General features: G+C 66.4%; 100 protein-coding genes, 1 tRNA gene and 4 pseudogenes (2 of these 105 running past the window's edge). 62 read left to right on the top strand and 43 right to left on the bottom strand.

Annotated elements, in window-relative coordinates; genetic code table 11:
- A protein-coding gene (metG, locus tag TK49_RS15195; protein WP_045787918.1) for a methionine--tRNA ligase crosses the window boundary here: on the bottom strand, positions 1-333 show its 5' portion. Its footprint begins 1737 nt before the window's first position; 333 of the gene's 2070 nt are visible here — the first part of the coding sequence; its start codon is at positions 331-333; its stop codon lies beyond the left edge, outside the window.
- 291 nt (positions 334-624) lie between these two features.
- The gene (locus TK49_RS15190) at positions 625-1254 is read right to left on the bottom strand and encodes a YiaD family glycine zipper/OmpA-like lipoprotein (protein WP_045787451.1); all 630 of its coding nucleotides are present in this window, start codon (positions 1252-1254) and stop codon (positions 625-627) included.
- A 205-nt stretch (positions 1255-1459) separates the two neighbouring features.
- Here TK49_RS15190 and apbC point away from each other — a divergent pair, with 205 nt between their 5' ends.
- The 15 genes from apbC (at position 1460) to TK49_RS15115 (ending at position 17232) form a co-directional block, all read left to right on the top strand.
- Entirely contained in the window at positions 1460-2548 is a 1089-nt protein-coding gene (apbC, locus tag TK49_RS15185) for an iron-sulfur cluster carrier protein ApbC (RefSeq protein ID WP_045787917.1), read from the top strand.
- Between the two features lie 3 nt (positions 2549-2551).
- The gene (locus tag TK49_RS15180; RefSeq protein WP_045787450.1) at positions 2552-3067 is read left to right on the top strand and encodes a DUF3305 domain-containing protein; all 516 of its coding nucleotides are present in this window, start codon (positions 2552-2554) and stop codon (positions 3065-3067) included.
- Between the two features lie 15 nt (positions 3068-3082).
- Positions 3083-3643: a DUF3306 domain-containing protein gene (locus TK49_RS15175; RefSeq protein WP_045787449.1), complete on the top strand. Its 561-nt coding sequence runs from the start codon at positions 3083-3085 to the stop codon at positions 3641-3643.
- Positions 3644-3723: 80 nt separating this feature from the next.
- Positions 3724-5883 carry a 4Fe-4S binding protein gene (locus TK49_RS15170; protein WP_045787448.1) on the top strand — a complete coding sequence of 720 codons (2160 nt, stop codon included), beginning with the start codon at positions 3724-3726 and terminating at the stop codon, positions 5881-5883.
- 19 nt (positions 5884-5902) lie between these two features.
- The gene (locus tag TK49_RS15165; protein ID WP_045787447.1) at positions 5903-6574 is read left to right on the top strand and encodes a TorD/DmsD family molecular chaperone; all 672 of its coding nucleotides are present in this window, start codon (positions 5903-5905) and stop codon (positions 6572-6574) included.
- 235 nt (positions 6575-6809) lie between these two features.
- Positions 6810-7052: a twin-arginine translocation signal domain-containing protein gene (locus tag TK49_RS15160; RefSeq protein ID WP_045787446.1), complete on the top strand. Its 243-nt coding sequence runs from the start codon at positions 6810-6812 to the stop codon at positions 7050-7052.
- A gap of 58 nt (positions 7053-7110) precedes the next feature.
- The gene (locus tag TK49_RS15155; RefSeq protein WP_045787445.1) at positions 7111-10107 is read left to right on the top strand and encodes a molybdopterin-dependent oxidoreductase; all 2997 of its coding nucleotides are present in this window, start codon (positions 7111-7113) and stop codon (positions 10105-10107) included.
- Positions 10108-10119: 12 nt separating this feature from the next.
- Entirely contained in the window at positions 10120-10788 is a 669-nt protein-coding gene (fdh3B, locus tag TK49_RS15150; RefSeq protein ID WP_045787444.1) for a formate dehydrogenase FDH3 subunit beta, read from the top strand.
- 14 nt (positions 10789-10802) lie between these two features.
- Positions 10803-11042 (top strand): hypothetical protein, encoded by a 240-nt coding sequence (locus TK49_RS15145; protein WP_045787916.1) that lies wholly within the window; start codon positions 10803-10805, stop codon positions 11040-11042.
- A gap of 23 nt (positions 11043-11065) precedes the next feature.
- On the top strand, positions 11066-12226 hold the full coding sequence (locus TK49_RS15140) for a formate dehydrogenase subunit gamma (RefSeq protein WP_045787443.1): 1161 nt from the start codon (positions 11066-11068) through the stop codon (positions 12224-12226).
- 25 nt (positions 12227-12251) lie between these two features.
- A complete protein-coding gene (locus TK49_RS15135) occupies positions 12252-12569 on the top strand; it encodes a hypothetical protein (RefSeq protein ID WP_045787442.1) in 318 nt (105 codons plus the stop codon).
- A gap of 78 nt (positions 12570-12647) precedes the next feature.
- Positions 12648-13190 carry a superoxide dismutase family protein gene (locus TK49_RS15130; RefSeq protein WP_045787441.1) on the top strand — a complete coding sequence of 181 codons (543 nt, stop codon included), beginning with the start codon at positions 12648-12650 and terminating at the stop codon, positions 13188-13190.
- A 91-nt stretch (positions 13191-13281) separates the two neighbouring features.
- On the top strand, positions 13282-14157 hold the full coding sequence (locus tag TK49_RS15125) for a formate dehydrogenase accessory sulfurtransferase FdhD (RefSeq protein WP_045787440.1): 876 nt from the start codon (positions 13282-13284) through the stop codon (positions 14155-14157).
- A 173-nt stretch (positions 14158-14330) separates the two neighbouring features.
- Positions 14331-14897, top strand: coding sequence for a dCTP deaminase (gene dcd, locus TK49_RS15120; RefSeq protein WP_045787439.1), 567 nt, complete (start codon positions 14331-14333; stop codon positions 14895-14897).
- Between the two features lie 55 nt (positions 14898-14952).
- Complete coding sequence (locus tag TK49_RS15115) at positions 14953-17232, top strand: arginine/lysine/ornithine decarboxylase (protein ID WP_045787438.1); 2280 nt, start codon at positions 14953-14955, stop codon at positions 17230-17232.
- A 109-nt stretch (positions 17233-17341) separates the two neighbouring features.
- On the opposite strand, the gene TK49_RS23750 is transcribed toward TK49_RS15115, so the two are convergent.
- From TK49_RS23750 to TK49_RS15090, 6 genes are all read right to left on the bottom strand, one after another.
- Positions 17342-19489 (bottom strand): T6SS phospholipase effector Tle1-like catalytic domain-containing protein, encoded by a 2148-nt coding sequence (locus TK49_RS23750; protein WP_052698615.1) that lies wholly within the window; start codon positions 19487-19489, stop codon positions 17342-17344.
- A 57-nt stretch (positions 19490-19546) separates the two neighbouring features.
- Positions 19547-20107, bottom strand: coding sequence for a DUF3304 domain-containing protein (locus TK49_RS24215; protein WP_082076325.1), 561 nt, complete (start codon positions 20105-20107; stop codon positions 19547-19549).
- Positions 20108-20195: 88 nt separating this feature from the next.
- Positions 20196-20717: a DUF3304 domain-containing protein gene (locus TK49_RS15105; protein ID WP_052698614.1), complete on the bottom strand. Its 522-nt coding sequence runs from the start codon at positions 20715-20717 to the stop codon at positions 20196-20198.
- A gap of 314 nt (positions 20718-21031) precedes the next feature.
- Positions 21032-22447: an argininosuccinate lyase gene (argH, locus tag TK49_RS15100; RefSeq protein ID WP_045787437.1), complete on the bottom strand. Its 1416-nt coding sequence runs from the start codon at positions 22445-22447 to the stop codon at positions 21032-21034.
- Positions 22448-22551: 104 nt separating this feature from the next.
- Complete coding sequence (locus TK49_RS15095; RefSeq protein ID WP_045787436.1) at positions 22552-23271, bottom strand: anti-sigma factor; 720 nt, start codon at positions 23269-23271, stop codon at positions 22552-22554.
- Complete coding sequence (locus tag TK49_RS15090) at positions 23271-23918, bottom strand: RNA polymerase sigma factor (RefSeq protein ID WP_045787435.1); 648 nt, start codon at positions 23916-23918, stop codon at positions 23271-23273. The genes TK49_RS15095 and TK49_RS15090 overlap by 1 nt, the downstream gene beginning before the upstream one ends.
- Positions 23919-24109: 191 nt before the next feature.
- Between TK49_RS15090 and TK49_RS15085 the strand changes: the two genes are divergently transcribed.
- Complete coding sequence (locus tag TK49_RS15085; protein WP_045787434.1) at positions 24110-24715, top strand: ferritin-like domain-containing protein; 606 nt, start codon at positions 24110-24112, stop codon at positions 24713-24715.
- Between the two features lie 31 nt (positions 24716-24746).
- Here the strand turns inward: TK49_RS15085 and TK49_RS15080 are convergent, their stop codons facing one another.
- Positions 24747-25631 (bottom strand): LysR family transcriptional regulator, encoded by an 885-nt coding sequence (locus TK49_RS15080; protein ID WP_045787433.1) that lies wholly within the window; start codon positions 25629-25631, stop codon positions 24747-24749.
- A 136-nt stretch (positions 25632-25767) separates the two neighbouring features.
- Here TK49_RS15080 and TK49_RS15075 point away from each other — a divergent pair, with 136 nt between their 5' ends.
- On the top strand, positions 25768-27180 hold the full coding sequence (locus tag TK49_RS15075; RefSeq protein ID WP_045787432.1) for an MFS transporter: 1413 nt from the start codon (positions 25768-25770) through the stop codon (positions 27178-27180).
- Between the two features lie 3 nt (positions 27181-27183).
- Here TK49_RS15075 and ppc read toward each other — a convergent pair whose 3' ends face one another.
- Positions 27184-30195, bottom strand: coding sequence for a phosphoenolpyruvate carboxylase (gene ppc, locus TK49_RS15070; protein WP_045787431.1), 3012 nt, complete (start codon positions 30193-30195; stop codon positions 27184-27186).
- Positions 30196-30304: 109 nt separating this feature from the next.
- Between ppc and hemC the strand changes: the two genes are divergently transcribed.
- The 3 genes from hemC to TK49_RS15055 are packed head-to-tail and all read left to right on the top strand — an operon-like array spanning position 30305 to position 34659.
- Positions 30305-31321: a hydroxymethylbilane synthase gene (hemC, locus tag TK49_RS15065; protein WP_045787430.1), complete on the top strand. Its 1017-nt coding sequence runs from the start codon at positions 30305-30307 to the stop codon at positions 31319-31321.
- A gap of 15 nt (positions 31322-31336) precedes the next feature.
- A complete protein-coding gene (hemDX, locus tag TK49_RS15060; RefSeq protein WP_045787429.1) occupies positions 31337-33463 on the top strand; it encodes a fused uroporphyrinogen-III synthase HemD/membrane protein HemX in 2127 nt (708 codons plus the stop codon).
- Positions 33464-33465: 2 nt separating this feature from the next.
- Positions 33466-34659, top strand: a complete 1194-nt coding sequence (locus TK49_RS15055; RefSeq protein ID WP_045787428.1) for a heme biosynthesis protein HemY — start codon at positions 33466-33468, stop codon at positions 34657-34659.
- A 23-nt stretch (positions 34660-34682) separates the two neighbouring features.
- On the opposite strand, the gene TK49_RS15050 is transcribed toward TK49_RS15055, so the two are convergent.
- The 5 genes from TK49_RS15050 to TK49_RS15030 all read right to left on the bottom strand — a co-directional run bounded on the left by TK49_RS15050 (position 34683) and on the right by TK49_RS15030 (position 39331).
- Positions 34683-35216: a cytochrome b/b6 domain-containing protein gene (locus TK49_RS15050; protein ID WP_045787427.1), complete on the bottom strand. Its 534-nt coding sequence runs from the start codon at positions 35214-35216 to the stop codon at positions 34683-34685.
- 4 nt (positions 35217-35220) lie between these two features.
- Complete coding sequence (locus tag TK49_RS15045) at positions 35221-35487, bottom strand: PepSY domain-containing protein (RefSeq protein WP_045787426.1); 267 nt, start codon at positions 35485-35487, stop codon at positions 35221-35223.
- Between the two features lie 158 nt (positions 35488-35645).
- A complete protein-coding gene (locus tag TK49_RS15040) occupies positions 35646-36977 on the bottom strand; it encodes an MFS transporter (protein ID WP_045787425.1) in 1332 nt (443 codons plus the stop codon).
- Between the two features lie 124 nt (positions 36978-37101).
- Positions 37102-37860 carry an SDR family oxidoreductase gene (locus TK49_RS15035; RefSeq protein WP_045787424.1) on the bottom strand — a complete coding sequence of 253 codons (759 nt, stop codon included), beginning with the start codon at positions 37858-37860 and terminating at the stop codon, positions 37102-37104.
- 34 nt (positions 37861-37894) lie between these two features.
- Positions 37895-39331: an aldehyde dehydrogenase family protein gene (locus tag TK49_RS15030; RefSeq protein WP_045787423.1), complete on the bottom strand. Its 1437-nt coding sequence runs from the start codon at positions 39329-39331 to the stop codon at positions 37895-37897.
- Between the two features lie 164 nt (positions 39332-39495).
- Here TK49_RS15030 and ppa point away from each other — a divergent pair, with 164 nt between their 5' ends.
- Both ppa and TK49_RS24210 read left to right on the top strand, forming a co-directional pair.
- Positions 39496-40023 (top strand): inorganic diphosphatase, encoded by a 528-nt coding sequence (ppa, locus tag TK49_RS15025; RefSeq protein WP_045787422.1) that lies wholly within the window; start codon positions 39496-39498, stop codon positions 40021-40023.
- 298 nt (positions 40024-40321) lie between these two features.
- Positions 40322-40510 carry a hypothetical protein gene (locus TK49_RS24210; RefSeq protein WP_082062881.1) on the top strand — a complete coding sequence of 63 codons (189 nt, stop codon included), beginning with the start codon at positions 40322-40324 and terminating at the stop codon, positions 40508-40510.
- A gap of 71 nt (positions 40511-40581) precedes the next feature.
- Here the strand turns inward: TK49_RS24210 and TK49_RS15020 are convergent.
- From TK49_RS15020 to TK49_RS15010, 3 genes and pseudogenes are all read right to left on the bottom strand, one after another.
- Positions 40582-40818, bottom strand: a pseudogene (locus TK49_RS15020) (peptidogalycan biosysnthesis protein); the annotation flags it as partial.
- A gap of 35 nt (positions 40819-40853) precedes the next feature.
- Positions 40854-42149 (bottom strand): ISL3 family transposase, encoded by a 1296-nt coding sequence (locus TK49_RS15015; protein ID WP_045787420.1) that lies wholly within the window; start codon positions 42147-42149, stop codon positions 40854-40856.
- A 132-nt stretch (positions 42150-42281) separates the two neighbouring features.
- Positions 42282-43277, bottom strand: a pseudogene (locus tag TK49_RS15010) (GNAT family N-acetyltransferase); the annotation flags it as partial.
- A 54-nt stretch (positions 43278-43331) separates the two neighbouring features.
- On the opposite strand from TK49_RS15010, the gene TK49_RS15005 reads away from it, so the two are divergent.
- Genes TK49_RS15005 through glnK form a run of 3 tightly spaced genes read left to right on the top strand, consistent with a single transcriptional unit; the run spans position 43332 to position 45959 of the window.
- Positions 43332-44969 (top strand): NAD+ synthase, encoded by a 1638-nt coding sequence (locus tag TK49_RS15005; protein ID WP_045787419.1) that lies wholly within the window; start codon positions 43332-43334, stop codon positions 44967-44969.
- Positions 44970-44978: 9 nt separating this feature from the next.
- The gene (locus TK49_RS15000; protein ID WP_045787418.1) at positions 44979-45605 is read left to right on the top strand and encodes a class I SAM-dependent methyltransferase; all 627 of its coding nucleotides are present in this window, start codon (positions 44979-44981) and stop codon (positions 45603-45605) included.
- A gap of 15 nt (positions 45606-45620) precedes the next feature.
- Positions 45621-45959: a P-II family nitrogen regulator gene (gene glnK / locus TK49_RS14995; protein ID WP_045787417.1), complete on the top strand. Its 339-nt coding sequence runs from the start codon at positions 45621-45623 to the stop codon at positions 45957-45959.
- Between the two features lie 39 nt (positions 45960-45998).
- On the opposite strand, the gene TK49_RS14990 is transcribed toward glnK, so the two are convergent.
- From TK49_RS14990 to trxB, 3 genes are all read right to left on the bottom strand, one after another.
- The gene (locus tag TK49_RS14990; protein WP_045787416.1) at positions 45999-46619 is read right to left on the bottom strand and encodes a trimeric intracellular cation channel family protein; all 621 of its coding nucleotides are present in this window, start codon (positions 46617-46619) and stop codon (positions 45999-46001) included.
- 37 nt (positions 46620-46656) lie between these two features.
- Positions 46657-47322, bottom strand: a complete 666-nt coding sequence (locus tag TK49_RS14985; RefSeq protein ID WP_045787415.1) for a Smr/MutS family protein — start codon at positions 47320-47322, stop codon at positions 46657-46659.
- A 109-nt stretch (positions 47323-47431) separates the two neighbouring features.
- A complete protein-coding gene (gene trxB / locus TK49_RS14980) occupies positions 47432-48391 on the bottom strand; it encodes a thioredoxin-disulfide reductase (RefSeq protein WP_045787414.1) in 960 nt (319 codons plus the stop codon).
- A gap of 223 nt (positions 48392-48614) precedes the next feature.
- Here trxB and TK49_RS14975 point away from each other — a divergent pair, with 223 nt between their 5' ends.
- The 3 genes from TK49_RS14975 to TK49_RS14965 all read left to right on the top strand — a co-directional run bounded on the left by TK49_RS14975 (position 48615) and on the right by TK49_RS14965 (position 52166).
- Positions 48615-50957, top strand: a complete 2343-nt coding sequence (locus TK49_RS14975; RefSeq protein ID WP_045787413.1) for a DNA translocase FtsK — start codon at positions 48615-48617, stop codon at positions 50955-50957.
- A gap of 89 nt (positions 50958-51046) precedes the next feature.
- The gene (lolA, locus tag TK49_RS14970; RefSeq protein ID WP_045787412.1) at positions 51047-51694 is read left to right on the top strand and encodes an outer membrane lipoprotein chaperone LolA; all 648 of its coding nucleotides are present in this window, start codon (positions 51047-51049) and stop codon (positions 51692-51694) included.
- Between the two features lie 46 nt (positions 51695-51740).
- The gene (locus tag TK49_RS14965) at positions 51741-52166 is read left to right on the top strand and encodes a hypothetical protein (protein ID WP_045787411.1); all 426 of its coding nucleotides are present in this window, start codon (positions 51741-51743) and stop codon (positions 52164-52166) included.
- Between the two features lie 15 nt (positions 52167-52181).
- Here TK49_RS14965 and TK49_RS14960 read toward each other — a convergent pair whose 3' ends face one another.
- Positions 52182-53078 carry a LysR family transcriptional regulator gene (locus TK49_RS14960; RefSeq protein WP_045787410.1) on the bottom strand — a complete coding sequence of 299 codons (897 nt, stop codon included), beginning with the start codon at positions 53076-53078 and terminating at the stop codon, positions 52182-52184.
- A gap of 130 nt (positions 53079-53208) precedes the next feature.
- Between TK49_RS14960 and speB the strand changes: the two genes are divergently transcribed.
- The 5 genes from speB to TK49_RS14935 all read left to right on the top strand — a co-directional run bounded on the left by speB (position 53209) and on the right by TK49_RS14935 (position 58478).
- Complete coding sequence (gene speB / locus TK49_RS14955; RefSeq protein WP_045787409.1) at positions 53209-54168, top strand: agmatinase; 960 nt, start codon at positions 53209-53211, stop codon at positions 54166-54168.
- Between the two features lie 32 nt (positions 54169-54200).
- The gene (locus tag TK49_RS14950; RefSeq protein WP_045787408.1) at positions 54201-55505 is read left to right on the top strand and encodes an MFS transporter; all 1305 of its coding nucleotides are present in this window, start codon (positions 54201-54203) and stop codon (positions 55503-55505) included.
- Positions 55506-55594: 89 nt separating this feature from the next.
- Positions 55595-56914: a replication-associated recombination protein A gene (locus TK49_RS14945; RefSeq protein WP_045787407.1), complete on the top strand. Its 1320-nt coding sequence runs from the start codon at positions 55595-55597 to the stop codon at positions 56912-56914.
- A 78-nt stretch (positions 56915-56992) separates the two neighbouring features.
- Positions 56993-58309 (top strand): serine--tRNA ligase, encoded by a 1317-nt coding sequence (gene serS / locus TK49_RS14940; RefSeq protein WP_045787406.1) that lies wholly within the window; start codon positions 56993-56995, stop codon positions 58307-58309.
- Between the two features lie 79 nt (positions 58310-58388).
- Positions 58389-58478, top strand: a tRNA-Ser gene (locus TK49_RS14935).
- A gap of 196 nt (positions 58479-58674) precedes the next feature.
- On the opposite strand, the gene TK49_RS14930 is transcribed toward TK49_RS14935, so the two are convergent.
- Positions 58675-59601, bottom strand: coding sequence for a LysR family transcriptional regulator (locus TK49_RS14930; RefSeq protein WP_045787405.1), 927 nt, complete (start codon positions 59599-59601; stop codon positions 58675-58677).
- A 296-nt stretch (positions 59602-59897) separates the two neighbouring features.
- Here TK49_RS14930 and TK49_RS14925 point away from each other — a divergent pair.
- The 3 genes and pseudogenes from TK49_RS14925 (at position 59898) to TK49_RS14915 (ending at position 62284) form a co-directional block, all read left to right on the top strand.
- A pseudogene (locus TK49_RS14925) lies at positions 59898-60205 on the top strand (MoaF-related domain-containing protein).
- Positions 60206-60333: 128 nt separating this feature from the next.
- The gene (gene dkgB / locus TK49_RS14920; protein WP_045787404.1) at positions 60334-61140 is read left to right on the top strand and encodes a 2,5-didehydrogluconate reductase DkgB; all 807 of its coding nucleotides are present in this window, start codon (positions 60334-60336) and stop codon (positions 61138-61140) included.
- Positions 61141-61174: 34 nt separating this feature from the next.
- Positions 61175-62284, top strand: a complete 1110-nt coding sequence (locus tag TK49_RS14915) for an alkene reductase (RefSeq protein ID WP_045787403.1) — start codon at positions 61175-61177, stop codon at positions 62282-62284.
- An 80-nt stretch (positions 62285-62364) separates the two neighbouring features.
- On the opposite strand, the gene TK49_RS14910 is transcribed toward TK49_RS14915, so the two are convergent.
- From TK49_RS14910 to TK49_RS14895, 4 genes are all read right to left on the bottom strand, one after another.
- Positions 62365-63489, bottom strand: a complete 1125-nt coding sequence (locus TK49_RS14910) for a porin (RefSeq protein WP_045787402.1) — start codon at positions 63487-63489, stop codon at positions 62365-62367.
- A gap of 269 nt (positions 63490-63758) precedes the next feature.
- On the bottom strand, positions 63759-64706 hold the full coding sequence (locus tag TK49_RS14905; RefSeq protein WP_045787913.1) for an MBL fold metallo-hydrolase: 948 nt from the start codon (positions 64704-64706) through the stop codon (positions 63759-63761).
- 34 nt (positions 64707-64740) lie between these two features.
- Entirely contained in the window at positions 64741-65679 is a 939-nt protein-coding gene (locus tag TK49_RS14900; RefSeq protein WP_045787401.1) for a quinoprotein relay system zinc metallohydrolase 1, read from the bottom strand.
- Positions 65676-66413, bottom strand: a complete 738-nt coding sequence (locus TK49_RS14895; RefSeq protein ID WP_099050677.1) for a quinoprotein dehydrogenase-associated SoxYZ-like carrier — start codon at positions 66411-66413, stop codon at positions 65676-65678. The genes TK49_RS14900 and TK49_RS14895 overlap by 4 nt, the downstream gene beginning before the upstream one ends.
- 329 nt (positions 66414-66742) lie before the next feature.
- Here TK49_RS14895 and exaC point away from each other — a divergent pair, with 329 nt between their 5' ends.
- From exaC to TK49_RS14865, 6 genes are all read left to right on the top strand, one after another.
- Positions 66743-68263 carry an acetaldehyde dehydrogenase ExaC gene (gene exaC, locus TK49_RS14890; protein ID WP_045787399.1) on the top strand — a complete coding sequence of 507 codons (1521 nt, stop codon included), beginning with the start codon at positions 66743-66745 and terminating at the stop codon, positions 68261-68263.
- 269 nt (positions 68264-68532) lie between these two features.
- Positions 68533-71133: a TonB-dependent receptor domain-containing protein gene (locus tag TK49_RS14885; protein ID WP_045787398.1), complete on the top strand. Its 2601-nt coding sequence runs from the start codon at positions 68533-68535 to the stop codon at positions 71131-71133.
- 22 nt (positions 71134-71155) lie between these two features.
- The gene (locus TK49_RS14880; protein WP_045787397.1) at positions 71156-72217 is read left to right on the top strand and encodes a beta-propeller fold lactonase family protein; all 1062 of its coding nucleotides are present in this window, start codon (positions 71156-71158) and stop codon (positions 72215-72217) included.
- Positions 72204-72791 (top strand): cytochrome b, encoded by a 588-nt coding sequence (locus tag TK49_RS14875; RefSeq protein WP_238587559.1) that lies wholly within the window; start codon positions 72204-72206, stop codon positions 72789-72791. Before TK49_RS14880 ends, TK49_RS14875 begins: the two co-directional genes overlap by 14 nt.
- Positions 72792-73000: 209 nt before the next feature.
- Entirely contained in the window at positions 73001-74755 is a 1755-nt protein-coding gene (locus TK49_RS14870; RefSeq protein WP_045787395.1) for a PQQ-dependent methanol/ethanol family dehydrogenase, read from the top strand.
- A 53-nt stretch (positions 74756-74808) separates the two neighbouring features.
- Positions 74809-75156 carry a c-type cytochrome gene (locus TK49_RS14865; protein ID WP_373994651.1) on the top strand — a complete coding sequence of 116 codons (348 nt, stop codon included), beginning with the start codon at positions 74809-74811 and terminating at the stop codon, positions 75154-75156.
- 50 nt (positions 75157-75206) lie between these two features.
- Here the strand turns inward: TK49_RS14865 and pqqE are convergent, their stop codons facing one another.
- From pqqE to pqqA, 5 genes are all read right to left on the bottom strand, one after another.
- Positions 75207-76409, bottom strand: a complete 1203-nt coding sequence (pqqE, locus tag TK49_RS14860) for a pyrroloquinoline quinone biosynthesis protein PqqE (protein ID WP_045787394.1) — start codon at positions 76407-76409, stop codon at positions 75207-75209.
- On the bottom strand, positions 76381-76653 hold the full coding sequence (pqqD, locus tag TK49_RS14855) for a pyrroloquinoline quinone biosynthesis peptide chaperone PqqD (RefSeq protein ID WP_045787393.1): 273 nt from the start codon (positions 76651-76653) through the stop codon (positions 76381-76383). The genes pqqE and pqqD overlap by 29 nt, the downstream gene beginning before the upstream one ends.
- Complete coding sequence (pqqC, locus tag TK49_RS14850) at positions 76634-77344, bottom strand: pyrroloquinoline-quinone synthase PqqC (RefSeq protein ID WP_045787392.1); 711 nt, start codon at positions 77342-77344, stop codon at positions 76634-76636. The genes pqqD and pqqC overlap by 20 nt, the downstream gene beginning before the upstream one ends.
- On the bottom strand, positions 77341-78258 hold the full coding sequence (gene pqqB / locus TK49_RS14845) for a pyrroloquinoline quinone biosynthesis protein PqqB (RefSeq protein WP_045787391.1): 918 nt from the start codon (positions 78256-78258) through the stop codon (positions 77341-77343). Before pqqB ends, pqqC begins: the two co-directional genes overlap by 4 nt.
- A gap of 123 nt (positions 78259-78381) precedes the next feature.
- Complete coding sequence (gene pqqA / locus TK49_RS24205; protein ID WP_009277446.1) at positions 78382-78456, bottom strand: pyrroloquinoline quinone precursor peptide PqqA; 75 nt, start codon at positions 78454-78456, stop codon at positions 78382-78384.
- A gap of 105 nt (positions 78457-78561) precedes the next feature.
- Here pqqA and TK49_RS14835 point away from each other — a divergent pair, with 105 nt between their 5' ends.
- Entirely contained in the window at positions 78562-79554 is a 993-nt protein-coding gene (locus TK49_RS14835) for an alpha/beta fold hydrolase (RefSeq protein ID WP_045787389.1), read from the top strand.
- Here TK49_RS14835 and TK49_RS14830 read toward each other — a convergent pair.
- Positions 79495-81510 (bottom strand): sigma-54-dependent Fis family transcriptional regulator, encoded by a 2016-nt coding sequence (locus tag TK49_RS14830; protein WP_045787911.1) that lies wholly within the window; start codon positions 81508-81510, stop codon positions 79495-79497. The two genes, TK49_RS14835 and TK49_RS14830, sit on opposite strands and share 60 nt — an antisense overlap.
- Positions 81511-81767: 257 nt before the next feature.
- Between TK49_RS14830 and pedF the strand changes: the two genes are divergently transcribed.
- The gene (gene pedF, locus TK49_RS14825) at positions 81768-82253 is read left to right on the top strand and encodes a cytochrome c-550 PedF (RefSeq protein WP_045787388.1); all 486 of its coding nucleotides are present in this window, start codon (positions 81768-81770) and stop codon (positions 82251-82253) included.
- 61 nt (positions 82254-82314) lie between these two features.
- Positions 82315-83196, top strand: a complete 882-nt coding sequence (locus tag TK49_RS14820; protein WP_045787387.1) for a substrate-binding periplasmic protein — start codon at positions 82315-82317, stop codon at positions 83194-83196.
- 66 nt (positions 83197-83262) lie between these two features.
- Here the strand turns inward: TK49_RS14820 and TK49_RS14815 are convergent, their stop codons facing one another.
- The 3 genes from TK49_RS14815 to TK49_RS14805 all read right to left on the bottom strand — a co-directional run bounded on the left by TK49_RS14815 (position 83263) and on the right by TK49_RS14805 (position 85207).
- Positions 83263-83703: a hypothetical protein gene (locus TK49_RS14815; protein ID WP_233902585.1), complete on the bottom strand. Its 441-nt coding sequence runs from the start codon at positions 83701-83703 to the stop codon at positions 83263-83265.
- Between the two features lie 327 nt (positions 83704-84030).
- Positions 84031-84819, bottom strand: a complete 789-nt coding sequence (locus TK49_RS14810) for a MipA/OmpV family protein (protein ID WP_045787385.1) — start codon at positions 84817-84819, stop codon at positions 84031-84033.
- A gap of 112 nt (positions 84820-84931) precedes the next feature.
- On the bottom strand, positions 84932-85207 hold the full coding sequence (locus TK49_RS14805) for a hypothetical protein (RefSeq protein WP_045787384.1): 276 nt from the start codon (positions 85205-85207) through the stop codon (positions 84932-84934).
- Between the two features lie 259 nt (positions 85208-85466).
- Between TK49_RS14805 and TK49_RS14800 the strand changes: the two genes are divergently transcribed.
- Together TK49_RS14800 and TK49_RS14795 are read left to right on the top strand one after the other, a co-directional pair.
- Positions 85467-85916 (top strand): MerR family transcriptional regulator, encoded by a 450-nt coding sequence (locus tag TK49_RS14800; protein ID WP_045787383.1) that lies wholly within the window; start codon positions 85467-85469, stop codon positions 85914-85916.
- The gene (locus TK49_RS14795) at positions 85913-86395 is read left to right on the top strand and encodes a carboxymuconolactone decarboxylase family protein (RefSeq protein ID WP_045787382.1); all 483 of its coding nucleotides are present in this window, start codon (positions 85913-85915) and stop codon (positions 86393-86395) included. The genes TK49_RS14800 and TK49_RS14795 overlap by 4 nt, the downstream gene beginning before the upstream one ends.
- Here the strand turns inward: TK49_RS14795 and paeA are convergent.
- Complete coding sequence (paeA, locus tag TK49_RS14790) at positions 86335-87651, bottom strand: polyamine export protein PaeA (RefSeq protein WP_045787381.1); 1317 nt, start codon at positions 87649-87651, stop codon at positions 86335-86337. The genes TK49_RS14795 and paeA overlap by 61 nt on opposite strands.
- Before the next feature lie 430 nt (positions 87652-88081).
- Here paeA and TK49_RS14785 point away from each other — a divergent pair.
- The 9 genes and pseudogenes from TK49_RS14785 (at position 88082) to TK49_RS14745 (ending at position 103439) form a co-directional block, all read left to right on the top strand.
- Positions 88082-90941 (top strand): annotated as a pseudogene (locus TK49_RS14785) (bifunctional glycoside hydrolase/polysaccharide deacetylase family protein).
- Positions 90928-94929 (top strand): tetratricopeptide repeat protein, encoded by a 4002-nt coding sequence (locus tag TK49_RS14780; protein ID WP_045787380.1) that lies wholly within the window; start codon positions 90928-90930, stop codon positions 94927-94929. The pseudogene TK49_RS14785 and the gene TK49_RS14780 overlap by 14 nt, the downstream one beginning before the upstream one ends.
- A gap of 57 nt (positions 94930-94986) precedes the next feature.
- A complete protein-coding gene (locus TK49_RS14775) occupies positions 94987-95547 on the top strand; it encodes a transporter (RefSeq protein ID WP_045787379.1) in 561 nt (186 codons plus the stop codon).
- On the top strand, positions 95547-96980 hold the full coding sequence (locus tag TK49_RS14770) for a PelD GGDEF domain-containing protein (RefSeq protein WP_045787378.1): 1434 nt from the start codon (positions 95547-95549) through the stop codon (positions 96978-96980). The genes TK49_RS14775 and TK49_RS14770 overlap by 1 nt, the downstream gene beginning before the upstream one ends.
- Positions 96981-96998: 18 nt before the next feature.
- Positions 96999-97985, top strand: coding sequence for a tetratricopeptide repeat protein (locus tag TK49_RS14765; protein WP_045787377.1), 987 nt, complete (start codon positions 96999-97001; stop codon positions 97983-97985).
- Positions 97982-99613 (top strand): GT4 family glycosyltransferase PelF, encoded by a 1632-nt coding sequence (pelF, locus tag TK49_RS14760; RefSeq protein ID WP_045787376.1) that lies wholly within the window; start codon positions 97982-97984, stop codon positions 99611-99613. Before TK49_RS14765 ends, pelF begins: the two co-directional genes overlap by 4 nt.
- Positions 99613-100983: an exopolysaccharide Pel transporter PelG gene (pelG, locus tag TK49_RS14755; RefSeq protein WP_045787375.1), complete on the top strand. Its 1371-nt coding sequence runs from the start codon at positions 99613-99615 to the stop codon at positions 100981-100983. Before pelF ends, pelG begins: the two co-directional genes overlap by 1 nt.
- A gap of 151 nt (positions 100984-101134) precedes the next feature.
- Positions 101135-102403, top strand: a complete 1269-nt coding sequence (locus tag TK49_RS14750) for a D-amino acid dehydrogenase (protein ID WP_045787374.1) — start codon at positions 101135-101137, stop codon at positions 102401-102403.
- Between the two features lie 112 nt (positions 102404-102515).
- Positions 102516-103439, top strand: coding sequence for a glutamate/aspartate ABC transporter substrate-binding protein (locus TK49_RS14745; protein ID WP_045787373.1), 924 nt, complete (start codon positions 102516-102518; stop codon positions 103437-103439).
- Positions 103440-103513: 74 nt separating this feature from the next.
- On the opposite strand, the gene TK49_RS14740 is transcribed toward TK49_RS14745, so the two are convergent.
- The 6 genes from TK49_RS14740 to TK49_RS14715 all read right to left on the bottom strand — a co-directional run bounded on the left by TK49_RS14740 (position 103514) and on the right by TK49_RS14715 (position 108370).
- Positions 103514-104263: an amino acid ABC transporter ATP-binding protein gene (locus TK49_RS14740; protein WP_274520118.1), complete on the bottom strand. Its 750-nt coding sequence runs from the start codon at positions 104261-104263 to the stop codon at positions 103514-103516.
- On the bottom strand, positions 104260-104952 hold the full coding sequence (locus tag TK49_RS14735; RefSeq protein ID WP_045787372.1) for an amino acid ABC transporter permease: 693 nt from the start codon (positions 104950-104952) through the stop codon (positions 104260-104262). Before TK49_RS14735 ends, TK49_RS14740 begins: the two co-directional genes overlap by 4 nt.
- Positions 104953-104954: 2 nt before the next feature.
- Positions 104955-105650, bottom strand: a complete 696-nt coding sequence (locus tag TK49_RS14730) for an amino acid ABC transporter permease (protein ID WP_045787371.1) — start codon at positions 105648-105650, stop codon at positions 104955-104957.
- 47 nt (positions 105651-105697) lie between these two features.
- The gene (locus TK49_RS14725; protein WP_045787370.1) at positions 105698-106543 is read right to left on the bottom strand and encodes an ABC transporter substrate-binding protein; all 846 of its coding nucleotides are present in this window, start codon (positions 106541-106543) and stop codon (positions 105698-105700) included.
- Between the two features lie 369 nt (positions 106544-106912).
- Positions 106913-107488 (bottom strand): hypothetical protein, encoded by a 576-nt coding sequence (locus tag TK49_RS14720; RefSeq protein ID WP_045787369.1) that lies wholly within the window; start codon positions 107486-107488, stop codon positions 106913-106915.
- Between the two features lie 90 nt (positions 107489-107578).
- The gene (locus TK49_RS14715; RefSeq protein ID WP_045787368.1) at positions 107579-108370 is read right to left on the bottom strand and encodes an IclR family transcriptional regulator; all 792 of its coding nucleotides are present in this window, start codon (positions 108368-108370) and stop codon (positions 107579-107581) included.
- Between the two features lie 318 nt (positions 108371-108688).
- On the opposite strand from TK49_RS14715, the gene TK49_RS14710 reads away from it, so the two are divergent.
- The 6 genes in view from TK49_RS14710 to pcaC are tightly spaced (at most 23 nt apart) and all read left to right on the top strand, a layout consistent with a single transcriptional unit that may run on beyond the window.
- Positions 108689-109378, top strand: coding sequence for a 3-oxoacid CoA-transferase subunit A (locus TK49_RS14710; protein ID WP_045787367.1), 690 nt, complete (start codon positions 108689-108691; stop codon positions 109376-109378).
- Complete coding sequence (locus TK49_RS14705; protein ID WP_045787366.1) at positions 109375-110037, top strand: CoA transferase subunit B; 663 nt, start codon at positions 109375-109377, stop codon at positions 110035-110037. The genes TK49_RS14710 and TK49_RS14705 overlap by 4 nt, the downstream gene beginning before the upstream one ends.
- A 23-nt stretch (positions 110038-110060) precedes the next feature.
- Positions 110061-111263 (top strand): 3-oxoadipyl-CoA thiolase, encoded by a 1203-nt coding sequence (gene pcaF / locus TK49_RS14700; RefSeq protein WP_045787365.1) that lies wholly within the window; start codon positions 110061-110063, stop codon positions 111261-111263.
- A gap of 13 nt (positions 111264-111276) precedes the next feature.
- Complete coding sequence (locus TK49_RS14695; protein WP_045787364.1) at positions 111277-112638, top strand: 3-carboxy-cis,cis-muconate cycloisomerase; 1362 nt, start codon at positions 111277-111279, stop codon at positions 112636-112638.
- A gap of 20 nt (positions 112639-112658) precedes the next feature.
- The gene (gene pcaD, locus TK49_RS14690; protein ID WP_045787363.1) at positions 112659-113468 is read left to right on the top strand and encodes a 3-oxoadipate enol-lactonase; all 810 of its coding nucleotides are present in this window, start codon (positions 112659-112661) and stop codon (positions 113466-113468) included.
- Positions 113461-113703 carry the 5' portion of a 4-carboxymuconolactone decarboxylase gene (gene pcaC, locus TK49_RS14685; protein WP_045787362.1) on the top strand. Its footprint extends 156 nt past the window's final position, so 243 of the gene's 399 nt are visible here — the first part of the coding sequence; it begins with the start codon at positions 113461-113463; the stop codon falls past the right edge of the window. The genes pcaD and pcaC overlap by 8 nt, the downstream gene beginning before the upstream one ends.

Here is a 113703-nt window from a genome sequence, read left to right as displayed (position 1 = left end):
CTGCAGGTAGATGCGTTCGGACAACGCCTTGTTCTCGTCCGAGTCGGTGCTGTAGTAGTTGTCGAACGAGATCAGGAAGTTGTCGAAATCGCGCTTGTGCTCCGCCCATACGCGCTCGATCAGCTGGCGCGGGGTCAGACCTTCCTTCTCGGCGCGCAGCATGACGGGCGTGCCGTGCGTGTCGTCCGCGCCCACGTAGTAGGTCTCATGGCCGCGCATGCGCTGGAAGCGCACCCAGATGTCGGTCTGGATGTACTCGACGAGGTGGCCGATGTGGATCGGCCCGTTGGCATAGGGCAGGGCGGAAGTGACGAGGATGCGACGTTCGGACATGGGCAGGCCAGAAGAGTGCAGGCGGGCCGCAAACTGAGCGCGGCGCGCGGAGAAACGCATATTTTAGCGCGCCCGGGCCGCGCGAGCCCGCCACGGGTGAATACCGCCGATCTGCACGCCGGACCTGCGGCAGGACGCCGCATTCTGCGCAAGCCAAAAAAAAAGCGCCGGTCTGAGCCGGCGCAGCTTTCCACAACGGAAAAGGAGGAGAAATCAGGTGCCGCCCGGGAGGTCAGCCACGCATCGCGAGCCAGCAACGTGTGGCAAGCGGCACCCGTTCTCTATGACTGGTCACCCTTGGATTGGTTTCAAATAAATTTCGACGCGGCGGTTTTGTGCGCGGCCGGCCTCGGTGGCGTTGTCTGCAACGGGCTGCGTCTGGCCGCGGCCTTCCGCGTTCAGGCGGTTGCGGGCGACACCGCGGTCAGTCAGGTAGCTGGCCACGCTCTGGGCGCGCTTTTGCGACAGCGTCATGTTGTAGTTCGGGTTGCCCGTGCTGTCGGTGTGGCCGACCACGGTGGCAGCCAGTTCCGGATGCTGCGTGAGCGTCTGTGCCACGCTATCCAGCGCGCCGCGGAACGAGGGCTTGATCACCGCGCTGTCGGTATCGAACGACACCTGGCTCGGGATGTTCAGCTTGAGCGACCCGTCGGGCTGTTCGGAAATTTGCGTGCCCGTGCCAGCGGTGTCACCGGCCAGCTTCGATTTGATCGCACCCCAGTTGTAGCCCACGGCTGCACCGGTTGCCGCGCCCAGCGCACCGCCGATGGCCGCGCCACGGCCATTGCCGACCAGCGCACCGATGCCGGCACCCACGGCCGCGCCGACCCCCGTGCCCACGGCGGTCTGGTTCTGCTGCTCGGTGGCGCAGCCCGCTGCCAGCAAGGCGACGAGCGAAACGGAAATAAGCTTGGCTTTCATGATTTCTCCTACGAGGTAACGGGATCGGTTCTTGTTGAGTCTGCCCATAGCCGGCGTGCCGAAGGGTTTTGGGGGGAATCGGACGAATGTTGCGCCGGCAAAATACAATAGCAAACCAGCACGTAGAGTGGCGAGTGCATTGCAAAGTTCATGTGACGCCCCTGTTGGACCGTCCCCCATTCGCATTAGATTCGTGGAGCAAATGTTGAGCGTAACCATCGAACAGATCACCGAAGCCTTGCGCGGCGTGGTCGATCCCAATACCCAGCGCGACCTGGTGTCGTCGAAATCGGTGCGCAACATCCGGGTCGATGGCGGCGAGGTGTCGCTCGACGTCGAACTCGGCTACCCGGCCAAGAGCCAGTTCGATGCGATCCGCAAGCTGGTGATCGGCGCGCTGCGCCAGGTGCAAGGTGTCGAGAATGTGAGCGTGCAGGTCTCGATGAAGATCGTCGCGCACGCGGTGCAGCGCGGTGTGAACCTGCTGCCGAACGTGAAGAACATCATCGCCGTGGCGTCGGGCAAGGGTGGCGTGGGCAAGTCGACCACCGCCGTGAACCTGGCGCTCGCACTGGCCGCTGAAGGCGCCAGCGTCGGCATTCTCGATGCCGACATCTATGGCCCGAGCCAGCCGATGATGCTCGGCATCCACGGCCAGCCGGAGTCGGCCGACGGCAAGACGATGGAGCCGATGGAGGGCCACGGCCTGCAGGCCAATTCGATCGGTTTCCTGATCGAGCAGGACAACCCGATGGTGTGGCGCGGCCCGATGGTGACCTCGGCGCTGGAGCAACTGCTCAAGCAGACGAACTGGCGCGACCTCGATTACCTCATCGTCGACATGCCGCCGGGCACGGGCGACATCCAGCTCACGCTGTCGCAGAAGGTGCCCGTGACGGGCGCGGTGATCGTCACCACGCCGCAGGACATCGCGCTGCTCGACGCCAAGAAGGGCCTGAAGATGTTCGAGAAGGTGGGGATTCCCATCATTGGCGTGGTCGAGAACATGGCGGTCTACTGCTGCCCGAACTGCGGCCACACCGAACACATTTTCGGTGCCGGCGGCGGCGAGAAGATGTGCGCGCAGTACGGCGTGCCGTTCCTGGGCAGCCTGCCGTTGAATCTCTCCATCCGCGAGCAGGCCGATTCGGGCCGGCCCACCGTGGTGGCCGACCCGGACGGCGCGATCGCCGGCGTGTACAAGCAGATCGCGCGTCGCGTCGCCATTGCCGTGGCCGAGAAGGCGAAAGACATGACGAGCAAGTTCCCGTCGATCGTCGTGCAGAACACATAAGCCATGGAACCGCGCGAGCCCTCGACCGAGCGCCCCTCCGTGCGGGTCGCGGTGGTGCTGTGCCGCCGTCCTACGGCCAACCGCTGGCAGCCGTTCCAGTGGCGGCTCGAGGCCGTGGTGCCGGATCTTGGCGAATACGGCACCGAGCCGCGCTGCCTTGATCGCACCGAGACCGAAGAGCGCTGGCTGACCCCTGGCTTTACCGTCACGCTGTTCCGCGACGAGGCCGAGGGCTACTACCTGAACGTGACGTCGGCCGCTCCATGCTGGTTTGTGCTGTGGCGCCTTGGCGAAGCCGGGACGGCCGATGAAGGACGTGCGGTTCCGCATACCGTCTCCCTCAGCTACAACGAGGCGGGCCGCTGGCTCGACGGCGGCGAGACGGTCGAGAACGCGCCGCTCGATGCCGCTGCGCTCGCGTGGCTGGAGGCTTACGTGGCCGAGAACTACCGGCCCGAGCCGAAAAAACGGCGCCGGCCGGAATCGTTCCTGCGGCCGGAAGATCGCGCCAAGTATTGATCGAGCGACATTGCCGTGAGCGACGAATCCTTCCTTTCACGCTGGTCGCGTCGCAAGGCCGCGCAGCGCCGTGGCACGCCCGAACCAGAGGCACCACCGCGTGCCGAGGTCGTGCGTCCACCGCAGCCAGAGTCGGCGCCTGCGCCTGCTGAACCGGCACCCGACGCACCGCCGCCGCTCACGCTGGAAGACGCGGCCAAGCTCACGCCCGCCGACGACTTTGCCCCATTCGTCGCGCGCGGCGTCGACGAGGTCGTCAAGCGTGCCGCCCTGAAGAAGCTCTTCGCCGATCCGCATTTCAACGTGATGGACGGGCTCGATACGTATATCGACGACTACTCCCAGCCCGACCCGATTCCGCCCGACATGCTGCGTGAACTGCGCCACACCGTAGAGCTGCGGCTGTTCGATCCGCTGGACGAGGAGGTGCCGCCGCCGGTGGCCGCGGAACCGGTATCCCAGGCAACGCCAGCCGTGACGGAGGAAACGCGCGCACAATCGCCCGCGCCGCCGGCGCAGGACGGCTCCGCCCAGGCAACCCCGCATGGCGAGGCCAGGCCGCCGTCCGTAGAATAAGAAAGAGGTCCGCGCGGCAGCCACCGCCGGCCATGTCCCCACAGCCCGCGCGACAGACGCGGGCGTTCACGCACACATCCATGCCTACGCTGGTCTGCAGTTGCAATCACACCATGCCGCTCGATGCCGGGGCGGTGAGCGACGCCCTGCGCGCCGCCGACATGCCCATCGATGCGCCTGGCCAGACACACCACCTGCTGTGCCGCCGCGAAATCGGCGCTTTCACGCAGGCGCTCGGCAGCGCGGAGGACGTGATCGTCGCGTGCACGCAAGAGCAGGCGCTGTTTGCTGAAGTGGCCGCGCAGCAGGAAGGCGTGGTCGCGCCGATCCGCTTCGTCAATGTGCGGGAGACGGGCGGCTGGTCGGCGGGCGCCAGGCGGGACCGGCGCGGCTTTCACGCAAAGACGGCCGCACTGCTGGCCGTGGCGGGTCTGCCCGCCCCGGACCCGGTGCCGGTGGTGGATTACCGCTCCGATGGCAACCTGCTGATTGTCGGTCCGGCCGAGCGCGTGATGCCGTGGGCCGAGCGCCTGGCCGATCAGCTGAGCCTGACGGTGCTGGCCACAGGCCGAGATCGCACCCTCGGGCCGCTGTCGGTGCCGATGGAACGCCGCTGGCCCGTCCACGCTGGCGAACTGGTGGCGGTCAAGGGCTGGCTGGGCGCGTTCGATGTGCAATGGCGCAGCCGCAATCCGATCGACCTCGACCGCTGCACGCGCTGCAACGCCTGCATCGATGCCTGCCCCGAAGACGCCATCGACGCGCTCTACCAGATCGACCTGGACCGCTGCCGCGATCACCGCGCCTGCGTGAAAGCGTGCGGTGACGCAATGGCCATCGACTTTGGCCGTGCGCAGGCGCCGCAAACGCTATCCGGCCAGTTCGACCTTGTCTTCGATCTGAACGACGCACCCGCCTTCACGCAGCACCAGCCGCCGCAAGGCTATTTCCATGCCGGTGCGGACGCCGGGAAGCAGTTGAGCGCCTCGTTGGCGCTGCTGCAGATGGTGGGTGAATTCGAGAAACCGAAGTTCTTCCAGTACAAGGAATCCATCTGCGCGCACGGACGCAACGGGCAGGTGGGCTGCGATGCGTGTGTGCAGGTGTGTTCAGCGTCGGCCATCTCGTCGCAGTGGAAGGACGGGCGTGGCAGCGTGCAGGTCACGCCCAACCTGTGCGTGGGCTGCGGCGCCTGTACGACGGCGTGCCCGACCGGCGCGATGACCTATGCCTACCCGAGCGCGCCGTATCAGGGGCGCAAGCTCAAGACGCTGCTGAATGCGTATGCATCGGCAGGTGGGCGTGATGCCGTGGTTCTGCTCCACAACGGCGAGCGCGGCCGCGCCCTCGTCCAACACGTCGGGCGCGCCGCGCGCATCGGCAAGGCGCAGGGCCTGCCGGTGAACGTGCTGCCGGTCGAAGTCTTCCATGCGGCGTCGACCGGGCTCGAGCTGTGGTTCACGGCCCTGGCCTACGGCGCCGCACGCGTCGTCATCCTGCTCACCGAGGACGACGCGCCGCAGTACCGGGCGATGCTGGCCGAACAGGTGGCCGTGGCGCAAGCCGTGCTGCAGGGGCTGGGCGAGCCGGCCGATGGGTCGCCCGTCGTGCTGATCGACGTGACCGATGCCGCCGCGCTCGACGCGCGCCTGAACGCCGCCGACGTGTCCGGCCCGCTGCGAGGCTTCCGCCGCGACATGCCGGCCGCCACCTTCGCCGTGGCCGCCGCCAAGCGCGAGACGCTCGACTTCGCGCTGGACCACCTGGCACGTCACGCCAAGGCTACCGAGGCGATCATCCCGCTTCCCGCCAGAGCGCCGTTTGGCGCCGTCACCGTCGACCGGGAAAGCTGCACGCTGTGCATGGCGTGCGTGGGCGCATGCCCCTCGCAGGCGTTGCGCGATACCGCCGAGCGCCCGGTGCTCGCCATGATCGAGCGCAACTGCGTTCAGTGCGGCCTGTGCGAGACCACCTGCCCCGAAGAAGCCATCGCCCTGGTGCCGCGCCTGAACCTGACCGCGCAGGCCCGCCAAGCCGTCACGCTGAACGAGACGCAGCCGTTCCACTGCATCCGCTGCAGCAAGCCGTTCGGCACCGCGCAGATGGTGGCGACCATGCTGGCCAAGCTCGGCGCGCATCCCGCCTTTTCGGGCGCGGCTGCCGAACGCCTCAAGATGTGCGGCGACTGCCGCGTGATCGACATGATGGAGCGCGGCGAACGCCCGGGCGCCACGCATTGAAGACTCCGTTCCCGATTCCATGACCGACGCCCAGCCCCTGCAATTCCAGCTCGCCGCCACGCCCCCCGACAGCGCCGAGGACCTGGCCCGTGCCGACCTGTACGGCTTGCTCGCGACGCTGTTCTTTCGCGCGCCCGATGCCGATTTGCTGCAGCGCATCGCCGCCGCGCCGCTGGACCCGGTGGACGACGGCAGCGCCGATCCGGCCGATGCCGAAGCCGCCGCCGGCAGCGCCCTGAGCCAGGCCTGGCGCCGCCTTGTCACGCGTGCCGGCAAGACTGGCGCCGCGCAGGCGGACGACGAGTACACCGACCTCTTCATCGGCGTCGGCAAGCCCGAAGTCTTTCTGTACGGCTCGTACTACCAGGCCGGCTTTCTCAACGAAAAGCCGCTCGTGGTGCTGCGCGACGACCTGCGCCGCTATGGCCTGGAGCGCGCCGAGGGCATCACCGAGACCGAAGACCACATTGCCACGCTGTGCGAGGTCATGCGTTACCTGATCGCGGGGGACGATGCGAAGCTCGGCCGCATTGAAGAGCAGCGCGCCTTCTTCCAGCGTCATCTGGCACCGTGGGTGGACACCGCGTGCGATGCTGTGTTGCAGCATCCGCGTGCGGGGTTTTATGCCGATGTCGCAGGTTTGGCGAAAGCGTTTTTTGATGTGGAACGGCTCGCGCTCGAACTCGCGTGACCGTGGTCCGCATCGTTGCCTAGAAAATAAGCACAACACGAAGACTTGCGCCCTGTGAGCATCCCGGCGGGGTGGGACAACGCTTGCCGATTGAAAAAATTCATCGGCAAATCGTCAGGAAAATCCCGAGTTGAGCGGTACTGAGCATGGTTTTCTGGTGCCGTTACTTCTAGAATGTGTCGGATATTTCCTATTACATTCGGTCATCGGTCCGGCAAAGCCGGGGAGCTTCGACATGCCAACCGTCCCTCACGCCCATGCTCAAGCGGATTCCCTTGATTCCGCACCTACGCGCCGCCGCTTCCTGATGGGCGCCGCCGTGGCTGCTGCGGCCGCCGGCACGGCCGCCACGGCAGGTCACCTGGCCCAGCAGGCCAGCGCCGGCTCCGCGCGGCCGGCCCAGCCCGCCGACGACGGCACCACGGGCTACCGTCTGACCGAACACATCCGCAAGTACTACAAGACGACCTGGATCTGACGCGCCGCGTTCGCGCGCCCGTTTCCATGTCGCAGACCCCACATCTTCAGGTGACCCCATGCTTCTGACCCGCAAACCGGCGGTACAGGACACCAAAGCCGCCCCGGCACGCCGCTCGGGCACAACCTCGCTCACGGGCAGCCTGGCCCGCAGCCTGGCCGGCGCGCTGCCGACCATGGACCGCCGCACGTTCCTCAAGCGCTCCGGCATTGGCGTGGGCGCGGGGCTGGCCGCCACGCAGCTTTCGCTCGTGAAGAAGTCGGTGGTGGGCGAGGCGCAGGCGGCCGAGGGCAAGGGGGACATCGTGGTGCGCCGTACCGTGTGCTCGCACTGCTCGGTCGGGTGCGCCGTCGATGCCGTCGTGCAAAACGGTGTGTGGGTGCGCCAGGAGCCGGTGTTCGATTCGCCGATCAACATGGGCGCGCACTGCGCCAAGGGTGCCGCGCTGCGCGAACACGGCCACGGCGAATACCGCCTCAAGACGCCGATGAAGCTCGTTGACGGCCGCTACCAGCGCATCAGCTGGGAGCAGGCGCTCAACGAGATCGTCGCCAAGATGAAGACCATCCGCGAGGAAACCGGCCCGGATTCGTTCTTCTTTGTTGGCTCATCCAAGCACAGCAACGAGCAGGCGTACCTGCTGCGCAAGTGGGTGTCGTTCTTCGGCACCAACAACTGCGACCACCAGGCGCGCATCTGTCACAGCACCACGGTGGCGGGCGTCGCCAACACGTGGGGCTATGGCGCGATGACCAATTCGTACAACGACATGCAGAACGCCAAGTGCGCGCTGTACATCGGCTCGAACGCGGCCGAGGCGCACCCGGTGTCGATGCTGCATCTGCTGCATGCCAAGGAGAACGGCTGCAAGGTCATCGTGGTCGACCCGCGCTACACCCGCACGGCGGCCAAGTCCGATGAATACGTCCGCATCCGTTCGGGCACCGACATCGCGTTCCTGTTCGGGGTGCTGTACCACATCTTCAAAAACGGCTGGGAAGACAAGCAGTACATCCACGACCGCGTCTACGGCATGGACAAGGTGCGCGAGGAAGTGCTCGCCAAATGGACGCCGGACAAGGTCGAGGAAGTGTGCGGCGTGCCGGAGGCGCAGGTGCACAAGGTCGCCGAGATGATGGCGATGAACCGCCCGAGCACACTCGTGTGGTGCATGGGCCAGACGCAGCACACCATCGGCAACGCCATCGTGCGTGCGTCGTGCATCGTGCAGCTGGCGCTGGGCAACATCGGCAAGTCGGGCGGCGGGGCCAACATCTTCCGCGGGCACGACAACGTGCAGGGCGCGACCGACGTCGGCCCGAACCCCGATTCGCTGCCGGGCTACTACGGTCTGGCCGCCGGGGCGTGGAAGCACTTCGCGGCCGTGTGGGGCGTCGATTACGACTGGATCAAGGGCCGCTTCGCCTCGCAGGCCATGATGGAAAAGTCCGGCACGACGGTCTCGCGCTGGGCCGACGCAGTGCTCGAGAAGAACGACCTGATCGACCAGGACAACAACGTCCGCGCCGTCTTCTATTGGGGCCATGCACCCAACTCGCAGACGCGCGGCATGGACATGAAGCGCGCGCTCGACAAGCTGGACTTGCTGGTGGTGGTGGATCCGTATCCGTCGGCCACGGCGGCGATGGCCAACATGCCCTCGGCCGACGGCACGCCACCGAACCCGAACCGCGCGGTCTATCTGTTGCCGGCTGCCACGCAGTTCGAAACGTCGGGTTCATGCACGGCGTCGAACCGCTCGCTGCAGTGGCGCGAGAAGGTCATCGAGCCGCTGTTTGAGTCGCAGCCCGACCACGTCATCATGCAGGCGTTTGCCGACCGCCTGGGTTTCGGCAAGGAGCTGTCGAAGAACTACAAGATCAGCGAATACAAGCGCGCCGGCATGACATGGCGCGAGCCCGAGATCGAATCGATCCTGCGCGAGATCAATCGCGGCAACTGGACGATCGGCTACACCGGTCAGTCGCCGGAACGCCTGAAGGCGCACATGCGCAACATGCACCTGTTTGACGTGCGCACCCTGCGCTGCAAGGGCGGCAAGGATCCGCAAACCGGCTACGACCTCACCGGGGATTACTTCGGCCTGCCGTGGCCGTGCTACGGCACGCCGGAACTGAAGCATCCGGGCTCGCCCAACCTGTACGACACCAGCAGGCACGTGATGGACGGCGGCGGCAACTTCCGCGCCAACTTCGGCGTGGAGCGCGACGGCGTCAACCTCCTGGCCGAAGACGGCTCGTGCTCGCTGGGCGCCGAGCTCACCACGGGCTACCCCGAATTCGACCACGTCTTCCTCAAGAAACTCGGCTGGTGGGATGACCTGACCGACGCCGAAAAGAAGGCCGCCGAAGGCAAGAACTGGAAGACCGATCTGTCCGGCGGCATCCAGCGCGTGGCGATGAAGCACGGCTGCCATCCGTTTGGCAACGCCAAGGCGCGCGCCGTCGTGTGGAACTTCCCCGACGGCATTCCGCAGCACCGCGAGCCGCTGTATTCCACACGGCCCGACATGGTCGCCAAGTACCCGACGCACGACGACAAGAAGGTGTTCTGGCGCCTGCCCACGCTGTACAAGACGGTGCAGCAGCGCAACATCGAGAACAAGGTCTACGAGAAATTCCCGATCATCCTCACGTCCGGCCGTCTGGTCGAATACGAGGGCGGGGGTGAAGAGACGCGCTCGAACCCGTGGCTGGCTGAGCTGCAGCAGGAGAACTTTGTCGAGATCAACCCGAAGGCCGCGGCCGACCGGGGCATCCGCCACAACGACTTCGTCTGGGTCAAGACGCCGACCGGCGCCCAGATCAAGGTGCGCGCGCTGGTGACGGAGCGCGTGGGCGTGGACCACGCCTTCATCCCGTTCCACTTCTCGGGCTGGTGGCAGGGCAAGGATCTGCTCGGCTATTACCCGGAAGGCGCTCACCCGATCGTGCGCGGCGAGGCCGTCAACACAGCCACCACCTACGGCTACGACTCGGTGACGATGATGCAGGAAACGAAAACGACGGTCTGCCAGATCGAGCGTTTCGCATAACGGGGAGCGATCATGGCACGCATGAAATTCATCTGTGACAGCGAGCGCTGCATCGAATGCAACGCCTGCGCCACGGCCTGCAAGAACGAACACGAAGTGCCCTGGGGCGTGAACCGGCGCCGCGTGGTCACGATCAACGACGGCATGATCGGCGCGGAGAAATCCATCTCCGTGGCGTGCATGCATTGCTCCGATGCGCCGTGCATGGCGGTCTGCCCGGTGGACTGCTTCTACCGCACCGAAGACGGCGTGGTGCTGCACGACAAGGACGTCTGCATCGGCTGCGGCTACTGCTCGTATGCGTGCCCGTTCGGTGCGCCGCAGTTCCCGAGCCAGGGCACGTTCGGCGTGCGCGGCAAGATGGACAAGTGCACGTTCTGCGCCGGCGGCCCCGAGAAGAACGGCAGCGAGGAAGAATTCGAGAAGTACGGCCGCAACCGCCTGGCCGAAGGCAAGCTGCCGCTGTGCGCGGAAATGTGCTCGACCAAGGCGCTGCTCGGCGGCGATGGCGATGTCATTTCCGACATCCTGCGTAACCGTGTCATGAAACGCGGGAAGGGCGCGGAGTTGTTCGGATGGGGCACGGCCTACGGCGGCACGCAGGGTAAGGGCGGTCAGGCGGCACCGGCGGGCCAGCCTGCGCCCGCTGCACCGGCTTCCACGCCAGGAGCCCAATCATGAGCCCGCGCGTCAAGATGCCTTCGCGACCGACGGGGCTGCTGATCGCGCTCGGCGCGGTGCTGCTGCTCGGCGCTTGCGGCGAGCGCTCGCAAACCGCCCTTGCATCGCACCGCAAGGACGACGCTCCCGCCTACAAGGGCGCGCAGGACGATCCGTTTGTGGCCAAAGGCTGGACGCCCGGTGACCGCACGAGCTGGGTGAACCAGATCCGCGCGCGCGGCCAGTACCAGAACGAGTACAACAAGACGCCATGACGCGCGCAAGCGGAGGTCTGTCCATGGGTACGTCCTGGAAACACCTTGTGATGGCGGTGCTGTTGGGGGGAGCTGCCACGCTGGCGGTTGGGCAGCAAGCGGCCAGCGGGCCGGCAGCGAACGCGCAACCCCTCAATCCGGCCGTGCAGCCGGCGCAGCCGTTTTCCAACATCGTTTCGGAGAACGTCTTTGACGTGCAGAAGCGTGATCTCGCCAAGGAAGCGCAGGACCAGGCCGCGCGACGCACGACGCAGCCCGGCAACAATGCGCCCGTCTGGCGCGAGGTGAATTCGGACCAGGCGCACTACGCCAGCATCCCCGGGCTCGAGGCCGGCGTGCTGATCCAGCGCACGGGCCAGAAATGGCGTCTGTTCCGCAACGGCGTCATCACCGTGTGGGGCGGCTGGCTGCTGGTGCTGGTGCCGCTGGCCATCCTGGGCTTCTTCCTGTGGAAGGGGACGATCCGCCTGAAGGAAGCGCCCACCGGCCGCAGGATCGAACGTTTCACGCCCACCGAACGCTACGTCCACTGGACGATGGCGATCTCGTTCGTCACGCTCGGCGTGTCTGGCATCGTCATGCTGTGGGGCAAGCACTTCCTGCTGCCGGTCCTGGGGCACCAGCTGTTCGGCTGGCTGACGTATGTGCTGAAGAACCTGCACAACCTGGTCGGGCCGTTGTTTACGGTCAGCATCGTCGTTGCCTTCGTGATGTGGGTCCGCGACAACCTCCCGCGCCGCGGCGACCTCAAATGGCTGCTGAGCCTGGGCGGCATGTTTGCCGGCGACCACGGGGCCGAAGTCCCGTCGCATCGCTTCAATGCGGGCGAGAAGCTCTGGTTCTGGGGCGGCCTGGTCGTATTCGGGTTGATTCTCTCGGCGTCGGGCTGGGTGCTCGATCGCATCGTCCCGGGCGTCGACTATTACCGCAGCACCATGCAACTCGCCGAGATCATCCACGCCATTGCGGCGGTGGGCATGATGTGCATGTCGCTGGGCCATATCTACCTCGGCACGATCGGCATGGAAGGCGCCTACCGGGCCATGCGCGACGGCTATGTCGACGAGGCCTGGGCCAAGGAGCACCACGAGCTCTGGTACGACGACATCAAGGCCGGCAAGATTGCCGCGCAGCGCTCGCAGCCGCCCGCTCCCCCGGCGGCGGAGCATCCCGTCAAATCCTGACGCCATCGATTCAAGGAGCTTCACCATGCATGCATCCGCGATGACGCGCGCCGCACGTATGGCCGTCGCGGCCAGCCTGCTGAGTCTCGCGAGCGGGCTGGCTTTCGCAAAACTGCCGGCCCTGACAGAAGAGCAACAGGCACAGGCCGCGCTGGCCAAGGCCAAGGCAGCGTGGACCGACAAGGTGGCTGCATTCCAGACTTGCAAGGCGCAAGACAAGGTGGCGGCGGCGTATCGGGCCAGCGGCAAGGGCGCGCTTACGCAGCCGGGCACGCCGTGTGCGGATCCGGGGCCGTTCGTGGCGCCTGCGCCGGCCGCGCCGGCGCCCGCTGCAAAAGGCTGATCGGCTGCCGATGTTGCGGGTTCATCATCCGGCAGTACAATCGTCTGCTCGCAAGTGAACCCTGACTGGAGGTGACACATGAAGCAACTCGCGATTGGACTTGCCGTGCTGGGCCTGATGGCTGGCTGTGCATCGAATACCGGCTCGACAGCCAGGACGGCTGACTCGGCCATGGCCGCTTCGGCCGTGCTGGCGCCCAAGAGCGGCAGCACCGTGCAAGGCAGCGTGAAGCTGGTGCAACAAGGCGACAATCGGGTTGCCATGGCCGTGGACATTTCGGGCCTGCCGGCCAACGGCATGTTCGGTTTCCATGTGCACGAGAAGGGCGATTGCTCGTCGCCGGACGGCAACAGCGCCGGCGGCCACTTCAATCCGACCGGCCAGCAGCATGGCGATCCGCGCAGCGGCGCGCACCATGCCGGCGACATCCCGATGCTCCAATCCGACGCCAACGGCAAGGCCGTCGGCTCGATCGTCCTCTCCGGCGTGACGCTGACCCCGGGACCGACCAGCCTCGTTGGCCATGCGCTGATCGTGCATGCCGGCAAGGATGACTACAAGACCCAGCCCACCGGCAATTCCGGCGGGCGCATCGCCTGCGGCGTGATCGTGGCGAACTGATCGCCGGAGCACGTGCCCATCTGCGGATGGGCATTGCCTGCATGCCAATGCGCACGCCTGCCGTGCGCATTTTTGTTTGAAACCCGATTCGATGCCGCTGCGCCCTTACCTGACCAACGCTTCTGTTCCGCTGCTCGATGAGGTCGACGTCGTCGACGAGCTCGGCCGTACGCGCACCGTCCACATTCCCGGCGAGCGGCCACTCACCGTCTACCTCGACAAGCGCGAACTCGTGACGTTGATGACGCTCGGCGCCGCCCCCGAGGCGCTGGTGCTCGGCTACCTGCGCAACCAGCGCCTCATCGGAAGCATTGAGGACATCGCCTCGGTGCAGGTCGACTGGGAGACCGAATCCGCGGCGGTCACCACGCGCGCCGGCATTGCAGACCTGGACGAAAAGACCGCGCGCCGCACTGTCACGACCGGCTGCGGGCAGGGCACGGTGTTCGGCTCGCTGATGGACGAAGTGGACGCCATCCACCTGCGGCCCGACGCGCGCATGACGCAGACAACGCTGTACCGCGTGGTCGATACCATCCGCCTGCAGCAGTCGATCTACAAGCAGGCGGGCTCCGTGCATGGCTGCGCGCTGTTCGATGCGCGCGGCGAGCTGCTCGTCTTTATTGAAGACGTGGGCCGCCACAATGCCGTGGACGCGATTGCCGGCCGCATGTGGCTCGACGGCATGGAAGGCGGCGACAAGATCTTCTACACCACCGGGCGCCTGACCTCCGAAATGGTCATCAAGGGCGCGCAGATGGGCATCCCGTTCCTGCTGTCGCGCTCGGGTGTCACACAGATGGGCTACCAGATGGCACAGCGGGTGAACCTCACGCTGTTTGCGCGATGCACCGGCCGGCATTTTCTGCTCTATACCGGACCGGAGCGCTTTGTGGCCGAACCGGAGATGGCCGGGGTGGTCGGCGCGCGCGGCCAACTGCCGCAGCCCGTGAATTCCAGCGGGTAAGCCCTGCGCAAGCCATCGCCCGGCCCGGGGTTTTCCGTCACAGGTTTGGGAGTACAATCCGCGTTCCAAAGCGGACCGGGCATCGACCTTGCGACCCGGCGTGACCAAATGGGGACAGTTTTCGCACCGCGAAGGCTGCCCCCATTTGTTCATCCAAGGTATCTGGACGCTCCATGAGCATCAAATCCGACAAATGGATCCGCCGCATGGCCGAGCAGCACGGCATGATCGAGCCGTTCGAGCCCGGTCAGGTGCGCGAGGCAGACGGCCGGCGCATCGTCTCGTACGGCACGTCGAGCTACGGCTACGACATCCGCTGCGCCGACGAATTCAAGATCTTCACCAACATCAACAGCACCATCGTCGATCCGAAGAACTTCGACGAGAAGTCGTTTGTCGACTTCAAGGGCGATGTGTGCATCATCCCGCCGAACTCCTTCGCACTCGCTCGCACGGTCGAGTACTTCCGCATCCCGCGCACGGTGCTGACGGTGTGTCTGGGCAAGAGCACGTACGCGCGTTGCGGGATCATCGTCAACGTGACGCCGTTCGAACCCGAATGGGAAGGCTACGTGACGCTGGAGTTCTCGAACACGACGCCCCTGCCCGCCAAGATCTACGCCGGCGAGGGCTGCGCGCAGGTGCTGTTCTTCGAGAGCGACGAGGAATGCGAAACCTCGTACAAGGACCGCGGTGGAAAATACCAGGGCCAGCACGGCGTGACGCTTCCCAAGACCTAGTTTTCTCTCCGTTTCCGACCTACGGAGCGGTGCCTTTCTGCATTAAGGAACCACGATGAAATTCCGCTTTCCCGTCATCATCATCGACGAGGACTTCCGCTCCGAGAACGTCTCCGGGTCGGGCATTCGCGCGCTGGCCCAGGCCATCGAGCAGGAAGGGATGGAGGTCACGGGCCTCACCAGCTACGGTGACCTGACGTCGTTTGCACAACAGTCGAGCCGCGCGTCGACCTTCATCGTCTCGATCGACGACGACGAGTTCATCAACCCGGACAGCGACAAGCCGGAGCCGGAAGCGGTCGAGAACCTGCGCGCCTTCGTGGCCGAAGTGCGCCGCCGCAATGCCGACATCCCGATCTTCCTGTACGGCGAGACGCGCACCTCGCGCCACCTGCCCAACGATGTCCTGCGCGAGCTGCACGGCTTCATCCACATGTTCGAGGACACGCCGGAGTTCGTGGCCCGGCACATCATCCGCGAAGCGCGCAACTATCTCGATTCACTGCCGCCGCCGTTCTTCAAGGCGCTGATCGACTACGCGCAGGACAGCTCGTATTCGTGGCACTGCCCGGGGCACTCGGGTGGCGTGGCGTTCCTCAAGAGCCCCGTCGGCCAGGTGTTCCACCAGTTCTTCGGCGAGAACATGCTGCGCGCCGACGTCTGCAACGCAGTGGAAGAGCTCGGCCAGCTGCTCGACCACACGGGCCCGGTAGCAGCATCGGAGCGCAATGCCGCGCGCATCTTCGGCTCGGACCACATGTTCTTCGTGACCAACGGTACGTCCACGTCGAACAAGATGGTCTGGCACGCCAACGTGGCCCCCGGCGACATCGTCGTGGTGGACCGCAACTGCCACAAGTCGATCCTGCACGCGATCATGATGACGGGCGCGATTCCCGTGTTCCTGATGCCGACGCGCAACCACTACGGCATCATCGGCCCGATTCCGCAGAGCGAGTTCGAGCCGGAGACGATCGCCAAGAAGATCGCCGACCACCCCTTCGCCAGCCAGGCCAAGAACAAGAAGCCGCGCATCCTGACCATCACGCAGGGCACGTACGACGGCGTGCTCTACAACGCCGAGCGCATCAAGCACATGCTGTCGACCGAGATCGACACGCTGCACTTTGACGAGGCGTGGCTGCCGCACGCCGCCTTCCACCCGTTCTACCGCGACATGCACGCCATCGGCCACGGCCGCGCGCGCAGCAAGGACGCGCTGGTGTTTGCCACACAGAGTACGCACAAGCTGCTGGCCGGTCTGTCGCAGGCGTCGCAGATCCTCGTGCAGGATTCCGAGACGCGCAAGCTCGATACGTACCGCTTCAACGAGGCGTATCTCATGCATACGTCGACGAGCCCGCAGTACTCGATCATTGCCTCGTGCGACGTGGCCGCGGCGATGATGGAAGCGCCGGGCGGCACCGCGCTGGTGGAGGAGAGCATTGCCGAAGCGCTGGACTTCCGCCGCGCCATGCGCAAGGTCGAGCACGAATACCTGGGCGCGAATGGCGGCAACGGCCGCGGCGACGACTGGTGGTTCAAGGTCTGGGGCCCGAACGATCTGTCCGACGAAGGCATCGAAGATCGCGAAGCCTGGATGCTCAAGGCCAACGACCGCTGGCACGGCTTCGGCAACCTGGCCGAAGACTTTAACCTGCTCGACCCGATCAAGGCCACGATCATCACCCCGGGCCTCGACGTGGACGGCAAGTTCAGCGACTCGGGCATCCCGGCCGCCATCGTTACGCGCTACTTGGCCGAGCACGGCATCATCGTCGAGAAGACCGGCCTGTACTCGTTCTTCATCATGTTCACCATCGGCATCACCAAGGGCCGCTGGAACTCGATGGTGACCGAGCTGCAGCAGTTCAAGGACGACTACGACAACAACCAGCCGCTGTGGCGCGTGTTGCCGGAGTTCGTGCGCCAGTATCCGCAGTACGAGCGCATCGGCCTGCGCGAGCTGTGCGACAGCATCCACAGCGTCTACCAGGCCAACGATGTCGCGCGCGTGACGACCGAGATGTACCTGTCCAACATGGAGCCTGCGATGAAGCCGTCCGACGCCTGGGCCAAGATGGCGCACCGCGAAACTGAGCGCGTGGCGATCGACGAGCTGGAAGGCCGCATTACCGCCATCCTGCTGACGCCGTATCCGCCGGGTATTCCGCTGCTGATTCCGGGCGAGCGCTTCAACAAGACGATCGTGCAGTACCTGCAGTTCGCGCGCGACTTCAACCGCCTGTTCCCTGGCTTCGAGACCGACATCCACGGGCTGGTGGAAGAGGAAGTCGACGGCAAGATGGGGTACTTTGTGGACTGCGTGCGCTGAGATCCAGCCGCACAAAAACAAAACGCCGCGCAGAGATTGCGCGGCGTTTTTGTTTGGCGAAAGCGACGGAGAAGGGGCCCGAGCGTCTGCAGGCGGCGAACTCCCGCACTCAAAGGCTTCGAAACCACTCCGACATTGGCGGAATGCGTGGCGGCATCCGAGCGGCGGCAGCCTCGTTGCGCTGGCCTCTCGCCTCGGCAATGCGCTGTTCGTTTTCATGCTTGATCCTGTCACGGATGATCTTGTCCCCGGCATTTCCAAAGTAGATTCGCCGGAACTTCGCGAGCCCATAACCATTCAGCTGGAACTCAGGCATGCCGAAACCGATGAAGCCAGCCATGGAGTCATGCACGTAGGCATCGAAAAAGTTGCCGATCGCTTCCGGAACGGGGCGACTGCGCAGAGCTTCTAACAACCGGATGACGTCTCGCTCGGGCGCGTCGGCATTCCGCACTTCCGGGTACATGTTGTCAGCGAGCCACCGCCGCCACCGTGCGAGCACGGCCGGTGCACGCTTGGCGACGGCATCGGCGTGGGGTTGCCGCGCGTCGTCCAGTATCGGGCCGCTTTGGTGTCTCACGGCGTGGTAAATGGCCGCTGCCGGGCTGCCCCACGATTGGGCGGTCGCGTTCTTTGCAGCCGCACCCAACTCGAATGGGCTCCTCAACGCTTCGCCTCGTTGTTCGACGTCCTCTCGGTTGAGTTGCATGCGCTGTTCGAGGTGATGGCAGGATGCCGCAATCATTTGGACGAGTGCGCGCTGCGTGTGCAGCATCCACGTGGCCTCACCCCGGAAGTCCTTACCTTGGTCGGCGTTGGGCTCGCCCCGAGCGCGTTGGTACTGCGGCGTTTTGTGAAAGCCCGCTTCCAGCAGCTGCCAGCGGTGGCTGAAGTACCAGCTCAGATGCTGACGTGCCATTTCTTCTACCGGCCCGGGTTGGATGTTGGCGTGCTGGTAATAAGCGGCGAGGGCGTCAAGGGTGGCTTTAGAAGGTGCTAACGCGTCAAAGATATGTTGCTCCCTTCTCTCAGCAAGCTCTTCTGGCGAGTAGAACGGCACACCGGCCGCAAGCGCTGCACAGTACATCTCAAAACCCGGCACGCGAGCGAGTTGGAGATCGGTGTTTTTGCCGTCGCGGCTCCAATCGGCCTTGCCTAGCGCCAGCGGCATGTACCCGCCGCCCACGTCGGAGTGTGAGCCGGGAAACACATACTCCTTGCAGTTGGGCGGATACTTGCTATCGACGCGCACGGAGTCGAGCGGGAAACAGGCACGGATTTCATGGCCCGCCACCAGATGCAGACATCGCTCCACCGCCGGGTGGATCTGCATGTTGTCGTCGGCCCAGTCTTGCCTGCCTTCTGTAATCGGGTACAAGCCCGCCAGCCCTACCGACGCCACTGTGTCGAAGATGCCCAGGAACTGTATCCGCAGCGGGATGCCAGCAAAGAGCCAGCCGCCGTCCTTCTGTTCGCACAACTCGTAGAGCCAGTTGACGAACGCACGTGCTTCTGCCGCGCCGCGCGAGAAGCCGAACACACTCAGGTTAATGAGCCGCAGCTCTGGCTTCTGGCCACGGATTTTTGTCTTGAGCCGCGCCTGGTAAACGTCTTTCAGTTCGCGAAGCCGTCTTTTGTAGTTCAATGTCCGCTGCGTGTTGAGCAACGCATGGAAGGGGTTTGCCGAAACAGAAAACCGCTTGGCGAAGTTCGTGGGGGAGAAGCTCAGTGGGTTGCATAGGTCTTTAGCTTCGCTTTCGGAAATGAGGCCTCTTTCGTGGAAGTAACGATGGATAGCGTTGAGTACTTGTATCAGCCCCCAAAAGATTCGCGGTGCGCCACCCCAGCCCGCGGCGGATCCAAGCGGATTGGGAACACCGGGAATAACCGTGCCGTCGTCGCCCACCTTGTCGAACGGCGTGCCGACGCCAGGAATGTAGTAACGGTAATAAGCATCCGTTCCTTTCTTCTCCTTTAAGTCTGGATAAGCGTGGTAGAGGCGAACCACATTGCTGTGCTTTTGATGGCGCGGGTCGCCCCGGTGCTTCTTGTAATCTTCATCTTCGTTGTTGCCGGTGCCGTCAAAGAACATGCCGACGAAGAGGTTCCCATCGCAAGACGGTATGCGGCTCTTGGGCAGCAGGGCATTTAACGCACACATGCGTTGCATGGTTTCTTTCTCGCTCAGCGGGCGCTCTTTACTGCGGGTTCGGCCAACATCCAGGTCAGGGTTCAATGCGAAGTCGATATCAGTCATGGTTCGTGTTGATTCGATTGATCGTGTCACCATTTTTCTTGGGAAATGGCGCAGCCTTTAAGGATCTAGCCCCGGACCATCGCAGCGTTCATTCTTTCCCTCGCCCGTACGGTGATACTCGATCAAGTCCTGGCGGGTTTTCCATGGTGCTTTTTCTTCCTCCCGCAGTGGTCCGCAAGGGCTTCTGATGCCGAATTTCGATACAACGACCTTGACGCGATGGTTGTCGTAAAAGTGGACCTGCACGGGCCCGATGTTTTCAGAGGTGTATTCCGGAATATCGACCACGGCTTCTTGTGGCGGCGGTTGCGAACCCGGTCCCTCAATGCCGTATCCGTAAGACCACTCCACCTTCGCCTTCATGCCGCGATGCCAGCGTTTGGGGATTTCTATGCAGCAATTGAATGCGCCTCCCCCGCTTTCTGGCCCAATATTGGGACCGCCGGCGCCATTGACAGAGAAGCCGGCAATGGACTGGTCTTTCATGTGGTTGTAGCCTGAAACTTCGACGGTGGCTTTGTTGTCGAGACAGCTGACAATCAACCCCATCACAAGAAACGGCGCGAGCCATTGGATGGCGTTGCGCAGTCGGGACGTGTAGTTTTTTAATGTGTGCATAGGCTTATCGCCCTCTCACTCAGCGGTCGCTCTTTACTGCGGGTTCGGCCAAGCTTCAGATCGGGATTCAATGCGAAGTCGATCGCTGTCATACATCTCCTCCTTCTTCGCGGATTTCGCGGATATTGCGCTCCCATCGCTCATTGATGGTCCATGGGGCCCAGTCTTCTTTGGGTAAGGGATATTCGGCATTCCCGAGAGCCCACTTGGAAACGACCACCTTGACGCGATGGTTGTCGTAAAAATGGACCTGCACAGGGCCGATGTTTTCAGAGGTGTATTCCGGAATATCGACCACGGTTTCGCGGGGGCTGTCGTCGCCCGTGCCGTATTCCCAGCGAACGGTGGCCTTCATGCCGCGGTGCCAGCGCTTAGGAATTTCTATGCAGCAGTTGTACTTCCCACCACCGCTTTCCGGAAACAGGTTGGGACCACTGGCGTCATTGACGGTGAACCACAGGATCGCGCGCTTTTGCATGTGGTCGTAGCCGGTAATCTCGACGGTGGCTTTGTTGTCGAGACAGCTGACAATCAACCCCATCACCAGAAACGGCGCAAGCCACTGGATGGTGGTGTACAGGTGTGGGACGTGTTTTTTCAATGCGCGCATTGGTACATCTCCTTATGTCCGCGATGGCGTTGTGATTTTTTGCTATTCGACATGCCGCCAATGGCGTTCGAAGTAATGCGGGGAGCAGGTGATTTTCCCAACTATTTCTGCGCAATCACGTCAAGATTTGTGTCGCGTTATTGGGTGGCACCAGAAGATGGCGGGGCGCCAATGGCGGGCAACGGCGGTAGCACCGGAAACAGCGATGCCGCGCGTCGTGGAGTGGTGCCTTAGGAAATTGCCCGCTGTAAAGGCAGGGGCAAAAAAAACCGCGCTGAATCAGCGCGGCGTTTTTGTTTGAAGCGTGCAGCGGACTATTCAGCCAGCGCAGCGCGCGCAAACGCAATGGCCTGTTTGACCTGCTCCGGCGCGGTCCCGCCGATGTGGTTGCGCGAAGCGACCGAACCTTCCAGCGTCAGCACGGCGTGCACATCGTCGCTGATCAGATCGGCCTTGTCGCCCAGGCCGCTGATGTCGCGCAGCTGCGCAACGCTCAAGTCGGCCAGGTCGCAGCGCAGGTCGTCGCAGGCGCGCACGGCGTGGGCCACGGCTTCGTGCGCATCGCGGAAGGGGAGGCCGCGCTTGACGAGGTAGTCGGCGAGGTCTGTGGCGGTGGCATAGCCCTGCAACGCGGCGGCACGCATGGCGTCGGCCTTGACAGTGATGCCCGGCACCATGTCGGCAAAGATGCGCAGCGTGTCGACCACGGTATCGACGGTGTCGAACAGCGGTTCCTTGTCTTCCTGGTTGTCCTTGTTGTACGCCAGCGGCTGGCCCTTCATCAGCGTGAGCAGGCCGATCAGGTGGCCGTTGACGCGGCCGGTCTTGCCGCGCGCCAGTTCGGGCACGTCCGGGTTTTTCTTCTGCGGCATGATCGAGCTGCCGGTGCAGAAGCGGTCTGCAATGTCGATAAAGCCCACGCGCGGGCTCATCCACAGCACCAGCTCTTCAGAGAAGCGCGAGATGTGCGTCATGATGAGCGCGGCGGCGGCGCAGAATTCGATGGCAAAGTCGCGGTCCGATACGGCGTCGAGCGAGTTGCGGCACACACCGTCAAAGCCGAGTTGCTGGGCGACGAATTCGCGGTCGATCGGGTAGCTCGTGCCGGCCAGCGCGGCGGCGCCCAGCGGCAGGCGGTTGACGCGCTTGCGGGCGTCGAGCATGCGCTCGGTGTCGCGCGTGAACATCTCGACGTAGGCCAGCAGGTGGTGGCCGAACACCACCGGTTGCGCGACCTGCAGGTGCGTGAAGCCCGGGACGATGGTGTTGGTGTGTTGCTCCGCCAAGTCCAGCAGCGCGCTGCGCAGGGCCTTGAGCAGACCGACGATGTTGTCGATCTCGCTGCGCAGCCACAGGCGGATGTCGGTGGCGACCTGGTCGTTGCGCGAGCGGCCCGTGTGCAGGCGCTTGCCGGCGTCGCCCACCAGCGCGGTCAGGCGCGCTTCGATGTTCAGATGCACGTCTTCCAGGTCCAGCTTCCACTCGAACGCGCCGGTTTCGATCTCCTGGCGGATCTGCGCCATGCCCTGTTCGATGGCGGCGCGATCGGCTTCGGCGATGATGCCCTGCCTGGCGAGCATGGCCGCATGCGCGAGCGAGCCCTGGATGTCGAACAGCGCGAGGCGCTTGTCGAAGAACACCGACGCGGTATAGCGCTTGACGAGGTCGGACATCGGCTCGTTAAAGCGGGCGGACCACGCTTCGGCCTTCTTGGCGAGTTGGGAGGTCATGGGCGGACTGCGGGAGGAGGGCGGCCAGGCAAACGCTTCGGCCGCAAATTCAGGAAACCGCGATTATATCGCCCGCCGGGTCTCCCGGCCGCCCGCTGGGGTGCCTACAGCGTGCTGCCGATCAGCGCCCCCTTGAAGACCACCGGCCCCGTCGGCCCCTCCGGATTGGGCGAGCCTCCACGCGGTTCCACGCTGATGGCGAGGGCCGGGACCTGCCGCAACGGCTGCGGCACCGTCAAGCGGACGGCGCGCTGGTGCCCGATCACCCCAAGTGACTGCGGATGCCCGCCGGGCGGCAGGGCCCACAGCTGCAAGGCCTGCTCGCCGGAAAGCGGCGTGGCGTCGAGTCGCTTGAGCGACAGGATGCCGGTCCGGGCGTCCCACGTGACGAGCACGGCCGCCTGCGCCTGTGCGTCCTGCAGCACGGCGACAGCGTCGGCAATGGGCGCCTCGCGCAACTGCTGCGCCAGCCGCAGGTTCAGCCCGACGGCCACGACGGCAACCAGCGCGGCGGCGGCCGTCGCTGCGCGCCAGAAGCCCGTGCCCTGCCAAAGCCGTTGCCACCATCGCTCGCGCGCCGGTGGAGGGTCGCGCCAGCCCAGTTGCACTTCCACGCGGCAGAGAATCTCGGGCAGCGGCGCGGTGGCGGGCTGCAGCGCCGGCAGATCCGCCAGATAGCGCTGCCAGCGCTCCACGGTCGCGCGCACGGCGTCGTCACGGCGAATGATCTGCTCGAAGCGCCGCCTGGCGCCCGCGCGTAGCGTGCCCACCGCATATTCGGCGGCCAGCTTGTCGACGAGATCGGGGTGGCGGCGAGGGTCCATCACGGCGCTCCGAGGCATGCGCGCAGGCGGTCCAGGCTGCGCCGCATCCACGATTTGACGGTGCCCAGCGGCAATGAGAGTGCCTGGGCCAGCTCGGTGTGCGACAGGTCGCGCAGATAGGCCAGCGTGACGACTTCACGCTGCCGCGGGTCCAGGCGCTTCAGGCATTCCGCGAGCGCCCGTGCCTGCTGGCCAGCGAGCGCGAGGTCAGCCGGACCGGGCGCGTGATCGGCCAGTACGTCGGCGTACGACGCATCCAGCGGTACGGATTCCTGCACCCGCTCTGCATGCTGGCGGCGCAGGCAGTCCAGCGCGCGGTTGCGCACGATGGTGGTCATCCACGTCATGGGGGCGGCCAAGTGCGGGCGGTAGTCGCCGGCGTGGCGCCAGATGTTGACGAAACTTTCCTGCAAGACGTCCTCGGCCCAATCCTTCCTGACCAAGATACGCAGCGCGAGCCCGAACAGTTTCGGCGCGCATCGCGCATAGAGCGCACGCAGCGCATCGCGCTCGCCCAGGCCGATGCGCTGCAGCAGGGCGGCCAGTTCGTCGGCCTCGCTTCCCTGCGGGCGTCCGGTTGCGGCCGCCGCTGGTGCGATGGCGTTTTCGGCTGCGTGGTCTGCGGCGGTGCGCTGGAAGGTGAGCACGGGGCGGCGTTGTGGTGTGTCCTGCACGAAGTGTAGGAAGAATCCGGCGTCGTGGGGCAATTCACGATGAGGTCGGGAGGTTTTGCATCCAGTGGCGACTGCGCTCCGTATAAGCGGGCAGGCGGTGGATAAAACGCCGCCGGCCCGCATCCCGTGGGCCGCTTCCTCCACGAAAGCACAGGAGTCCAACCATGGATACGACGAAAGAGCGGGATCTGCTCGATACCGATACACCGCGCATGGACGCACGCCGCCGCGTACTGCTGCGCGCGCCGGGGCTGATGGCGCTCGGTTCGCTGGCGGCGGTGACGCTGGGGCGCTCGATGCCAGCCTGGGCGCAGACGCAGTCGGGCAGCGTGAAAGACGACATCAACATCCTCAACGTGGCGCTCGGGCTGGAGTACCAAGCCATCGCCGCATACCAGGTGGGGGCGGAGAGCGGGCTGCTGCAAAAGCCGGTGCTGGCGACGGCGGTGAAGTTCCAGGGCCATCACAAGGCGCACGCCGCCGTGCTCGCGGACACCGTTTCCAAGCTGGGTGGCACGCCGGTCATGGACAAGAAGGTGTCGGAATACAACTTCCCGATCAGCCAGTTGAAGACGCAGGCCGATGTCCTGCGCTTTGCCGCCGGGCTCGAGAAGGGCGCGACGTCCGCCTACATGGGCGTGATGCCCAATTTCCATACGCGTGAGCTGACCAAGGCTGCGTCCAGCATCATGGGCGACGAAGCCATGCACTGGGCGGTGCTGCTGTCGGCGCTCGGCGAGGATCCGGTGCCGGTCGCTTTCATCAGCTAGCCCAGATTGCGCCGCTGCGCCACCGGGCCCGTTACGGCGCAGCGGTCTTCTTGAGCGCGTCGAAGGCCTCGACGATGCACTCCATCAGCGCCCGGATGCGCGCGGTCTTGTGCAGATCGGCATGCGTGACGAGCCACACGTCCTGCATGCTGCGGCGGTTCGGCAGAACACGCACGAGTTGCGGATAGGCCTCGGCACGGCGGCATACCAGTTCGGTGATCCCCATGCCCGCGGCCACCGCCTCGATGAGTGCGGTCGCCGAATTGCTCTGCAGCACGACCCGGCCGCGCGTGATGGGCTCGCCGCAGAGGTCGTCCCACATCCATGGCACTTCGTTGCGCGGGTAAAGCACGAGGTCGTGGCCCGCAAAGGCGCTTCCCTCTTCGGGCTCGCCGCGCGCGGCGACGTAGCCTCGGCTTGCGTAGACGCCCGTTTCCATGTGTCCGATACGCCGGGCGATGAGGTCGGGCGCGTCCGGGCGCAGCGTGCGCACCGCCACGTCGGCCTCGCGCTTGGTCAGGTTGGCGATGCTCTTGGAGGCCATGCACACCACGTCGATACCCGGATGCCGCTGCCGCAGCTGCGCAATGGCCGGCAGCACGAAGGTGGCGGCCATGGTGTCGGTGGTGGCCACGCGGATGGTGCCGGCGAGCTGCGCGTCGATGCCGGCCACGCGGCGCTCGATGGCGTGCGCGGCTTGCTCCATCGCCTCGGCCGGGGCCAGCAGCGCCTCGCCGGCGGGCGTCAGAACCAGCGCGGTGGATGTCCGCAGGAACAACTTGGCCGACAGCTCTTCTTCCAGTCCCGCAACGCGGCGGCCGACCGTGGCCTGATCGACGCACAGCCGCTGTGCCGCGCCGCGCAGCGTGCCGGTGCGCGCCACGGCCAAGAAAAAGCGGGCGTTGTCCCAGTTCATGGTTCGGCTCCTGGTCTTCGTAGTCTGGGTGATGCAGATTTGCAGCGGAGTGATGCAAAAACACTGCTTTTTTGGATGCCCTGCCAAGCCTACACTTCGGCGCATGAACTTGCCAAGATTGCCGAAGGGTTCCGTCATGTCTTCTTGCAACGCCAACGCATTGTGTGCTCCTCAGCGGCCCGACCTCAGCCGCTGGCGCCGCAATGCCACGCTGGGCATCCTTACGTCGGGTGTGTTCATGGCCGTGCTCGATACGACCGTGGTCAACGTGGCCCTCATCGCCATGCGCGACAGCCTGCACAGCAGCGTCGCCGAACTTGCCTGGATCGTCGACGCTTACACGCTGGCGTTTGCCGCGTTCATCCTCACCGGGGGCCTGCTCAGCGACCGTATCGGCGCGCGCACGGTGTTCATGGCCGGCATGGCCGTGTTCATCGTGGCGTCGGCCGGCTGCGGGCTGGCGCCTTCGGTTGCCACGCTGATCGCCGCGCGCATCCTGCAGGGTGTGGGCGCGGCGATGTTCCTGCCGAGCTCGCTGTCGCTGATCCGCAGCACCTTTGAAGACCCGCGCGAGCGCGCCTGGGCCATCGGCCTGTGGGGCGCCATCGTCGCGACTGCGGCGGCGGTGGGGCCGGCGCTCGGCGGCATTCTTGTCGATACGTACGGCTGGCGCAGCGCGTTCCTCATCAACGTGCCGCTGGGCGTGGCGGGCATGCTCGGCACGTGGGTGATCGTGCGCGAGGTCCAGCCGGTGCGTGCCCGGCCCTTCGATTGGGCAGGGCAGGTCACCAGCGCGGTGATGCTCGCGGCGCTGTGCTTCGCGGCCATCGAGTGGCCGGTGCGCGGCGGGCAGTCGCCGTGGGTGTGGGGCGCTGCGCTGTTGACGCTGGCGGCCGGCGCGCTGTTCGTCATGGCCGAACGCCGCGCGCCTGCCCCGCTGGTGCCGCTGGCGTGGTTTGCGCACCGCACGCTGGGTGCCGTCAACGGCATGGGCTTCCTGCTGAACTTCGGCTATTTCGGCGCGCTGTTCGTGTTGAGCCTGCATTTGCAGAACGCGGAGCACCTGAGCGCGCGCCAGACCGGTCTCGTCATGCTGCCGATGGCGATCAGCCTGTCTGCGGGCAACATCTCTGCGGGCAAGCTGATGGGGCGGTTCTCTGCGTACAGCATGATGCTCAGCGGCCTGCTGATCGCCGCGTTGGGCCTGATGGCGACATCGGCCGCGCTGAGCGGGCACGCGCCACTGTGGCTCGCCAGCGCGACGATGGTGGCGTACGGCGGCGGCACCGCGCTCGCCATTGCACCGATGACGTCGACCATCCTGTCCGCCGCACCGGGCGAGCTCGCCGGCACGGCGTCGGGCCTGCTCAATGCGGCGCGGCAGACCGGCAGCCTGCTGGGCGTGGCGGCGGCGGGCGCCGTCGTGACGGTGGTGCCCGACGTCGCGCGCGCCGCGCCCACCGTGTTCGGGCTAATGACGCTGTCTTACGCCGGCGCGATGGCGATGGCGTGGATCAGCCGCCGCCCCGCCGCCACCGCGCTGGCCTGAGCGTCAGCCGCTATTGCGCAGCCCGGCCGCGATCCCGTTGATCGACAGGTGGATGCCGCGGCGCACGCGTGCATCGTCGCTGCCGGCCTTGCCCGAGCGGAACCGCTTGAGCAGTTCGACCTGCAAGTGGTTCAGCGGGTCCAGGTAGGGGAAGCGGTTTTTGATGGAGCGCGCGAGCAGCGGGTTGTCGGCCAGGCGCTCCGATTGCCCCGTGATGGCGGCCAGCATCTGCTCGGTCAACGTGAACTCCGCCGAGATGCGCGAGAACACCGCGTTGCGCAGCTTGCGGTCCTCGCACAGCTGCGCATAACGCGAGGCCACGTTGAGGTCCGCCTTGGACAACACCATGTCCATGTTCGACAGCAGGTTCGCAAAGAACGGCCACTGCTTGTACATGCGCTTGAGCGTGGCCAGGCGTGCCGCGCGGGCCCGGGCGCTGCCGGCGGCGTCCAGCCACTGCTGCACGGCGCTGCCAAAGCCGAACCAGCCCGGCAGCAGCAGGCGGCACTGGCCCCACGAGAAGCCCCACGGAATCGCGCGCAGGTCTTCGATGCGACGATGCTTCTTGTCCATCAGCTTGCGCGAGGCCGGGCGCGAACCGAGGTTCAGGTCGGCAATCTCGGTGATGGGCGTGGTGGCGAAGAAGTAGTCCTTGAAGCCCGGCGTTTCGTAGACGAGGTTCCGGTATGCGGCAAAGGCGTTGTCCGACAGCGCCTGCATGGCGGCTTCGAACTCTTCCAGGCCCTTGGGGCGGTTGCGCGTAGGCAGCAGCGTCGCTTCCAGCGTGGCGGCGACGATGGTCTCCAGGTTGCGCCGGCCGATCTCGGGGTTGGCGAACTTGCTGGAGATGATTTCGCCCTGTTCGGTCAGGCGGATCTGACCGTTCACGGTGCCCGGCGGCTGCGACAGGATGGCCTGGTAGGTCGGGCCGCCGCCTCGGCCCACCGTGCCGCCGCGGCCGTGGAACAGGCGCAGGCGCACGCCCTTGCGCTCGAACAGCTCCACCAGTGCCAGCTCGGCCTTGTACAGCTCCCAGTTGGAGGTGAGGAAACCGCCGTCCTTGTTGGAGTCGGAATAGCCGAGCATGACCTCCTGCTCGTTGCCCTGCGCGGCCAGCACGGCATCGAAGCCGGGCAGGGCTAGCAGCTCGCCCATGATCTCCGGGGCGTTGCGCAAGTCTTCAATGGTTTCGAACAGCGGGATCACCATCACGTCCAGCCCTGCGCCTGCACCCTCGGCGCCCGTGCGGAACATGCCGGCTTCCTTCTGCAGCAGCATCACTTCGAGCAGGTCGGACAGCGTCTCGGTGTGCGAGATGATGTAGTTGCGCACGATGCGGTTGCCGTAGCGGGCCCGCACCTCGCGCGCGGCACGGAAGATGTCGAGCTCCGACGTGGTCTGCTCGCTGTACGTATGGAACGGCAGCGTCAGCAGGCGCGGCTGTTGCAGCTCGCGCAGCAGCAGCGTGCGCTTCTCGGCTTCGGACAGCGCCGCGTACGCGCTTTCCACGCCCGCGACCTTGAGCAATTCGGCGACGGTCGCTTCGTGCACGTCCGACACCTGCCGCAAGTCGATCGAAGACAGGTGGAAGCCGAACACATCGATCGCGCGCGCCAGCGAGCTCAGGCGCGCATCTGCCAGCGCCTCGCCGTGGTGCGCGGCCAGCGAATCGATGACGGTCTGGATGTCGGCGCGCAGTTCCTCCGCGCTGGCATAGGCGGGTGCCGGGCCCACGGCATGGCGGCCTGCGTCTTCGCCAGTCAGCTCGCGGCACGTGGCAGCCAGCCGGGCGTAGACGCCGATCAGCGCGCGGCGGTAGGGCTCGTCCGCGCGATGCTCGGAGCGGTCGGGCGATTGCTCTGCCAGCGCCAGCAGTTCGGCGCTTACATCGACCTGCGACGTTGACATCGACAGCTCGGCGCCCAGTGCGTGGATCTCTTCCAGGTACCACGCGAGGATCACGCTCGCCTGCTTGCGGGCCGCGTAGCGCAGCGTTTCTGCCGTGACGAACGGGTTGCCGTCGCGGTCGCCGCCGATCCACGAGCCCATCTGGAAGAAGGCGGGCAGCGGAGCCGGCGCGCCACGGGCGCCGCGGCGCGGGAAGACGGTCGCCAGATCCTCTTCGAGCTCGCGGTACAGCGCGGGAATCTCGCGCAGGAACGTCGTCTGGTAGTACGACAGCGCGTTTTCGATCTCGTCGGCCACCATCAGGCGCGTGGTGCGCAGCATGCGCGTCTGCCACAGCTTGGTCACGTGCGCGCGCAGCAGCGTCGTGTTGCGTTCGCGCTCGCGCGTCGTGAGCGGCGTGTCCCGTTCGGCCAGCAGGCGCGCAATCTCGCGCTGCGCATCGAGAATGCTCTTGCGCTGCACCTCGGTCGGGTGCGCAGTGAGCACCGGCACGATCAGCGCGGCATCAAAGAACCGGCGCAGCGTCTCGCCAGACACCCCTTCATCGGCCACCGACAGCAGCGCCCGCATCAGGCTGCCCGGCTGCGGCGGCGAGCCGGCCAGCGCATGCACGCGGCGGCGGCGGTTGTGGTGCTGGTCTTCGGCAATGTTGGCCAGGTGCGAGAAATAGCTGAACGCGCGCACCACGGAGTTCGTCTGCTCGCGCGAGAGCGTCTTGAGCAGGCGGTCGAGATCCTGCTCGGCCTGGCGGTCGCCATCGCGGCGAAAGCGTACGGCGGTCTGGCGGATGGTCTCGACGGTTTCGAAGGCGGCGGCGCCTTCCTGTTCGCGCAGCACATCGCCCAGCAGGCGGCCGAGGAAGCGGATGTCTTCCTTGAGCGGCTGGTCCTTGGCCGCCGCACTGCCAGACGAGCGCCGTGCGACTGGCCCGAACGATGGCGCACCGAGTGATGTGCCGTTGGCCTGGTCCACGCCATTGGCCTTGGCCACCGGCGGTGTCGCGGCTTTGGCCGCCCTGGTGGCCTTGGCCGGCTTGGCGGGGGCGGCGGATGCCTTGCGGGCGGGGGTCGCGCGCGAGGAAGCGCGGCGCGCGGCGGGCTGCGTCATTACTGTCTCCTGAATGGGATGGGTAGGGTGCTGGATGCGCACCGTTTTCGGCATCATTTCAACGTGATAGTCGGGCTGTCGCGAAAATGCTGCGTGCTACCATTGCCGCATGTCTTCCAACACCCGTCCGACCCCCGTCGAATCCCAGCTTGCAACGACTCCTGCAGCCCAGGCGCCGACCAAGCTGGTCATCGCCTCGCGCGAAAGCCGGCTTGCACTTTGGCAGGCCGAACACGTGCGTGCTGCATTGCAAAAATACTATCCCGCGTGCGACGTGTCCATCCTCGGCATGACCACGCGCGGCGACCAGATCCTCGACCGCTCGCTCGCCAAGGTGGGGGGCAAAGGCTTGTTCGTGAAGGAGCTGGAAGTCGCGCTGGCCGAGGGGCGGGCCGACCTGGCCGTCCATTCGCTCAAGGACGTGCCGATGGAGCTGCCGCAGGGCTTTGCGCTGCCGACCATCCTCGAGCGCGAAGACCCGCGCGACGCCTTCGTCTCCAACGACTACGCAGACCTTGCATCGCTGCCGGCCGGCGCCGTGGTGGGCACGTCCAGCCTGCGCCGCGAGGCTTCGCTGCGCGCGCGCTTTCCGCACTTGGTAATCCGGCCGCTGCGGGGCAACCTCGACACGCGCCTGGGCAAGCTGGATCGCGGCGATTACGCGGCCATCATCCTGGCTGCGGCCGGGCTCAAGCGCCTCGGTCTGGGCAATCGCATCCGCTCGATCATCGCGCCGGAAGAATCGTTGCCCGCGGCAGGCCAGGGCGCACTCGGCATCGAAATCCGCGCCGATCGTGCCGACGTGCAAGCGTGGCTGGCGCCTCTGTATCACCTGCCGACAGCGCTGGCGGTCACGGCCGAGCGTGCCGTTTCGCGCATCCTGGGCGGTTCTTGCCAGGTGCCGCTGGCTGCGTTTGCGCAGTGGTCGGACGCCGGCACGCTGCGCCTGCGCGCCTTCGTTGCCTCGCAGGACGGCACCCGCAAGCTCGCCGCCGACGGCGAAGCCGCACCTGCCACGCTGGCCGAAGCCGATGCGCTGGGCGTGCGCGTTGCCCGGCAGATGCTGGACGGCGGTGCGCGCGACATCCTTGCCATGCTGGGCGCCGACGCGCCGCCTGCCACCTGATTCCAACGGCTCGCCATGGACGATCAATTGCCGCCGAACTCGTCGCCATCATCGCCCGCCTCCAGCGCGCCACCCGCTGCCCAGCTTCCTGCCGATCCGCCTGTCGTGGTGGTCACGCGCCCGCGTGCGCAGGCGCCCATGCTGGTGGTGGCGCTCGAGCGCCACGGCTTGCGCACGCACCAGTTCCCGCTGCTCGACATCGCACCGACGCCGAACCTGGACGACTTGCGCGCGGCGCTGGGTGACCCGTCGCGCTATGCGCTCGTTGTATTTGTCAGCCCAAATGCCGTGCAGCAGGCGTTTGCTGCCATGCCCGAGGGCTACCGGTGGCCTCAGGAAGTGCCGGTGGCCGTTGTCGGACCAGCGAGCGCCCAGGCACTGGCCGCCCATGGCGTTGCGCCGCCCGCGCATCGCGTGATCCAACCCGACACGCACGCCGACGATGCCCGGCAGGATTCGGAGGCGCTGTATGGGCGGCTCGACGTGCCGTCCCTGCAGGGCCGCGAGGTGCTGATCGTGCGCGGCAACGGCGGGCGCGAATGGCTGGCCGATCAGCTGCGCGAAGCCGGCGCATCGGTTCGCACGGTGGAGGCGTATCGGCGCAGTGTGCCCGCGCCTGATGCCGCCGCGTGGCTGGCGTTGCGCGCCGTGCTCTCGCGTCGCCACGCGTGGACGCTCACCAGCTCTGAAGCCGTTCGCAATCTCGATGAGCTGGCCCGCGCCAACCTGTCGCCGCCGGACCTCGATACGCTGCATGGCGCGCCATGCTTCGCTTCGCATGCGCGCATCGTCGAACAGGCGAAATCACTGGGTTTCCGCGACGTCACCCTTACCGGGGCCGGCGATGATCGCCTGCTCGCCAGCGTGCTGGCCTGGGCCGGGCCCGTGTCGGTACCGGTGCCCGTGCCGGCCGCTGCAGAATCGAACATTCCTTCTTCCTCATCCACCGTGACGCACACTCCCGTTCCCTCGTCCGCTCCTGCGCCGGCACCCGCCCCGACATCGGGCGCCACGCCGGCGGCGGACAAACCCAGCCCCGCTCCCGCACCGTTCGCGCCCAGCATGACCGTCAACCATGCGCCGCGCCGTGGCGGCTGGCTGATCTGGGTGGTGCTGGTGATCGTGGTGGTGGCGGTGGCTGCGCTGCAGGTGCGCAACGAACGCTTGGCACGCGACATCCGCCAGCGCGCGCAGCAGAACGAAGCGCTGGCGCAGGAGATGCGCGTGCTTTCGCGTGCCGACCAGGATGCCGTCGCGCAACTGCAGCAAAAGTTCGGCGCGCTCGATGCCCGCACGACCGAAACGCGCGACCGGCAGACTGCCCTCGAGCAAGCCAATCAAGACCTGCTGCGTAACCGCGACGACTGGCAGCGCGCCGAGATTCAACGCTCACTGGAGGTCGCGGCGGAGCAACTGCAGTTGACGGGCAATGCGGCGGGCGCGCTGACTGCGCTGCAAGCCGTCGAAGCGCGTCTGGCTGCCCTCGATAAGCCGCCGTTCAACGCCGTGCGCCGCGCGGTTTCGCGGGATATCGCCAAGCTCAAGGCGATGCCGTCGCTCGACCTGTCGGGCGCGGCGCTGCGGTTGGACGACGCCATCAACGCGATCGATACGCTGCCTGTTCTGGCTTCGGCCCAGCCGCTGGATGCAGAACGTGCCGCGCAGGAGAGGCCGCGCGAGCCGGCAGCAAAATCCACCAGACATGCGAAGGCGCACGCGGCTGCGGCATCGGCTCCCGGCGCGTCTGAGCAGGCCGCTGCCGGCTGGTCTGCCGGCGTGCGCACCTGGTGGTACCGGCTCTGGGACGACGTGCGCGGTGAACTCGGCCAGATCGTGCAGGTGCGCCGCGTCGACCAGCCCGAGGCGTTGCTGCTCTCGTCCGACCAGGAGTGGTTCCTGCGCGAGAACCTCAAGCTGCGGCTCATGAACGCGCGCCTCGCGCTGCTTTCCCGCAACGACGCCGTCTTCCGTGCCGATCTCGCGCGCGCCGATACGCTGCTCTCGCACTATTTCGACACGAAGTCGGCGCAGGTGACGGCGGTCCAGAACCAGTTGACGCAAGTGCGTGCCGCGGTCGGCACGCTGCAGGTGCCGACGCTGGCTGAGAGCCTGGCGGCCGTGCGCGGCCAGGGCAAGGAGTGAGTATGCGCTGGGTATTCTGGGTCGCGCTCCTGTTTGCCGCCGCTGTCGGACTGGCGCTCTTTACCGAACTGAACCTGAGCAACGTGGTGCTCTTCTACCCGCCGTACCGGGTGGAAATGTCGCTCAACTTCGTCTTGGCGGCGTTGCTGCTGACGTTTGTCGTGCTGCATCTGCTGATGCGGGTGTTTCACCACGTGGCGGGCATGCCGGCGCGTGCGGCGGCCTACCGCGAGCGCAACCGGATCCTGAAGGCGTCCGCCGCGCTGCGTGAAGCGATGGAAAGCCTGTTTGCCGGCCGCTTTGGGCGCGCCGAGCGCCTTGCGCGCGAAGCGCAGGCCTGGGAGCCACAACGCGAGACAGCGGCCCTGATCGGGGCTCGTGCCGCACACCGCATGCAGGAAACCGAGCGCCGCGACGCCTGGATGGCCGAGGTCGTCTCGCCGGATCGCGAGCAGGCCAAGCTCGTATCGATGGCCGAGCTGCTCGTCGATGCGCGCGATGCGGAAGGCGCGCTCGAGAAGATCGCGCAACTGCAATCGCAGGGTGCGCGCCAGATTCACGCGCAACGCATCGCACTGCGCGCGCACCAGCACCTGAAGAACTGGAGCGAGGTGCTGCGCCTAACGCGCGCACTGGAAAAGCGCAACGCGATTCACTCGGTGCTGGCGGCGCGTCTCAAGCAGATGGCGTGCGAAACGCTGCTGGCCGAGCGCCGCCATGACGCCGATGCCCTCAACAGCTTCTGGCGCGAGTTGACCACCGAAGAACGCCGCTCGCCGCGCATTGCGTCCCAGGCCGCGCTGTACTTTGCGCAGTTGGGCCGCACCGAGGATGCCAAGCGCATTGTCGAAGACGGGTTGAAGACGCACTGGGACGGCCGCCTGATCCGCCGCTATGCCGACTGCGCGGTGCCCGGGAAGGCATTGCCGCTCATCCAGCAGGCCGAGAAATGGCTGGCGCAACATCCCGTGGACGCCGACCTGTTCTACACGCTCGGCATGCTGTGCTTCAAGGAGCAGCTCTGGGGCAAGGCCCAGTCGAACCTGGACGCGGCCTTGAAGTACGCCGATGCCGACCATTCCGGCAACCTGTGCGCGCATGCGCATCTGACGCTCGCGCAGATGTACGAGCAGACCGAACGGCTGGAAGAGGCCCAGCGGCACTACCGGCAGAGTGCCTTGCTGGCCGTCAAATAGGCGGACGGCTTGCGGAGCTTGCGTCAGTCGTGGCGCCGCTTCTTGCCGGTGAGCATTGCGAGGATGAGGTTGTCCTTGTGTACTACGCTCATGACGATGGCTGCGCTCACGTGCAGCACCACCAGCGCCAGAAGCGCGTACGCGGCCCAGGCATGCAGAACGATGGGCCAGTCCTCGCCCCAGAATGCATCGAGGCGCGATAGCCAGCCCGTGGCGGTGAGCGCGGCGACGAGGCCCCACATTGCCAGCATCCCCAGCGCGCCGAGCGGGTTGTGGCTGGCGAACTTCATCGGGGTGCGCGTGCGCAGCGAGGCAAGATAGCCGCGCAACGTCGATACGCGCGGCCACCATGCGGCAAACCGTGCGTTCCGGCTGCCTACCACACCCCACACCAGCCGCGCCGCGACCAGCGCGGCAGCGGCATAGCCGAGATTGCGGTGCAAGGGGCCGCCCGAATCTTCAAACAGATTCCACAGCACCAGTGCCCCCACGCTCCAATGCGTGAGGCGGACGACGGCATCCCACGCCGGCGCGGGCGTGGGCGATTCCTGCGTCACGGCCTTATTTCTCGATCTCGGATTTCACGACTTCCAGGGTCTTGGTGTCGTAGTAGATCTCGACTTTCTTGCCGTCCTTGTTGGTGCCGTAGATTTCGTAGCAGTTGCCGTCGACCTTGAACTTCTTGATGTTGTAGCCCTCGGCCTTGATCTTGGCCTGCGCTTCGGCCTCGGGCATCCATTCGTTCTTCGGGTGCTTGGCGCACTTGGCGCTGGCCAGCGCGCTGGTGGAGCAGGCAATGGCCAGGGCGGCGACGGTGATCTTCAGCATGCGGTCTCCTCGTTGAGGGTTCAGGGAGAACGCAGTCTGGGCCAGTCGAGAATGATTCGCAATACGGGATTTCCGCCAGGGGCGGCGGCGCTGTAATGCGATGGAAAGGAAGACGCGCCACCGCTATCGTGAGGCGGTGGCGCGGATCTGCCCCGGGGTTACTTGTTGACCGTCCGCGCGGGCACCGAGAGCGTCAGGACCGCGCCCAGCACCATCGAGGCCGCCAGCATGTACATGCCCGAATCGGTGCTCTGCGTGGCGTCCTTGAGCCAGCCGACGGCGTAGGGGCTCAGGAAGCCCGCCAGGTTGCCCAGCGAGTTGATCAGCGCAATACCGGCCGCGGCGCCCGTGCCCGCCAGGAAGGCGGTTGGCAGGCTCCAGAACAGCGGCAGCGTGGTCAGGATGCCCATGGTGCCCAGCGTGAGCGCGGCCATGGCAAGCGTCGTGTTGGTGTGCCACACGGCCGACAGCACCAGCCCCACCGCGCCCGCAACGGCCGGAATGGCAATGTGCCAGCGCCGTTCGCGTGTGCGGTCTGCGCTGCGGGCGACCAGGATCATGGCGACGACCGCCGCGCCGTACGGAATGGCCGTCAGCAGCCCCACCGAGAACGGATCGGCCACGCCCGTCTGCTTGATCAGCGTCGGCAGCCAGAAGCTCACGCCGTACAGTCCCATCACGAAAGTGAAGTAGATCAGGCTCATCAGCCACACGCGCGGGCTGGACAGCACGGTGCCGATGGGCGGGTCTTCCTTTTCGGCGTCTTCCGCGGCGATGTTGCGGGCGAGCAGGGCCTTCTCATCGTCGGTCAGCCACTTGGCGTGCGCGATGCGGTCATCCAGATAGAACAGCACGATGATGCCCACGATGACCGACGGAAGACCTTCGATCAGGAACATCCATTGCCAGCCGGCCAGGCCCTGGACGCCGGCAAACGTCTTCATCGCCCAGCCAGAGAGCGGCCCGCCAATCACGCCGGACAGTGCCACTGCCGTCATGAAGAAGGTGGTGGTCCGTCCGCGCCGGTGTGCCGGATACCAGTAAGTGAGGTACAGGATGATGCCCGGGAAGAAGCCCGCTTCGGCCAGCCCCAGCAGGAAGCGCATCACGTAGAACATGGCCGGCGTGGTCACGAACATCATGGCCGCCGAGATGATGCCCCACGAGATCATGATCCGCGCGATCCACAGGCGCGCTCCCACGCGGTGGAGGATCACGTTGCTCGGCACCTCGAACAGGAAGTAGCCGATGAAGAAGATGCCCGCACCGAGCCCGTAGACGGTCTCGCTGAACTTCAGGTCGTTGAGCATCTGCAGCTTGGCAAAGCCAACGTTCACGCGGTCCAGATACGCCACCACGTAGCACAGCAACAGGAACGGAACCAGGCGCCAGCTCACCTTGCGGTAAGTGGCCTCTTCGAATGCGCTTGCGGACTGCGGCGGCAGCGTGCCTGCCCCGCCAACCGGTGAGGGTGGGGTGGTGGTGGCCATCGGGTCTCCTTGTGTTGTTGTGAGCTCAGGCCGAGGAATGCCTCGTCACCAACCTCGGCCCGGAAAACCGCCACCGCATTCTGCGCTCGTCGGCGCGTGTCGCCAAGCGTTTGCGGGTCAGGGCTTACACGCAGCGCCCGCCATCTACCTCGAGGCACGTGCCGGTGATGAACTCGGCTTCGTCCGAGGCCAGGTACAGGCACGCATTGGCCACATCCTGCGGCGTGGACAGGCGCCCCATCGGGATCGTCGCCAGAAAGCGGGCGCGGTTCTCGGGCGTGTCGGGCATGCCCATGAACTGTTCGATGAGGCCGGTCGCGCCCATCACGGGGTTCACGCAGTTCACGCGGATCCTGTCCGGCCCCAGCTCCGCGGCCATCGCCTTGCTGGCCGTGATGACGGCGCCTTTGCTCGCGTTGTACCAGACCAGCCCCGGCCGCGGCCGGATGCCGGCGGTGGACGCCACATTGACGAACACGCCGCCGCCGCGTGCACGGAAGTGCGGCACCATGTGGTGCGCCGTCCAATAGACGCTCTTCACGTTGACGGCCATCACGCGGTCGAACTCCGCCTCGGTGATCTCCAGGATCGGCTTGTTCCTGTGTGTGGTGCCGGCGTTGTTCACGACGATGTGCAGGTCGCCATAGCGCGCCAGCGTGGCGCCGAGCAGCTTGGCCACGGAATCGCCATCGGACACGTCGGCCTGTACGAAGTGCGCGTCGCCGCCGGCCACGCGGATGGCGCTGGCGACGCGCTCGCCGGCTTCGGCGTTCAGGTCATTGACAATGACGCGGGCGCCTTCGCGGGCAAAGGTGTTGGCGATGCCCTCGCCGAAACCCGAACCCGCGCCCGTGACGATGGCGATCTTGCCGGCAAGCCGCATGGTGTCTCCTCGTGTTGTCTGCGTTGTAGGTGTGTCAGCCGTGGCGGATGGCGATGGTCTTCAGCATTGTGAAGCCGTACAGCGCCTCGAAGCCTTTCTCGCGGCCGTGGCCGGATTGGCCCGTGCCGCCGAAGGGCAGCTCCACGCCGCCGCCCGCGCCGTAGTTGTTGATGAAGACCTGGCCCGCCTTCAGCTTGCGCGCCAGGCGCATCTGCCGGGCACCGTCCAGCGTCCACACGCCGGCGACCAGGCCATACGGCGTGCCGTTGGCCAGTGCCAGCGCCTCGGCTTCCGTATCGAACGGCATCGCGGCGAGCAGCGGGCCGAACACTTCTTCCTGCGCCAGGCGGTGCGTGTGCGGCACGTCGCGCAGCAGCATCGGCGCCTGGTAGTAGCCGGTTTCCGGCGCCTCCGGGACGATCTGCCCCTGCGCCATCACCGGGATGTGGGCGTGCTGCGCATCCGAGACGAAATCCCACACGCGCTGCTGCTGCTTCGGGTTGATGAGCGGGCCGCAGTCAAGGTCCAGCGACGACGGGCCGACCTTGATGGCTTCGAACACCGTCGCCAGGCGGTCCAGTACTGTTTCATAGACGCTGCGCTCGATGAGCACGCGGCTGCCGGCCGAGCACGTCTGCCCGGCGTTCTGCACGATACCGTTCACCACGGCCGGGATCGCCGCTTCCAGATCGGCATCCGCAAAGAGAACCTGCGGAGACTTGCCGCCGAGTTCCAGCGTCACTGGCACGTGGTTTTCGGCCGCCGCGCGCGCGATGGCCTTGCCGGTTTCCGGCGACCCGGTGAACGACATGTGGTTGATGCCCGGATGCGCTGCCAGCGCCGCGCCGGCCTCATGGCCGTAGCCGGTCACGATGTTGAGCGCACCATCGGGCAGCCCGGCCTCGGCGGCCAGCTCTGCCACGCGCAGGATGGACAGGCACGCGTCTTCGGCCGGCTTGACCACGCACGCATTGCCCGCGGCCAAGGCGGCCCCCACGCTGCGGCCGAAGATCTGCATCGGGTAGTTCCACGGGATGATGTGCGCCGTCACGCCATGCGGCTCGCGCACCGTCAGCACCGTGGTATCAGCCGGATAGGGGATCGTCTGGCCGTGCAACTTGTCCGCCGCACCGGCGTAGAACTCGAAGTAACGGGCGACGGCACGGGCGTCGGCGCGGGCCTGGCGCATCGGCTTGCCGGTGTCGCGGGCTTCCAGGCGGGCGAGTTCTTCTTCGTGATCGGCCAGGCGCAGCGCCACGCGCATGAGCAGGCGGCCGCGCTCGGCCGGGCTCAGCTGGCCCCACACGCCGTCAAAGGCACGCCGGGCGGCGTGCACGGCCACGTTGATGTCGGTGGCGTTGCCGCGTGCAATCTCGGCAAAGGACTGGCCATCGGACGGATCGAACACTTTGATGCGCATGCCCGAATCGGGCGACATCAGGCGGTTGGCGATGAAGTGCTGGGCGTGCATGGGGGGGTTCCTGCAGAAGATCGGCAACGCACGATTCTCGCACGGGCACACCGGGGCGGGCAGCCGGTAGTCAGGGGCTATAATGCCCGCCGACAGTTTTTCACGCTTCTTTTCAACCCTCTGCGCCGCGTTTCTACGCACTTCGCGCATTCCGGAGCATTTCCATGAGCTTCAACAACGTCTCGCCGGGCAAGGACATCCCCAACGATTTCAACGTCATCATCGAGATTCCGGCGCAGAGCGACCCGGTCAAGTATGAAGCCGACAAGGAAACGGGCATGCTGCACGTCGACCGCTTCGTCGGCACCGGCATGCGCTACCCGGCCAACTACGGCTTCATCCCGCAGACCCTGTCGGGCGATGGCGACCCCGTGGACGTGCTGGTTGTCACGCCGTTCCCGCTGATCCACGGCTGCGTGGTCCGCTGCCGCGCGCTCGGCATGCTGAAGATGACGGATGAATCGGGCGTCGACGCCAAGCTGGTGGCCGTGCCGGTCAACAAGCTGAGCCCCGCTACCGCCCACATGACCGACCTGTCCGACATCGGCCAGAACCTGCTGGACCAGATCAAGCACTTCTTCGAGAACTACAAGGCGCTCGAAGCCGGCAAGTGGGTCAAGGTCGAAGGCTGGGGCGGCATCGAAGAAGCCCATAAGGAAATCGTCGACGGCGTGGCCAACTATAAGAAGTAAGCCACTTCCGGTTTTTGCCGTACGGCTTGTCCGACAAATCCCGGCCTCCGAAAGGAGGGCCGGGATTTTTTCATGGCAGCGACGCACCGATGGCGCAGCCGGAGCGCCGTCGAGGCCCGTCGGACCGCCATCTGCGCCGATCGGGGATGAACCATGCGAATCTCGATGATTATGTCGATTTATGCATAATCGAGTCGCGTAATGGCGCTATACAGAGATTTAAGTAACGCTCATTTGCTCGCGGGAAACGAGCCCTCTAGACTCCCCGTCAAGTTTGACTCCAACCCCTGGTATTGCGATGTTGAACAAGACCGTTGTCGTTCCCGTCCTCTCCGCTGCTGCCATGGCCGCGTTCACGGTGTGGGCGCTGCTCGTCGGTCCGCCCGACAGCGCACATGCCGGCGAACGTGCTGTTGCGTCGACCACCGCGGCCGCTCCTGACGGGGCGCATTGTGTGATCGCCCAGCAACAGCCTGCGGCCCACTGAATTGACCTCCAGCGTCCGCCGTTCGCGCGGACGCGGTCTTTCCACTTCTGCTGTTCTTCCGCCGCACGGCCTCACGGCTCGCGCCTGAATGGCGAGCGGTCCGTCAGTTCATCGCGATACGCCTGCATGCCCGCCGTTTCCCGCTCCAGGAACCGGCTCACCGCATCGGCAAAGGCCGGGTGCGCCAGCCAATGCGCCGACAGCGTCGCCACAGGCTCGAACCCGCGCGCCATCTTGTGCTCGCCCTGGGCGCCGCCCTCGAATGTGCGGATGCCGTGTTCGATGCAATACGCCAGTGGCTGGTAATACGGCTCCATGTCGTTTCGTGTGGAAAGCAACACTGTCACTGGGGCATCGCCGGCGCGAATGGGCTGGCCGGCAGGTGCTTGAGCTTGGACATGCGCAGGTAGGCGATGGCGATGAAGTTCTGGCTCGTCCTGAAGCCGCGCGCGGCGCGCTTGGCCTGCTGCAGCAGCCCGTTCATCGCCTCGACGAAGGCGTTGCTGCGGTGATCGACCATGCCGCGCACCACCGCGTCGAACCGCTCCTTGAGCGTGGCGGCCAGCTTCTTGAACGGCTCGAGCCGACAGCGCCGCGCCCAGCTCAGCCAGGCCCTGAGGTCGGATGCGGCCTGTTCGATGCTGTTGTGCGCTGTGGCCCGTGCGTACACCTCGCGCAGCGCCATCTTCAGCCGCCACGCCCGCGCGCTCTTGAGCGTCGAGCGCTGCAGCCAGTGCATCGCCTGGAGCTGGCGGGCGCTCCAGGTGCTGGGGTTGCGCCGCATGCCCCACAGCAGCTGCCTGAGCGTCTTGCGGCCGCCAGCGCCCAGCGCGGCTCGCACCGCCTGCGCGTCGGTGGCCATCTCCGCGCGGCGCACCTGGTCCATCGCATCGATGGCCATCGAGACGACGTGAAAGCGGTCGTAGCTGATCTGCGCCTCGGGCAGCGCCAGCGCCACGCCCTTGGCGTAGGCCGCGCTCATGTCCATGCACACGTGCCGCACCTGGGCGGGATCGCCGCCATGGGCCTTCAGATCCTCGGCGAACTCCACCACCGTGCGGTGCTCGCGCCCCTCGGTGGCGAACAGCAGCCGCTTGCGATCCAGGTCGTGCACGACGGTGATGTAGTGCTGCCCGCGCCGCAGGCTGGTCTCGTCGATGCCCACCGTGCGCACGCCGGAGAAGTCTTCCAGCGCACGCGCCTGCTCGACGTAGAACTCGATGCGCCGCCACAGCCGCTTGTCCTTGCAGCGCAGCAACTCGGCGGCCTGGCGCACCGGCAGGTCCAGGCACAAGGTCAGCGCCAGCGCTTCGAACGCCGCGGTGAAGCCCGAGCCCGGACGCGCCCAGGGCACGGCCACCTGCGTGGTCTTGCCGCAGGCACCGCAGGCCACGCGCGGCACGTCGCAGTGCAGCCAGGCCTCGAACTGGAAGAAGTCCAGGTGCCGCCAGGATCGGCGCAGCCGGTCGTGCACCGGTTGCGTGGCCGCACCGCATGCCGGGCAGGCGATCCTGCTGGTGTGGCAGCCGATCTCGAAGTCGATACGCCGCTTGGCGGTGTCGAGCCTGACGTCATCGACGACCCACGGCGGCTGCAAGCCCAGCGCGCTGGTGAACAGAGCTTCTACGGCAATGCCCATGGACTCATCCTCCTGATCAAACACGCCTCGTGGACATGTGCACAGGCCGGCCAGCGGCCTGCACACATGCCCACCGGGCTCGACGACCAGGAGTCATTGTGACTGTTGGGTTCCACACGAAATGACGAAGGACCGGTAATACGCGGTCTCGAAGTGCAGGCAGGGGTGATGTTCGACCGCCCCCCAGTACCTTCCATACATGACCGAAGCCTCCGGCCGCCTGTCGATCACCAGCAGCGCGCTGGCGATGTCGTTGCCGTCGCGCGAGGCGATCACGAGCAGCAGGTTCTCCGGCATCGTCTGGCCGATCTGCTGGAAGAACGCCAGGTTCAGGTACGGCGACGAGTGATGCTCACGATAGGTCGCCCGATAGCAGCGGTGGAAAAAGCGCCAGTCGGCTTCGGTGGCCGCGGCGCCCGGCACATGGCGGAACGTGATGCCGGCCTCGCGCACCCGCCGGCGTTCCGCGCGGATGTTCTTGCGCTTTTTCTGCTCCAACGCGCCGAGGAAGTCGTCAAAGCTGGCAAACCCGGCGTTGCACCAGTGGAACTGCACGCCCTCGCGCAGCAGCATGCCGGCCGCGCGCATCTGCTCGGCCTCATCAGCGGTCGGGAAGAGCACGTGCAGCGACGACAGCTCGCTCTGGCGCGCGATGGCGAGCAGCGTGGCGAGCAGCGCCGCCCGCGAAGCCGCATCGCGCGCCAGGAGACGGGCACCCTGCACCGGCGTGAACGGCACGGCCGACAGCCATTTCGGGTAGTACTCCAGCCCGTGCTGCGCATACGCGTTGGCCCACGCCCAGTCGAAGACGTATTCGCCGTAGGAGTGGCCCTTCACATACAGCGGCATGGCCGCGGCCAGCACATCGCCATCGGAGGTGGGCTCCCACAGCGTCAGGTATTGCGGCGACCAGCCGGTTTCCGGTGAGGCGCTGCCGCTTTCGTGCAGTGCCTGCAGGAAGTCGAAGCGCAGAAATGGCGTGGCTTCGGGCTGCAGGGCCAGCAGGGCGTCCCACGCGACGCGGCCGATGTCGCGCAGATCGGTCACGAGCTGCGTGCGATAATTGGCCGATTCGTGTCGCGAACCAGTGCGAGCTTCGGGCCCGGGAAAAAGGGGGCGAGAGGTCATGCCGCCGATTCTAATTCCAGCCCGGAATGCCGCGCTTGCCTTCCACATACCCCCATGACCGTCACAGTCGCTCTTGCACAGATCAACTGCACCGTCGGCGATTTCGCCGGCAATGCCGCCCGCATCGTTGCCGCCGCACGTGAGGCGCACCAGGCCGGTGCGCGCATTCTGGTTACGCCGGAACTTTCGCTCACCGGCTATCCGCCCGAAGACCTGCTGTTGCGCCCGGCGTTCATCGACGCCAGCGCGCGTGCGCTGGACGCGCTGATCGCAGAGTTGGCGGCGTTTGCAGGCCTGCACGTGCTGATCGGGCATCCGCAGATCTCGCTGGAGCCCCCGGCGCCGGGCGTGCTGCCCAAGCCCACCAACGCCTGCACCGTGGCCGCCGATGGCCGCGTGGTCGGCCGCTACCACAAGCTCGATCTGCCCAATAGCGAGGTCTTTGACGAAAAGCGCTACTTCCAGCCCGGCACCGAGCCCTTCGTGTTCGAGGTGGATGGCACGCGGTTCGGCGTCATCATCTGCGAAGACGCGTGGTACCCCACGGCCACGGCCTACGCCAAGGCCGCTGGCGCGCAGGTGGTGCTGATCCCGAACGCGTCGCCGTATCACCTCGACAAGGAAGACCTGCGCGAGCAGATCATCGGCGCGCGCGTGAAGGAATCGAGCTTGCCGCATGTGTATGCGAACCTCGTCGGCGGGCAGGACGAGCTCGTGTTCGACGGCGGCTCCTTCGTGCTCGATGCCGACGGCAAGGTGGTCGTGCAGATGGGCCAGTTTGTCGAAGGCCTCGGCTATGCGCAGTTCGACGGCGGCAAGGCGCTGCCCGGCACGATCGTGCCCGAGGCGCCGCTGGAAGCGCAGGTGTACGAAGCACTCAAGCTCGGCGTGCGCGATTACCTCGGCAAGAACGGTTTTCCGGGCGCGATCATTGGTCTTTCTGGCGGGGTCGACTCCGCCCTCGTGCTGGCGATTGCCGTCGATGCGCTGGGCGCCGACCGCGTGCGCGCCGTCATGATGCCGTCGCGCTACACGGCCGACATCTCCTGGCTCGATGCGCGCGACATGGCCGCCCGCCTCGGCGTGCAATACGACGAAATCCCCATCGCGCCGATGTTCGACGCGTTCAAGGGTGCGCTGGCGGAGGAATTCCGCGACCTCCCGGAAGACGCCACGGAAGAGAACATCCAGGCGCGCATTCGAGGCACGCTGCTGATGGCGCTGTCCAACAAGTCCGGCCGCATCGTGCTGACCACCGGCAATAAAAGCGAGATGGCGGTCGGCTACTGCACGCTGTACGGCGACATGGCCGGCGGCTTTGCGGTCATCAAGGACATCTTCAAGACGCTGGTCTACCGGCTGTGCCGCTACCGCAATACGCTGTCGGACGTGATTCCCGAGCGCATCCTCACGCGCGCGCCGTCAGCCGAGCTGCGTGAAAACCAGACCGACCAGGACAGCCTGCCCGAATACGATGCGCTCGATGCCATCGTGCAGCGTTACATGGAGCAGAACCAGCCGGTGGCCGACATCATCGCGGCCGGCTTTGCCGCGGCCGACGTGCAGAAGATCGTGCGTCTCATCAAGATCAACGAGTACAAGCGCCGTCAGGCCCCGGTGGGCATCCGCGTCACGCAGCGGGCGTTCGGGCGGGATTGGCGGTATCCGATCACCTCGCGCTTCAAGGAATAGGCCGACGCCATGCTCGACTACTACGCCAGGCGCGCCCCCGAATACGAAGGCATCTATGCGAAGCCGGAGCGGCAGGGCGATCTGGCGTGGCTGAAGGCGCGCGTGCGCGACATCACGCGTGGTGCACGGGTGCTGGACCTGGCGTGCGGCACCGGCTTCTGGACCGAGGCCATGGCGGACGCGCGCAGCATCGTCGGCGCCGACTACAACGACACCGTGCTGCGTATCGCGCGCGACAAGCGCATCGCCGGGGCGTCCTTCGTGCGTGCGGACAACGATGCGCTGCCGTTCGTGCCCGGTGCGTTTGATGTGATGACCGCAGGATGCTGGTGGTCGCATGTGCCGCTGCAGCGTTTGCGTGCACACGTCGAAGGGTTGCACCGCGTCGTCGGGCCAGGCGTACGCGTGCTCTGGTTCGACAACCAGTATGTGGCCGGCTCCAGCACGCCGATCGCCTACCGCGACGAACATGGCAACACGTGGCAGCGTCGCCCCCTGCAGGACGGCACCGAGCACGATGTGCTGAAGAACTTTCCCGACGACCCCGTGCTGCTGCAGACGGTGGCCGGCATCGGCAGGGATGTGCGCGTCACCCGCCTCCAGTATTATTGGACGCTTGAATACCTCACCAACTAGTTTGCGAGACACCCCATGAAACAGATCACCGCCATCATCAAGCCCTTCAAACTGGACGAAGTGCGCGAGTCGCTCGCCGACGTGGGGGTGACCGGGCTGACCGTCACCGAAGTCAAGGGTTTCGGCCGGCAGAAGGGCCACACCGAGCTGTATCGCGGCGCCGAATACGTGGTCGACTTCCTGCCGAAGATCAAGATCGAGGTGGTGGTGGCCGACAGCCAGGTCGAGAACGTGATCGATACCATCGTCAAGGCTGCCAAGACGGGCAAGATCGGCGACGGCAAGATTTTCGTGATGCCGGTGGAGCAGGTGATCCGCATCCGCACCGGCGAGAAGGACGAAGCCGCCGTGTAAGCGGTTCTTGGCCGGCGTGCCAACGCCGGCCGGTGTCGATCAGCGCGGCAGGGTGATGTTCCAGCGCAGCGCCACCAGCCGCCCGATCACGATCGCCAGCGTGGCGATCACCACGGATACGCTCGGCAGCAGGTCCGTATGCGTCAGCCCGACGTAGAGGAAGCACCCGAGAAATGCGCACGTCGCGTACGGGTGGTTGTCCCGCAGCAGCATGGGCACTTCATTGCAGACCACATCGCGCAGCAGGCCGCCAAAGGCCGCCGTGATGACGCCCATCATCACCGAGACGAAGACCGGCACGCCCGCATCCAGCGCCAGCTGCGTGCCAAGCACGCCAAAGAGCCCGAGGCCGATGGCATCGGTCACGATCAGCAGGCGGTCCGAGACCAATTGGCTTACCAGCCGGATCACCCAGTTGGCGAACAGGCTCATCACGAACAGCGCCAGCAGGTAGTGCTCGTGTTCCACCCAGTAGAAGGGCCGGCGATCGAGCAGCAGATCGCGTAGCGTGCCGCCGCCAAACGCGGTGAGGAACGCCACGATGAACGCGCCCACGGCATCGAGCCGTCGCCGCTTCGCCTCGGCCAGCCCCGAGATGGCAAACGAGAAGACCGCGAGGATCTCCATCCAGTGCATGACGAGTTCCAGGCGCGAGTGCATGGGCGTGCTGTTCTTGTTGTATCGACTGGGTGCTGCTTCAGGAGCCGTGCGGCTGGCGCAGCAGCACCAGCACCGCGCCGGCGCCGCCGGCCGTGTTGCGCGGCTCGACGAAGGCGATCACTTCTTCCTTCTGCACCAGCCAGGAACGCACCTTGCCCTTGAGCACGGGCGTCCGGTCGGGCGAGCCAAGGCCCTTGCCGTGAATCACGCGCACGCAGCGGATGCCGCGCTGCACCGCCCGGCGCAGGAACGCCGCCAGCGCCTCGCGGGCTTCATCGCGGCGCAGGCCATGCAGGTCGATCTGGTCTTGCGTGGCCCACTCGCCGCGGCGCAGTTTCTTCAGTACGTCGGCGCCGATGCCGGGGCGGCGGTACGACAGCGTGTCGTCGGTGTCGAGCAGGTTGTCCACGTCGAATTCGTCCGACAGGGAGGCATCGAGCACGCGCTTGTCTTCGGCGCGCGAGTGCACCGGGTCGGGGGCCGGAGGATTGCGCGGATGCTCCACGCGCCTGTTCTGGCGCAGCGCACTGACCTCGCCGATGCTGGCGCGGAAGATGTTGGCCTCTTCGGCCGCCTGGCGTGCCGCCGCTTCGGCGCGCTGGCGTTCGGCTTCACGGGCCTCGGTCTCGTGCTTGAGCTGCTCGCGCAGCTTGGCAAGATCGGTCAGCCCGAGCTTGTTGGCGGGAGTGGAGGCGCGTTTCATGGCGAAGGGCAGATCAGGTGGACCGTGCGTGGATTATACGAATGCGCCGCACATGGCAAAGCGGCCGATGGTCGCCCATCGGCCGCTGCCAGGACGGGGCGCAGCCCGCTTAGTTCTGCAGGCCCTCCAGGTAGCGCTGCGCGTCCAGCGCGGCCATGCAGCCCGTGCCGGCGCTGGTGATGGCCTGGCGGTAGATGTGGTCCTGCACGTCGCCGGCGGCGAACACGCCAGGGATGTTTGTGGCCGTGGCCATACCGTCCAGGCCGCTCTTCGTGCGGATGTAGCCCGTGTCGTTCATCTCGAGCTGACCCTTGAAGATGTCGGTGTTCGGCTTGTGGCCGATGGCGATGAACACGCCCGCCACCTTGATCTCTTCGGTCTTGCCTTCATTTTCGTTGGTGCCCTTGAGGCGGGCGCCAGTGACACCGGACTCGTCGCCGAGGATCTCGTCGAGCACCATGTTCGTCCGGAGCTCGATCTTGCCTTTCTTCTCCTGCTCGTGCAGGCGGTCGACCAGGATCGGCTCGGCGCGGAACTTGTCGCGGCGGTGGATGAGCGTGACCTTGCTGGCGATGTTCGACAGGTACAGCGCTTCTTCCACGGCGGTGTTGCCGCCGCCCACCACGGCCACTTCCTGGCCCTTGTAGAAGAAGCCGTCGCAGGTGGCGCATGCGGACACGCCGCGGCCCGCGAACTTCTCTTCCGACGGCAGGCCGAGGTACTGCGCCGAGGCGCCGGTGGAGATGATCAGCGCGTCGCAGGTGTACTCGCCGGAATCGCCGATCAGGCGGATCGGCTTTTCATGCAGATGCGCAGTGTGGATGTGGTCGAACAGCACCTCGGTCTTGAAACGCTCGGCGTGCTCCAGGAAGCGCTGCATCAGCTCGGGGCCTTGCAGGTGCTCCTTGTCGGCGGGCCAGTTTTCAACGTCGGTGGTGGTCATGAGCTGGCCACCCTGGGCCAGGCCCGTGATCAGCACCGGGTTCAGGTTGGCCCGGGCGGCGTAGATGGCGGCCGTGTAGCCGGCGGGGCCGGAGCCGAGAATCAGCACTTTTGCGTGTTTTGCCATGATGCGTTCGGTTTGTGCGCGGCACGGGGTGAAGGTTGAAAGTAAAGCGGCCGCCGTGCAGGCTAGGTGAGGGTGATGGCCGCCATTATAAAGTGGGCCCCCCTCGTCCGCCCGGTTGTAAATTCCAATGGCGGTGATAGGGCCGCGTTACAATCGTTGCCATCGCATTCGTGCAGTCCCAAGCCGCGCGGCCCACCTGCCGGGCGGCATATCCGTCTCCCGCATGGCCCGAGCTTCCACCACTCCGACGACCCGTACCGACCCCGCCGCACTGCCCTCCCGCATCGGGCGGCTGCTGGGCGAGGTCCGCTGGTTCCTGTTGCTGGCGGTGACCATCGCCTTCCTGATCATCCTCCTGTCATACAACAGGGCCGATCCCGGCTTCACCCACGCCAGCCAGGTCGACCAGATCCGCAACCTGGGCGGCCGCGTGGGCGCGTGGCTGGCCGATCTGCTGCTGTTTGTCTTTGGCGCGTCGGCCTACTGGTGGGCGGTGCTGCTGGTGCGCAAGGTGTGGCGCGGCTGGCGCGAGCTGATGTCGGACGAGCGCCTGCCCCGCACGGCCATGCCGCGCGTTGACGCCAGCGTCACGTGGATCGGCTTTGCGCTGATTTTGGCCTCCAGCATGGGCCTGGAAGCCATCCGCATGTACAGCATGCACATGAAGCTGCCGCGTGCGCCTGGCGGCGTGCTGGGCGACCTGATCGGCGGGGCGATGCAGCATTCGCTCGGCTTTACCGGCGGCACACTGGCGCTGCTGTTTGCGTTTCTGGTGGGGCTGTCGCTGTTCTTCCACTTTTCGTGGCTGAACCTCGCCGAGCAGATCGGCGCGGGCGTCGAGATGCTGTTCGTCGGCTTCAAGACGCGCCGCGAGAGCAAGCAGGACCGGGCCATCGGCGAGGCCGCCAAGGTCGAGCGCGAAGAGGTGGTCGAAACCCGCCGCGTGCGCATTGAAGAATCGCCGCCGGTGCAGATCGTGCGCCCGGCCGCCGTGGTCAAGAGCGAGCGTGTGGAGCGCGAGAAGCAGCAGCCGCTGTTTGTCGACATTCACGATTCCGACCTGCCGCCGCTGGCGCTGCTTGATCCGGTTCCGCCCGTGGTGGAAACCGTGAGCGCCGAGACGCTGGAATTCACCTCGCGCCTGATCGAGAAGAAGCTCAAGGATTTCGGCGTGGAAGTGCAGGTGGTGGCGGCCTATCCGGGCCCGGTCATCACGCGCTATGAAATCGAGCCCGCCACGGGCGTGAAGGGCAGCCAGATCGTCAACCTGGCGAAGGACTTGGCGCGTTCGCTGTCGCTGGTGTCGATCCGCGTAGTCGAGACGATTCCGGGCAAGAACTACATGGGCCTAGAGCTGCCGAACCCCAAGCGCCAGGCCGTGCGCCTGTCGGAGATTCTCGGTTCGCAGGTCTACAACGAGAGCGCATCGCAGCTCACGCTCGCGCTGGGCAAGGACATCGCCGGCAAGCCGGTGGTGGCCGACCTGGCAAAGATGCCGCACTGCATGGTGGCCGGCACCACGGGTTCCGGCAAGTCGGTCGGCATCAACGCGATGATCCTGTCGCTGCTGTACAAGGCGAAGGCCGACGCGGTGCGCCTGATCCTGATCGACCCGAAGATGCTGGAACTGAGCATCTACGAAGGCATTCCGCACCTGCTGTGCCCGGTCGTGACGGACATGCGCCAGGCCGGCCACGCGCTCAACTGGGCCGTGGGCGAAATGGAGCGCCGCTACAAGCTCATGAGCAAGATGGGCGTGCGCAACCTGGCCGGCTTCAACAAGAAGATCGAAGAAGCCGCCGCGCGCGAAGAAAAGATTCCCAACCCGTTCAGCCTCACGCCCGACGCGCCGGAGCCGCTCGACAAGCTGCCGATGATCGTCATCGTGATCGACGAACTGGCCGACCTGATGATGGTGGTCGGCAAAAAGGTCGAAGAGCTGATCGCGCGGATTGCGCAGAAGGCGCGTGCGGCCGGCATCCACCTCGTGCTGGCGACGCAGCGTCCGTCGGTGGACGTGATCACGGGCCTGATCAAGGCCAACGTGCCGACGCGGATCGCGTTCCAGGTCAGCAGCAAGATCGACTCGCGCACCATTCTCGACCAGCAGGGCGCCGAAGCGCTGCTCGGCATGGGCGACATGCTGTACCTGGCGCCCGGCACCGGCTTGCCGGTGCGCGTGCACGGCGCGTTCGTGTCGGACGACGAAGTGCATCGCGTGGTGGAAAACCTCAAGGCGCAGGGCGAGCCGAACTACATCGAGGGCATTCTCGAAGGCGGTGTGGCCGACGACGGCGGCGGCGACGGGTTCGGCGGCGGCGCAGGCATTGCAGGCGGCGGTGGCGGCGAAGCCGACCCGCTGTACGACCAGGCGGTCGACGTGGTGCTCAAGAACCGGCGCGCGTCGATCTCGCTGGTGCAGCGTCACCTGCGCATCGGCTACAACCGCGCCGCGCGCCTGCTCGAAGACATGGAAAAGGCGGGGCTTGTGTCCGCCATGTCGGGCAACGGCAACCGCGAAATCCTGGCGCCCAATCGCAACGGCAACGTCGTCGAAGAGGAATGACGCTGCCGTTACATCGCGTTACCGCGCGAGTGGAATGTTCCGGCGCGCTCGACGACTAACCACCACATCAACTGCTTACCGGGATTCCGATGTTTGTGTTGAAAGCACGTCACCTGATGGCCGCCGGGCTGGTCTCGCTGGCGGCATGGTCTGCTGGGGCCTACGCAGGCGCCGTCGAACAGCTCAACGCCTTCGTGAGCAACGTCACCACCGCGCGCGGCGAGTTCGTGCAGCGCCAGGTGAAGGGCGGCACCAACGGCAACCCGCTGCGTGTGGCCGGCACGTCCAGCGGCGACTTTGTCTTCTCGCGCCCGGGCCGCTTCGTCTGGCGCTATGTGAAGCCCTATGAACAGCAGCTCTCCGCCGACGGCCAGACGCTTTACATCTTCGACAAAGACCTGAACCAGGTCACGGAGCGCAAGCTCGATGCGTCGCTGGGTTCCAGCCCGGCCGCCATCCTGTTCGGCAGCAACGACCTGTCGAAGAACTTCGCGCTCAAGGAGGGCGGCACCAAGGACGGTATCGACTGGGTTGAGCTCACGCCCAAGGCGAAGGACACCCAGTTCGAGCGCATCGCCATCGGTTTTCGCAGCGGCGAGCTGCAGGGGATGGAGCTGCGCGACGCCTTCGGGAACACCACCCTCCTGACGTTCTCGAACATCCAGAAGAATCCGCAACTGCCGGCCAACGTGTTCCGCTTTACGCCGCCCAAAGGGGCCGACGTCATCAAGCAATGACGCGTGGAGGCCGGCGCCGTTGCTGTCCTAGACCAGGAGACCGACCATGCCTTTGCCGTTCACCACGTCGCTGCACCGAGCCGCCGCTGTTGTCGCTGCGGCGTCAGCGGCGGTTGTGCTTGCGGGATGCGCCTCGATGGGTGCGTCCCGTTTTGATATCGATTCGTTCCTCACCGCGCCAGACACGGTGCTGGCCGAGGCCTTGGTCAACAAGGATTTCCTGCACGCGACCGAACTGCCCAGCGCCGAGTGCAGCGCATTGGTGAAAGGCCACGCCGGGCAGGTCGTGCCGATCCAGGCGCCGGCCGATCCACGCCTGCCCGAAGCGTCGGCGCGTCAGCCGTTCGTGATTCAGCCGCCGGCCAGCGAAAACGTCTGGCTGCTGCTGCGCGCGGCCAACGGCACGCAGTCGTGCCATGGGCCGCTTCCGGCCAAGGCGTTCATGGGATTGGTGCAGCGCGCGTCGAACTGACGGCATGCGCGTCTTTTAGGCGTGGGCCGCTTTCATGTCGGCAATGAAGGCGGCCAGCAGATCATTGCGCCGGGCATCGCGGCGCACCACCATGTCGAACGGCACCTCGTAGCGCATGGCAGCGGGTGCCAACGGCGTCAGCAGGCCCTGGGCCACATAGGGCGCCGCAAAGTGCTCCGGCAGGTAACCCAGGTGCCGGCCTGACAGCACCAGCATTGCCACCGCTTCCATGTTGTCTGCCACCGCAGTCACCGGCCGCTCGGCCGGCGAGCCCGCCGCTTCCGGCAGCGGATAGCTGCGCCACGCCCACGCGTGCGCCAGTGCCTGCGCGGGCGTCACGTCCCCAGCCTTCTTGAACAGCGGATGGCCGCGCCCCGCATACGCAAGCTGCGTCTCGTGGAAGATCGTCGTGTAGTCCAGCGCCGGCACGCGGTGCCAGAAGTAGCCGATCGCCATATGGATCTTGTTGTCGAGCAGCAGTCCTTCCAGCTCCCCGGGCGGGCGTACCGAGACCGTGAAATGCACGGATTCATCGCGTTGCCGAAAGCGCTCGATGGCCTGGCTGATACGCGCATTCGCGTTGACGGGCGCATGGCCGATCAAGCCGAGATTCAACGTGCCGACCAGCGTGCGGCCCACCTTGCGCGCCTCCGCGCTGAAGACGTCGAGTGCGCCCAGCAGCTTGCGGGCGGAATCGACGAAGCGTTCGCCGCGCGCGGTGAGCCGGAAGCCACTGCGGCCGCGCTCGCATAGCCGGTAGCCCAGTCGCGTCTCCAGCGTGGACAGCTGCGTGCTGATGGTGGATTGCCCCACGTTCAGCGTTGCCTGGGCAGGGGTGATGCCGCCCGCGTCGACCACGGCGAGAAATACGCGGATCAGTCGCAGATCAAGATCGGAAGCTTGTCCCAGCACGGTCGATACATCGATCCATATCGATGTTTGATTCGGAGATTTCGCATTCTACGTGCGAAATCCATCGGCAAGAATGCAGCTTATTGACACTCATTACATCGTCTCGGGACGATGTGACCATGCGACTGCCATGAACGACCGCGCCGACCTCTTCCAGCCCGCTTCGGGCAACGCCATGCCGCGTTTTGGCGGCATTGCCACCATGATGCGGCTGCCCGCCGCCACGTCTGCCGCCGGGCTGGACGCCTGCTTTGTCGGCGTGCCGTTCGACCTGGGCACGTCCAATCGCAACGGCGCACGGCTCGGGCCCCGGCAGATCCGCGCGGAATCCGTCCTCCTGCGGCCGTACAACATGGCCACACGCGCTGCGCCGTTCGACTCGCTGCGCGTGGCCGACATCGGCGACGTGCCGACCAACCCATACAACCTGCATGACTCGATCGCGCGCATCGAGGCCGCATACCGGGAGATCATCGCCGGCGGCTGCCGCCCGATCGGCCTGGGCGGCGACCACACCGTCACGCTGCCCATCCTGCGCGCGATGCATGCCAAGTACGGCCGCATCGGCCTCATCCACGTGGACGCGCATGCCGACGTCAACGACACGATGTTCGGCGAGAAGATCGCGCACGGCACGCCATTTCGCCGCGCGGTGGAGGAGGGCTTGCTCGATTGCAACCGTGTCGTGCAGATCGGCCTGCGCGGCACGGGCTACGCGGCCGAGGATTTCGACTGGTGTCGTGAACAGGGCTTTCGCGTGGTGACCGCTGAGGAATGCTGGCACCGATCGCTCGCGCCGCTCATGGAAGAGGTGCGCGCTCGCGTGCAGGGCGGCCCGGTCTACATCAGCTTCGACATCGACGGGATCGACCCGGCCTATGCGCCGGGTACCGGTACGCCGGAGATTGGCGGCCTGACCGTGCCGCAGGCGCTGGAGATCGTGCGCGGCGCACGCGGTCTCGACATCGTCGGCGCGGATCTGGTCGAGGTGTCCCCGCCATACGACCCGTTCGGGACGACGGCGTTGCTCGGCGCCAACCTCGCGTTCGAGATGCTGTGCGTGCTGCCCGGCGTCGAATACCGCGCCTGATGCGACACCCATAAGAACAGAGAGGAGACCCCATGCAAGCAGCGCAGTCGATCGCCCAGCCACGCCGTGCGGCGATGGCATCGTTCATCGGCACCACCATCGAGTGGTACGACTTCTACAGCTACGCCACGGCGGCGGCGCTTGTCTTCGGGCCGCTGTTCTTCCCGGGAGAGAACCGCTTGCTGGGGCTGCTGGCTTCGTTCGGGTCGTTCGCCATCGGATTTCTTGCCCGGCCCATCGGCGGCGTGCTGTTCGGCCGCATCGGCGACAGGCTCGGCCGCAAGCGCGCGCTGATGGGCACGCTCACCCTCATGGCCGTTGCCACCGTGCTGATCGGTTGTCTGCCCACCTATGCGCAGGCCGGATGGATTGCGCCGGTCGCGCTGGTGGCGTTGCGTGTGCTGCAAGGCATTGCCGTGGGTGGCGAGTGGGGCGGCGCAGTGCTGTTGGCCGGCGAGCATGCGCCGAAAGGCCGGCGTACCTTCTTTGCTTCGTTCGCGCAGCTTGGCAGCGCCGGTGGCCTGATTCTGTCGATGCTGGCCTTTTCCGCCGTCAGCCGGCTCGAGCCGGAGGCCTTCATGGCGTGGGGCTGGCGCCTGCCCTTCCTGGCGAGCGCGGTGCTGCTGGCCGTGGGCTTTGTGATCCGCATGTCGGTCAACGAATCGCCGGAATTCGAGGCGATGCAGGCCTCCGGCGACGTGGCGAAGCAGCCGCTGGCGGAGGCGTTCAAGGCGTGGCCGCTGATCGCGCTGGCCATCGGCGCCAACGTGTACGGCATCGCGGGCGTGTACTTCAGCAACATCTTCATGATTTCGTATGCCACGCAGTACCTGCAGCTCGATCGCGCGATGATTCTCGACTGCATGTTCTGGGTCGCCGTGCTGCAGTTCTTCGTGCAGCTTGGGGCGGCCACGCTGGCCGACCGTTTCGGAACGCGCCGCATGCTGGTCATCCTCGCGGCCTTCGCGGTGGTCGTGCCGTTCATCATGCTCCCGCTGGTCCGCATGGGCGAGGCGCATACCGTGTTTGCAGGAGTGGCCATCGCCACGCTGGCCGAGTCCGGCTACTACGCGATCATCGCGGGCTTTGTCAGCGGCATGTTTGCGGCGCGCATCCGCTACACGGCGATTTCGTTGTCGTATCAGGTGTGCGGCGCCTTTGCGGGTGGCCTGACACCGCTGCTTGCCACGGTGCTGGCTGATCGCTTTTTCCCGCTGTGGTGGCCGATGGCGATCTTCTATGCCGGTTTTGCGGCGCTGTCGCTGGTCTGTGTGCTTTTGATCGGCCGGAGCAGGATGGCCGCAGAGGCGCCGGCGCTGGACGCACGCGCCGCCTGAGGTTGCCGGGGAAGCGGCCGGCGGACGGATTCTGCGACAATCTCCGCATGAACGCTTCCGCTTCTCTCTTCCCCAACGCGCCCGCCCACATGCCGCTGGCCGAGCGCCTCCGCCCCCATTCCGCCGACGATGTGATCGGTCAGCAGCACCTGCTGGGGCCGGGCAAGCCGCTGCGCGTGGCGTTTGCCTCCGGGGAGCCGCATTCGATGATCCTCTGGGGCCCGCCCGGCGTCGGCAAGACCACGCTGGCGCGGCTGATGGCCGATGCGTTCGATGCCGAGTTCATCGCGCTGTCGGCCGTGCTGTCTGGCGTGAAGGACATCCGCGAGGCGGTGGAACGCGCCGAGCAGTTCCGCGCCAACGGGCGCCGGACGCTGGTGTTCGTCGATGAAGTCCACCGCTTCAACAAGAGCCAGCAGGACGCCTTCCTGCCGCACGTGGAAAGCGGCCTGTTCACCTTCATCGGCGCGACGACCGAGAACCCCTCCTTCGAGGTGAACGGGGCGTTGCTCTCGCGTGCGGCTGTCTACGTGCTCAAGAGCCTGTCGGACGACGAGCTCAAGCAGCTGGCCGAGCGCGCGCGCCTGGCGCTGGGCAGCCTTGAGTGGACACCCGCCGCGCTCGATGCCATCGTGGCTTCCGCCGATGGCGATGGCCGCAAACTGCTCAACAACATCGAGATCGTCACGCGCGCCGCGCGCTCGCAGGCCGAGGGCGCGGGGGCCGGAAACCAAGTGCCGGTCATCGACGAGGCGCTGCTGGCTTCGGCGCTGTCCGAAAACCTACGCCGCTTCGACAAGGGCGGCGACGCGTTCTACGACCAGATCAGCGCGCTGCACAAGTCCGTGCGCGGCTCCGATCCGGATGCGGCGCTGTACTGGTTCTGCCGCATGCTCGACGGCGGCGCCGATCCGCGCTACCTCGCGCGCCGCATCGTGCGCATGGCCTGGGAAGACATCGGCTTGGCCGACCCCCGCGCCGCGCGCATCACCCTCGATGCGGCGGAAACCTACGAGCGGCTCGGCTCGCCCGAAGGCGAACTGGCGCTCGCGCAGGCGCTGATCTACCTGGCCGTCGCGCCCAAGTCCAATGCGGGCTACAACGCCTACAACGCGGCCCGCGCGTTCGTCAGTCAGGACAAGTCGCGCGCGGTGCCCGTGCATCTGCGCAATGCGCCGACCAAGCTGATGAAGGAGCTCGGCTACGGCCACGCCTATCGCTACGCCCACGACGAGCCCGAAGCCTATGCTGCCGGCGAAACGTACTTTCCCGACGATCTGCCCGCGCAGAACTGGTACGTCCCGACGCCACGCGGCCTCGAAGGCAAGATCGGCGACAAGCTGCGCCACCTGCGCGAGCTGGATGCGCAGTGGCACGCCGAACAGGACAAATCGTCCCGCAGCAAATAAAGGCGGCAGGCCGGTGCGATAAAATCGGCCTTTTCGGTCATTCCGATCGTTCGCAATCCTCGGTTTCCTCTCCCCACCATGCTTGATATCCAACTGCTGCGCAAAGACATCGACGCCGTTGCTGCGCGCCTCAAAGACCGCGGCTATGTGCTCGACGTGGCCGGCTTTGCCGCGCTCGAAGCGGAGCGCAAGGCCATCCAGACCCGCACGGAAGAGCTGCAGGCCCGCCGCAACAGCCTCTCGAAGCAGATCGGCATGCTCAAGGGCAAGGGCGAGGACGCCTCGGCGGTGATGGCGGAAGTGTCGGGCATCGGCGACGAACTCAAGGCCTCGGCTTCGCAGCTCGACGTGGTGCAGGCCAAGCTGCAGGACCTGATGCTGTCGATCCCGAACGTGCCGCACGAGAGCGTTCCGGTCGGCAAGGACGAAACGCAGAACGTGGAAGTGCGCCGTGAAGGCACCCCGCGCACGTTCGACTTTCCGGTCAAGGATCACGTGGATCTGGGCGCCGGGCTGGGGCTTGATTTCGACGCCGGCGCCAAGCTGTCGGGTGCGCGTTTCACGGTGCTCACGGGCCAGGTTGCGCGCCTGCACCGTGCGCTCGCGCAGTTCATGCTCGACACGCACACGCAGGAGCACGGCTATACCGAGGCATACGTGCCCTACATCGTCAACGCCGCGTCGATGCGCGGCACGGGCCAGCTGCCGAAGTTCGAGGAAGACCTGTTCCGCGTGCCGCGCAAGATGGGGCAGGGCGCGGACGGCGAAGCCGGCGAGCACGTCGAGAATTTCTACCTGATCCCGACGGCCGAGGTGCCGCTCACCAACCTCGTGCGCGACGAGATCGTCCCCGCGGATGCGCTGCCGATGAAGTTCGCTGCGCATTCGCCGTGCTTCCGCTCCGAGGCCGGTTCGTACGGCAAGGACACGCGCGGCATGATCCGCCAGCACCAGTTCGACAAGGTTGAGATGGTGCAGATCGTGCAGCCTGACACGTCGTTCGATGCGCTGGAAGCCATGACGAACGCCGCCGAGAACATCCTGCGCAAGCTCGAACTGCCGTTCCGCACCGTCGTGCTGTGCACCGGCGACATGGGCTTCGGCAGCACCAAGACGTACGACATCGAAGTGTGGATCCCCGCGCAGAACACGTATCGCGAGATCAGCTCGTGCTCCAACATGGGCGACTTCCAGGCGCGCCGCATGCAGGCCCGCTTCCGCAACGCGCAGGGCAAGCCAGAGCTGGTGCACACGCTCAACGGCTCGGGCCTCGCCGTGGGCCGCACGCTGGTGGCCGTGCTGGAGAACTACCAGAACGCGGACGGCTCGGTCACCGTGCCGGCGGCGCTGCGCCCGTACCTGGGCGGCCAGGAGGTCCTGAAACCGGCGGGTTGACGCTGTTGTGTCAGCCTGTTGATTTCGGCGGAAGAAATCTGCTATAGTCGCGGTTTCGCGATTCAGCGACCCAGTTACCGGAGAGGTGGCAGAGTGGTCGAATGTACCTGACTCGAAATCAGGCGTACCGGCGACGGTACCGTGGGTTCGAATCCCACCCTCTCCGCCAGCAATAGCAGAAGCCCCTTGGTCTCACGGCCAAGGGGCTTTTTGTTTGGCTCCGCAGCACGCCGAGGTTCGCGCAGGCCGGACGCGCCATGTGCCGGCTTTGCCGGGCCGTCCGCGGCGATTTCGCCGCCCCAGAGTTTGATGGCATCGGCCACGCTTCGATCCCGTTCTGAGTCCTGAATGAAGTGCCCGCGTCGTCACGGTGCCATCCACTTCGCTGCGCCGCGCGCCGGGGGCTTGCCGCGCAGCGCCTCGACGAGGTAATCGACGAAGGAGGCAATGCGTGCAGAGATGGCTGTGTTGCGGTAGTACACGGCCTGGATGGGCTGCCGCACGTCCTGCGTCTGGCGCGCCAGCACCTGCAGGAGCCGGCCGGATTCCCGATCCTGCGCGGTCATGAAATCCGACAGGCAGACGATGCCTGTGCCCTCCAGGGCAAGCTGCCGGAGCGTCTCGCCGCTGGACGACCACACCGCAGGCGTGATCCTGTATGGCTCGCCATCGGGCCCGAGTGCGGGCCAGAGGTTCAGCGATTCCGGCTCGGTGAAGCCGAGCAGGGTGTGCCTGGCAAGATCCTCGACCTTGCGCGGCTGGCCGTGCGCCTCGAGGTAGGCAGGGCTGGCCAGCATGCGCACGCGGCTGTGTCCGATGAGCCTGCTGTGCAGCGTCGAGTCTTTGAGCCGACCGATGCGGATGGCCACGTCGGTACGCCGCTCGAGCAGGTCGATGATGCCGTCGTTGCTGTTCAGCTCCAGCTCCACCTGCGGAAAGCGCTCGCGGTAGCCGCGCACCAGCGGCACGATCACATGCAGCATGAAGGGCGAAGCCGCATCCACCCGCAGGCGTCCCGATGGCTTCTCACGCCGCGTGCGCATCTGCTCTTCTGCGCTTTCCACCGAATCGATGATGGCCCGTGCGTTCTGCAGAAACGCGCGGCCCTCTTCGGTCAGTTCGAGCCGGCGCGTGGTCCGGCGCAGCAGTGTGGTCCTGAGCTTGTCTTCGAGCCGCGCCAGCGTGCGGCTCGTGGCGGACACGGTCAACTCAAGCTGTTGTGCGGCCGCGGTGATCGAGCCGGTGTCGACTACCGTGGCAAAGGCCTGGAGTTCATCCAGCGTGATCTTCATTGTTGATCTGAAATCAAGATATTTTCGTTTATAGACCGGTTTTTTGGCAAAAGTAAAGCGGGCACACTGCGCTCCATTCGCATCGGACCCTGGAGTGCCCACCATGCCACTCGCCTTACTCGCGCTGACCCGCGGCCGTCACGCTCGGGGCAGTTGGCCTGAGGGCGCACACCGGCCCGCTCGACGACCGCGAAGGCCTGCCCGCCCGCACCGCCGAGCCGCTCGAACTCGCCCACTGAACGCCGCCGTTTCGTCACCCGCATGCTTTCCGGAGCCCTTGCCATGCACCCACCCAGCTGCTGCCGCCGTTTGCCGGCAATACGTTCGAAGTCCGCTATGAAGGCCTCACCGCCACCAACGCCTATGCCGACGACGGCATCCACATGCGCTACGCGATCACGGAAGGGCCTTTGCCGGCGCCGAGGGCGAAGTGGCCTACACCTGGCAGCACGTCGCCGGCGAGGTCTACGTGATCACGTGGCAGGAAGCCGACCGCGCGACCGTGGTGCACATTGACGATTTCGCGGCGGGCACGTCGCGTTCGTTTTTTACCGCGCCGTCGCTGGACTTCTACCGGCTGGAAGGCAGCCTGCGCTTGCTGTGAGCGAGAGGCCGCCGATACTTGATCTCAAGTCAAATATTTCTGTCCGGTAACGGCGTTTATTTCAGTAGTGGCAACCGCCAGAATGCCTGGGCATACCGCCGCATGCATTCGTTTCCAGAAATTCCACCATGAGCAACATTCCCGCATTCGGCCTTGGCACCTTCCGCCTGCAGGGCCAGGTCGTCATCGACGCCGTCCGCAACGCCCTCGAACTCGGCTACCGCGCCATCGACACGGCGCAGATCTACGGCAACGAAGCCGAGGTGGGCGAGGCCATTGCCGCCTCCGGCGTGCGCCGCGAAGACCTCTTCCTCACCACCAAGATCTGGGTGGACAACGCCGCCCGGGACAAGCTTGCGCCGAGCCTCGAAGAGAGTCTCGCCAAGCTGCGGACCGATTACGTGGACCTCACGCTGATCCACTGGCCGGCGCCCGGCAAAGGCGTTTCCGTTGACGAATCCATGACGGCGCTGGCCGATGCCAAGGCGCGCGGGCTGACCCGCCAGATCGGTATCTCCAACTTCAACATCGCGCTGACGAAGGAAGCGATGGCCGCCGTGGGCAAGGACGCGATCGCCACGAACCAGATCGAACTGAGCCCGTATCTGCAGAACCGCAAGCTGGTGAGCTTTCTGCAGGGCGAGGGCATTCATGTGACGTCGTACATGACGCTCGCGTACGGCAAGGTGCTGGGCGATCCGGTGATCGGCACGATTGCACAGCGGCACCAGGCGACGCCCGCGCAGGTGGTGCTCGCATGGGCGATGCAGCTTGGCTACTCGGTCATTCCGTCGTCCACCAGGCGCGAGAACCTCGCCAGCAACCTGATCGCACGGACGCTGCGCCTGACCGACGACGACATGGCGCAGATCGCCGCGCTGGAGCGCAATGGCCGCGAGGTGAGCCCGCAGGGGCTGGCCCCGGCGTGGGACTGAACTTGCCCCACATCCGCCACAGAGAATCCACATCATGCAGAACGACCCGCTGTTCCAACCGCTGCAGCTCGGCCCGCTGACATTGCCGAACCGCATCGTCATGCCGCCAATGACCCGCTCGCGTGCGAGCCAACCCGGCGATGTCGCCAACGAACTGATGGCCGCGTACTACGCGCAGCGTGCGAGCGCCGGTCTCATCGTCAGTGAAGGCACGTACGTGGCGCCGCTCGGCAAGGGCTACGCGTGGACGCCCGGCATCCACACCCCCGAGCAGGTCGCGGGCTGGCGCAAGGTGACCGACGCTGTGCATGCCCACGGCGGGCGCATCTTCGCGCAGCTCTGGCACGTTGGGCGCCTGAGCCACACGAGCCTGCTGGGTGGCCGCCAGCCGGTATCGGCGTCGCCCCTCCAGGCCAAGGGCGTGAACGTGTTCATCGCTGGCGAAGACGGCCGCACGCCGGGCTTCGTGCAGGCATCGGCACCGCGTGCGCTGACGGTGGGCGAGATCGCAGAGGTCGTGGGCCAATACCGTGCCGCCGCGCGCAACGCCATGCAAGCCGGGTTTGACGGCGTCGAGCTGCATGGCGCCAACGGCTATCTCGTAAACCAGTTCATCGATTCGCAGGCCAACGCGCGCACCGATGCCTACGGCGGCTCGCTGCAAAACCGGCTGCGCTTTCTCGACGAAGTCACGCGTGCCCTCATCGAAGGCACGGGCGACGCCTCGCGTGTCGGCATCCGTCTTGCACCGCTGACCACCCTCAACGGCTGCGTGGACGACGACCCCGAGACAACGTACCTCGCCGCCGCCCGGCTGCTGGATGCGCTTGGCGTGGGCTACATCCACATTGCCGAAGCCGACTGGGACGATGCCCCGCTGATGCCCGTCGCCTTCAAGCAGCAACTGCGCGCGGCCTACGCCGGTGTGCTCATCTATGCCGGCAAGTACACCGCGGAACGCGCACGCGAAGCGATTGGCGCGGGCTGGGCAGAGCTGATTGCGTTCGGGCGTCCGTTCGTCGCCAATCCGGATCTGCCGGCGCGCCTGCGCACCGGTGCGCCGCTCGCGCTGCACGATCGCGAGACGCTGTTTGGCGGTGGCGCGCGCGGCCTCACGGACTATCCGACGCTGCACGCTGCCTGACCGCAACGGCGCCCGGTGGTGACAAGCGCCCCTTTGGTGGTCTCGCCAAGGGGCGTTTCTGCTGCGTGGTGATCCGCCGGTCAGAACGTGTGCCGCAAGCCCACGCCGCCCAGGATGGTCTTCGCGCCCGGGGCCGTGCCGCCCGCGACGATCGACGTCTTCAGGCCTTCGAGCGGATCGGCCGTGCCCACCGCGCCCGCGTCGGCGTAGACCAGCTGCGCATACAGCGTCGTGCGCTTGGAGAACGCGTAGTCGTTGCTCAGCACGATCGACTTGGTCGAGCTGTCGTGCGCGCTGCTCTTGTACTTGCTGTAGTAGCCAGCGAGCGTGGCGGTATTGGCGGCGCTCCACTTGTAGTCCAGGCCCACGCCGATCGATTGCACATCAGACACGCGCGCACCGCTGGGCGCGTTGTTCGTCACGTCCAGGTAATTCACGCGGCCGGTGAAGGCGCCGACCGGAACGGCGATGCCAGCGTTCCACAGCCTGCTGAGCGTTTCGCCAGAGCCGCTGTCGGCGATCTGCTGATAGCCGAGGCCGACGGTGACCGGGCCCGTGTACGTGGCGCCCACCGAGAGCTCGTTGCCCTTCCTGAAGCTGCCGGCAGCCTCGCCCAGCGAATAGGCGACGCCGAGCCAGACCGGCCCGAAGTTGTTGGCGTACTGCACCGTGTTCCCCGTGAACACACCAACGTCGTTGCCCGGGTTCGTGCCGGCGCCGAGCGCGTTGCCGGGCGCGGCCAACTGGTTGTACGCCCAGCCGTACAGGTTCGAGAACTGCTCCTTGAAGCCGCGCGGCTCCGTGCCGATGGTGCCGAGCAGGGCCGGGCTGTACTGGCGGCCCAGCGTGATCGCGCCCCATTCGCCGCCGAGCCCGACGTTGGCTTGCCGGCGGAAGAGCTGCGAGCTGAAACCGGGGCCGCTGGTGAGCGTGCCCGTATCGCTGCTGTAGTGTCCTTCGAGGTTGAAGGTCGCCTTCAGCCCATGGCCAAGGTCTTCCACGCCGCGCAGGCCCCAGATGCTGGGGCTAATGCCGCCGGTGTGCATCTCGGTGAGGCTCCCCGCGTTGTCGGCGCTGCGGTTGCGGTACTGCACGCCGGCATCGATGGTGCCGTAGATGGTGACGGACGACTGCGCGAAGGCGGCGCTGGCAGCGCAGCCCAGGGTGGCTGCCACGGCGTATCGTCGAAGGCTCTTGTTCTGCATGGTGTCTCCGTATCTTCTCGTTGTGATGGGCCCCGCGGATTGGGCGCGAGCCTGTTCAGGGGGCGGCGTCGGACACAAGGCCTGCGTTCGACGCCGGGCGTGCATTGCAATATGCGTACCACGCGCATCGCGCCGGTTTGCGCGACATTGCAAGGAGTTGCAGTGCGTTGAATAACGTTTGCGCGCGGTAGGTGGGTGTCACGCGTGTGACATCGCGAGACACTCGATGCAACACGTGTCTCGTTGCGTGTTCAGCCATGGAGCAGCGCCTAGCGCAGCGGCGCGTTCTGCGTCCAGCGGTCTTCGAGTTCACGCCAGGCGCGTGCGACATTCAGCGCATGCCGCGGATGGAAGTTGCGCCAATCGCGATACGCGCCGCCCGGTGCATAGGTGAGGGCATGCGCTGCGTCGCCGCCTGCATCGAGCGCATCGGCAATCGCGTCGTTGAGCGCGTCGAGATACGACAGCGTGGGCAGCAGTGTCTGCATCGGTGTGCCGACGGCCGTGCCGACGACGATGCCGGCATCCAGCCGCTCGAGGCCGCGCAGGGCCTGCCGCCACCCGAGCAGCGAGCCGTCCTGCAGTTCGGGCACGCGCTGCCGATACGCCAGGCCGCCCACACACAGCACGCGCTGCTGCGGGGCGTACAGCACCGTGTCGGAGGCGCTGTGCGCGGCGGTGTGGATGTGCACCTGCCACGCGGTCTTGCCGGTGTGCAGCCAGTCGCCGTCGCGCAGGGCCGGCTCGGGGTAGACGATGTGCGTGCCCCGCATGGCCTGCGTGCCGAGCATGGACGCCAGCCGTGCCAGGCAAGCCTGGCAGCGCTCGCGCATCAGGCTGGCCGTGGCCGCAGAAGCCAGGAAGGCTGGGCGAGGCTGCAGCCGTGCAAACGCTGCGTTGGCCAGCACATGCTCGGGGTGCGCGTGTGTGTTGACCACCCAGCGGACCGGCTCCGCCGTGATGTGCCGGATGGCGGTGATGAGCCGGTCGCCCCACGCCGCGTGCGGGCCGGGGTCCACCACGAGCACGCCGTTGCCCGTCACGTGCACGAGCGTGGGAACGACTTCCCCTGCGTTGGCGCGCGCGGCTTCGGCGTTGTTGGCGCGTGCGGCGTACAGGCCGTGCTGCAGCCGCAGGAGACGCAGCGACACCGGGGGCTGCGGCGCCGCCAGCGTGGCCAACGGTGGTTCGAGCGCGAGTGCGAGCATCAGGCCCATCCAGCGTCGTCGGGCAGGCGTGGGCGCCGCCATGTCATGGCACCAGCGCCGCGCTTTCATAGCGGGGGTAGAAGTGCGTCACGTTGCGTACGTACTCGGCAGGCATGCCGGCCCAGTGGGCATACTCGTCGGCGACCGGCATGGCCAGCACCTCGGCCAGGTCGCGGCCGTCTTCGGCGGCGCGGCGCAGGCGCGCATCGAGCCAGCGCAGGTACTGGCGCGTCTGCGCGATGGCGTCTGCGTGGTCGAGCGCGGGCCCGTGGCTGGGGATCAACACATACCCGTGGTGGCGTGCAACGATGGCTTGCAGGCGATCGAGGCTGGCGAGCCAGCGCGCGATGTCGGCGTGCGGTGTGGTGGGGATGCGGTTGCGGAAGACCAGACCTCCGGCAAAGATCACGCCGCTCGTGTGGTCGATGACGACGAGGTCATCGTCGGTATGCCCATCGAACCGGATCAGCTCGATGCGGTGACGGCCGAACGTGCGCTCGCCGGGCGCCACTGGCAGCGTGGGCGGCGTCGACACGGTGCTCTGCATCCAGTCGCCGCAGAGGCGGTAGAGGTTGTCGGCATATGCGGCGCCTTCACGCTGGGCGCCGGCCATCGTGCCCGGCAGCGCCTGCGCGCCAACATCGGCATACGCCTGGTTGCCGAAGAAGTAGTCTGGGTGCAGATTCAGGTTGAACACCCAGCGCACCGGCGCACGCGTGACGCGGCTGATGGCCTCACGCTGCTGCTCGCCGTACCGCAATGACGGCCCGGTGTTGATCACCATCACACCGTCGCCCGTATCGATGAAGCCCGTGTTGATGATGTTGCAGCCGTTGGCACGGGCGAAGTCGGCGTTGGCGCCTTGCAGCACCCAGACGTCCGGCGCGACCGGTCGCGGGGCGAGGCGATAGTCGAGGTCCTGAGCCTGTGCGCCACCGGCGAGCATTGCAAGGGCCAGCAGCGCGCCGTGCAGTCGTCTCATGGCGTCACCTGTGCGCGGATGCGGTTGCCGTTGTTGTCGACGCCGGCCACGGTGATGCCGCGCGCGGCCGGGCCGTCCAGATCGAACGAGAAGATCGGGTTTTCGGCCACGGGTTCGTACAGCGCAAGCCGCAGCAACGGCTGGCGCCTGCTGTCGAGCAGTTCGAGCCGTTCGATATGGAACGACGGAATGCCCGCCACCAGACCGGTGTCCATGGGATGCATGACGCGCAGGCGGATGCGGCTGCCTGCGCCGCTGAAGCCCGGGAACACGCGTGATTCCACGCGGTTCAGCGTGGTGCTCCAGGTGGCGTTCGCGCGCGTGGCGCCGGGCAGCGTGCAGCCGCCGCCGGTGGCATCGACGACGAGCGTCGCCACATGCCAGACACCATCCGTGGTGCGCGCAGCCACCCGCACGGGCGACGCCTCCTGAAGCTTGAAGCGGAACGAGAGCGCGGGGCGCGCCTGCATCGGCTCGAACTCCAGCACCTTGCGGATCGGGTTGCGATCGACCACGACGACGATGCGGTCCACCTTGCCCAGCGCCGACGCGTCGAAGGCGATGGGCACCTGCATCGGGTCTTCCGCAAACGCGGGGCCGGTGATCGTGATGCGGGTGTCGAAGGTTGCGGGCGCGGTGCCGAGCGCCTCCTGCCGGACCGTCGGCCAGAGCGGCGAGCCGGCAGGGTCGGCGTTGGCGTCGGCGGCCGCCGGCCATGGCAGGCAGGCGGCCATCAGCACGGCGATGCCTCGCGCGATGGCGCAGGCGTTGGCTTGGAGCCTTCTCATCGAGGGTCTGTCCGGTTCAGGTGAACCGGTGCTCCTGCGAAATGCATGCCATGCGCGAGGCGTGTTCGCACGGCACTGCCAGGCCGATGGCCGTTGCGGTTTGCAACAGCCGCTGTTGCATTCTGGAGCACTCCTGGCAGCGCGCAGCAGCGGGTGGGCGATCGCGGGCCGCGCAAACGTCATCCGCGCGACATGGCCCGGCTCTTGCAGAGAAGAGGCAGACACAGCGCAAGCCAAGACGCTGACGTCATCACTCATCCATCAGGAGACAACCCATGCGTTACGCTCATCCCGGCACGCCGGGCGCCATCGTTTCGTTCAAGTCGCGCTATGGCAACTACATCGGCGGCGAGTTTGTCGCGCCGGTCAAGGGCCAGTACTTCACCAACACCACGCCGGTCACGGGCGAGGTGATTGCCGAGTTCCCGCGTTCCACGGCCGAAGACATCGACCGCGCGCTCGACGCCGCGCATGCCGCAGCCGACGCGTGGGGCCGCACGTCGGTGCAGGACCGCTCGCTGATCCTGCTCAGGATTGCCGACCGCATCGAGCAGAACCTTGAAATGCTGGCCGTGACGGAGACGTGGGACAACGGCAAACCCGTGCGCGAAACGCTGAACGCCGACATCCCGCTGGCGGCGGACCATTTCCGCTACTTCGCCGGCTGCATCCGCGCGCAGGAAGGTTCGGCGGCCGAAATCAACGAGCACACCGTGGCGTATCACATCCACGAGCCGCTGGGTGTGGTGGGCCAGATCATCCCGTGGAACTTTCCGCTGCTGATGGCCGCGTGGAAGCTGGCGCCCGCGCTGGCTGCCGGCAACTGCATCGTGCTCAAGCCCGCCGAGCAGACGCCGCTGGGCATCTGCGTGCTGCTGGAACTCATCGGCGATCTGCTGCCGCCCGGCGTGCTCAACGTCGTGCACGGCTACGGCAAGGAGGCCGGCGAGGCGCTCGCCACCAGCAAGCGCATCGCCAAGATCGCCTTTACGGGCTCGACGCCGGTCGGCTCGCACATCATGAAGTGCGCGGCGGAGAACATCATTCCGTCGACGGTGGAGCTGGGTGGCAAATCGCCCAACATCTACTTCGAAGACATCATGCAGGCCGAGCCGAGCTTCATCGAAAAGGCCGCCGAAGGCCTGGTGCTGGGCTTCTTCAACCAGGGCGAGGTGTGCACGTGCCCGTCGCGCGCGCTGGTGCAGGAATCGATCTACAGCCGCTTCATGGACGCAGTGATGACCAAGGTGGCCGCCATCAAGCGCGGCGACCCGCTCGACACAGAAACGATGGTCGGCGCGCAGGCTTCGGAGCAGCAGTTCTACAAGATCCGCAGCTACCTCGAGATCGCGCAGGAAGAGGGCGCCGAATGCCTGGTCGGCGGCGATGTGGAAGTGCTGCCCGGCAACCTCGCCAAGGGCTACTACATCAAGCCGACGCTGCTCAAGGGCGACAACAGCATGCGCGTGTTCCAGGAAGAGATCTTCGGCCCGGTGATTGCCGTGACGACCTTCAAGGACGAGGCGCAGGCCATCCACATCGCCAACGACACCGAGTACGGCCTGGGCGCCGGCGTGTGGACGCGCGACATCAACCGCGCCTACCGCGTGGGCCGCGCCATCAAGGCGGGGCGCGTGTGGACGAACTGCTACCACCTGTATCCCGCGCATGCGGCTTTTGGCGGCTACAAGAAGTCGGGCGTGGGCCGCGAGACCCACAAGATGATGCTCGACCACTATCAGCAGACCAAGAATCTGCTGGTGAGCTACGACACCAAGCCGCTGGGCTTCTTCTGATGGTGTAGCAGGACGGCTGGCGCACGGCCATCGACACCCGTGCGCCGGCCGCTGACCTGCCGGGCAACGACCCGCAGGCAGAGACAAGAGCAAGAGAAGAGGAGACACGGCCATGCGCCAACCCAACGCACTGTCGCGCCGCGTGCGCGCACAGGTGTCTGCCCCATCGCTACTGGTGCCTTGCCACCCATAACCCATGCCATGCCGGGTTGCCCGGTGCATCGTCCGCACACGGGGGCACGGCGACGGAACACTTCGGGAGACACACGGTGCATTCGCGTACCAGCCGCCTGTGCAAGGCCGCGCCCCGCCTGAGCGGTGTGGTGCTCGCGCTCGCTGCCGCGGGCCTTCACTCGGGAGCCTGGGCGGAAGACCAGCTTGTTGCGGTGGCATTGCCTGCGGCCGAGGTCGTGGGTGCCACGCCCATCGACAGCATTGGCGTGCCGCTCTCGCAGTTTCCCGCCAACGCCCAGCGCATCAGCGGCAAGGATGTTCGGGAGCAGCGCGCCTCGAACCTGGCGGACGTGCTGAACGAGAACCTCGGCCAGGTCAGCGTCAGCAACGGCTCCGGCAACCCGTACCAGAACGACGTCAACTACCGCGGCTTCCAGGTGTCGTCGCTGCTGGGCGTGCCGATCGGGCTGTCGGTCTACTTTGACGGCGTGCGGGTGAACGAGCCGTTCGGCTCGATCGTGAACTGGGATCTCATTCCCATGAACGCCGTGTCGAGCGTCAACATCCTGCCCGGCTCCAACCCGATGTTCGGGCTCAACACACTGGGCGGGGCGCTCGTCGTCAACACCAAGACCGGCAAGGACCACCCAGGAACGTCGATCGACGTGCTGGGCGGCTCGTTCGGCCGCAAGGCCGTGAGCTTCGAGACAGGCGGTGTTGACGCGTCGCGTGGCGTCGACTATTTCGCAGCCGGCAACTTCGATAAGCAGAACGGCTTCCGCGACCACTCCGGCTCGGAAGTGAAGCAGCTGTACGGCAAGGTGCGATGGCGCGGCAACGAGGGCGCGACGCAGCTGGAGCTCTCCGCTGCGCTGGCCGATACGTCGCTGAGCGGCACGCAGTCGTTGCCGATGGACATGATGTCCAACCGCAGCGCCGCCTATACGTGGCCCGACACCATCTCGAACCGGATGGCGCTGCTGAACCTGAAAGGCAGCCACTGGCTGAACGACGACAACCAGATCGCGGGCAGCGCCTACTACCGCAAGGCAAGCCTGCGCAACGTCAACAGCAACGCCGAGCTGGACGACGGCTGCTTCAACGATGACGGATCGCTCGCCACATCCACCACGGCCGGCGTCACGGCCAACAGGTGTGCCAACAGGGCGCCCAACGGCACCGCCGCGAATGCCGTGACGGGTGCGAATGCGCTGGCACTCGGCTATGGGCGTTGGACCAGCGCGATCAACACCAGCGTGGTGGACTCGGCCACGCACGAAGACACGGTCGGCGCGTCCATCCAGTGGTCGAACTTCGACAAGCTGGCCGGGCACAAGAATGCGTTCACGCTGGGCGCGGCGTTCGACCATACGCGCATCACGTATGACCAGACCACGTACCTGGCCCGGCTGATCAACTACGAGACCGTGGTCACGCCCAACCAGCAGTACGGCTTCACGGGCAACGGGCTGGCACCGTCGGCATCGAACCCTGCGTCGTTTACGGGCAGCAACGTCATCGGCGCGGTCAACCTGTCGTCCAGCGTCAACAACTTCAGCGCGTACTTCACCGATACGTTCAGCGTGACGAAGCGGCTGAGCGTGACGGCCTCCGGCAGCTTCAACTACACCACGCTCAACCAGGGCGGCGCGAACCGGCGGTACCTGAACGAAGACGGCGGCTATGCGTGGACGGACGACGTATCGGGCGTGTCGTACTACAACCCCGATTACGTCAACGCCTACCGGTATGCCAACACGGGGTCTGGCAGCGCGTCCGCCCCGAACGGCATCCCCGACGGCGCGGTGGCGGGCCCGGAAACCAACAGCCTGGCCGGCTCGCACCACTATCACCGGTTCAACCCGGCGCTGGGCTTCAACTACGACCTCGGCGGGGGGCAGGGCATCTTCGGCAACTACAGCGAATCGATGCGCGCGCCCACCTCGATCGAACTGTCCTGCGCAGACCCGAACAGCCCATGTTCACTGCCCACCGGCTTCAACGGCGACCCGGACCTCAAGGCCGTCGTGGCCAAGACCATCGAACTGGGCGGACGCGGCAAGATCGGCCAGTCGACCTACTGGAGTGCCTCGTTCTACGACTCGCGCCTGAGCGACGACATCCAGTTCATCGCCACGTCCAACACGTACGGCTACTTCGCCAACGTCGGCAAGACGCAGCGCCGAGGGTTCGAACTGGGCGCCAGCACGAAGCTCGACAAATGGACGCTGTCGGCCAACTTCGGCTATGTCGACGCGGTCTACAAATCGGCATTCACGACGGCGACGGGCCAGCACGTCGTGAGCGGCAACCGGATCCCGGGCATCCCGGACAAGACGCTCAAGCTCGGCGCGTCGTATGCGTTCAGCCCGAGCCTGTCAGTGGGCGGCAGCTTGATCCTGGTCGGCAAGCAGGTGGCGCACGGCAACGAGAGCAACACCGACCCGAACGGCACGGTGGCCGGGTATGGCGTCGTCAACCTGAACCTGCACTACAAGCCGACCAAGCATCTCGAGATCTCGGCGTACATCAACAACCTGTTCAACAAGCGCTATTCCACCTACGGCCTGTCGGGCATCACGAGCATCTACACGCTGACCACGCAGCAGTTCGTGACGCCGGCGCCGCCGCGCGCGATCTGGATCGGCCTGACGTACTCGTTTGGCGGCAAGGCTTCCGGCGTCGACAAGGACTGACCCCACAGCACGAACGACCACCATGACTGCGTTGACCTACTACCTCCGCATCGCCACGCTGCTCAGCGTCGGCTGGGTGTCCATCCTGCAGGCGGGCGCCGAGGTGCCGGACCCCGTTGCCTATGTCACGAACCAGGGCGGGGGCGTCACGGTGCTGAACGCGCGCACGTTCAAGCCCGTGGCCGAGATTGCCGTCGGCAAGGACCCGCGCGGGCTTGCCGTCACGCCCGACGGGCGCTGGCTGCTGACCGCGAACCAGGGCAGTGCCGATGTCTCGGTGGTCGATACGGGCACGCGCAAGGAGGTCAAGCGCATCCCGGTCGGCCGGAACGTCGAGTTCATGCGCATGTCCCCCGATGGCCGGCGGGCCTTCGTGACGTACGAGCCTTCGTCCGGTGGCGGGCCGCCCGGCAAGAGTGCGCCCGCGCACAAGCCGGACGACGACGCACCCGCGGAAGTCGCCGTCATCGACGTCGGTCAATGGACGGTGGTCGGACGCATCAAGGCCGCGCGCGAGACCGAGGCCATCGAGTTCTCGCCCGACGGCAAGCGGCTGCTGGTGGCCAACGAGGGCGACGACACGGTCGGCATCTACAACCTCGCCACGCTCGAGAAGATGCAGTCGATCGACGTGTCGCCGTTCGGCAACCGGCCGCGCGGCATCAAGATCTCGCCCGACGCAAAGGCCTACGTGGTGACGCTCGAGAACTCGAACAACCTGTTGGTGCTCGACGCGGCGCTCAAGCCGGTCAAGACGATACCGACCGAGCGCGGCCCCTACGGTGTCGCGTTTGACCGTGCAGGCCGTTACCTGTGGGTGGCGGCAAGCCGCGCCGATCTGCTGCAGGTGTTCGACGCCCGCACGCTTGCACCCGTGGGCGCGATTCCCGTCGGCAAGCGCTGCTGGCATTTCAGCTTCACGCCGGACGACCGGGCGCTGCTGCTGGCGTGCGGACGCTCGAACAGCGTGCAGGTCATCGACCCGGGCCGGCGGGAGGTGGCCGAGACGCTACAAGGCTACAAGCTGCCCTGGGGCGTGGTGACGTTTCCGAGTTCCATGGGGAGCCTCGATGCGCCGCGCTGACAGACGGACCGGCATGCTGATGCGCGGCGTGACCGGCACCTACACGCACACGCAGATGGTCCTGCACTGGGTGAGCGCGTTGCTGCTGCTGTCCTTGTTTTCGCTCGGCTATTACATGACAGGCCTGCCCAAGGGCGCGCCGGGAAAAGGGCAGTGGGTCAACCTGCATAAATCGCTGGGGCTGACTGCCGCGCTGGTGATCGCATGGCGCGTGGTCGTGCGGCTTCACCGGCCCGCGCCGGCCCCGCTCGCGGGGCTGCGTTGCTGGGAGGCGGAGCTCGCGCGCATCACACATCGCCTGCTCTACATGTGCATGGTGGTCATGCCGCTCTCGGGCTACCTGGGGTCTTCGTTCAACCAGTATGGGACGCGCTTGTGGGGCATCCCGCTGCCGCGCTGGGGCCGGGTCGACAGTGCGTTGCAGCACCTGTTCTACACGCTGCACGGCATGACGGCCTATCTGCTGCTCGGCCTGGTCGTGTTGCACGTGGCGGCGGTGGTCAAGCACCAATGGTTCGACGCACAGCGATGCCTGCAACGCATGCTGCCGCGGCGGCACGAGCATGCGCCATAGGCGGCCGCAACGGTTGCACAGTTGCGCTGTTCCATTTCGCAACAGAACAAACCATGTGTTCAAGCGTGGCACGCAACAGCGCTGCGGCACGGCTTGCAACACGCGGTTTCCCGGTGTTTCCCGATGGCACGGGATTTGCCCTGGGTTCTGCCGGTGTGACATCACACTGCCGGACCTGGACCACAAAGAAAGAGGTAGAGGAGATAAGAATGAGGACACTACGAGTGATCGCGCTTGCAGCTGCCGTGGTAGCGGCAAGCCTTGCGGCGCATGCGGCGACGCCCCCCGTCACGGACGCCATGATCGACAACGACGCCAAATCCCCCGGCGACGTGCTCAGCTGGGGCATGGGCCCGCAAGGGCAGCGCTACTCGACGCTGACCAAGATCAACACGAAGAACGTCAGCCAGCTCGTGCCGGCGTGGTCGTTCTCGTTTGGCGGCGAAAAGCAGCGCGGGCAGGAAGCGCAGCCGGTCATCCACAACGGCAAGATGTTCGTGACCGCGTCGTACTCGCGCATCTACGCCATTGACCTGAAGACCGGCCAGAAGCTGTGGAAGTACGAGCAGCGCCTGCCTGAGGGCATCATGCCGTGCTGTGACGTGGTCAACCGCGGTGCGGCGCTGTATGACAACCTCGTCATCTTCGGCACCCTCGATGCGCAGCTGATCGCGCTTGACCAGGACACCGGCAAGGTCGTGTGGAAGGAGAAGATCGACGATTATGCGGCCGGCTACTCCTACACCGCCGCCCCCCTCATCGTGAAAGGCATGGTGCTGACCGGCGTCTCGGGCGGCGAGTTCGGCGTGGTGGGCCGCGTGGAAGCGCGCGATGCCAAGACGGGCCGGTTGATCTGGACCCGCCCGACCGTCGAAGGCCACATGGGCTACAAGTACGACAAGGACGGCAACAAGGTCGAGAACGGCATGACCGGCACGCTCAACGCCAGTTGGCCGGGCGAGACCTGGAAGACCGGCGGCGCATCGACGTGGCTGGGCGGCACGTATGACCCGCAGACGGGGCTGGCCTACTTCGGCACCGGCAACCCCGGGCCGTGGAACAGCCACATCCGCAAGGGCGACAACCTGTATTCGTCTTCCACGCTGGCCATCGATCCCGACAGCGGCAAGATCGTCTGGCACTACCAGAACACCCCCAACGACGGCTGGGATTTCGACGGCGTGAACGAGTTCGTGACGTTCGACATGGACGGCCGCCGCGTGGGCGGCAAGGCCGACCGCAACGGCTTCTTCTACGTCAACGACGCGAAGACGGGCAAGCTGCTCAACGCCTTCCCGTTCGTGAAGGTGAACTGGGCCACCGGCATCGACCTCAAGACGGGGCGCCCGAACTACTCGCCCGACCATCGCCCTGGGGATCCGGCTGCCGCCACCGGTGAAGACAAGAAGGGCAAGTCGGTATTCGCCGCACCCGGCTTCCTCGGCGGCAAGAACCAGATGCCGATGGCCTACAGCCCGCAGACCGGCCTCTTCTACGTGCCGGCCAACGAATGGGGCATGGACATCTGGAACGAGCCGATCAGCTACAAGAAGGGCGCGGCGTACCTGGGTGCCGGCTTCACCATCAAGCCGCTCAATGACGATTACATCGGCGCGCTGCGGGCGATCAATCCGAAGACCGGCAAGGTCGAATGGCAGATCAAGAACGGCGCGCCGCTGTGGGGCGGGGTGATGACGACCGCCGGCGGCCTGGTGTTCTGGGGCACGCCCGAAGGCTACCTGAAGGCGGCGGACGCGAAGACCGGCAAGGAGCTGTGGAAATTCCAGACCGGCAGCGGCATCGTGGCGCCGCCCGTCACGTGGGAGGACAACGGCGAACAGTTCGTGGCCGTCGTCTCGGGTTGGGGTGGCGCAGTGCCGCTGTGGGGCGGGGAAGTGGCCAAGCGCGTGAACTTCCTGGAACAGGGCGGTTCGGTCTGGGTATTCAAGCTGCACAAGAGCTGACGTGCATTGCCGATTGCCGCGCGCCCGTAGCGGCGCGCGGCGTCTGCGGCTTCATGGAGTATTCGAACGTGATTACGCGCAATGGAGTGTTTTCGCTGCTCGCCCTCGCGGCTGCAGCCCTCGGTGCGGCGCCCGCGCATGCGGCGCCCGACATGCAGGCCCTGGCGGAGAAGAGCGGCTGCTTTTCGTGCCACAGCATGAAGACCAAGGTGGTCGGCCCGGCGTTTGCCGACGTGGCCGCCAAGTACAAGGGCGATGCCGACGCGCCCGCCAAACTCGCGCAGAAAGTGCGTGAAGGCGGCAAGGGTGTGTGGGGCCGCATCCCCATGCCACCGCATCCGAACCTCAAGGACGACGAGGCCAGGCAGCTCGTGGCATGGATTCTGAACGGGGGTTCCTGACCTGCGTTCGCCAGCACGCTGGGCCGGCGTCATCCGGCCCATTTTTGTCGCTATGCCCGTGTCAGGCGGCGCGAGTTGGCGTCGGTACGGAAGAGGATCGGGACTTCACCAGTGCGGGCGTCGCGCATCTGGCCGAAGCCGTTCACCGCGGCCATCCGGCCTTGCAGTACCACCTTCTGCAGCGCGCCGTGATCGGCGGATTTTCCGCACACCGGATCGGTGCGGGTCGCATCGCCCGTGAGCAGATAGCTCTGGCAGCGGCAGCCGCCGAAGTCTTCTTCGCGCGCGTCGCACGACTGGCAGGGCTCGGGCATCCAATGCGTGCCACGAAAGCGCTGGAAGGCATCGCTGGTCTGCCAGATCTCACGCAGCGGCTGCTGCAGAACGTTGGGCAGCGCGAGCCCCGGCAGCATGCGTGCCGAATGACAGGGCAATGCCACGCCATCAGGCGCAATCCCCAGGAACGTCGTGCCCCAGCCATTCATGCATTTCTTCGGGCGCTGCTCGAAGTAATCGGGCACCACGTAGAGCAACTGGCATCGGTTGCCGATGCGTGTGCGGTAGTCGTTGACCACGGCTTCCGCCTCCCGCAGCTGCTCGAGCGTGGGCATCAGCGCGAGGCGGTTTTCCCACGCCCAGCCGTAGTACTGCGTGTTCGCCAGCTCCAGGTATTCGGCGCCGATCTCCAGCGCCATGTCGATGATGGCGCCCACGTGCGGCAGGTTGTGCCGGTGCATCACGCAGTTCATCACCATCGGGTAGCCGTGCGCCTTGATGAGCCCGGCGATGCGGCGCTTGAGGTCAAACGTGCGCGTGCTCGACAGGAAGTCGTTGAGCTCCCGCGTGGAATCCTGGAACGACAGCTGGATGTGGTCGAGCCCCGCTGCGCGCAACGCACCAAGGCGCTGGTCCGTCAGGCCCACCCCCGAGGTGACGAGGTTCACGTAGAAGCCGAGGCCATGCGCGTGCGCCACCAGCGTCTCCAGGTCCTTGCGCAGGAGCGGCTCGCCGCCGGAGAGGCCCAGCTGCACCGCGCCCAGCGCCCGTGCCTGCGTGAGGACATCGCACCATTGCGCGGTACTCAGCTCAAGGTCGTGCCGCGTGTAGTCGACCGGGTTGGAACAGAACGCGCAATGCAGCGGGCAGCGATAGGTCAGCTCGGCCAGCAGCCACAGCGGCGGCCCCGGCATGGGAGGCGCAGCCGGCATCAGCAGCGATTCGGCCTCAAACGAGCCAGCCGCGTTCGAAGGCATGTTTGACAAAGGCGTGGACCTCCGGCGCGATGCCCTGCACCCCAAAGGCAGACTGCAGGTCATCGATGAGCATGTCGAGGGTGTGGGCGCCGTCGCAGCGCTGCAGGATTGCGGCGGCGCTGTCGTTCAGGGTCACCATGCCCTCGGGATACAGCAGCACCCAGCTCTGCTGCGCGTCTTCCCATTGCAGGCGGAAGGTGCGGTGCAGCGTCGGGCAGAGCGGGTCAGACACGGGTAGCGTCATGGGCGTGGGCTTGTTGAATGGCATCGAGCATCGACCACAGGATGTCGAGCTTGAATTGCAGGATGTCGAGTGCACGCTGCTGTTGCTCGGGCGTGCGGAAATACGCCAGTGTCACGCGCAGGCCATGTTCGACGTCGCGCGAGGCCAGCGGAATGCGCGATCGGAAGTACGCCAGCCCCTCGGGCTGCACCCACGGGTAGTGCTCCGGCCAGCCGGCCAGCCGCTCCTTGTGGATGTCGGGCGCGAACATCTCCGTGAGCGATGAGCACACGGCCTCCTGCCAGGGCGCGCGCCTGGCGAAATTGACGTACGCATCCACGGCAAAGCGCACACCCGGCAGCAGATGTCGGTGGTCCCACAGCGCCTCGCGCGTGAGGCCAACGGCCTCGCCCAGCCGCACCCAGCTCTCGATGCCGCCGGGCTGCGTGTCATTGCCGTCGTGGTCGTGGATGCGCACGATCCACTCGCGGCGCGTTTCGCGGTCGGGGCAGTTCGAGAGGATGGCCGCGTCCTTGAGCGGGATGTTGACCTGGTAGTAGAACCGGTTGGCCACCCAGGTGCGGATCTCTTCGGGCGTGCACTCGCCGGCGCGCATGCGGCGGTTGAACGGATGGTGGATGTGGTAGCCGGCCTGCTTGGCGCGCAGGCGCGCTTCAAATTCTTCGGCGGTCCACGCAACGGGGTGCGTCATAGCCGGATCTCCATGCCGTCGTAGGCCACCTCGATGCCATGCGCCTCCAGCTCGCGGCGTTGCGGCGAGTCTTCGTCGAGGATGGGGTTGGTGTTGTTGATGTGGATGAGGATCTTGCGCGTGGCCGGCAACGTGTCGAGCGTCTCGATCATGCCGCCAGGCCCCGATTGCGCCAGGTGTCCCATGTCGGCCGCCGTCTTGGTGGAGAAGCCGAGCATGCGCATCTCGTCGTCGGTCCAGCACGTGCCGTCCACGAGCACCACGTCGGCGGCGCCGAGTTCATCGAGCACGTGCGGTTCGATGCAGGCCAGGCCCGGCGCATAGAAGGCCCGCTTGCGGCTCTTGCGGTCGACGATGCGCAGGCCGATGTTGTCGCCGGTGCGGCGCGCGTTGCGGCTGGGCGAGTACGGCGGCGCCTTGCTCTGCAGCGGTATGGCGGTCAACGCGACGTCTTCCAGCGGCGGGATGGAGAACGCCGTGCCGTCCAGCGGCAGCACGCGCGTATCGAGCCCGCAGTAGTGCGACAGCATGCGCGTGAGCGGGAACGCGGTCGACAGGTCGCTCAGCACCGCGGCCGAGGCATACACGGGCAGCGCCTGCTGGTGCTCGCGCAGCATCAGCAGACCGGTCACGTGATCGATCTGGGCGTCCATCAGCACGACGCTGACGATGCCGGTGTCGCGCGGCGCGCGCGCCGGCTGCAGCGCGGGGCTGTTGCGCAGCTGCGCGAGGATGTCGGGCGACGCGTTCACCACGATCCAGTGGTGCGCATCGTCGCCGAGCGCGATGGACGATTGCGTGCGCGCCGTCGCGCGGATCGTGCCGCGCCGCACGCCGTCACAGTTGCGGCAGTTGCAGTTCCACTGCGGGAAACCGCCGCCGGCGGCCGAGCCAAGAACCCTGAGTGTCGTCATGATGCAGAACCTGCGTGATGGGCGGATCGAGCAAGAAGCCGGCCAGGTGATGGCGCAGAGAAAAGAAGCCCGCCGTGGAACGTCGGCGGGCCCGCAGAGCGCTGTGTCTTCAGTCGCCTTGCATCAGCGATTGGCGATGTACATCGTGATCTCGAAACCCAGTCGCAGTTCGGTGTAGGCGGGCGTCGTCCAGTTCATGTCTCCTCCTAGAGGGTTGGCATAGTTAGTGAATGCAAGGGCTTGCTGTGCGGCGGGCGCAGGCCTGTTGCCCGACGCCGCCGCAGCGTGTGAAAGGCAACATCCATGCCCGCTTCTGCCTGGCCCGACGAGACGATCCGGTTTGACCTGCGCACCCCGGATGCCCACCGCTTGCACGTGCGGCAATGCGGCCCGCAGCACGGCGAGCCGTGGCTCGTGCTGCATGGCGGGCCGGGCAGTGGCTGCCAGCCCGCCATGGCGGCGTGGTTCGACCCGCTGCGGCATCGCGTCGTGCTGCCGGACCAGCGCGGCGCAGGGCATTCGGCGCCCGCCGGCACGCGCCGCCGCAACACCGTCCCCGCGCTGCTCGCCGACCTGGAGCAGTTGCGCAAGACACTTGGCATCGAGCGCTGGGGCGTGGTCGGCGGGTCGTGGGGCGCGGCGCTTGCCGTGGCCTACGCCGATCGCTTTCCGCAGGCCGTGTCGGCGTTGGTTCTGCGCGGCACGTTCCTCACCGGCTTCGATGATGTGCAGGCGCTGTTCAACGCGCGCGGCGCGGGGCGGGCGCTGCTGCGCGGCACCCGCCGCATGGGGCAGGGCCTGCCGGGGGCGCGCGGGCGGCTCGTTGTTGCGTCCCGACTGTTGCAGCGTGGGACACCTGTTCAGAAATTGAACATTGCCGCGCAGTGGCAGCAGGCGGAGCGCCGTCTGCTGAGGTTGCCGCCCGCGCGGCGGGCCAGGCCGGCACAGCAGAAGCAGATGGACACGCTGCGCAAGTACCAGATCCAGGCGCACTACCTGATGCGCCGTGCCGGCTTGGGCAAACCAGCCCTGCTTGCGGCGGCGGCGCGCATCGGCGCACGCGGGCTTCCGGTGACGCTGCTGCATGGGCAGGACGACAACGTTTGCAGGCCGGCCAACGCGCGGCGCGTGCAGGCCGTCATACCGCAGGCAAGGCTGGTGTGGGTGCCGGGCGGACACCTGGCAGTCGGCAAGATGGTGCAGGCGCTGCGGGCGGCCATCCGCAGCGCGGGCGGTTCAGTCGCTGCGCGCCAAGCCGCCGGCCTCGTCGATCTTGCGGTAGACCGTGTTGCGTGAAATACCCAGCGCCTTGGCCGCCGCCGAGATATTGCCGTTGTGCGCCTTCACTGCCGCCAGGATCGCCATGGTTTCGACATCGGCCAGGCGCGTGGGCTGCGTGCCCGCTTCAGCGACAGGCGCGGGCGATGCCGGCGCCGCGGCGGCATTCGTGGGGGCCGCCGGTGTGCCGTGCCGCGCGTGCCAGTCTTCAAGAAAATCGTCGGGCAGGTGGTCTTCGGTAATTTCCGGCGCCCCCTCGGCCATCAGGCAGGCGGTGCGCAGCAGGTTGCTGAGCTGGCGGATGTTGCCGGGCCAGTGGTAGCTGCGGAACATCTGCGCCACCGATGCGCTGAGCGGCGGCGCGCCGGCCTGGTCCTGCTGCAGCAGCTTGTTGGCCACCGCGTCGAGGTCGCTGCGCTCGCGCAATGCCGGCAGGCGCACCACCAGGCCGTTGAGGCGGTAGTACAGGTCTTCGCGAAACTGTCCGCTGGCGACCATCTCGCGCATGTTGCGGTGGGTCGCGCACACGACCGCCACGTCCACCTGGACGAGCTTGCTGCTGCCCAGCGGCGATACCGCACGCTCCTGCAGCGCGCGCAGCAGCCGGGCCTGCAGGTGCAGCGGCATGTCGCCGATCTCATCGAGGAACAGCGTGCCGCCATTGGCCAGCACCATCTTGCCGATGCCGCCTTTCTTGCGTGCGCCGGTGAAGGCGCCTTCTTCGTAGCCGAACAGTTCCGACTCGATGAGCGCTTCCGGGATCGACGCGCAGTTGACGGCGACGAACGGGCCGGCGTGGCGCGGGCTGTCGGCGTGGATGGCGCGCGCCAGCAGCTCCTTGCCGGTGCCGGTCTCGCCCAGCACCATGATCGTGATGTCCTTGCCGATGACCTTGCGCAGCTTGCCGATGACGCTTTTGATCTGCGCGTCGCCCGTGTCCAGCGCGTCGAGGCTTGCCGCCTGGCGCGCTGGCTCGGCGTAGGCCCGGCGTGCCGAGGCGGTATTGCGCGCACCGGTGGCATCGTTCTCGAGGGCGCCCGTTGCGATCGGGCTGCCCGGCCGTTTCCATTCGACACGGGCGAACACCTTGACGCCGCTGGGCAGCTGCAATTGCACGACGCCCGCCGGCGCGCGGCGCGCCGCGTCCATCAACTGCGACATCGACAGCCCGAACAGCGACGAGAAGGTATGCGCGTGCAATGACCGGATCGACAGCCCGAGCTGGAACTCCCCGCTGCGGTTGGCCGACAGGAACCGCCCCGCCGGCGTGAATGCCGCGATGCCCTCGACCAGCGTGCCGATGAACTCCGGACGCGAATGAAAGTGGATGCAGACGACGTCCTGGAACGCGTTGGCAAACAGGTGGTTCTCGATCATCTGGGCCGACATCCGCACCAGCGCCATGGTGTGCTTGTGGAAACCGCGATGGTCGCCCGTGACGTCGAGCGCACCCACCGTCTTGCCGTACGGGTCGAAGATCGGCGCGCACGAGCACGTCAGGAACCGGTTGGCTTCGAGGTAATGGTCGGCGCCGTGGACGAGCGTGGGCTTGCTCTCGGCCAGGGCGGTGCCGATGGCATTGGTGCCGCGGCTTTCTTCCGACCACGACGCGCCGGGCTGCAGGGCGACCTTGCTGGCCTTCGCGAGGAAGTCGTCGTCCCCGAGCGAATGCAGGATCAGGCCCGACGTATCGGTCAGGATCACCATGCTCTGCGTGTTCACGATCTGGCTGTAGAGCGTCTCCATGACCGGCAGCGCGTGCGTGAACAGCGATTGGCTGCGCTCGATCTGCGTCCTCAGCTCGCTTTGCTGGACCGGGCAGAAATCGGGCGATTCATACCGGCGCAGGCCATACGACTTCGAGCGCTCGTGCGCTTGGGCGATCAGCTCGGGCTGATCATGTTCCGGCGTTTCACCGGGCGTGGCGGGGGCACTGTCGGAGGCGCGCTGGGCGGCTGCCGCGGGGTGGGTCATGGTTGTCTCCTTGAAGTCGCCCGCCATCTGTGAGCGGGTCGCCCGGCTTGCGGTGGTCGGCATGCCGGAAGTGTTGCGCCATGAAGCAAAACGCTTGCCAGCGTGTTGCATTCCTGAGCACCCGTGTCATGCGCGCTGTGGCGTCGGGCGCAAGCCCGTTTGCGATGCCGCCTGTGCGGATCGCCGCGTCAGCACCTTGGTATGGCTTTTGCAGAAATGTCTCCAAAACGCATTTCCACAACACACAGGAGACACTCTTGAAAACGCCACGCAACGTGTTCGCGCTGCTTTCCGCCTGCGCGCTTCTGGCCGGGGGACTGCCCGCCACCGCCACCGCCCACGGCGACGTGACACCGCAGGCCGTGGACACGCACACCTTACCGCAACTCGGCGCCGACTGGCGTCAGGACAATCCATACCGCACGGGGCCCGCGCACGACGAGGCGCAGCGCATCGGTTCGTCTGCGTACAACCAGAACTGCGCGCGCTGCCACGGTCTGGAGGCCATCTCCGGCGGCATCGCCCCCGACCTGCGCAAGCTCGATACCGACTGCATGTCGCTGGCCGACGCCAAGAAGAAGGAGGCCTGCTACGCCGAGGTTTCGCAGTACTTCACGGCGACGGTGCGCAAGGGGCGCACCCGCGACGGCCGCGTCTACATGCCGCCGTTTGAAGGCGTGCTGAGCCAGGAAGCCGTCTGGGCCATCAAGACGTATCTCGAATCGCGCCGCGTCAAAGACTGAGGCCTGGCCGCCCGCCGGCGTGCCCGGCGGTGCACCGGCGCCCACCTGCCAGGAGAAGCCCATGAGCCCCCGTCCGTTGCTGGACATAGGACGCGTCTGCCGCCGCCTTGTCGGCCTGTGCGTTGCCGTGGCCGCCGTTTTCGCGGCCGCCGCGCCGGCGCACGCCGACATGGCGAAGATCCGCGCGAGCGGCAGCCTGAAGATCGCGCTGTACAAGGGGTTGCCGCCGTTCTCGGGCAACGTCGGCGACCAGTTCGAGGGGATCGACGTAGCGCTGGCCCGTGCGCTGAGCAGGCAGATGGGCTTGTCGACCGCCTTGCTGCCGTTTGACGCCAGCGACGACAGCATGTCGGACGATCTGCGCAACATGGTGTGGCGCGGACACTACCTCGGCTATGGCCCGGCCGACGTCATGCTGCACGTGCCGGTGGACCCCGCCTTCATCCGGGAGAACCCGCAGGTGCTGATCTTCGCGCCGTATCACCGCGAGGAGTTCGTGCTCGCGTACGACCGTGAACGCATCCCGCAGGTCAGCCGGTTCGACGATCTCGTGGGCCAGGCCACCGGTGCCGAGGGCGGCTCGGCCGGCGCCAATGCGTTGCTCTCCACCGGCCAGGGGCTGCTGCGCGACAAGGTGAAGATCTACGCCGACGCCGATGCGGCATTGCGTGCGTTGTTCTCGGGCGAGATCGTCGCAGCCATGGTGACACGCGCGCAGTATGAAAGCGCGCTCAAGGCACAGGGCCAGCCTGCCGCGCGTTTTGCCGTCACGCAGCTTCAGTCGCCGCTGCTGCCTGCGCGCGGGTGGGCGATCGGGATGGCGGTGAAGGCGGATCAGCGCGCCCTGGCGCAGGCGCTGGAAGAGGCGCTGAACGCATTGCGCGCGAGTGGCGAACTACAGCGCATCTTTGCGCAGTACGGCGTGTCGATGGTCGCGCCATAGGCGGCACCATGTCGACGTATCCGGCCAATTGGCAGTGCGGACTGCAATCGGCGGCCAGTTCGCGCGCTACAGCTTCTCGCTTGCGGCGTGCTTGGACGGCAACGCACTCACGTTGTCGTCGAACGGGGAGTCGACTGGCAGTTTGGAGAAGTGGTGGATCTTGGGCGCATGCGAGTCGTCGGCCTGCGCGTCGTGCGGCTCGATGAACGACATGGCCGTGCGCCGCTTGATCGCGTGCGGCTCGCGTGCCTGCGATTCACGCCACAGCTCGGCAGTGAACTTCAGCCCTGCGCGCAGCGCATGCGCGCTTTCCTGCTTGCCCTTGCGCTGGTCCGATACGCGCTCGATGCCCTTCTTGACGACGTCTTCCAGGAACGTGATGCGCGCGCGGTAATAGTCGGCGTGCATCTGCGCGTCGAGCACGCGCTGCTCTGCCTGGTACAGCTCCATGCGCAACTCGCTCAGCGCGCGCTCGGCCTGCTTTTCGGGAGAGGGAGCATGGTTCAAGGCCCAGTTTGCAATCCACCGCAACATGGTCAAGCCCTCCTGTCTTGCGGGCGTGTCGGTTTCATGACGGACACCGCTCGCCGCCCACGCGCCGATCGGGTTGATCGCCGCTTGCAGAACAGACTATCAAAAAAGCGAGATCACTTGCGCTAGTCCAGGTGCATGCCTGTTGCGAAAAGGAAGCATGGTCCGTTTGGGTGAGATGCACGCTGCGCAACTTCTGGTGTGATGTCCGGATTGGCTCGCGTAAAACCGTTGCCGAGGCAAGCCGCGGCGTGCGTTGCGCAAGCGATTGCGCCGCGTGGGCGCACACGTGCGACGGGGAATTCAGCGGAAGCGGTACGTCAGCGACGCCATCGCCGTGGTCTGCTGGCGGCGCTGCGTGATGGGGCTGCCTGCCGCATCGCCGCGCAGCCGCGCAACCGTCACCGAGCCGTTGGCCGTCCAGCGGTCGTCGAGCTTGCAGCTGACGATGGCGTTGACGTGCAGGTCGCGCACGCCGGCATGCGTCACGAAGACAGGCAAGCCCGAACGCGCGCTCTGCCCATCGTCCACGCCAAAGAACGTGCGCATGTACTGGCCGTTCGTCCAGGACACGCCCGTGCCGAGGCTGAACAGCCAGCGGCCGACCGGCGCACTCGCGTAGGCATCGGCATTGGCGATCAACCCTTGGCGATTGCCAAGAATGTCCTGCTCCGCATCGGTGGACAGCGTGAGGAACGACACTGTGACCTGCGCGAACGCCTTCGCGCGCACCGTGGCGTTGACATTGCCGAGGCCATTCAGCCGCGCGTCGTCATGCGCATGGCGCCACGTCGGGTCGAACTGGAAGTTGCCGCCCACCTGCCACGTGTCGTTGTTGGCGAGGTACACGCCGGCAAAGTCCATCCCCTTGGAAAAGAACCGATGCTTGTACTCGATCTCCTGATCGATCCACGGAAACACGAAGCTCGATTTCGCGCCCGGATATCTGGGCGACACGTAGACCGCCGGGCCGACGGCCACGCTCCAGTCGGATGAAGGCGCATCCGCCACCGAGGCCCGCGCGGATGTCGCGCACAGCGATGCGGTCACGAGGCAGGCAGGCAACGCAGAGGATGCGAGACGACGCAGCATGGGAAGGGCGCGAGCAGAAGTGGAGGGCGCGCCATTGTAGAGCACCGATGCGGCCGCGCGCGCCAATGGAAAACGCCGGGCGAGCCCGGCGTTCCTGACGGCAAAGCGAGCCTTATTGCTTGGCCGGCTCGGCGGCCTTCGGGGCCGATGCTGCGTCGGTCTTGGCTTCCGACTTGGCGGCAGCCCTGGCCTTCTGGTGTGCGTGGTGCTTCTTCTTGGCGTGCTTGGTGTCGGCCTTCGGCGCGGAGGCCGTATCAGCTGCCGCAGCCGTGGCGGCCGGAGCCGAAGCAGGTGCGGCGGCCGGTGCGGACGCGGTGCCAGCTGCGAACACCGGGGCTGCGAAGGCACCGGCAACGATCAGGGCGGCCAGGGATTGAGCGACTTTCATGTGAGACTCCTTGAGCGGAACAAGCGGGATAGTGGCGGGACTCCAGATACATGGATCTCGTCCCATTTGCGATCCATGTCTCCAAAAACGCCCCGCATTGCGGCCGCGATGACCGCCGTTTGTAAGCGTTCTTCCCGCGGTGTAAGCGGGCGTAACGGCGCACTGGCCCTCGGTGCTGCGCAGCGCTTCTCCCGGCGGCCTGCAAAATCGCGCTAAAGTGGCTTGACTTAGAGTGCGCTCTAACTCCTAAGCTGCGTTCATGACCACTTTCCTGACCATCGCCCAAGTTGCCGAGGCTACGGGCCTGTCGACGCACACGCTGCGCTATTACGAGCGCATCGGGCTGCTCGACACCGTGCAGCGGCGCGATAACGGCCATCGCGTGTTCCGTGCGCAAGACATGTCGTGGCTCGCGTTCGTGCTGCGCCTGCGCGACACCGGAATGCCGATTGCGCGGATGCGGCAGTACGCGGCGCTGCGGCGGCAGGGCGATACCCTGGAGAGTGTGTCGGCGCGCCGGCGCCTGCTGGAAGAGCATGCGGCGGCGCTGGAAGCGGAGCTGCGTGCCCGGGCCGAAACGTTGGCCGTGCTGCGCGCGAAGCTCGTCGTCTACGACGACATCCGGGCCCGGATCGAAGGCGCGGATGATGTGCGCGGCTCCCCTTCCCCATCTCGCCAACCTAAACGCCAATTGAGAGGAAGCGCATGACCCCGATCACCCGCATCGCAGACGCCGCACCGCAGGCCGCACACCAAGCCAACCCGCAGAACGACCGCTACGCCCGGGGCTGGCAAAAGCTCAAGGAGGTCGATGATGTGGCCGGCGAACGCGTGGTCGAGGCCATGGCCGACATCTCACCCGATCTCGGCCGCTATATCGTCGAATTCGGCTTTGGCGACATCTACAGCCGTGCCGGCCTGACGCTGCGCGAGCGCGAGATCGCCACCATCGCCGCGCTCACGGCGATGGGCAACGCGACGCCGCAGCTGAAGGTGCACATCGCGGCAGGGCTGAACGTGGGCCTCACGCGAAATGAGATCACCGAGACGATCCTGCAGATGGCGCTATATGCCGGCTTTCCGGCGGCGCTCAACGGCATGTTTGCCGCCAAGGAGGTGTTTGCCGATCACGATGCCGATGCCGCCGCGCCGGCGGGCGGGTCGATGCGGCGCGAGACGAGCAGCTGATCGATGCGGTGGTTGTCGATGTCGAGCACTTCAATGTGCAGCGGCCCGATGTCGACCGTCTCGCTCTTCTTCGGAATGCGCTTGAGCGCATAGATGACCAGCCCGGCAAGCGTTTCGACATGATGTTCGCCGGGCAGGTCGTCCAGGTCGAACGCGCGCTTGACGTCGCCCAGCGGCGTGACGCCGTCGATCAGGCACGAGCCGTCGTCGCGGCGCACGATCTGTTCGTCTTCGCCGAGGTAGAGGATGTCGCCCATCACCGCGCCGACGATGTCATCGAGCGTGACCACGCCCACCACCAGCCCGTATTCGTTCACCACCGCGCCAAAGCGCTCGTGCATCTCGCGAAAGCGCGTGAGCGCCTGCGACAGGTTCAGCGTGTCGGGCAGCACCAGCAGGTTCTTGTCATAGTGCTTGCCGAGGTTGCGGATCACGGCCGACGACTCTTCCGAGAGGATTTGCTGCAGGATGTCCTTGGACGCGATGAAGCCGAGCACGGAATCGATATCGTCGCGGCAGACGAGGTATTCCGCGTGCGGCTGCGCGATGATCTTCTTCTTGATGGATTCCAGCGGCTCGTCCACCGTGAAATAGACGACCTCGTCGCGCACCGTCATCACCGAGGTGATGGTGCGCGACTCCAGCTCGAACACGTTCTCGATCACGGCAAGCTCGTGCTTGCGCAGCACGCCGGCCTCGGCCCCCGCGCCCACCATGGCAGTGATGTCTTCCGTGGTGATCTGCTCCACCCGCTGCGTGGGCACCCCCAACAGCTTCAGGAACACGTCGGCCGTGCCGTTAAACAGCCAGACGATGGGCCGCAGCACCCGCAGGCATGTCTGCATGGGACCGATGATGCCCATGGCGCAGCGCTCGGGGTAGAGCACCGCCAGGCGCTTGGGCAGCAGGTCGGCAAACAGGATGAACAGCCCCGTGACGATGATGAAGCCGGCAATGTTGGCAATGCGTTCGGCGCGCCCGGCCGGCAGCCAGTCGCCCAGCCATGCCGCCAGCGGCGCGGACACCTGGCTGTCACCGATGATGCCGGCGAGGATGGCGACGGCATTCACGCCGATCTGCACCACTGTAAAGAAGTTTCCTGGCATGTCCTTCAGCTGCAGCACGCGCAGGGCGCGGTTGTCGCCGTCGTCGGCCAGGGTTTGCAGGCGCGTACGGCGCGAGGCCGTCAGGGCAATCTCGGAGGCAGAGAAGAAGGCGCTGATCAGCATCAGCGCAACAAGCGTGAAGGCAGACATGATGTGGGGGCGGGCGGCGCTGCAGCATGGCCCGCTCGGGCGGAATGTGGCTCCGGCTCATCATGGTGCAGCGCCGATTGGTTTGTCAAACCGCTCCCAACGATGCAGCGCTGGCGACAATGCAAACAATTGTCTATGTCAAAGAGGGGGGTGCGGTCAACAAAAAAGTGGTTTGCCCGGTGCCCGCACCATCGGCGATACTTGCGCTCTCGGACATACTGTCTCGATAAGCCTTGCGGGGCCTGCATCTTGGGCTGGCGGTCGAGAACTCAGCAGATGTTCCGGCAGGCGCAACCATAAGCGTCAATTTTCCGTGCCGGCGTAGACCGGCCCAACCGATGCACACAGTTGCATACCGGAGTCGCAGTTCATGGGGATTCTCAGCCGTCTACAACGGCGCACCGGGGGGAAACGGGGGAATGCAACAAGGATGCTCAAGCGGTGGGCCGTGCTTTGCGCGGCTGCGATCAGCCTGACGCCTTGCGTGTCGATTGCGCAGCAAGCGACCGCCACTTCCGGTTCCGGTGCGCTCAGCGCTGCGTCATCAGCGGTCGCCTCGCCGAATATCGCGTGGTATTACGGGGACAAGCCGCCTGTGGCGCAGCTGCGCGCCTTCGATGTGGTCGTGGTGGAGCCTGACCACGGCTTCGACCCCTCCCGCTGGAACACACCGCACACGCAGTGGTTCGCGTATGTCAGCGTGGGCGAGGTGACGCCGCAGCGGCAGTGGTACAAGGCATTGCCGAAGGCCTGGCTGCTGGGCGACAACGCCGCGTGGGCTTCGCGCGTGGTCGACCAGGCCCAGCCCGAGTGGCCGGCGTTCTATGTCGAGCATGTCATCAAGCCGCTGTGGGACAAGGGTTACCGGGGCTTCTTCCTCGATACCCTCGATTCGTACCAGCTCGTCGCCAAGGACGATGCTGCACGCGCTGCGCAGGAAGCCGGCATGGTGCGCACGATCCGCGCGATCAAGGCGCGCTATCCGGAGGCGAAGCTCATCTTCAACCGCGGCTTCGAGATCCTTCCGCAGGTGCATGGCCAGGCGTACGCCGTGGCGTTCGAGTCGCTGTATCGCGGGTGGGATCAAGGCGCCAAGCAGTACAGGAACGTGAGCGACGCCGACCGTGCATGGCTGATGGGCCAGGCGCGCACGATCCGCGACGAATACCACCTGCCGGTCATCTCCATCGACTATTGCCCCGCCGCCGACCGCGCCTGCGCACGCGAGACGGCCCAGCGCATCAAGGCACAGGGCTTGATTCCGTATGTGACCGATCCGGAGCTTTCGACCATTGGCGTGGGCCGCATCGAGGTACTGCCGCGCAAGGTGCTGATCCTGCAGGAGCGCGACCCCCGCAACACGATCGACACGAGCGAGGGCGTGCGCTTTGTCGCCATGCCGCTCAACTTCCTCGGCTACGACGTCGAATACGCCGACATCAACAAGCCGCTGCCCGCCGACGTGCCGCCCGACCGCTACGCTGGCGTGGTCGTGTGGGTCAATACGAGCCCGATCAAGCAGGTGGGGGCGCTGACGTCATGGGTGCGGCAGCGCATCCGAGACGGCGTGCGCATCGCCTTCATGAACCAGTTCGGCATGCCGGCCGATGCGGGCATGGCCAGCCTGCTCAAGCTGCAGCTTGTCTCGGGGCGCGCCACCGGCCCGCTGACCGTGGTGTCGCAAGACAAGATGATCGGCTTCGAGATGGCCCCCCGCCCTGAGCGGCGCGAGGCTCAGCCGATCCAGGTGGGCGCGCATGGGCAGTCGCTGTTGCGCCTGAAGTCGGGCAATTTCGAGTTCGATGCCGCGGCCGTCACCGAGTGGGGCGGTTATGTGCTGAACCCGTACGCGGTGTTTTCGATGGACACCCTCGAGCAGGCGCGCTGGATCGTGCAGCCGCTCGAATTCTTGCGCCGCGCCCTGGCATTGCCCGACATGCCCATCCCCGACGTGACGAGCGAGAATGGCCGCCGGCTGATGCTCGTTCACGTGGATGGCGACGGGTTTGCTTCGCGCGCCGAGTTTCCTGGCCCGGAGTATTCGGGCGAGGTGCTGCTGCAGGACATCTGGGACAAGTACCGCATTCCGACCACGCTGTCGGTGATTGAAGGCGAGGTCGGCTCCACGGGCCTGTATCCGAAGCTCTCGCCGCGCCTGGAGGCGGTTGCGCGCAAGATGTTCGCGCTACCGTACGTCGAGCTCGGCTCGCATACCTACTCGCACCCGTTCGACTGGAGCCGCACGGTGCTGGGCGCTGCATCGGCGGGGCCGGGCAAGGATGCGGGCGGCGGCGACACGGCCTTCGCGCTGACCATTCCGGGCTACAAGTTCAGCCTGGAGCGCGAGATTGCCGGTTCCATCCGCTACATCGACGAACGCCTTGCGCCGCCGGGCAAGCGCGTGAAGATCCTGCAGTGGTCGGGCGACTGCCAGCCGCCGGACGTGGCGGTGCGCATGGCGTGGCAGGCCGGCGTGGTCAACATCAACGGCGGCGACACCGTCATCACGCGCAGCTCTCCGTCGTGGACGGAGATCGCGCCGCTCGGCATCGACAAGGGCGCGGGGGCCTACCAGGTGTTTGCGCCGAACCAGAACGAAAACGTTTACACGAACGACTGGACCGGTCCCTTCTACGGTTTCGACCGGCTGATCGAAACGCTGCAGATGACCGATACGCCGTATCGCTTCAAGCCCATCAACATCTACTACCACATGTATTCGGGCACCAAGCTGGCGTCGCTCAAGGCCTTGAAGAAGGTCTACGACTACGCGTTGTCGCAGCCCGTGCTGCCCCTGTACACCACCGAGTACGTCGCCAAGGTGCTCGACTTTCGCGACATGGCGATCGCGCGTGACGGCGACCAATGGGTCGTGCGCGGCAACGGTGACCTGCGCGAGCTGCGCTGGATGGCGCCCGGCACGCCGCGCCTGGCCGACGCACACGGCGTGACGGGCTATGACAAGGCCGCCGGCGGCCTCTACATCCACCTCGATGACGGTGCCGCGCGCTTTGCCATGACGTCCGCCGCCGAGCCCGCCCGCCTGCCTTACATTGCCGAGGCCGCCGCGTTTGTGCGCAGGTTCGAGCGCACCGGCAACGGCATCTCGTTCGAGGTGGGGGGGCTATTACAAGCCGTTCGTGCGCGTTGCCAACGCCGGTGCATGCCGTGTGAAGGTCGACGGCGCACCCGCCCGCGCCGGCCGTGGCCAGGGTGACAGCCTGCGCATCGACTTGCCCGGTGGCGCCGCCCAATCCGTGACTTATCAGCGCGTCGATGTGGTCTGCTGACCTGCCCCCCCGTGAACGGCTGCTGCCGCCCTGGCTGATCGGTGCGCTCGGTGCGCTGATCGGGCTGGCGCTCGCGCTGATGTTCCCGCGCGAGCGGCTGGAGGCGCGCCTGCTGGAGGGCGGCAAGGTCGATGCCCTGTCGGTGGCGTATCTCGAAGCGTGGCTGCGTGTCCGCCCGAACGATGGCGAGTTCCTGAGCGTGCTGGCTGCGCAGTACGTCCGCACCGGGCGCCTGGACGAGGCTGAAGCCATGCTCGTCCGCATGCGTGCGCTGCACGACGCATCGGTCGACCGCGAAGCGCTCTTGCTCGAGATCGCCATCCGCGAACAGCGTGCGTATGCGCTGCAGCCGAACGATCCGCAGCGTCTTGCCATGCTCGATGCGTTGCGCGGGCTCCTGAAGCAGGCACAGGGGTTCCAGTGGACGGCGCCGGAACTGGAGGTACTCGCCGCCAAGGCTCGCGCGCTGGATCAGGGCGCGATCGCGGTGCAGTTCTATCAGCGTCTCGCCAGGCAGGACGTCGCCCGCGCGTCGCAATGGCAGGCGCGCACGGCGGAGATCGCGCTCGGCGTTGGCGAATATCGCGCCGCGGCGGAGGCCAACTTTGCCGCGCAGGCCCAGGCCAAGTCGATCGACGCGCAGCGCCGCTACTTCATCGCCGGCCTGCAGGCCCTGCAGGGCGGCAACCTGCTCAACGACGCCATGGCCGAAGCGCAGCGGCGCGCAGGTCCGCTGCTCGACGATGCCGAAACGCTGCGCTTTCTCACGCGCCTGGCCCTGGCCTGCAACCGGCCGGATCTGGCCGACCAGTACGCGCGACGCCTGCTGCATCTGTCGTGGCGCGGGGCAGAGGGGCAGCCCGCCCTGGTGGCGGGCACGGCGCCGCACGAGTGGACGTTTGCCGGCCGCCCGGAGCCGCTGCCGACGCTGGCGGACGTGGTGTTCATGGATGGCCCGCAAGGCCTCTCGCATCCGCAGCGCCATGCCGCGCGCATCCGCACCGTGGCCGAGAGCGCCGGTCCGGCGGGCGAGGCCATCGCACGTGGCATTGCCCCCTTCAATGCAGACGATTACGACCTCGCGTATCGCGTCTTCCTGAGCAGCGGGAACCTGCGCGACGCCTTGCGCGTGGCAGAAGCGGCCGTGCGCCAGCGCCCCGACCTGAAGATCTGGACCGAGCGCGCCGCGCAGGTGGCCGAATGGGATCGCCAGCCGATGGCGGCGCTCAAGTACTGGCTGGCCTACGCGCAATCGAGCGGCGACGATGCAGCCTGGCAGAACGTCCTGCGCCTGGCGCCGGCGCTCAATGAAGACCACGCCTATCTGGCCGCCCTGCGTTACGAGGCCAGCCGCCAGCCGGGCGACATGAAGCTGCTCGACCAGGTCATCGCGGCGTATGAGCGCTTGGGCGAGCCGGAGCAGGCGCTGGCCTATCTGACCGGCATCGCGCGCGGCGCGCATCGCCAGGCTGTGCTCGAGCGCTATGCCATGCTGGCCGAACGCGCCGGCAAGGACGACGTGGCCTACGATGCCTACGTGCGCCTGCAGAAGGAATTCGGCCCCAACGCCGGGTATGCGCTCAAGCTCGCGAACCTGCTCTACGTGCGGGTGCGGTTCGAGCAGGCGCTTGCCGCCATGCAGGCCGCGCGCAACGTGGCGTCGCCGACGGACGATCTCTACTGGCGCACATTCGCCCAGCTCGCGCGACTGAACCAGCGCGACGACCTCTCGCGCGAGGCCTATCGCCAGCTGCTGATTGGCGGCAACGTGCAGCCGGATGACCTGGCGACGATGATCGACTTCTACGACGGCAGCCCCATCGACGCCGGCCGTCTGGCCGAGCTCGCCTTCCGCAAGGACGGCACGATGACCCAGCTGCAGCAGGCCATCTACTACTACACGCGGGCGCGTGCGTTCCGCCGCATCGACGCGCTGCTGGCGTCGCTCAGGCCGGAACAGCGGCGCGCCGCCGAGCAGTCCGCGGGGGTGCTCGGAGCGCGCGCCGAGTATTACCGCCTGAGCGGCCGCTGGGATGCCGCCATGCGCGATCTGCGCCGCGGTGTTTCGCTGCCCGACGCCGGCAGCGACGTGAAGGCCGCCTACCTGTGGAGCCTGCTGGATTCCGGCCAGAACGGCGAGCTCAGGCGCGCCCTGGCGCGGTGGCGTGGCGAGGCCGAGAACGACTCCGCCTACTGGGCCGCCTATGCGGCAGCCGGCCTGCAGCTGTTCGATGCCAATCTTGCGCTGCATTTCCTGGGCCGCCAGGGCAGGTCGATGCAGACCGATCCGCTGTGGCTGCTAGCCTATGCCGACGCGCGCGACATGGCCGGTCAGGCCGATGCCGCCTGGGGCCTGCGTCGCGAGGCATGGTGGCTGCTGTGGAAGGCGGATGGCGCGCGCGCCGCCAAGCCGTCGGGCGCCGCGCCGGCCGCCCGCCGCACGGGCACGCGCGTCACGGTGGGCGAGGACGATGCCGTGCCGCTGGAACAGGACGCACGCACCGAGCTGCGGGCGCGCCGTGTTGCGCTGGCCCAGACGTTCGCGTCGGGCGACCTGTCGCAGCGTCTGCTGATCGAGTTGCTGCGTGACGATCGCCGCGCCACGAAGCAGGCGCGCGAAGGCGGCCGCTCCGCCATGGCCCAATCCGAACTGGGCGACATCGATACGCTGCCGCCCGAGCCGCCCGAAAGCCCGGCCGACAAGCGCAAGCGCGACCCCGTGAGCGACCAGCTCGTTTCCGCCGTCGCCAAGGAGGCCGCGCTGGGCTGGGCACTGTCACAGGAAGCGAACGATCTGGCCCGCGCCTGGCTGCTGCAGCAATACGCCCGCCGCATGACGCGCCCGGCCTATGCCGAAATCTCCATCGCGCTGGCCGAGCGCGATCTGCAGACGCTCAATCGCCTGCTCGACGACACGCCCGATCGCATCCCGCTGTACAACCGTATCGACGCCAATGTGCTGACGGACCGCCTGGGCGAGGCCCAGCGCCTGTCGTTCGAAGGCTTGTCCACGGCACCCGACGACGAGCAGCTCCACCAGCGGGTGCGGGAAACGCTGCTGACCAACGCGCAGGCGCTGGAGCCGCGCGAGACCTGGTTCAAGCAGGCGCCGCTCACGTACTTCGAGACGAGCGCGGCCGCCGGCATCCGTCTGACCGACCACGCCAGCGCGCTGCTGCGCGCGACCCAGCGCAACCAGCGCTCGACCGACGACACGCAGCTCACCGGGGTGCCGGCGCAGGACCGCAGCGTCGACTGGATCTCGCAGTACCAGACGCAAGACACGCAATGGAAGGGCACGGTCGGCTGGCGCCAGGGCCTGGCCTCGTTCTATGCATTCCGGGTGGACGGGCTGCTCGGGCAGGCCGGACCGTTCGGTACCGAGCTGTCGGCCGGCCGCAACCAGCCCGCCAACGAAACCACGCAACTGCGTGTGGGCGGCGTGAAAGACCTGGTGGCGATCGGCGGCAACTGGCGCCTCACGCAGCGCGAGTACATCCGCGCGCGTGTGGAGGGCAACCGGTTCTACGGCCAGGATCGCTCGTTCCTCGGCAGTGGCATGGTCTTCGACGCCGAAGCCGGTTACCGCTTCCGCATGGAGTATCCGGACTACACCGTCCGCGTGGTCGGCACCCACGCGCGCTACAACGCTTCGGGCACGCCCAGCGCGCTGCTCGGACGCCTGCTGCCGAGCGGGGCGACGCTGGAGGCCGATGCCTTCATGCCGCGCTCGTTCACGCAATTCGGACTGCTGTTCGGGTTTGGCACCGACTATCTTGAGCGCTATACGCGTGCGTGGCGGCCGTTCATGGACGTCGGGGTGCTGCGTGACAATCGCGAAGGGTGGGGGACGCAGGTGCAGCTCGGCGTGGCCGGCAGTGTCTTCGGCAACGACCATCTGGCGCTGGTGTTCAGCCATGCCTCCATCACGCGCGCGGGCACGTCGCCCATGACGGAGATCGGGCTGCGCTACCGCTGGCTTTACTGACACACAGGAACAGGCATACGGGGAAAGAACGACATGAAGCACACAACGGAGAAAGCAATGACACCCTGGCTCAACAAGATCAAGGCCGGCCGCCGCCGCTGGCTGGGTGCGGTTGCGGGCGTCGGGCTGGCGCTCGCGCTGTCGGCCTGCGCGGTCGTCGACAGCGGGCGCGCGCCGGCGACGAGCGCGTCCGATGCGTGGGTCGTGCTGCCCATCGCCAACTACACCGAAACGCCGCAGGCCGGGCTGCGCGCCGAGACCATCGTCGCCAGCCTGCTGAAGGCGCGCGGCTTCACCAACCTCAAGCAGTATCCGGCCAGCCTGAATAGCGAGTCCCTGTTCGAGCCGGCCGAGCGCGAGGCCGTGGCACGTGCGCTGGAATGGGCGCGTGGCGAAAAGGCCCGCTACGCCGTGACCGGCGCCGTGGACGAGTGGCGCTACAAGGTCGGCGTGGACGGCGAGCCCGCAGTGGGGATCACGCTGCAGGTGATCGACGTGCAGAGCGGCAACGTGATCTGGAGCGCCGCCGGCAGCCGCACGGGCTGGAGCCGCGACGCCGTGTCGGCCGTGGCGCAGAAGCTGCTGCGCGAGTTGCTGTCGCCGCTGGGCCGGAGCTGATGAAGACCGAAGCGGCACAACAGGCACGCGGTCAGGTCGGGTCCAACGAGCGCCGCCGCAACGCGCAGGGCATCGGCGCATCGACCTGGTATGGGCGGCTCATCGCACCGGCGGCTTCGAGCCCGACCGCCGTGCTCGAAACGCTGGGCGCCGCGGTGGCGGCCATCGGCCTGGTCTGGCTGTTCGTTCCGGACAATCCCTTGCTGCTCGGCTACGGTTTTCCGTGGATGTGGCTGGTGCGGCTCATCCTGGCGCTGCGCTACGGCACGCTGCTCGGCGCGATGGCCGCGCTGGTGGTGCTGGGCGCATGGTGGCTGTTCTACGGACACGCGGCCGCTGCCAGCGGCTTCCCGCGGATGTACTTCCTGGGCGGGCTGATGTTGGTGCTCATCGGCGGGCAGTTTGGCGACATCTGGGGCGCGCGGCTTTCGCGCGCACGCACCGTCAACGGTTATCTCAACGACCGGCTAGCCGCGCTCACGAAGAACCACTTCCTGCTGCGCCTGTCGCACGAGCGCCTGGAAAACGATTTGCTGGCCAAGCCCACCACGCTGCGCGACACGCTCACGCACCTGCGCAACATCGCATTGGCCGCGCGCGAGCATGGCGACGGCACAGCGCAGGCCGATGTCGCGCAACTGCCCGGTGCCGTGGCGTTCCTGCAATGGACGGCGCAGGCCTGCCAGCTGGAGGTTGCCGCCATGGCGCGCGTGACAGGCAACCGCATCGAGGCCGAACCGGTGGCGCGCGTGGGTGCACCATTCGAGATCGTGGCGGACGACCCGCTGATCCGCCACTGCATCGAGACGCATACGCTGGCGCATCCGCAGGCGCCCGAACTGCGCCACGAAGGCAGCTCGCGTTATGTGGCGTGCGCGCCCGTGCTCTCGGGCGCCGACGAGCTGATCGGCGTTGTGGTCGTGCAGCAGATGCCGTTCCTCTCGCTGTCGTACGAGAACCTGCAGTTCCTGATGGTGCTGCTCGGCTATTACGCCGATGGCGTGCGCCACCTCACCGTCAGCTCGGAGATTCTCGACCTCGTGCCCGATGCGCCGTACGAGTTTGCGCTCGACCTCGGCCGCCTGGCGCGGCTGCATCGCGATACCGGCATCGATTCGTCGGTGGTGGCGCTCATCTTTGACCAGGACGAAGCCAGCGATGCCTTGTTCGAGAGCGTCGTGCGCAGCCGCCGCGCGCTGGATGTCGTGTGGCAGGCCAGCGGCAAGGCGCGCCGCGCCATCATCACGCTGATGCCGCTGTCTGGCGCGGGCGCCGTGTCGGCGTACCTGGTGCGCATCGAAGACAGCCTGCGCGCGCAGTTCGGCGTGGATTTCGAAGGCGCGCATGTGAGCGTGCAGACGCTGCATGTGACCGGCGAGCACCCGGGCGAAGCGCTGCAGCGCTTCCTCACGCGCTGCCACCTCGACGGCTGAGCCAAGGGGCACATCGACATGTTCAAGCTCACGCTCGGCGGGATCGCGGCGCAGATCGCCGCAGTCACCATGGCACTGCGTGCCGGCAACAGCCTCGCGCTGCTGCTGTCGTGCCTGGTGCTGCAGGCGGGGGCGGCGGCGCTGATCGGGCTGGCTGCCTGGCGCCTGCTGCCGCGCCGCTATCGCGTGCCGTTCGTCTGGACGTACGGCTACCTGGCGGCCCTGTCCTTCTTCGTGCCGGTGGGCGGTGGCGTGGTCGTGCTGGGCGGCCTGCTGTTGGGCAAGCTGTTCCCTCGGCCCGAAGACGACAAGGACATCGCCGAGGTGGGGCTGCCCGTTTTCGTGGCGCACCTGGTCTCGCGCGTGACGCACGGCGGCGGGGCCCGGCTGCGCGCCCAGCTCGGCAACGCACGCGCACCGGTGCAGAGCCGCATGACCGCGCTGGTGGCCATGCAGTCGATGCCCACGCGCACCGCCAGCCCCGTGCTGCGCGACCTGCTGGCCGACCCCGTGGACGACATCCGCCTGCTGGCCTACGGCATGCTCGACAACGCCGAGAAGGTGCTCACGCAGAAAATCCTGACCGAGCTGCCGCGCCTGGAAGAGGCCGCCACGCCCGAGGCCCGCTACGAGATCAACAAGCGCCTCGCTGACCTGTACTGGGAGCTGATCTACCAGAACCTCGTGCAGGGCGACGTGTACCGCTATACCGCCGAGCAGGTCGAGCGCTACGCCAGCGCCGCGCTCGACATCCAGCCCGACAACGCCGCGCTGTGGTACATGCGCGGCCGGCTGGCACTGTCGCGCCGCGAGCCGGACGTGGCCGAGGCTCACCTGCGCCGCGCCGAGGCGCTCGGCTTCCCGCGCGACCGCCTGCTGCCGCCCCTGGCCGAGGCCTGCTACCTGCGCCGCGATTACGCGGGCGCGCGCGCGGCGCTGGCGCAATTCTCCAGCCGGTCGCCGCTGCCGTTGCTGCGCCCGCTGTTGCGCTACTGGACATCATGAGCGACGACCAATTCCCACGCGCCCAGTCCGCCGACGTTGCGCTCCTGCTCGAAGGGACGTTCCCCTACGTCAGCGGCGGGGTGTCGAGCTGGGTCAACCAGATGATCCGGGCATTTCCAGACATCCGCTTCGCCGTTGTCTTCATCGGCAGCCGCCGCGAGGATTACGGCAAGCCCGTCTACGCCCTTCCCGACAACGTGGTGCACCTCGAGTGCCACTACCTGTACGACTTCCCGCCGCCGCCGCTGGTACAGGCCAGCGGCGGCGATGCCGCTGCCTTCGAGCGCTCGCGCAAGCTGCACGATGCCTTGCGCCACGCCACCACTGCCGCGCACAGGGAAGAGACGGCCGAGCTGATCCGTGCCTCCATCGCCGACCTGCGCGACGGCGGACCGCTTGCCGAGGAGCAGTTCCTCTACAGCCACCGCGCCTGGGACATGATGACGGACTACTACCGGCGCTACTGCACCGACCCGTCGTTCACCGATTACTTCTGGACCGTGCGGATCATGCACAAGCCGCTGTGGCAGCTCGTGCGCATTGCCGAGAACCTCATCCCGGTGAAGGTGTTCCACACCGTTTCCACCGGCTATGCGGGCTTCCTGGGCGCGCTGCTGCGCTACCGGCGCGGGCGTCCGCTGCTGGTGTCGGAGCACGGTATCTACACCAAGGAACGCAAGATCGACCTGTTCCAGAGCCAGTGGATCCGCGACAACCGCAGCATCTTCGAAAAGGACATCGCGCAGATCAGCTATTTCCGCGACCTCTGGGTGCGCTTTTTCGAGACCATGGGCCGCGTCTGCTACGACGCCGCCGAAGAGATCGTCGCGCTGTATGAAGGCAACCGCCGGCGTCAGGTGCTCGACGGCGCGCCGGAAGAGAAGACGCGCAGCATCCCGAACGGCATCAACCTGCCGCGCCTGGCCGCGCTGCGCGAGAAGCGCCCGGCAAACGTGCCGCCTGTGATGTGCCTGATCGGCCGGGTGGTGCCCATCAAGGACGTGAAGACCTTCATTCGCGCGATGCTCACCATCACGCGCGAGATGCCCGATGCCGAAGGCTGGATCGCCGGCCCCGAAGACGAAGACCCGGAATACGCACAGGAATGCCACAGCCTGGCCGAAAGCCTGGGCCTGGGCGATCGCATCAAGTTCCTGGGCTTCCAGAAGATCGACGACATCCTGCCCAAGGTCGGCGTACTGGTGCTGAGCTCCATCAGCGAGGCGCTGCCCCTGGTGGTGCTCGAGGGTTTTGCCGCGGGCGTGCCGGCCGTGACGACGGATGTCGGGTCGTGCCGGCAATTGCTGTTCGGCCTCGATGGCGAAGACGCAGCCCTGGGTGCCGCCGGCGCGGTCGTCCGCATTGCCGACCCCGCCGCATTGGCCGCTGAAGTGCTGACGCTGCTGCGCGACGAAACGCGCTGGCAGCAGGCGCAAGCCGCCGGCATCGCCCGCGTCGAGCGTTATTACACGCAAGAGATGATGGTGGGGGCCTACCGCGCGCTGTACGACCACCTGCGCACGCTGCCGGACCACACCGCAGACACGGGTGCCAAGGCCGCTTCTGCTGCCGCGGCGGCGTGCCCGCACCACGCCCGGCAGAACAAGCCGCACGAGGGAGCCCGCTGATGGCCGGCATTGGTTTCGAACTGCGCAAGATGCTCAAGCGCGACAGCCTGCTCGGGCTGCTGCGCGCCTACACTTACGCCGGCATCATCAGTTCCGGGCCGTGGATCCTGTCCATCGTCGGAATCTTGCTGATCGGTATTCTCAGCCTGCCGTTCGTGATTCCGGGCTCGCTCATCACGCAGTTCCAGGTGTCGGTCACGTACCTGATTGCGGTGAGCCTGATCCTGACCGGGCCGCTGCAGCTTGCCTTCACGCGCTTCACGTCCGACCGGCTGTTCGAGAAGCGCGACGACCTGATCCTGCCGAACTACCACGCCGTGTCGCTGGTGATGACGCTGGTCGCGGGCGGGCTTGGGCTGTTGGTGATCCTGTTTGCGTTTGCGCAGCAGTCGGCCATCTACCGGCTGCTGATGCTGGCCGGTTTCGTGGTCATGGCCAACATCTGGATCGCGGTGATCTTCCTGTCGGGCATGAAGCAGTACAAGGCGATCGTCTGGATCTTCCTGCTCGGCTACACGCTCACGGTGCTGCTGGCGCTGCTGTTCAACCGGCTGGGGCTGGAAGGGCTGCTGCTGGGCTTCGTCACGGGGCAACTGTGCCTGCTGATCGGCATGGCCGCGCTCATCTACCGCAATTTCAGCGGCCGGCGCTTCCTGTCGTTCGAGGTGTTCGATCGGCGGTTCGCGTACCCGTCGCTCATGCTGATCGGGTTGCTGTACAACCTCGGCATCTGGCTCGACAAGTTCATGTTCTGGTATGCGCCGGGCACGGGGCAGCAGGTGATCGGCCCGCTGAATGCGTCGGTCATCTATGACATTCCGGTGTTCCTGGCGTACCTCGGCATCATTCCCGGCATGGCGGTGTTCCTCGTGCGCATCGAGACGGACTTCGTCGAGTACTACGACGCGTTCTACGACGCCGTGCGGGGCGGGGCATCGCTGGAGCACATCGAAGACATGCGCAACACGATGGTGCAGACCATCCGCGCGGGCCTGTACGAGATCGTGAAGATCCAGGCCATGGCCGCGCTGGTGCTGTTTGCGGTGGGCGCGTCGGTGCTGCGCGTGCTGCAGATTTCGGAGCTGTACCTGCCGCTGCTGTATGTCGACACCATTGCCGCGAGCTTGCAGGTCGTCTTTCTCGGCGTGGTGAACATCTTCTTCTACCTCGACCGGCGGCGCGTCGTGCTCGCCCTGACCGCGGCGTTTGTCGTGCTCAACGGCGTGCTGACGTGGATCACACTCCAGCTTGGGCCGGCCTGGTACGGGTATGGGTTTGCCGTGTCGCTGCTGCTGGTGGTGATGGCGAGCCTGGTGATGCTGGATCGGAAGCTTGGGCGGTTGGAGTACGAGACGTTTATGTTGCAGTGAGGGGATGAAACCGGGGATGCACCGAACACGCCCCGGAATCCCGAGGCAAAGACCCATAGCCGCACAACATCCCCCCCAACAACTCCGCATTTGCGCAACCCCGCCCACGCTCCTTAAGCTGCGCACCATCTCCTCAACTCGCAGCTCCTTCATGCACATCGCAGTCGTCGGCGCAGGCATCATCGGCATCAGCACAGCCTACGCCCTGGCTCAGGACGGCCATCAGGTCACCCTGGTCGAGCGTCATCCCGGGCCGGGCGAGGGCACCAGCTATGCCAATGGCGGCCAGCTGAGCTACAGCTACGTGGCGCCGCTGGCAGGCCCCGGCGTCCTGTCGCATGTGCCCGGCTGGCTGCTGCGCCGCGATTCGCCGTTGCGCCTGCGGCCCTCGCTCGACCCGGCGCTGCTGCGCTGGGGCCTGCGCTTCATTGCCGCGTGCAATCGTGAGCGTGCCGAGCGCACCACGCGCGAGCTGCTGGCCCTGTCGTTCTACAGCCGTACGCGCATGCAAGCGCTGCGCGAGGCGGCGCCGGACCTGGCGTTCAGCTTTGCGCGGCGGGGCAAGCTGGTGGTGCACCGCGATGCGGCGGCGTTTGAATCGGCCCGCGCGCAGGTCGGTTATCAGGCCACGTTGGGTTGTGAGCAGCACGCGCTGTCGCCCGACGAGACCATCGCTCACGAGCCAGCGCTTGCCGGCGTGCGCGACCAGATCGTCGGTGCCATCTACACGCCTGACGAAGATGTGGCCGATTGCCATCAACTCTGCGTCGGCCTGTTCAACCGGCTGCGTGAGATGCCGAACGTGACGCTGCGCTTCAATACCGGCGTGCAATCCTTGTGGACGGAAGGCCGCCGTGTGCGTGGTCTCAAGCTTGAGGATGGCGAACAGGTTGCTGCCGATGCGGTGGTGATGGCAGCGGGCGTGACGAGCGCAAGGCTGCTCAGTCCATTGCGCATCGACCCCGGCCTGTATCCGCTGAAGGGGTACAGCATCAGCCTGCCGTTGGAGGAAGGCGACGTTGCTCCGGTGATCAGCGTGACGGATGCCGCGCGCAAGATCGTCTATGCCCGCATCGGGCAGACGTTGCGTGTGGCGGGCATGGCCGATCTGGTGGGCTGGTCGACAGCGCTGGATACGCGCCGCGCCCAGACGCTGTATGACGAAACGCGCGCGCTGTTTCCGGGCGCCATGCGCGCCAGTGACGCGGGTGCCGATGCGGCGCCGTGGGCGGGCATGCGGCCTGCAACGCCAACGGGGGTGCCCGTGGTGGGGGCGTCGCCGGTGGAAGGGTTGTGGTTGAACGTTGGTCACGGAGCGCTGGGCTTTACGCTGGCGCTGGGCAGTGCAGGCTTGTTGGCGGATCTGATTGCCGGCCGCAAGCCCGCGGTTTCCCCAGTGCCGTATGCGCTGGCGTCGTGACACAAGAGCGAGATTCAAAAGACCGAGCGCGCAGGCTCGATGATGCGTATCCGGCCCGCGCCAATTGGTAACCCAAGTAGTCTGGAGCGAACACACCCATAGGAGGGGAAGCATGAAGACCTTGCATTCGACCAAACGTATTCTGTCTGGCCTGACGCTGGTTGCGGCCGGTGCGCTGGCCGCGCTGTCCACCGGTGCGCAGGCGCAGTCGAGCGACACGCTGGCCAAGATCAAGCAATCGGGCGTGATCTCGGTCGGCTATCGCGAGTCGTCCATTCCGTTCTCGTACCAGGCTGACGCAAACACCATCACCGGCTATTCGCAGGAGATCTCCAACATGATCGTTGCCGGCGTGGAAAAGGCGGTGGGCAAGAAGCTGCAGGTCAAGCTCACGCCGATCACGTCGCAGAACCGCATCTCGCTGCTGCAGAACGGGACGATCGACTTTGAGTGCGGCTCGACCACCAACAACCTGGAGCGCCAGAAGCAGGTCGCGTTCTCGAACAACATCTTCATCTACGGCATGCTGATGCTGGTGAAGAAGGACTCGGGCATCAAGGACTTCCCCGACCTGAAGGGCAAGACCGTGGTGACCACCGCCGGCACCACCGAAGACCGCATCCTGCAGAAGATGAATGGCGAGGCCAAGGACGCCGACAAGATGAACCTGATCCTGGCGAAGGATCACGGCCAGGCGTTCCTGACGCTGGAATCGGGCCGCGCCGTGGCATTCGTGATGGACGAGCCGCTGCTGTACGGCGAGCGCACCAAGGCCAAGAACCAGAACGACTGGGTGGTCACGGGCACGCCGCTGCAGACCGAAACCTACGCCTGCATGATGCGCAAGGACGATCCGGCGTTCAAGAAAGTGGCCGACGACGTGATTGCCGACCTGATGAAGTCGGGCAAGGCGAATGACCTGTACAAGAAGTGGTTCCTGTCGCCGATTCCGCCGAAGGGCCTGAACCTGAACTACCCGATGACGGCCGGCATGAAGGAGCTGTACGCGCATCCGAACGACAAGGCCATTCAATAAGCCGCGTTGCCGCGCATCCAAAGAAAACGGGGAACAGTGTTCCCCGTTTTTTTATTTGGCCGCTGTCCAAAGGTTCAGGCCGGTTCGCTCCACGGCGAGCGGATGTCCGCCAGGAAGCGTTGCGCCCGCGGGTGCTGCGGTCGCTGGAAGAAATCTTCGGGCGTGGCGCGTTCCAGCACCTGACCCTGGTCCATGAAGAGGACGCGGTCGGCCACCTCGCGTGCAAAGCCCATTTCGTGCGTGACGCAGACCATGGTCATGCCGTCGCGGGCGAGGTCCTTCATCACCTGCAGCACCTCGTTGACCATCTCAGGGTCGAGGGCGGAAGTCGGTTCGTCAAACAGCATCACCGGCGGTTTCATCGCCAGCGCGCGGGCAATCGCCACACGCTGTTGCTGGCCGCCCGACAGTTCGCTCGGATAGGCGCCGGCCTTGTGCGGCAGGCCCACGCGCTCCAGCAGCCCCATCGCAAAGTCCTTGGCTTCCTGGGGCTGCATGCGCTTGAGCTGCACCGGGGCCAGTGTGCAGTTCTGCAGGACGGTCAGGTGCGGGAACAGGTTGAACTGCTGGAAGACGAAGCCGATGCCGCTGCGCAGGGCGTTCACGTTCACGCCATGCGCGTGCACGTCTTGCCCGTTGACGGTGATGCGGCCCTTCTGGATCGCTTCGAGCCGGTTCAGCGTGCGGATGAGCGTGGACTTGCCCGAGCCCGACGGCCCGCACACCACCACCACTTCGCCCTTGGCGACGGTTTCGTTGACGTCGACCAGGGCGTGGTAATCGCCGTACCACTTGTCGACGTGTTCGATCGTGATCATGTTCATGGTTTGGATGGAGCACGCGCTGCGAGCCGGCGCTCCAGGTAGAACGCCACGCGCGTCAGGCTGAAGCACATGACGAAGTAGCTGATGCCGAGCAGGCCGTACACCTCGGCGGACTTGACCATCACGGCGGTGCTGATTTGCCCCGCCACGAACGATACCTCGGGCAGGCTGATGATGTAGCCCAGCGACGTCTCCTTGATGGTGGAGACAAGCTGGTTGACCAGCGACGGCAGCATGTTGCGCAGCGCCTGCGGCAGGATCACGAGCCGCATCGCCTGCATGTACGACAGGCCGAGGGAGCGCGCCGTTTCCATCTGGCCGCGCGGCAGGCCCTGGATGCCGGCGCGCACGATCTCCGCCAGGTAGGCGCCGTCGAAGATCACCAGCGCGGTAAGCATGGTGCTGAACTGGTCGGTACGGTGCCCGGTGACGGTGGGCAGCAGGAAGTACGCCCAGAAGATCACCATCAGCAGCGGGGTGCCGCGCACCACGTAGACCAGCGCCGTGGCCGGCACGCGCAGCGCGGCGATCGGGCTCACGCGGCACAGGCCCAGCACGATGCCCACCGGCAGCGCCAGCACGAGGCCGGCCGATGCCAGCAGGAACGTCAGCGCCAGCCCGCCCAGCGGCCCGTTCGGATACTGGCCGACGAGGTAATAGACGCCGTAGGTCTGGATGAGGTCGAGCATGGCTACAGCGTCCTCACCGGAAAGCGATGCTGGTACCAGGCCGAGAACACCGTGATCGCGATCGAGATGGTCAGATAGGCCGCGGTGGCAAACGCAAAGGCCTCGAAGCCGCGGAAGGTCGCGCTTTCCACCTGCTGCGCCTGGTACATCAGCTCCGCCACGCCGATGACCATGGCGATGCTCGAGTTCTTCCAGAGGTTCAACGTTTGGCTGACCAGCGGCGGGACGGTCACGCGCAGCGATTGCGGCAGCACCACCAGCCGCATGGCCTGCAGGAACGAGAGTCCGAGCGCGCGGCTGGCCTCAAGCTGTTCCTTCGGAATCGAGCGGATGCCGCTGCGGATGTCCTCCGCCATGTAGGCCGCCGTATACAGCACCAGCGCAATGACGGCGCTCGCCGCCTCGTAGTTCAGGCTGTAGAGCCAGTCGCGGATGAACTCCGGCAGGATCTGCGGCGCGCCGAAATACCAGAACAGCATGTGGGCGAGCAGCGGTACGTTGCGGATGGCCTCGACGAACGTCTGGCCGATGCCGCGCAAGGGCGCAACCGGCGCCAGCCGCAGCAGCGCCACGACGATGGCAAGCGGCAGCGCCAGCACGAAGGCCAGCACCGACAGCTTGATCGACAGGAAGAAACCGCTGACGAGCCACTGGTGATACTGCCCCGAGAGCAGCATCGACAAATCGAATTGGGGCATGGAATCTCATACCGCCCAGCGCAGCGTCTGGGCGGCCCGACGTGCAATTAATCGATCTTGTCGGTCGAGATCTTGAAGGCGCGCGGCGGGAAGTTCATCTTCGTGCCGGGCCCGAACCACTTGTCGTAGAGCTTCTGCGCTTCGCCGCTCTTCTCCATGCCGAGCAGCACGTCGTCCACTTGCTTCTTGAAGCCCGCCTCGCCCTTGCGGATGCCCAGCGCCATGTGCTCGGTCGACAGGCTCTGCGGCAGGATCGCGTAGTCCTTGGCCGTCGGGCCCATCTTGGCCATGTTGCCGACCAGCGTGGTCTCGTCGTTCACGTAAGCCACCCCCTTGCCTTGTTGCAGCGCCAGCAACGCCTGCGGGCTGTTGTCGAACGACACGACATCGGCATTCTTGATGGTCTTGGCGATGTTGGCTTCCATGGTGGAGCCCTTGACCGTCAGCAGCTTCTTGCCATCGAGCTGGGCGAGGGACGTGATGCCGCTGCTCTTCTTGACCATGGCTTTCTGGCCGGTGATGAAGGTCGACACCGAAAAGTCGATCTGTGCCTCCCGCTCGTGGTTGTGCGTGAGCGAGGCGGCCAGCAGGTCGACGCGGCCTTGCTGCAGCTCGGGCAGGCGCGCGGCCACGGCCAGTTGCTTGAGCACCGGCTTCACGCCGAGGCTCTTGGCCACGGCATCGCACATGTCGACGTCATAGCCCACGATCTCGCGGCTCATCGGGTCCTTCAGGAAGCTGAACGGCTCGTCGGTGCCGAGCACGCCGCAGACGAGTTCGCCTTTCTTCTTGATGTCGGCGAGCTGGTCGGCATGCGCCGTGGTGGCGACCAGCGTGGCAGCAGCGAGGACGGCGGCGCCGGCCAATTGCGTCAGACGTCGGTCTGTTTTCATCGTGTTTCCTCCTTGACGACTTGGGTGGGTGACAGCGTGCAGATCAAGATCGACCGCGAGCATACAGGCATGCAGCCGGGTTGGCTGCGCGAACTCCGGATAACCATATGACAGCTGTGGAACGCCCAACTATAGCCCAGGCGGCAGCACGAGAGGCGGGTTGGCAAGCGGGTCGGGACAGGGCGCACAAGCGGGTGTCGGGCGTGCGTGGATGGGCAGGGAGCGGCCTTCGCGAAAAGAACGGCCGGCGGGGCTGGCGCGGCAAAGGCGCAGGCACGACAGCCATGTCTCCAGACAGGTTTGGCCGCCATTAATGACATGGCAGGCGATGCGGCTCCATCCGGGGATTCCCGGGGCAGACCGCCTGCCCTAGAGCGTGCCGCAGATCGATTCGTTGATCGGCACGTCGCCGACCATCTCGTGGTCGTTGCCGCGATAGCGGTAGATCAGGCTCAGCCCCAGGCGCGTCAGGATGCGCACGTCGCCGTTGTTGCAGATGTTCTTCTGCAGGATCGGTACAAAGTTCAGCCGGAAACCCTGCGACGCGGCGCTATGCGCGGCGTAGTTCGTCAGCGTGATGACGAAGACGAGATTCTTCTTCTGGGCCAGCGAGCACTGGGCCAGGGCGGTCTCGCGGTCGAGCGGGACGGGGGTGAAGCGGTTGATTTTGGTACAGGCCTGCGTGAGCGCCCGGTCGGCATTGCGCGCGGGGCCCGTGAGTGCGGGCACACCGGCGGCGGCGGTGCTGCGGCCTGTCGCGGCCCCGACCAGCATGCGGGCCAGCGGCGACAATTCGAGCAGACCACCGGCCGGCGGCGACTGCGCCCACAGCGGGCCGGCCGCCAACGGCAGGGCAAGCGTCAGGATGCGCGCAGCACAGGCTCGGCGGCGGCGACCTTTCACATCCAGACCGGCGCGAATGGCGGTGTGTTGAGTCACAGACATCCTCTTTGCCCACGGAGCCACAATTTTATTGAAAAACCAGCCCGGATGCGAGGCGCGCAGCGCACCTGGACGACTGTGTTCGCACTTCGCTCAGGTCCGCACACGCACCATCGCCGAAATACGCTCCGCCGCCTGCTGCAGCGGGCCGAGAAACTGCTTCGTCATCTGCCTGGCCGAGGTCCGGTTGGCCTGCCCGCTGATGTTCATGGCGGCGATGATGTCGCCTGCGCGGTTGCGGATCGGCGCCGACAGCGAGATCAGGCCTTCTTCAAGTTCCTGGTCCACCAGCGCCCAGCCTTGTTCGCGCACGCCGGCAATGACGGCCTTCAGGGCGTCGACCTCGGTGATGGTGCGCTGCGTGCGGGGGCGGCGGTCGGATTCGCGCAGGACGATGTCGAGCCGCTCTTCGGGCAGGCCCGACAGCAGCACCCGCCCCATCGACGTGCAGAATGCCGGCAGCCGGCTGCCGACCGACAGGTTCAGGGCGATGATCTTCTGCGTCGGCACGCGCAGCACGTAGACGATCTCGGTCCCGTCGAGCACCGACGCCGAGCAGCTTTCGTGCACGGTCTGCACGAGCTCTTCCATCACCGGCTCCGCCAGGTTCCAGAACGGCATCGAGGTCAGGTAGGCGAAGCCAAGGTCGAGGATCTTCGGGGTGAGGCGGAACAGGCGTCCCTCAAAGCTGACGTAGCCGAGGCTCACCAGCGTGAGCAGGATGCGCCGGGCGCCTGCGCGGGTCAGACCCGTGGCCTCCGCCACTTCGGAGAGCGTCTGCGCCGGGCGCTCCGCATTGAACGCGCGGATGACCGACAGCCCCCGCGCGAAGGACTGGACATAGGAGTCGCTGGGTTTTTCAGCGGGCAGTTCGGCAGCAGACATGCAACAAGGCGAAAGCGATTCAGTGGCTCCAAGCCTACTGGCATTGCGTGGATTTCGCCAGTCGAACAGGCGACCGGCATCCGTACGCCTTGACACGGCTCACGCAGCGGGCGTAGATTCGTTCTTGGATCGAACGTGAGTTCGTATAGCGAACACATCGACGGAAAACAAAGCGCGGCCGGATAGCAAAGGCCCGTGTCGATCCACTCAAACAGGAGATTCGCAAGCCGCGCGGTTGCGGTTGGGCCCATTCCGGCCCGGCGGTGCTCCAAGCGGTGCCACGCACGCAACGCGGGCACCCTTGCCGGAGAATGTCACGTGATCAACAAGCTCTGTCCGTCTGTGGAGGCCGCGCTGGCGGACATTCCCGACGGTGCCACCATCATGATCGGCGGGTTCGGAACCGCCGGCATGCCTGCCGAACTCATCGACGGGCTCATCGCGCAGGGCGCGCGCGAGCTGACCATCATCAACAACAACGCCGGCAATGGCGAGACGGGCCTGGCGGCGCTGCTCAAGGCGCGGCGCGTGCGCAAGATCGTGTGTTCGTTTCCGCGCCAGGCCGATTCGTACGTATTCGACGCGCTCTACCGCGCGGGTGAAATCGAGCTCGAACTGGTGCCGCAGGGCAACCTGGCCGAGCGCATCCGCGCGGCCGGGGCCGGCATCGGCGGGTTCTTCTGCCCGACCGCGTACGGCACGCAATTGGCCGAAGGCAAGGAGACGCGCATCATCGACGGCAAGCCGTACGTGTTCGAATTGCCGCTCACTGCCGATTACGCACTCATCAAGGCCCTGCGCGCCGATCGCTGGGGCAATCTCGTCTATCGCAAGACCGCGCGCAATTTCGGCCCGGTGATGGCCATGGCGGCCAAGTGCACCATCGCGCAAGTCAGCGAAACCGTGGAACTGGGCGAACTGGACCCGGAGCACATCGTCACGCCCGGCATTTTCGTCAAGCGCGTCGTGCAGATCGCTGCCGCCCAGCCCGCCAGGGAGGCCGCATGAGCACCGAAGCCACCGCCAAGATCCAGCGCTGGACGCGCGACCAGATCGCCGCTCGCGTCGCGCGCGACATTCCCGACGGCTCGGTCGTCAACCTGGGCATCGGGCTGCCGACGCTGGTGGCCAACCAGCTGCCGGCCGACCGGGAAATCATCCTGCACACCGAGAACGGCCTGCTCGGCATGGGCCCGGCGCCTGCCCCCGGCGAGGAAGACGAAGACCTCATCAACGCGGGCAAGCAGCCGGTCACCATCAAGCCCGGGGCGTCGTTCTTCCATCATGCCGATTCGTTTGCCATGATGCGGGGCGGCCATCTCGACTACTGCGTGCTCGGCGCCTTCCAGGTGTCGGCCACTGGGGACCTGGCCAACTGGCACACCGGCGCACCGGACGCGATTCCGGCCGTGGGCGGGGCGATGGACCTGGCTATCGGCGCCAAGCGTGTCTTCGTGATGATGGAGCACCAGACCAAGCACGGCGAGAGCAAGATCGTGCCGTCGTGCACGTATCCGCTGACGGGCATCGGCTGCGTCGATACCATCTACACCGACCTCGCCGTGATCGACATCACGCCCGACGGACTGGTGGTGCGCGAGATGGCCGAGGGGCTGGATTTCGCGTCACTGCAGGCATTGACCGCGGCGCCGCTGCGTCAGGCATAACGATTGTTGGAGACAGACACATCATGACCGAAGCCTTTATCTGCGACGCCATCCGCACCCCCATCGGCCGTTACGGCGGCAGCCTCTCCGCCGTGCGTGCCGACGACCTGGGCGCCGTGCCGCTCAAGGCGCTGATGGCGCGCAACCCGCAGGTCGACTGGTCCGCGATCGACGACGTCATCTACGGCTGCGCCAACCAGGCAGGCGAAGACAACCGCAACGTGGCCCGCATGTCGCTGCTGCTGGCAGGCCTGTCGGACAGCGTGCCGGGCTCGACCATCAACCGCCTCTGCGGCTCCGGCATGGACGCCACGGGCACTGCCGCACGTGCCATCCGCGCGGGCGAAACCTCCCTGATGATCGCTGGCGGCGTGGAGAGCATGAGCCGCGCGCCGTTCGTGATGGGCAAGGCGACGAGCGCCTTCTCGCGCGACGCGGCCATCTACGACACCACCATCGGCTGGCGCTTCATCAACCCGCTGATGAAGGCGCAGTACGGCGTCGACTCGATGCCGGAGACTGCCGAGAACGTCGCCGCCGACTACAACATCGGCCGCGAAGACCAGGATCGCTTCGCCCTGCGCAGCCAGGCCAGCGCCGCACGTGCGCAGGAAGACGGCACGCTCGCGCAGGAAATCACGCCGGTGACGATTGCGCAGAAGAAGGGGGACCCCATCGTCGTCAGCCGTGACGAACACCCGCGTGCGACGAGCATGGAAGCGCTCGCCAAGCTCAAGGGCGTGGTGCGCCCGGACGGCACCGTCACCGCCGGCAACGCGTCGGGCGTGAACGACGGCGCCTGCGCACTGCTGCTCGCCAATGAGGCATCGGCCAAGCGCTTTGGCCTGACGCCGCGTGCGCGCATTGTGGGCATGGCGACCGCCGGTGTGCCGCCGCGCGTGATGGGCATCGGCCCGGCGCCGGCTTCGCAGAAGCTGCTCAAGCAGCTCGGCCTGACGATCGACCAGATGGACGTGATCGAGCTGAACGAGGCATTTGCCGCGCAGGGCCTGGCGGTGATGCGCCAGCTCGGCTTGCGTGACGACGACCCGCGCGTCAACCCGAACGGCGGCGCCATCGCGCTGGGTCATCCGCTCGGCATGAGCGGTGCGCGCCTGGTGACGACGGCGATGTATCAGCTGCAGCGCACCGGTGGCCGCTACGCGCTGTGCACGATGTGCATCGGCGTGGGCCAGGGCATCGCGCTGGTGATCGAACGCGTTTGAGCTGGCGGCAGCCATGACCAGCGGACTGCTCGATCGCGCGTTCTCCACGCCGGCCATGCTGGCGGTATGGTCCGATGCGGCCACTGTGCGTGCGATGCTCGATGTGGAAGCGGCGCTTGCGCAGGCCGAGGGCGCGGTGGGCGTGATTCCGGCGCATGCCGTCGCGCCGATCCGCGCGGTGTGCGCGAACGCGACGCTGGATCTCGAGGCGCTGGGCAATGCGGCTGTCAGCGCCGGCAATCTCGCGATTCCGCTGGTCAAGCAGCTCACGGCCGCCGTCGCGCAGCATGATGAAGACGCTGCGCGCTATGTCCATTGGGGCGCGACCAGCCAGGACATCATCGATACCGGCCTGATGCTGCAGTGGCGCGAGTCGGCCGAGCTGATCGAGGCAGATCTGCAAAAGCTTGCCGATGCGCTCGCCGCACTGGCGCAGCGCCATCGCAATACGCCGATGGTGGCGCGCACGTGGCTGCAGCAGGCCTTGCCGACGACCTTCGGCCGCAAGCTGGCCGGCTGGCTGGAGGCCGTGCATCGCACGCAGGACCGCTTTGCCGCGCTGCGTGCGCATGTGCCGGTGCTGCAGTTTGGCGGCGCGGCGGGCACGCTCGCGAGCCTCGGGGAGCACGGGCGCGCCGTGGCCCAGTCGCTGGCGCATGAACTGGACCTGCCGCTGCCCTCGCTCTCCTGGCACGGCGAGCAGGATCGCGTGGCCGACATTGGTACCACGCTCGCGTTGCTGGTCGGGACGTTGGGCCATTTCGCACGCGACCTCTCCTTGATGATGCAGACCGAAGTAGGCGAGTCGGCCGAGCCATCAGGCGCGGGCAAGGGCGGGTCTTCCACCATGCCGCACAAGCGCAACCCGGTCGGCTGTGCCACGGTGCTGGCCGCGGCCACGCGCATGCCCGGGCTGGCGAGTACGCTGCTGTCGGCATTGCCGCAGGAACACGAACGTGCACTCGGCGGCTGGCAGGCCCAGTGGGCGACGCTGCGCGAGATGGCATGCCTGGCCGCCGGCGCGCTCGACCGCATGCGGGACATCATCGAAGGCCTGCAGGTCGATACGGCGCGCATGCGCGCGAACCTCGACCTGACGCAGGGCCTGATCCTCGGTGAAGCGGTGATGCTCGCGCTGGGCGCAGACCTTGGCCGCCTGCAGGCCCATCACGTGGTCGAAGCGGCCAGCCGCAAGGCGGTACAGAACCACACAACGCTGCGCGACGTGCTGGCCGAAGACGCCGACGTGCAGCGCATCTGGGGCGGGGCAGCGCCGCAGCGGCTCGATGCGCTGCTCGACCCCGCACACTATCTTGGCGACGCGGGCGCGGCCGTTGACCGCGTGCTGGCGGAACACGCTCGCCGCCACCCGTAATACGCATCCACGGAGACACCATGCCCTGGCTCGAACACGACAACGTCCGCCTGTATCACGAACTCGACGACACGCACGAGGCGGGCAAGCCGGTGCTGGTGCTGTCCAATTCGCTCGGCACCAGCCTCGGGATGTGGGCGCCGCAGCTCGACGCGCTGCGCCAGCACTTCCGCCTGCTGCGCTATGACCAGCGCGGCCATGGCCAGACCAGCGTGCCCGATGCGCCGTTCGGCGTGGCGCAGCTTGGCGGCGATGTGCTGGCGCTGCTCGATCACTACGACATCGACCTCGCGCTGTTCTGTGGCCTGTCGATGGGCGGTCTCACAGGTTTGTGGCTGGCCGCGCATCACGGCGAGCGCTTCCCGCGCATGGTTGTGAGCAACACCGCGCCGCTCATCGGTTCGCAGCAAGGCTGGAACGACCGCATCGCGCTGGTCGAGCGCGGCGGCATGGCGGCCATCACCGACAAGCTGATGAGCTGGTTTTCTCCGGGCTACCCCGAGGCCCATCCGACGGCCATCGACGGCTTCATGAAGGTGTTCCTCGCCACGCCCACGGCGGGTTACAACGGCTGCTGCGCAGCGATCCGGGATGCGGATCTGCGCGCGCAACTACCGAACATCCGTGTGCCGCTGCTGGTGATCGGAGGCACGCACGATGTGTCGACGCCTCCGGCACAGACCCAGGCCATCGCCGATGGCGTCCCGGGCGCGCAATACGTTCAGCTCGCCGCCGGGCATCTCTCCAACTGGGAGCAGGCCGACGGCTATACCGAAGCGCTTGTCAGCTTCCTGACAACCGGCGTGGTGCGCGAGGTGGCCCATGGATGACCGCGAACGCTACGCCGCCGGCATGCAGGTGCGCCGCGCCGTGCTGGGCGACACGCACGTCGACCGCGCGAACGCTGCCCAGACCGAGCTCACCGCACCGTTCCAGGATCTCATCACGCGCTATGCCTGGGGCGAGATCTGGACGCGCCCAGGCCTGCCGCGCCATACACGCAGCCTGCTGACGATCGCCATGATGGTGGCGCTGGGCCGCGACGGCGAGCTGCGCCTGCACCTG

The sequence above is a fragment of the Ralstonia mannitolilytica genome, assembly GCF_000954135.1.
In the GTDB taxonomy this organism is placed as follows: Bacteria; Pseudomonadota; Gammaproteobacteria; order Burkholderiales; family Burkholderiaceae; genus Ralstonia; species Ralstonia mannitolilytica.
Note: the sequence above shows the minus strand (reverse complement) of the source record. Positions and strands in the feature narration are given on the sequence as shown.

What these genes read in the sequence shown, in the direction of transcription:
- TK49_RS15015 (WP_045787420.1), bottom strand. Translation starts at nt 42,149, where the DNA reads ATGGGCATTGCCGTAGAAGCTCTGTTCACCAGCGCGCTGGGCTTGCAG.
- argH (WP_045787437.1), bottom strand. Translation starts at nt 22,447, where the DNA reads ATGACCTCCCAACTCGCCAAGAAGGCCGAAGCGTGGTCCGCCCGCTTT.
- TK49_RS14705 (WP_045787366.1), top strand. Translation starts at nt 109,375, where the DNA reads ATGAGCACCGAAGCCACCGCCAAGATCCAGCGCTGGACGCGCGACCAG.
- TK49_RS14725 (WP_045787370.1), bottom strand. Translation starts at nt 106,543, where the DNA reads ATGAAAACAGACCGACGTCTGACGCAATTGGCCGGCGCCGCCGTCCTC.
- TK49_RS15130 (WP_045787441.1), top strand. Translation starts at nt 12,648, where the DNA reads ATGAAGCAACTCGCGATTGGACTTGCCGTGCTGGGCCTGATGGCTGGC.
- TK49_RS14865 (WP_373994651.1), top strand. Translation starts at nt 74,809, where the DNA reads ATGGAGTATTCGAACGTGATTACGCGCAATGGAGTGTTTTCGCTGCTC.
- speB (WP_045787409.1), top strand. Translation starts at nt 53,209, where the DNA reads ATGAACGACCGCGCCGACCTCTTCCAGCCCGCTTCGGGCAACGCCATG.
- TK49_RS14905 (WP_045787913.1), bottom strand. Translation starts at nt 64,706, where the DNA reads ATGGGCCTGATGCTCGCACTCGCGCTCGAACCACCGTTGGCCACGCTG.
- pqqD (WP_045787393.1), bottom strand. Translation starts at nt 76,653, where the DNA reads ATGACGCTACCCGTGTCTGACCCGCTCTGCCCGACGCTGCACCGCACC.
- TK49_RS24210 (WP_082062881.1), top strand. Translation starts at nt 40,322, where the DNA reads ATGTTGAACAAGACCGTTGTCGTTCCCGTCCTCTCCGCTGCTGCCATG.
- serS (WP_045787406.1), top strand. Translation starts at nt 56,993, where the DNA reads ATGCTTGATATCCAACTGCTGCGCAAAGACATCGACGCCGTTGCTGCG.
- TK49_RS14730 (WP_045787371.1), bottom strand. Translation starts at nt 105,650, where the DNA reads ATGCCCCAATTCGATTTGTCGATGCTGCTCTCGGGGCAGTATCACCAG.
- glnK (WP_045787417.1), top strand. Translation starts at nt 45,621, where the DNA reads ATGAAACAGATCACCGCCATCATCAAGCCCTTCAAACTGGACGAAGTG.
- TK49_RS14950 (WP_045787408.1), top strand. Translation starts at nt 54,201, where the DNA reads ATGCAAGCAGCGCAGTCGATCGCCCAGCCACGCCGTGCGGCGATGGCA.
- TK49_RS15045 (WP_045787426.1), bottom strand. Translation starts at nt 35,487, where the DNA reads ATGCTGAAGATCACCGTCGCCGCCCTGGCCATTGCCTGCTCCACCAGC.
- TK49_RS14780 (WP_045787380.1), top strand. Translation starts at nt 90,928, where the DNA reads ATGTGGTCTGCTGACCTGCCCCCCCGTGAACGGCTGCTGCCGCCCTGG.
- dcd (WP_045787439.1), top strand. Translation starts at nt 14,331, where the DNA reads ATGAGCATCAAATCCGACAAATGGATCCGCCGCATGGCCGAGCAGCAC.
- pqqE (WP_045787394.1), bottom strand. Translation starts at nt 76,409, where the DNA reads ATGCCTTCGAACGCGGCTGGCTCGTTTGAGGCCGAATCGCTGCTGATG.
- dkgB (WP_045787404.1), top strand. Translation starts at nt 60,334, where the DNA reads ATGAGCAACATTCCCGCATTCGGCCTTGGCACCTTCCGCCTGCAGGGC.
- TK49_RS24215 (WP_082076325.1), bottom strand. Translation starts at nt 20,107, where the DNA reads ATGCACACATTAAAAAACTACACGTCCCGACTGCGCAACGCCATCCAA.
- TK49_RS14835 (WP_045787389.1), top strand. Translation starts at nt 78,562, where the DNA reads ATGCCCGCTTCTGCCTGGCCCGACGAGACGATCCGGTTTGACCTGCGC.
- TK49_RS15140 (WP_045787443.1), top strand. Translation starts at nt 11,066, where the DNA reads ATGGGTACGTCCTGGAAACACCTTGTGATGGCGGTGCTGTTGGGGGGA.
- TK49_RS14770 (WP_045787378.1), top strand. Translation starts at nt 95,547, where the DNA reads ATGAAGACCGAAGCGGCACAACAGGCACGCGGTCAGGTCGGGTCCAAC.
- TK49_RS15125 (WP_045787440.1), top strand. Translation starts at nt 13,282, where the DNA reads ATGCCGCTGCGCCCTTACCTGACCAACGCTTCTGTTCCGCTGCTCGAT.
- TK49_RS15030 (WP_045787423.1), bottom strand. Translation starts at nt 39,331, where the DNA reads ATGCACGCCCAGCACTTCATCGCCAACCGCCTGATGTCGCCCGATTCG.
- TK49_RS14915 (WP_045787403.1), top strand. Translation starts at nt 61,175, where the DNA reads ATGCAGAACGACCCGCTGTTCCAACCGCTGCAGCTCGGCCCGCTGACA.
- TK49_RS15000 (WP_045787418.1), top strand. Translation starts at nt 44,979, where the DNA reads ATGCTCGACTACTACGCCAGGCGCGCCCCCGAATACGAAGGCATCTAT.
- TK49_RS14750 (WP_045787374.1), top strand. Translation starts at nt 101,135, where the DNA reads ATGCACATCGCAGTCGTCGGCGCAGGCATCATCGGCATCAGCACAGCC.
- TK49_RS15165 (WP_045787447.1), top strand. Translation starts at nt 5,903, where the DNA reads ATGACCGACGCCCAGCCCCTGCAATTCCAGCTCGCCGCCACGCCCCCC.
- pcaD (WP_045787363.1), top strand. Translation starts at nt 112,659, where the DNA reads ATGCCCTGGCTCGAACACGACAACGTCCGCCTGTATCACGAACTCGAC.
- TK49_RS14740 (WP_274520118.1), bottom strand. Translation starts at nt 104,263, where the DNA reads ATGAACATGATCACGATCGAACACGTCGACAAGTGGTACGGCGATTAC.
- TK49_RS15095 (WP_045787436.1), bottom strand. Translation starts at nt 23,271, where the DNA reads ATGGACCCTCGCCGCCACCCCGATCTCGTCGACAAGCTGGCCGCCGAA.
- TK49_RS14810 (WP_045787385.1), bottom strand. Translation starts at nt 84,819, where the DNA reads ATGCTGCGTCGTCTCGCATCCTCTGCGTTGCCTGCCTGCCTCGTGACC.
- TK49_RS15170 (WP_045787448.1), top strand. Translation starts at nt 3,724, where the DNA reads ATGCCTACGCTGGTCTGCAGTTGCAATCACACCATGCCGCTCGATGCC.
- TK49_RS14910 (WP_045787402.1), bottom strand. Translation starts at nt 63,489, where the DNA reads ATGCAGAACAAGAGCCTTCGACGATACGCCGTGGCAGCCACCCTGGGC.
- TK49_RS15035 (WP_045787424.1), bottom strand. Translation starts at nt 37,860, where the DNA reads ATGCGGCTTGCCGGCAAGATCGCCATCGTCACGGGCGCGGGTTCGGGT.
- TK49_RS15180 (WP_045787450.1), top strand. Translation starts at nt 2,552, where the DNA reads ATGGAACCGCGCGAGCCCTCGACCGAGCGCCCCTCCGTGCGGGTCGCG.
- TK49_RS14985 (WP_045787415.1), bottom strand. Translation starts at nt 47,322, where the DNA reads ATGAAACGCGCCTCCACTCCCGCCAACAAGCTCGGGCTGACCGATCTT.
- TK49_RS15190 (WP_045787451.1), bottom strand. Translation starts at nt 1,254, where the DNA reads ATGAAAGCCAAGCTTATTTCCGTTTCGCTCGTCGCCTTGCTGGCAGCG.
- TK49_RS15005 (WP_045787419.1), top strand. Translation starts at nt 43,332, where the DNA reads ATGACCGTCACAGTCGCTCTTGCACAGATCAACTGCACCGTCGGCGAT.
- TK49_RS14945 (WP_045787407.1), top strand. Translation starts at nt 55,595, where the DNA reads ATGCCGCTGGCCGAGCGCCTCCGCCCCCATTCCGCCGACGATGTGATC.
- TK49_RS14735 (WP_045787372.1), bottom strand. Translation starts at nt 104,952, where the DNA reads ATGCTCGACCTCATCCAGACCTACGGCGTCTATTACCTCGTCGGCCAG.
- TK49_RS15075 (WP_045787432.1), top strand. Translation starts at nt 25,768, where the DNA reads ATGTCTTCTTGCAACGCCAACGCATTGTGTGCTCCTCAGCGGCCCGAC.
- pqqC (WP_045787392.1), bottom strand. Translation starts at nt 77,344, where the DNA reads ATGACGCACCCCGTTGCGTGGACCGCCGAAGAATTTGAAGCGCGCCTG.
- TK49_RS14965 (WP_045787411.1), top strand. Translation starts at nt 51,741, where the DNA reads ATGCCTTTGCCGTTCACCACGTCGCTGCACCGAGCCGCCGCTGTTGTC.
- ppc (WP_045787431.1), bottom strand. Translation starts at nt 30,195, where the DNA reads ATGACGCAGCCCGCCGCGCGCCGCGCTTCCTCGCGCGCGACCCCCGCC.
- TK49_RS14720 (WP_045787369.1), bottom strand. Translation starts at nt 107,488, where the DNA reads ATGTCTGTGACTCAACACACCGCCATTCGCGCCGGTCTGGATGTGAAA.
- TK49_RS15055 (WP_045787428.1), top strand. Translation starts at nt 33,466, where the DNA reads ATGCGCTGGGTATTCTGGGTCGCGCTCCTGTTTGCCGCCGCTGTCGGA.
- paeA (WP_045787381.1), bottom strand. Translation starts at nt 87,651, where the DNA reads ATGTCTGCCTTCACGCTTGTTGCGCTGATGCTGATCAGCGCCTTCTTC.
- TK49_RS14990 (WP_045787416.1), bottom strand. Translation starts at nt 46,619, where the DNA reads ATGCACTCGCGCCTGGAACTCGTCATGCACTGGATGGAGATCCTCGCG.
- TK49_RS14880 (WP_045787397.1), top strand. Translation starts at nt 71,156, where the DNA reads ATGACTGCGTTGACCTACTACCTCCGCATCGCCACGCTGCTCAGCGTC.
- pelF (WP_045787376.1), top strand. Translation starts at nt 97,982, where the DNA reads ATGAGCGACGACCAATTCCCACGCGCCCAGTCCGCCGACGTTGCGCTC.
- TK49_RS14775 (WP_045787379.1), top strand. Translation starts at nt 94,987, where the DNA reads ATGACACCCTGGCTCAACAAGATCAAGGCCGGCCGCCGCCGCTGGCTG.
- TK49_RS14900 (WP_045787401.1), bottom strand. Translation starts at nt 65,679, where the DNA reads ATGAGACGACTGCACGGCGCGCTGCTGGCCCTTGCAATGCTCGCCGGT.
- TK49_RS14820 (WP_045787387.1), top strand. Translation starts at nt 82,315, where the DNA reads ATGAGCCCCCGTCCGTTGCTGGACATAGGACGCGTCTGCCGCCGCCTT.
- TK49_RS14975 (WP_045787413.1), top strand. Translation starts at nt 48,615, where the DNA reads ATGGCCCGAGCTTCCACCACTCCGACGACCCGTACCGACCCCGCCGCA.
- TK49_RS15115 (WP_045787438.1), top strand. Translation starts at nt 14,953, where the DNA reads ATGAAATTCCGCTTTCCCGTCATCATCATCGACGAGGACTTCCGCTCC.
- TK49_RS15135 (WP_045787442.1), top strand. Translation starts at nt 12,252, where the DNA reads ATGCATGCATCCGCGATGACGCGCGCCGCACGTATGGCCGTCGCGGCC.
- TK49_RS14765 (WP_045787377.1), top strand. Translation starts at nt 96,999, where the DNA reads ATGTTCAAGCTCACGCTCGGCGGGATCGCGGCGCAGATCGCCGCAGTC.
- hemC (WP_045787430.1), top strand. Translation starts at nt 30,305, where the DNA reads ATGTCTTCCAACACCCGTCCGACCCCCGTCGAATCCCAGCTTGCAACG.
- TK49_RS14715 (WP_045787368.1), bottom strand. Translation starts at nt 108,370, where the DNA reads ATGTCTGCTGCCGAACTGCCCGCTGAAAAACCCAGCGACTCCTATGTC.
- fdh3B (WP_045787444.1), top strand. Translation starts at nt 10,120, where the DNA reads ATGGCACGCATGAAATTCATCTGTGACAGCGAGCGCTGCATCGAATGC.
- TK49_RS15085 (WP_045787434.1), top strand. Translation starts at nt 24,110, where the DNA reads ATGGATACGACGAAAGAGCGGGATCTGCTCGATACCGATACACCGCGC.
- lolA (WP_045787412.1), top strand. Translation starts at nt 51,047, where the DNA reads ATGTTTGTGTTGAAAGCACGTCACCTGATGGCCGCCGGGCTGGTCTCG.
- TK49_RS15155 (WP_045787445.1), top strand. Translation starts at nt 7,111, where the DNA reads ATGCTTCTGACCCGCAAACCGGCGGTACAGGACACCAAAGCCGCCCCG.
- pqqB (WP_045787391.1), bottom strand. Translation starts at nt 78,258, where the DNA reads ATGACGACACTCAGGGTTCTTGGCTCGGCCGCCGGCGGCGGTTTCCCG.
- TK49_RS15080 (WP_045787433.1), bottom strand. Translation starts at nt 25,631, where the DNA reads ATGAACTGGGACAACGCCCGCTTTTTCTTGGCCGTGGCGCGCACCGGC.
- TK49_RS14800 (WP_045787383.1), top strand. Translation starts at nt 85,467, where the DNA reads ATGACCACTTTCCTGACCATCGCCCAAGTTGCCGAGGCTACGGGCCTG.
- TK49_RS14870 (WP_045787395.1), top strand. Translation starts at nt 73,001, where the DNA reads ATGAGGACACTACGAGTGATCGCGCTTGCAGCTGCCGTGGTAGCGGCA.
- pelG (WP_045787375.1), top strand. Translation starts at nt 99,613, where the DNA reads ATGGCCGGCATTGGTTTCGAACTGCGCAAGATGCTCAAGCGCGACAGC.
- TK49_RS14930 (WP_045787405.1), bottom strand. Translation starts at nt 59,601, where the DNA reads ATGAAGATCACGCTGGATGAACTCCAGGCCTTTGCCACGGTAGTCGAC.
- TK49_RS23750 (WP_052698615.1), bottom strand. Translation starts at nt 19,489, where the DNA reads ATGACTGATATCGACTTCGCATTGAACCCTGACCTGGATGTTGGCCGA.
- TK49_RS14805 (WP_045787384.1), bottom strand. Translation starts at nt 85,207, where the DNA reads ATGAAAGTCGCTCAATCCCTGGCCGCCCTGATCGTTGCCGGTGCCTTC.
- TK49_RS14830 (WP_045787911.1), bottom strand. Translation starts at nt 81,510, where the DNA reads ATGACCCACCCCGCGGCAGCCGCCCAGCGCGCCTCCGACAGTGCCCCC.
- TK49_RS14695 (WP_045787364.1), top strand. Translation starts at nt 111,277, where the DNA reads ATGACCAGCGGACTGCTCGATCGCGCGTTCTCCACGCCGGCCATGCTG.
- TK49_RS14895 (WP_099050677.1), bottom strand. Translation starts at nt 66,413, where the DNA reads ATGGCCGCCTGCCTGCCATGGCCGGCGGCCGCCGACGCCAACGCCGAC.
- TK49_RS14875 (WP_238587559.1), top strand. Translation starts at nt 72,204, where the DNA reads ATGCGCCGCGCTGACAGACGGACCGGCATGCTGATGCGCGGCGTGACC.
- ppa (WP_045787422.1), top strand. Translation starts at nt 39,496, where the DNA reads ATGAGCTTCAACAACGTCTCGCCGGGCAAGGACATCCCCAACGATTTC.
- trxB (WP_045787414.1), bottom strand. Translation starts at nt 48,391, where the DNA reads ATGGCAAAACACGCAAAAGTGCTGATTCTCGGCTCCGGCCCCGCCGGC.
- TK49_RS15040 (WP_045787425.1), bottom strand. Translation starts at nt 36,977, where the DNA reads ATGGCCACCACCACCCCACCCTCACCGGTTGGCGGGGCAGGCACGCTG.
- TK49_RS15160 (WP_045787446.1), top strand. Translation starts at nt 6,810, where the DNA reads ATGCCAACCGTCCCTCACGCCCATGCTCAAGCGGATTCCCTTGATTCC.
- TK49_RS14745 (WP_045787373.1), top strand. Translation starts at nt 102,516, where the DNA reads ATGAAGACCTTGCATTCGACCAAACGTATTCTGTCTGGCCTGACGCTG.
- TK49_RS15145 (WP_045787916.1), top strand. Translation starts at nt 10,803, where the DNA reads ATGCCTTCGCGACCGACGGGGCTGCTGATCGCGCTCGGCGCGGTGCTG.
- pcaF (WP_045787365.1), top strand. Translation starts at nt 110,061, where the DNA reads ATGACCGAAGCCTTTATCTGCGACGCCATCCGCACCCCCATCGGCCGT.
- TK49_RS14795 (WP_045787382.1), top strand. Translation starts at nt 85,913, where the DNA reads ATGACCCCGATCACCCGCATCGCAGACGCCGCACCGCAGGCCGCACAC.
- exaC (WP_045787399.1), top strand. Translation starts at nt 66,743, where the DNA reads ATGCGTTACGCTCATCCCGGCACGCCGGGCGCCATCGTTTCGTTCAAG.
- hemDX (WP_045787429.1), top strand. Translation starts at nt 31,337, where the DNA reads ATGGACGATCAATTGCCGCCGAACTCGTCGCCATCATCGCCCGCCTCC.
- TK49_RS15105 (WP_052698614.1), bottom strand. Translation starts at nt 20,717, where the DNA reads ATGCGCGCATTGAAAAAACACGTCCCACACCTGTACACCACCATCCAG.